This is a genomic window from Pseudomonas sp. FP597, from assembly GCF_030687435.1.
Lineage (GTDB): Bacteria > Pseudomonadota > Gammaproteobacteria > Pseudomonadales > Pseudomonadaceae > Aquipseudomonas > Aquipseudomonas lactucae.
The window spans coordinates 3,102,855-3,218,197 of the sequence record NZ_CP117432.1 but is presented as its reverse complement, the minus strand read 5'-3'; the positions used below and the strand labels follow the sequence as shown (position 1 = coordinate 3,218,197).

Genomic DNA, 115,343 nt, shown 5'->3' with positions numbered 1-115,343 from the left:
CGCGTACATTGACGAACTCATCGATGCCATGAGGACGCGTAAACAGCCAGCTCATGCAATGGGAACAGCAGTAGTGGCGATCCAGGCCATGCAGCCCGCCAACCACGGGGCAGCCTTGCGTCACGGTGAAAGCGTCGGCAGCGAACAGTGCGCTGAGGGAGAATGCGCTGGAGGTCATCTTCTGACAGCCGGTGCAGTGACAGGCCATGGTGATCACAGGGGCCTGGCTCACGCTGAAGCGCACGCGGTTACAACGGCAACTGCCCGCTTGCGGCAGGGTTTCGACACTCATCATTCAGTCCTTTTTATGATCAGGGGAAGCAGTTTTTCGTAGACGCTCTATGCAGAAGCCCCGGTCAAACCAGGGCTTCCTCTTAACACTCAATCATCATTGGACACCGGCCTGTGGCGCACCTTGTACCCCGGAAGAGCCGCGGCATACGCCAGCGCCTGTTCACGGGAGTCGAAGGACGCCAACCGGTCGTTGTGCGTACACACGCGCCAGGGTCCGTAGTTGACCTGCACGATGTGGTACCCATTCAGATGCAGCTTTTTCAACATTGGAACGCTCATAGTCACCTCGCTTTCCTGAGATTTCCACGGGTTGCGCAGACTACCTTACACCCTCATCCAGCGTTGTGGCAGGTGTTGCGTTGTTCCAAAAACGAGCGTCGTGAAGGTGTTCTGACAACTCCATCCTTGTTCAAAAGTAAAGGCACCGGCCGCGCCACTGGACGCAGACAGCCGCCTGCTAACCGACCGGTCTGGCGAAATGCTTGGTCAGTTCGAGCAACGTCGCTCGCAATTCGGGCGGACGCACCGGCTTGGACAGGATCGAGATATTCATGTGGGTCAATGTGCTGCGGATACGCTCGATTTCGTGCCCCGTCATGATCATCGCCGGGACTTCCCAGCCACGCTGCTCGCGAATCGCGGCAATACACTCGGCGCCTGAAATTTTCGGACCCAGGTCGAAGTCGGCAATGACGATGTCGCAGTCGGTCGTCACGTTCAGTCCATCGCTATGGGTCTCCACCTCGCATCCCCATTTTTCCAACAAGGCCGAGGTCGCCATCAGCACATTGGCATCATCTTCCACCAGGCACACCCGCAGGCCCTGCAGGCGACTGTGCGTGGCCGGCGGCCGTTGCGCCTCGGCACGTGGCAGGATGCGCTCCAGCCCCAGGATGGTGGCGCATGTGCCCTGGCCGAGTCGGGAGTCCAACCGAATATCCAGATTGATCAGTTGGCTGATACGCTTGACGATGGACAGGCCCAACCCAAGGCCCTCGACGTCCTTGTCACGTGCATGACGCACCCGATAGAACTCTTTGAATACATTCGGCAAATGCTCGGCGGCGATACCGCGTCCCTTGTCGTAGATGACAATAGCCAACCCCCGACCTCTGGGACGCACACTGATCAATACCGGCTGGCCGGATGCGTATTTGAGCGTGTTGGACACCAGGTTCTGCACCATGGTGGTCAACAACCCGGCATTGACGTTCACCCAATGCTGACAAGGGCGCAGGCGCAGTTCAACCCCGGCCCAGCGGGCCGCTTCGGTGTTCTGTTTGACCACATCCTGCAACAGAGCCCCCAGGTTCACGGGCTCCGATTGCGGTTCAAGCTTGCCGTTGTCGAGGGTGTAGATATCCAGAATCGAGCGGAACAGCTGGGAAACGGTGTGCAGCGAGCGGTCAATGTTGTCCACCAGGCGCAGTTCTTCGCTGCCCAGCTTCGCGTCGCGCAGGCATGCGGTGAACAGGCCGATGGAATGAATCGGCTGGCGCAGGTCATGACTGGCCTGGGCCAGGAAGCGTGACTTCTCCTGGTTGGCGGCGATCGCTTCTTCCGATGCGATACGTGTACGTTTGAGCAGGATATGGGCGTAGGCAGGCACCACAATGGTGGTCACGATCAGCATGAGGAACATGTAGGGCTGACCACGCCAGAAAGGCGTCAGCACGAAGATCATGATCAGCATGCCCAGAGCGATGAGTGTCGCGGCGGCCAGGTAACGTGAGCCGAAGCGCATGCCATTGCCCAGCGTGACCCATAGCAAGGCCGCGTAGACCGGCAACGCCCCTTCCCCGCCAACAACCATGGCGAAAGAGATGCCCGTATAGTCATGGGCCATGGCGAACAATCGACGCCAGAAGAAGTGTCCTGGCCAACGCTTGATCGCCATGCGCAGAGGCACCGCCACGCTGATGAAAAACGCCATGTACCACATGATCGGCACGTAGGTGGCGAAGTCACTGGAAGGCAGGCAGGCCACCACAAAAATGTACAACGAGGCACAGGTGCTGACCGTCAAACGCAACGTGGCCTGATCCAACTCGCTGTTCTTTTCCGTCATGTTCATTGCAATTCTCCAACGTGAAACCCGCTTCAAATTTGAAACACAGAGTTACAGTTTGCGTTACGATGCGCCGATCAGGAGGTGAGATGGACCTTGAGCATGACGCACAGAATCATAGTGGCAGATGACCACCCTCTGTTTCGCGAAGGTATGCTGAGAACCCTTGAGCGGCTTATGCCCGCGGCGGTAATAGAGCAGGCGGGTAATCTGGATGAAGTGCTGGCATTGGCGCGATCCGGCGCGGAAGTCGATTCGTTGATCCTCGATCTGCGCTTCCCCGGTATCACGTCGACGCACGCCATCGGCCAATTGCGCAACGAGTTCAAACGTACCTCGATCATTGTGGTGTCGATGATCGACGACCTGGAGATTATTTCCCAGGTCATCGCGCAAGGCGCCGATGGTTTTATCGGCAAGAATGTTGACCCAGCAGGCATTGCCGACGCCATCATGGCGATTCGTGAAGGCGAAGTGGTGGTCAAATACAACCCTGAAAACCCCGTCTTAGATCCCAGCCTTTCCTCGCTCACCGCCCGCCAAAAGCAAGTGCTCGGCCTGATCGCCGCCGGCAAGACCAACAAGGAGATCGCCAAGCAACTGGGTATCTCTCCGTTCACCGTACGCATCCATGTTTCCACGCTGCTTAAATCCCTGGGGGTGCCCACGCGTGCGGCAGCTGCGGCTCAATTCAGCAACTTTCCCGGCATTAGCGGGTGGGCGGGCAAACTCGATACATAAGTCACAACACGGCGCAAACAATGAGGGTGATACAGACGCTTTTCGCCTATAGCACATCTGCACTATAGCGTCAGCTCACACTCCCCCCCTAAGCTGTGCACGCTCGACAACGTCTTAAAACAGCAAACCGGAACGCATGCCGGAACCCACTTCAGCCGTCAGGCTGTCGCGTTCTCGCGTGTTTATTCGCACTGCAATCAACGGGGCGATTAGTTGCACTCCGCGGGTCAACTTTTTCGTAAATCCGGTCGAAATGGAACAGTTCATAACACAACTCAAGGTACGTCTTATGTGCTTAAAATATGGAAAAAGACTGAGAATCGGATTCACACTTTGCTTGCTCACCGGCGTCCTCGGAGGCTGTGCAAACACTGGCGACTTGATGAGTTCCTTGAACCCGGGAGCGCAAAAATACGATGTTGTTTACCTGAAAAAGACCCTTATTCCCGGCAAGACCACCAAGACTCAAGTGACGCAATTGTTTGGCACGCCAGCCGAGGAACATCTTGATTCAAGCAGCAAAAGCAACGAATCAAGCTGGACCTACAGTAAGAGCGAAGAGGGTCTCGACAAGTACATGGCCCTGGCTCATAAATATGTCTCGACCGAGACCAGCCTGAAGATGTACGACGCCTCCGCACAAGTATCCAAAGCCCAGGGCGTCGCCAATGACGTCAGCAGTGCTACCAACACTAAAAAGATCCAGAACCAGAACCAAGGGTCGAGGCTGATCATTTACTTCGTCGACGACGTGGTGGATTACTACAGGCTTTACTGACCCGTTCCTGACAAGACCGCCGAACGGTTCGCTCACCGATCTCAGGGGCGGCATCCAGTGATGCCGCCACCTGGATGCCCCTCGCCGATATCCCGACATTGATCATTGCGTCGATATTCCTGCGCATCGCCATCGAGCGCGGACGAGGACCCCACGGACTAGCAGGTGTAGCGTCCAGCGAAACGCGCCGCGGCGACCGCTCTGTTAGGCACATTCAACACACGGATCAGCGAAGACACATGAATACGTACGGTATAGGGAGAGATTTCCAGTTCAGCGGCAATTTCCTTGTTGGTTTTACCTTGCGCGATCAAGCGCCAGACTTCCCTCTGCCTTGACGTCAGCTTGCCTATAACGTCATTACCTTCGAACAAAGGTGCGTCGGCAGGCTCGTATTTGACTATGACTTGGCCATTACGAATAGCGCTGATAGCGTCGCGCACTTCTTCGGCTGAAACATTCTTACCAATAAATCCATTGACGCCCGCCTCCATCACACGCGCAATGACCACGTCGTCATCAATTGCCGAAACAACGATGATTGCAGTAGAGACTCTTTCCTTACACAGCTTTGCAAGTGCTTGCAGGGAGCACAATCCCGGCAACCGCACTTCGATAAACAGCATGGCAACCGGTTGCCAGCGCTCTAGAAGAACACCGACCTCTTCCAAGTTTCCCGCCTGCTTTATGATTGCCTCAGGCATTAAACATTGCAGTAGCCCTCTCATCCCTTCTCGATAAAGCGGGTGCCCGTCCGCCACGACAATTCGGCAACTCATATCAGCAAGCACAACCCGTTCAGATCATTGAAAACACGCACCGATCATGTCCGAGTCATACAACTTATGATATAGAACACCTGAACTAGTACACCTGTACTACCCCTCAAGGCGAGTTAGTTGGCCCCCGTCTCATAGTGCATCTTGAGCACTTCAACGATTCGCTCCTGCCCCTCCGCGCCAGAGGGACTGGCTGATTTGATTGATTGCCCACGGTAGGGCCCCTCTGCAGCAAGCCAATTCTGCACCCTGACCGTCTGTTTCGGTTGCTTACCGGACGTGGGACCCGACGAAATTTCATTGGTGAACCGACAGGTCTCGAACGTCCCGAGTGGCGTCTTGATCGTCTCACGGCCATTGTAGGTCAGCTTTTCCGTCACCTCGAAATCAAGTGTGGCGCCGCTGCTGACCACCTGGTTCTTGTAGCTGACGGTGACTGTCTGCCCCGGCTGTAAATCCAGCGGTGTCGCGGGAGGAGGATTGTAAACAGTGGTGGTCAATGAAGCGCCGGCGCCATGCCGATCACCGTAGCGAATCAACTGACCGTCCTTGATTTGCGCATAGGTAGTCGTGAAAAACACCGGTGAGTTGTTCATGAACGTCGTGTGTAATGAAGCCACTGGATTGGCGCCGGCGAAATCTTCACGGCCCAACGCTTGCGTCTTATTGCGACTGGTTACCGAGGACAGGTTATCGCGGCTTTCATAATCCACCACAGTGCCCGCCTGGAAATCCGCCTCATTGGTGCACGGCGCCGAGGACTCCGCTGCGCCAACCGCTGCCACGGTCCAGGTAGCGCCAGCAAGCATCAGCGAGGTCAAGACCATTTTTCTGGTGGTTGAATTTTTCAAAAAACAGATCCTTGTTCACGTTCTATAGGGCGGATTGAACAGCGGAGCAACTGTGATCCAACGCTAAAGCGCGTGGCAATAGGACGGCTGTGCTATTGCGCTGTGTTGAGCACGACAGTTTTGTAAGGCGCAGGCAAGGCACTCAATCGTAGAGTCGAACTGATCAGGCAGGACTGAGTGCGCATTCGGATAAACAAACGGATCGGTGCCCAGTCGCTGGCCGTTACCGGCTGGCGTTCCAGGCATCGCCGGCGGGCGCGGTGCCACGGTCATAGGGCTTGCCCAACCACATGTAGAGCAGGCCCAGGCCAATGACGATGGCCGTGCTCAGCAACATCGCATAGTTGATGTACCACGCCGCGTCCGGCGTGCGCGGCCAGGCCATGTTGACGATGGCGCCCACGCCATAGACCAGCGCCCCGATATTCACCGGCAGGCCCCAGCCGCCCAGGGCAAACTTGCCGCTGGGTTTCCAGCCTCGAGCGCGCGCGTACAGGGCGGCGAGCACGATCATCTGGAAGGCCAGGTAAATCCCGATCGCCGCGAAGCTGACGATGGTCGCCACGGCGTCCTGGAGGAAGAAACCGAGGGCGATGATCAGCGTCGGCAGCACGCCGGAGACGAACAGCGCGGCCACCGGCACCTGGGTGGTCGGCGAAATACGCTTCAGCAGGCCGCTGCCGATTACCATTTCATCGCGGGCGTAGGCATACAGCAGTCGGCTGGCGGCGGCCTGCAGACTGATCACGCAGGAGATGAAAGAGACCATCACCACGCCCATCACCACCTTCGAACCGACGCTGCCGAAGGCATTGTTGAGGATGGTGGTGACCGGGTCCTTATCGGTGCCGTTGATCACCGCCTGCATGTCCGGCACGGCGAGGATCAGCGCCAGGCAGGCAAACATCGCGGCGACACCACCGATGTAGATGGTCATGCGCATGGCCACCGGGATTTGCTTGCTCGGGTTCGGGGTTTCCTCGGCCACGTCGCCGCACGCTTCGAAGCCGTAATAGAGGAACATGCCCGCCAGCGATGCGGTGAGGAACGCCGGCAAGTAAGAGCCGTCGACACGGATATCGAACGTGTTGAACAGCACGCTGATCGGCTGGTGGCGTTCAAACACCAGCAGATACACGCCAACGATCACCGCGCCGACCAGTTCACACAGAAACCCGAACATGGCGATGCGGGCCAGGACCTGGGTGCCGCTGAGGTTGACCAGGGTCGCAAACAGCGTCAGCAGCACGGCAATGACAATATTGGTGTTGTTGCTCGGCTCGAAACCGAGCATCGCCGCGAGGTAGGGACCGGCGCCGACCGCGACGGCGGCGATGGTGACGCACAGGGCGATGGAGTAAATCCAACCGACCATCCACGCCCAGCGTTTACCCACCAGACGTCTAGCCCAGGGATAGACGCCGCCGGAAATCGGGAACTGCGAAACCACCTCGCCGAAGATCAGGCACACCAGCAGCTGCCCGCAACCCACCAGCAGGTAGGCCCAGAACATCGGCGGGCCGCCGGCCGCCAGGCAGAGGCCGAACAGGGTGTAAACGCCCACCACCGGCGACAGGTAGGTAAAGCCCAGGGCGAAGTTTTCCCATAGGCTCATGCTGCGATTGAAGTTCGAGGTGTAGCCCAGTTTGCGCAGTTGTTCGGCATCGCTGTCGGCGTCTGCGCCGAGGTCAGGTCGTGCACTCATGGCGGTGTGGCTCCAGAAAATCGGCAGATTTTGGATGTCCGAAGCCGTGGCCAACGCCTGACGGCGCGTCCCGGATCGGTATTCTTGTAGTGGTTGTTGCGTGTTGCCTGGACGCCGCCTGTGACGAGCGGCTTGCCAGCGTTCGGTGTGGATGGACCGAGACTAATAGCCGACCCGGAGGTCGGCAAATACTAAATACCGAAAGCGGCGTTCGATTAAATAGATGGCTGGCCGTCAGCGTGACGGCGACGGTCGATGACGTTTATTGCAGGCCGGGCTATGCTAAAGCGCCATCCGCCCGGCTGGCCTGGTTTGCAAGGAATGCGTCATGGAGTTCGTGGTCCATAGCTATTGCCTCAAAGGTGCGCGCCAGGAGCCTTTGCTGCCCCCTGTGACCCTCACGCCGCAGTCGTTGACCTTGACGGTCGCCGAGCTCATTCGCCTGTCCGTTGCCGAACAGATCGCCGCGCTGTCGGTCCAGCATTGGCTGGAACACCTGTCGCTGCGTGAAGTGCTCGACCGTCAATACCTGAGCGAGCGCGATATTCGGCGGCAAGCCCGTGAAGGCGCGGTGACCATGCCTCAGGCCAGCGCAGCTGCGGAGCTGGATGTCGACGTTGAGGTCGCTCGCGCCTTGAAGGGTTTTCAAGCCCGTGCGTTCCGCGTTCTGCACAACGGCGTCTTGCTGCAAACACTCGATGACCCCATCGACTTGAGTCCCCCTTCCACGCTTGCGTTTATCCGCCTGGTGCCGCTGATTGGCGGTTGATCCTCGTCGCTCACTTCCCTGGATGCCCTCATGCAATCACGCCGCCCCGTGCCCGAACAAGCCACACGCCTCGCTGCGCTGCGCGCATTCTGTGACAGCGCGCTGGATGGCTATCCCGCGCTCAGCCGATATGACGCGTTCGAGCTCGATTTCTGGGACGGCATCGACTTCCTGCGCATCGCCGATGACTGGGTCAGGCAGCAGCCCAAGGAGGGACCCAAGGCGCTGGCTGATGGGTTTGTGTTCCCGACCGTCTGGGACGACCTGGAGGATCGCCGCGATCAACAGCGCTACGGCCTGCAATATCGACTCTGCGACGCGTGGATCACCGCGCACCCGGATACCTATGCGCTGGAGCAGATCGGTGCGCGACTGCGGCACATGCTGCAATTTGCCTTCGAGGACAGTGACTATCCCTTGCCCACTGACGAAGATGGCCCTGCCTATTACCGCAGAAGTCTGGACCAGGCCTGGGCTTTTCCTGACGTTCAGGCCTGCCTCAATCGCCTGAGCAATTACCCGCCTGCCCCGGCCTGGCTGACGCTCGCCGAATGGTTGCTGGACGGCAGCTGGAACCGCGAGCAGCCGCCTTCGCCGCCGGATGAAGACACGCGAAAAATCGCCGATGCCTATGTCTACGTGCACCAGGAAATCGAGCGTTTCGCACTGGGCCTGCTGGCCGCGGGCCGCCTCGATTACCCGCGCTTCGTCCGGGCGGCCAATACCTGGGGCCGCGCCATGATGTTCTACGCAGACGACGCCGGGCTGGACAGCGATGATGTGGACATGGATCGGTACGCCGAGGACGCATTCGACGATGATGAGTCAACCGAAAGCGCAGCCCCTGCCGCTGAAGGGTCCGCAGCCGTGCCCCCTGAACTGGCGCGCTTCACCGTGCGTTATGTCGAGGACGCCCTGGCTGGGCTGCCCGAAAACGCCGAGAAGCTGGCGGACACCTTTCGTTCGGTAGAGGTGTATCAGACCCGCTGGTTGCTGCAGTCCCTGGCGGTGATCGAAAGGCTGGGCATGACACCGGATAATTTTGTCGACGGCTTCGGCTATACGGCCGCCGTGCTCGAGCGCTTCCTGGCGCTTCAGACATTGCCCAAGCCCGCATCGGCTGAACTGCTCGCGGCGCTGAACGGTTTTTCCAGGCATACCCTGCTGACCGCCCTGCCCTACGCCGGGCATGCCAGCCGCGTGGTGCTCGACGCGCTCGGTTGGAATGATCTGCAAGCCTTCCAGCGTGAATACCTGAGCATTGCCCTGGCACCGCAGTCCGGCTGGGGCAGTGACCTGCCCAACACACAGGATGAGACCGTGGGTGTGGTGGACCGCTACTTGCTGGACAAGGCGCTGGCCGAGGCCGACCCCGACCACCTGCGCGACTACCTCGCGGCACTCGAACCTTCGCACTGGGCGTTTCCCGAGACGCGTGTACTGCTCGACGCCTACCAGGGCGTCGGCCGAGCAGCGCTGGAAAAGAAACTGACCCGCCATGCACAGGCGTCCATGCGCATCTATGGGGTACTGCCCGTCACGGACGCGGACGACGTACGCCAGCGCTATCTGATGTTCAAGAAACTGCACAAAGAGGTGCGCAAATACGGCGCTGAACGACAAGCCAACTCCCATGCCGCGATACAGGCAGGCCTGGAAAATCTCGCGCGTGTCGCCGGCTATCCCTCGGCGATTCGCCTGGAATGGGCCATGGAAGCGCAGATCGCCGAGTCGGCAGTGACGGCCGCCACGATCGATGGCTATGACGTCAGACTGATCATCGACGGCTTGTCGCCCGCACTGCACGTCGGCAAAGCCGGAAAAACCCTGAAAACCGCACCGCCCGCGATTCGCAAACATCCCGACTTCGTCGCCCTCAAGACCCGGCAAACCCAGCTCAAGGACCAGATCGCGCGCTTCTGCCACACCCTGGAAGCGATGATGAGCAGCGGCGAAGCCCTGGCGCTGGACGCGCTGAAACCGCTGTTGAACATGCCTGCGGTGCGCCTGCTGCTGGAACAACTGATTGTGCAGGCTGACGACGCTGTGCTGGGTTGGTTCGATGCCGCAACGCTGACGGTGACCGACCTTGAAGGCCGCCCGCACAGCGCAAAAAAACACCTGCGTATTGCTCACCCGTTTCATCTGTTCACGGCGGGCCAACTGTCGGCCTGGCAAAAAGAAGTGGTGACCCAGCGCCGCGTGCAGCCGTTCAAACAGGCCTTTCGCGAGTTGTACCTGCTGACGCCGGCTGAGCAAGACACCGGCCTGTGGTCCAACCGATTTGCCGGCCACCGCCTCAAAGCCAAGGTCGCCGCGCGGTTGCTGCAGGCCCGCGGCTGGTCGACCTCAAGCGTCGAAGACATCTATTTCGAGAGCAAGGAGCACGGCATTTACGCGATGTTCAACTTTCTGGACACCGGCCATTACCTCTCGGAAACCGAACACTTTACCTTCGACACGATCGCGTTCTACCGCGACCGGACAGCCCTACCGCTTGAGCAGGTCCCGCCGCTGCTGTTTTCGCAAGTCATGCGTGACGCCGACCTGCTGGTCTGCGTGGCCCATGCCGCGGACGGTTACAGCACCAGTAACGAAACCCTGCAACGCCGCGCCGAACTGGTCGGCGCGTTGATTCAAGGGCTAGGGCTGCGAAACGTCAAATGTGCAGGGCATTTTCTGTACGTCACCGGCCAGCGTGCGAACTACCGCATTCATCTGGGCAGCGCAGCCATCCATATCGAGCCCGGCAATTACCTGTGCATCGTGCCCGCCGGCAGTGGCGTCAGCGAGTTCTACCTGCCGTTCGCCGACACGGACCAGAAAATGGCCGAGGTACTGAGCAAGATGTTTCTGTTGCTGGACGACCTGAACATCACCGACAGCCTGATACTGGAGCAGATACAGCGCGGCGGCTGATATCGCCGCTCATCACTGATCCGGTGCGGCATCAAGGGGAATATCCAGGGTAAACGTTGCGCCCTGCCCGGCCCCGTCGCTATGCACGGTCAAGCGGCCGCCCATTTCCTGCGCAGCGAGGGCACAGCTGTGCAGGCCGAAACCGTGGCCTTCCTTGCGAGTGGTGAAGCCATGCGAAAAGATCCGCGCCAAGTGCTCTGGCGTGATCCCGTTGCCGTTATCGGTCACTGAAATACGCAGGACTGATGCGTCAACGAGGCAGGCATCGAGCGTAACGCAGGGGCTGCGATCAGCCACGCCTTCCAACGCATGCTTGGCGTTACTGATCAGGTTCACCAGAATCAGCAACACCCGGTGCCGATCCAGCGGCAGCAAGGGCAAGTCGGCAATCCTCTTGACCAGCGTCACCCCCTGACGCTCCAGCGAACCGGCACTCATGCGCAACGCATCGTCGACTAACCCGGCGACCGAGACTGTCTCCACGACACTGACCGCAACGGCATAGGACTGCTGGGCAGCGACGATGGTCTTGATGTGGTCAATGCCCTTGGTGAGTTGCCCGAGTTCTTCGACAATGCCTTGTTGCTCTGCCGTCACCACCTCCGCCAGCTTGAGCAGGTAGTCGGGCAGCATCTTGCCTTTGGGATCGTTGGCGAGAAAATCGCTCAGGTCATCGACGTGTTCGTTCATCAGTTGAGCGACCTTGCCCAGCCCCTGGACTTTGGAGGTGCGCATCTGGTTGCTGACCAGGTCTGCCGACACGTTCACGCTGTTGAGGACGTTACCAACGTTGTGCAGCACAGCGGTGGCGATTTCGGCCATGCCCGCCTGGCGGGATTTTGCGTGCAGTTCGCTTTGCACCTGGCTCATGCGTAGCGCCGCGCGCACGCGAGCCTTGAGTTCCAGCGGCGAGAAGGGTTTGGCGATGTAGTCATCGGCGCCACTCTCCAGCCCGGAAACGCAGGCATCACTGCCGCCGCGAGCGGTCACCAGGATCACGGGCAAGTGGGCAAAACCGGGGCTGCCTTTGATTCTGGCGGTCAGGCCGAAGCCGTCGAGCAGCGGCATCATCACATCCGAGACAACGACATCGATGGGGCGACGCTGCAGGAGTGCCCAGGCCTGCTCTCCATCCACCGCGGTGGCGACGACATAGTCGTCACGCAAAAGCTCGCTGAGATAGCTGAGCATTTCCGGGCTGTCGTCCACCACCAGCACTTTGGATCGCGCGGCGTGTTCCGGGTGCTGCTCGTCGTCTACGCCTTGCGCCGGACTGCCCTGGCGGCCGTCGTCGAAACGCAGATGGCGCTGCTCGGTCGTGCTCGCTGTGCTCGGTGACGATGGCTCATGCATCGTACTGGCTTCGCTCAGCAAGGCGTTTTGCTCGGCCCCCAGCGGAAGTCGAACGAAGAAGCACGACCCGCGTCCCGGCTCGCTACTGACGCCGACTTCGCCCCCCATCAGTTCGACCAGGTCCTTGACCAGGGCCAGGCCGATGCCTGTGCCGCTGTAATGGCGCGTGGCGGAATTGTCGATCTGGGAAAACCGCTGGAACAGCAACGGCAGTTCCTCAGGCGCAATGCCGATCCCCGAGTCCTGCACCGCCAGTTCAAATCGCTCGCCATCCAGCGGCGTCACTGCCAGGTGTACGGTGCCGCCAGCGGGCGTGAACTTGATGGCGTTGCTCACCAGGTTGAGCAGAATTTTCTCGAAGTGTCGGGGGTCCAGGAACACCGTGCCGAGCGCGGGATCGATGCTGCAGGTCAAGGTGCACCCCTTGCCCTCGGCCACCATGGCGGCATCCTCGGCCAGCACCCCCACCGCATTGTTCAAGTCGACCAGCGTCGGGCACACCTCGAACTTGCCCGCTTCGGCCTTGGAGAAATCGAGGATGTCGTTGACCCGGTTCATCAAGCGCAGTGCGTTGCGTTGGGCGCGCTCGATTTGCACCCGCCAGTCGGCCGGCACAAGCGTCGCTGCCGACAGCTGTTCCAGGGGGGCGAGAATGAGGGTCAGCGGCGTGCGCAGTTCGTGGCTGACCGTGGCCACGAAATCGCTCTTTGCCTGGTTGGCCGAATCGGCCTGATTGCGCGCCTGGATAAGCTCGATGGCCTGCGCCTCCAGCACCTCGGTCTGGTGATGCAGCGTGTCGGTACGCTCGGCGACCATTCGCTCCAACGAGGCCTGGACCTGCTGTCGTTCGGCCTCGGCCTCGGCCTCCAGCACGCGGATGCGCAGGGCATTCTCCTGGAACACGCGTACCGCGCGGGTCATGATGCCAATCTCATCGCCGCGTTCGACGCTGGCGATCCCGGTGCGCAGGTCGCCGGCCGCCAGCCGGCGCATGACCGAGGCCAGGGCCACGATAGGCTGCGCAACAAATCGCGAGGTGCTCCAGGCGATGGCGCCGGCCAACAGGATGGCGACCGTGCCCGCAATGATCGTCGCAAGCATGCCGCGGTCATTGTGGACCAAGGCATCGGAGCGCGCCTGACCCGCGAAGCGCGCCACCAACAGGCCAGCACTGCGAGCCTCGTTGCGAACCTGGTCGCGCGCGTCGCTCAAGGCATTGCTTGCCTGGCGGAACCTGGCGAATGCCGCTCGGTAGCCGGCAATCTGATCCTTGACCGTCACCGGCGTCGCATTGGCTTGCGTCCCCACGGACGAAGGGAGCACACGCGCAACACGCGAGAGTTCGTCCAGCAGGGTGCCGACAGCGTCGGCGATCTCGGCCGACGGTGACAGGCGAAACGACAAGGTCTGCGCCTCCAGAGTGGCCACGCGTTCGGCGAAACGCTTGGATAACGCCGCGGCATTGTGCAGCAATCCGGTGGCGGCCTGAATGTCGCTTGCGTCATGGGCAACCTGCCCATCCACATCCCCCAACTGTGCTTCGAGACGCTCGGCCACATCCCCGACAGCGGCGAGCTGCCGCAACGCCTCGCCCCCGCGCAGCTTGGGCGCCTCGCCAAGGTGCTCCACCGCCAGGCCGGCCGCAGTGATCGCCGCGGCCAACTGGTCCAGGTTCTCTTTTGCATCCGCCGTTCCCATCACCTCGCGCAATTGTTCGACCACCGGCTGAAGTGCCGCGCAGGCGTTGCGCGCCGCAGTGGCGGCCGTTCCATCACCGCTCAGCAGCATCCTGGCCACATTGGCGGTGATGATCCGCTCGCCGTTGCGCAGCACATCCAGCATGCGGTGGGCACTTTCGATGTTGCTCACCCGAGCCTGGTGTTCAGCCGCACGGGTGTCGAGGTCCTTGAGCCCATCGGCAATGCCTTGTTCGATGAGGGTCGTCGCCTCTCGCATCCGGCTATGGTGGGTGGTCATGTTCTCCGTTTCACCATCCATGGTCAGGGTCGCCGTGCGCAGGGCCGCGATAGCCGAGGCAAGCCGTTCCAGGCTGCCTTTGAGCGATTGCGCCTCTGCCACCGGAATGGCGGTCAGGCCGGCGATAGCCGTCGCCACCATGCCTTCGGCCTGGGACAGGCTTTCCTGGTCGCGCGTGGCAATGAAGTTCTCCACCCGCCCGGTGGCGCCGTTGACCGACGCCAGGATTTCCGCGGAATGACTGGCCGAATCCACCGCGCGCACCATGCCGCGCAGCCCGTAGAGGTTCACGAGCGACACCGCCAGCATCAGGAACACCAGTGCGGCGACCGCCAGGCCGATCTTGACGGCAATGGGCCGGTCCCTGGCGGTTTTGAATGTCAGCATGGCCCTTGCTCCCCAACCGCCACTACTGTTTCTTGACCTCCGGCACAGGCGCCGGCGGCGCCGTATGATTGTTGGCCGCGTCGATCATCGCCACAACGGAAGCCTGGCTGTAGAAAGGATTGGCGGCGCCGCCCACCGGCATCGTGGCAAGCCAGGTGTCCAGGTCTTTGGCATCGATGCGCACCAGTGGCACTTCAACGAACTTCGGTACCCGTTTGCCCGCCAGAATCTGTTGGGCCACCCAAAACCCCACTTGGGAGACGCTTGGCGAAGCGGAAACGGAGACGGTCTCGTAGCCATTGGCCTCGCGTTCCTGTTTCCACAGGGCGAGTTCATCCTGACGGTTGCCCATCACGATGATCGGCAATGGGCGTCCCGCCGCTTTGAACGCCATGGCCGCCCCATAACCGTCGCCCCCTTGGGTCGCAACGGCATCGATGACGGGCAACGACGGCAACGCCAGCGACACCTCCTTGCGTGCAACGGCCCCCGTCCAGTTGCCGTATACGGTCTTGGCGAACCTCAGGCCCGGATAGTCGCTGGCGGCCTTGCGAATGCCGTCGCTGATGTTTTTATCGGTGGCATCACCCGCAATGCCGCGGATCTCCAGCAGCGTTCCGTTGCCTTTGAGGCGCTCGGCGATATAGTCGATTTCCACGCGGCCCATGGCGGACCAGTTGTAGTCCACGGTATAGACGCAGCCTTCGGTGACCTTGCTGGCCATCACCACCACCACGATGCCGGCGTTGCAGGCATCGCGGATCACGCCGTCGAGGGCCGTGTCGGACGCGGCCAGGACAACGATGGCATCGACGCCCTTGACGATCATGTCCTGGATATGAGCCGCCTGTTCCGACGCCGAGTTATTGGCGCTGACCACCGGAGCCTCGCGGATCAAGCCCTCTTGTTGCGCTTGCTGCGCAATTTCCTGCCAGTTGCGCACCATCACTTTGCGAAAATCGCTGCCCGCGTAGGAGTTACTGAAGGCGATGCTATAGCTCGCGGCAGGGCCACCGGCGATACTGCCGTCGGCAGCCTGGGCAGGATTGGCGGCCACCATCACCAGCCCGCTCAGGCAGGCGGCGAAGCGCCACAGGCTCGGCCTGCACGTGCCCACAACCTGTCGATGAAGCCATTGCGGCACTGCCGGACAACATTGAGATCCAGACACATACGGCTCCTTTCCTTGGCGGGCGACAATTGAAACCACGACATGGCTTGCATTTGGCAATGAGCATAGTCTCAATGTGCCAGCTGCGCGCGCGATCATGGCGGATTTCAGTCGATTGTGTGGAACTCGCCAATGTGGGAGGGGCGGTGCGACGACTCGAGTTGCTCCCGGCCGGGCAGACTCATTTACCGCCCGTCACATCCAGGAATGTCCCCGTCACGAAGGATGCCTGTTCGCTGGCCAGCCATAGAATGGCGCGCGCCACTTCCTCCGGCTGACCACCACGGCCCATGGGGATCGAGTCCTTGACGCGATCGACACGCCCCGGCTCGCCGCCGCTGGCATGCATGTCGGTGTAGATGTGCCCTGGGCGAACACAGTTGACGCGTATGCCTTCCCGCGCCACTTCCTTGGCGAACCCGATGGTAAACGTCTCCAAGGCACCTTTCGAGGCTGCATAGTCGACGTATTCGTTGGGGCTGCCGAGGCGCGCCGAGGCCGAAGAGACGTTGATCACCACACCGCCCGGCCCGTTGTGCCGGTAAGCCATGCGCTTCACCGCCTGCTGGGCACAGAGTATCGGCCCGATGGCATTGACCGCGAAAATGCGCTGCATGCGCTCGAAGCCGAGGTCTTCCAGACGTGACTGCGTCTCCAGCACCCCGGCATTATTGACCAGCACGTCGATTCGCCCGAACGTACGGTCGATGGCCGCGAACAAATCGGCGACATGCCGAGGGTCCGCACTGTCGGCGCGCATGGCCAAAGCCTTGCGCCCTAACGCTTGCACCTGCGCCGCCACTGCCAGCGCCGCGGGTTCGTTGGCAACGTAGCTGATCGCCACGTCATAGCCGTTTGCGGCGGCTAACCGGGCGGTTGCCGCCCCCACTCCGCGACTGCCGCCGGTGATCAGAATCAGCGGTACCTGCGAGACATTACCCATTGAAAAGACTCCCTGAGCCGTTGGCCGTGTCAGCCGATGAGAAGCGTGCCGCTGACGATCACGACGCACGCCAGAATCCGGCGGACGGTGAGCGTCTCGCCGAGGAACAGATAGCCGATCAACACCGCAAACAGCACGCTGGTTTCGCGCAAGGCCGATACCGCACCCAACGGCGCTTCGTTCATGGCGTAGATCACCACGCCATAGGCGAGCAAAGAAACGAGCCCACCCACCACGGCGGAGACTGCTCCAGGCCGCACGCAGAACAGGCTGCGGGCGTCGCGCAGGCCGATGTAGACCACCGGCATCAGCACACCCCACAAGGCGCACATCCACACCGTGTAGGCAAGCGGTGCACCGGAGAGCCTGGCGCCGATACCATCGACGACACTGTACGCTGCGATGAAGACGCCCGTGCCCAGCGCGAAAGGCAGGCTGGGAACCGACAGGCTGCGCCCCCTGAAGGCGAGCGAAATAATTCCGCCCGACACCAGCGCAATACCGAGCAACTCGCCCGGAGCGATGCGTTCCCCGGCAAAAGCCGCAGCCCCGAGGGTGATCAGCACTGGCGACGATCCACGCGAAATCGGATAGATCTGCCCCAGGTCGCCGACCCGGTAGCTGCGCACCAGGAACAGGTTGTAGCCGACATGCAACAACCCCGACAGCAACGCATAGCCCCAGCTTTCAGGCGCAGGGCGCACCATGAACGTGGCGGCGAGGACACAGGTAACGGCGATGGCGATGCACATCACCGTCATCGACCATAACCGGTCCGCACCGCCGCGCAGCAGCGCATTCCAACTGGCGTGCAGCAGCGCGGCAAACAGGACGAGAACCACGAGATGAATAGGCATACGCCACTTTAGGCAACCCCGCGCCCGGACGACAGCGAAGTCTCTTCATTGCAGCATGAGCGAATGCTCATGGATCACTGATCTGCTTGTTGGACTTTCAGCGCCTCGCCGACCAACCATCGACGAAAGCGTGCGATGTGCGGCTGCGATTCGATGCCCTTGGGGCACACGAAATAGTAGGCAAGCGGCGACTGGAACTGCACATCGAACAGCCGCACCAGACGGCCATCGCTGATTTCGTTCTCGACATGCCCGCTGCGCACCAACGCCACGCCCTGGCCGAGCAAGGCGGCCTCAACCGTCATGTTGGTATCGCCAAACCTGACGCTTTCCCTGAGCGGCGAAAATGCCAGGCCGACCGCTTCAAACCACACCTCCCATTTCGGCGCCAGCTCGGCGCCATCCCGGATCAGCAGCGGTAAACGCAACAACTCGGTGGGGCTGCCCGGTGTTCCAACGCGCTGCAGCAGCTCGGGACTGGCCACGGGAAACACCTGTTCGCCAAACAGGAACTCCGAGTACAGCCCTGGGTAGTTGCCTTTGCCGAGTCGGATCGCGACATCGGCCTGAGCGTCGGAGAAGTGGATGACTGCGTCCGTGGTATCCAGCGAGACCAGCAGCTCGGGATGCTGGCGAGAAAGACTCGGCAAGCGTGGCAGCAGCCATTTCAGTGCGAAGGAATAGGTGGTGCTGACGCTGAGTCGAACCCGGCCTTTTTGCTCGCGCAGGTCGCCCAAGGTCGCCTCCAGGCTCATGAAAAACTCTCGCACGATGGGCGCCAGCGTAGCCCCCGCTGCCGTGAGGCGTAACGCCCTGCCCCGTTCGAACAACTGCAACCCCCACAGCGCCTCGAGATGCCTGAGCTGGTGGCTGACCGCGCTCTGCGTCACATGCAGCTCCTGCGCCGCAGCGGTAAAGGTCGGGTGCCGCGTGGCGACTTCAAAAGCGCGCAACGTGGCGGTGGGTGGCAGGTCTCTCATAGGCGAGGCGTCCGGCGAGTGGTCGGGAAAAGCGCAGCATGAAGATTGGCTCATGTTAGAGCCAAATTCGTTGGCGATCACCTTCGTCGGCTGAAACACAAGGAATCGGCATGGAGAAGCTTGGGCATCTACACCGCTTTTCGAGACCGCGATGAATCTGTGGCGAGGGGGCTTGCTCCCGATATAGGTGGGTCAGTGACAGATGTATTCATCTGACACCCCTCATCGGGAGCAAGCTCCCTCCCACAGGAAGAAGTTTCAGCTTTTTGAAATTGTAGATATTCATGCACGAAGAAGCCTGTCGTCCTACGGTACAAGGGAATGCACAGTGTTCGCGTATGCCTCCAGCAACCGCGCCAGGTCCTGGTAACAGGCCGCCAAATGATGCGCCCCAAGCCTTTCCATCGACCTTGCCGTACGGCGTGCCTGCACAGCGCCGATCGCCGGGTCATAAGCAAAACGAGCAATCCGCCGGGCGCCGGTTTGTGCGCATTGGACGACGGGCGAACCCGGGGCAATGCGGCTCGCTTTACGCTGTAGCCGGCTCAATTGCTTGCTCAGTTGCAACGACAGGTATCCCACCTGCTCAGCGTGCGGGTTATCCGCGCCAAGCGCACTCTTCAGCGCGACGATCCGGTGTTGTTGCGTTGCCTGCCACTTAAGGTGATCGACAGTGCTCGCCTGGCGAAGTAACCGGCGTGTGTGCTGGTGGAGTGAATCTTTCAAGGCCCGAACGTGTTTAGCCGGATCTTTCGGCAATATCTGAAATGCCAGCAGGCAGATAAGCATGGCAACGATCCAGGCCAGCGCCTGATTGGCGAAGCCGGCGAAATCGTAGAGGGCGGTATCGCCAGTGCTTACCAAGGTGTTGAACCCGATCAGGTAGGCAATTCCTTGCAGACCGTAGCGCGGTTGGCTGGTGGCATGGATTCCGAACGACCAGAACGCCGCCAGTACCAGGAATAACAGAGGGAAACCGTTGATCTGAGGCATCACCAGGAACTTGCACAGCACCGCCGCCAACATGGCATAGAGCGTGCCCCGTATGAAGCCGGCGATACCTTGGGCAGGCGCCGGGGCCGTCGCCAACAGTGTGCAGCATGGGCCCACGACCGCCAGTAGCGTGGGCCCTTGATCCCAACCGCTGACGTACCAGAGTGTGCCGGCGGCCAGCGTGGCGAGCAGTGCCCTGACGCCGTTTCGCACGGCATCGACGTAGTTGCGGTGATACCCCACGGCACGCACGCGCTTTGGGCGAGGCTGATCAAGGCTGGAGAAATTCAACAAGGCCTCACTCAGGTCCGTCAACTGTTCCTCCAGGCGTTCGCTGAACACGTGCGAATGCGCGGATGAGTCAGCAGGTTCACGCGCCCTGCGACACAGTTGCTCCACCGTATCGGCCGCGGCGAGAAAGTCGCCGCGTGTGTCGGGCATCCGCTCGCTCAACTGTCGCAACGCGGTGCTTATTTGAGCCAGCGACGTGGGATCGAAGCCGGAGTGTGGCTCGTCCAGGCGCATGTCGAGTACAACGGATTGCAGATGCGCCAGACCTGCCTGAATCGCCAATTGCCGGGAGCGAATCAGCGCCGACTCCCCGCGTGCGAGTCCCAGTTGGTCGTCCACCTTGGCGATATCCATCGCGAGCGCATGACGTTGCCTCGCCAGCCCCACAGGCTGCTCGCCGGCGAGTTGGGCAGCGAGCAGCCCCACGCTGCGGGCACAGACATCGACAAGCGAGCTTCGAACTTTATGCGCCATCGTTCTGGAGCTGAACAGCGTGACGACCAGGCTCAAGCTCAACACGCCAAGCGCCACCGCCGTGCCCCGCGTGATGAGGTGGTCGAACGCCTGCTCAGGCGCGACGATGGCTGGCCCCAACGCCAGGCACACCGTATAACCCGCCACCACTGCCGCCGTGGCCTGGTAATGGCGCAACACGGTCATTGCACCGACACACAGGCCCAGCCACACGCCGATGCCCAGTATGAACAACAGCATCTGTTGCGCGAACAGCCCTGTCAGCACGAACGCCGCACCCAGGCCGATCAAAGTACCCAGCATCCGGTAGACGCCCTTGCCGCGAACCGCGCCCTGAATCGGCTGCACCAGCAGCAACACGGTAGATGCGCCCGAAAACGGAGCGTCCAGGTGCAGTTGGAAGCCGAGCCACAGCGCCAGACCCGCCGCCACGATACAACGCAGTACGTAGGCGAAGGTGGCGGGTGTCCAGGGTCGGGGAATCGCCGCGAAAAGGCGTGTCGACAGCCGCGTCATCACATTAACGCCTGCAGCCATTGGGTAAGCCGCCAGCGCGGCGCGGCGTTCGGCTGCGTCACTTCGACACTGGCGGTCATGCCCGCCGCCAACGCCACCCCGTCCGGCACCTTGTCCAACTCGATGCGCACAGGTACGCGCTGTGCCAACCGAATCCAACTGAAGGTCGGGCTCACCTGAGGCAAACCGCTGTCGTTGCGCAATTCATTGGTGTCGGCGATCCCCCGGCCCATGCTTGCCACATGCCCTTGCAGCAGTGGGGCAAACCCCATCAGCTTGATCGAGACCGGTGCGCCGATGCGCACCTGCGCCAGCTTGGTCTCCTCAAAATAACCCGTGATCCAGAAACTATGTGCATCGACCACGAACAGATTGGTAGTGCCCGCCTGCGCGTAGTCACCGGGCTGCAGGCGCAGTTGAGTGACATAGCCATCCACCGGCGAACGCACCGTCGTGCGGTCCAGATCCAGTTGCGCCTGGGCCAGTTGGCTGGCTGCCGCGTCCAGGCGCGCCTGGGCCACCGCCAGGTCGCGCGCTGCGTTGTCAATTTCCTCCTGGGCGATGGCGCCGGCCAACAGGGTTCGTCGCTTGAATTGCGCACGGCGTTGCTCGAACACACTGCGCACCTCGGCGAACTCTGCGGCGCGCTGCTGCACGGCCAGTCGATAGGCGCGTGCATCGATGCGGTACAGCAAATCGCCCTTTGCCACCCACTGGTTGTCAGTGGCCGACAACTGATCGATCTGGCCGCAAACCTGCGGCGCAATACGGATGACCTGCACACTCACCCGTGCGTCCCGCGTCCAGGGCGCCAGGACATACGCTCGCCACAGTTGCAGGCAGAACACCAGGGCCAGCGCCCCCAGCGCCAGGGTGGCGACAGGTTTGAGGAGTTTGACGATAGACATGCCCACAGCCTCGCTCAGCAATTGACAACCATCGCCGACACGACGATGAGCGACACAAAAAACCGCGCCAGCGCTGGGTGCCACGCGCCGTCCAGCCAGCGGCGTGCCAGGCGCTCGATGAGGATGTAGACCAAGGCCGATACGCCCAGGTAGATCAACAAGGGAGGAAAGTAGAGGTTGGCAATGGCGATTTCGCTGAGCATGGCAAGTACCGGGTTCGGAGGGTTCGAGCATTCGCCCGCATCCTGAAAGGGGCTTGTTGACGATGCTAAGGAATTACCCGTGCTGCCGATATTGAGTACACTGCCAAAATATAATCAAATCCAGACAACCCTCGATGGCACCCCATGGCCGAACTCCAGCACTTACCCGTCGATCAGTTCGAGTACGACAACCTGTCCCAACCCGCCGTAGCGCTGATGCTCGCCCCCCAGCGCAACGACAGCGAGTCCGCCGTACACACGCACCGCAAAGGGCAACTGGTCGTGGCTTACTGCGGCGGCATCGTGTGTACGGGAGAAGATGGCGTGTGGATGGTACCGTCAGGGTTCGGCGTGTGGATCCCAGGGGGCGTCGCCCATAGCAACCGCGTCACGGCCAACGGGCAAGTGTGTTTTTTGTTCGTCGAACCCGGCGCCGCGTCACTGCCGGATCGCTGCTGCACGCTGGCGCTGTCGCCACTGATCCTCGAGCTCATCCTCCACCTGAGCGGCCAGGCCCAGGATTACCCCGCGAATTCGCGCACTGCGCGGTTGACCAACGTGCTGCTGGAAGAACTTGAACTGGCCCCCACGGAACAGCTTTACCTGCCGTTGCCCGTATCAACCCCACTGCGCACCATCGCCCGGGCGTTGGCACAAGACCCTTCCAACCGCGCCACCATGGCGAGCTGGGCACGGCACGTGGCCATGAGTGAACGTTCGCTGGCCCGCCTGATAAAAGGCGAAACCGGCCTGACCTTCGGCCAGTGGCGCAAGCAATGGCAGATCATTGTCGCGTTGCAAAGCCTGGCCGAGGGGCAGTCGGTGCAGCGAACCGCCGAGACGCTCGGCTATGAGTCAGTCAGTTCGTTCATCAGCATGTTTCGCAAGACACTGGGCACCTCGCCAGCGCGCTACCTGCGCGAAACCACACGACGCCAGCCTTGATTTAGCTACAATCCCATAGGTTTTTCGCCAAGGTAGCGCTGTATGGATATCGCATTATTTCGCGGGCGTTTTACGCGCTTGAACAAACGCCTGCGCCAGGAAGCACAGAATCATCCCGAGACGTGGTCACAGATGCTGGTGTTGAGTGCCATCGATCAAATGGACGGCATGGCAACGCCGTCGAAAATCGCCGAAGCAGAAAACATCCGCTCGTCCAACCTCGCCGCCCTATTGAAGGATCTCGAAGCGCGCGACTTGATCACCCGGACACCGGACACCGAGGATCGCCGGCGCACCTGGATCGGCCTGTCCGACCAAGGCTGCCGCGTATTGCAGGCAAGCCGCAAGCGCCGTGATGAATGGCTGGCTGAAGCCGTCGACGCCTGCCTGACAGCCACTGAACGCAGGCAGCTGGAGGCCGCCGGGCTGCTGATGGACAAGCTCAGCCAGTACGGCCGCTACGAAGAGCGCTGAACGCGCCCGGCCTCGGCCAGTTGTTCGCACATCCGGTCGGCCGTGGCGTGGGTACGCTCGAACTGCAACGGCGTCGCGGTGATGTGACCGGCGAGATTTTCCGCGGTTTCCGTGCCCGGCTCATCAGGCCGTGGGTGGCGCTGCAATTGAAGCCAATGGTATTCCAGGCCGCGTGGGTCGTTCTCCGAGCGCACCGACACCCCGTCCAAACGCCCCCTGCCCTGGCGGGTTATTTTCAGCGGACGTACGGCACCCGGCGCGCAACTCGGAAAATTGACGTTCAGGCAAACGTCCTGCGGCCAGTCCAGCGCCATCAGTTGCTCAACCGTGTACGCACCGTGGTTGAGGGCGTTTTCCCAAGGCACGGCGGTGCGGTCGGTAAACGCCTGGCTCAGTGCGATAGACGGGATACCGAACAGCAACCCGGTCATCGCCGCGCCGACGGTGCCCGAGAACACCGTTTCGGTGCCCAGGTTCGCGCCACGATTGACGCCGGATAAAATCAGGTCCGGCTTGTCATGGTTGAGCAGATGCCCCAGCGCCACGGCAATGCAATCGCCCGGCGTGCCGGTCACCGCAAACCGGCGGGTGCCGTGGTAGCTCAGCCGCAGAGGAGCGTGCAGGCTCAATGAATGAGAGGTGCCGCTTTGATCAAGCAAGGGCGCGACGACCCAGACTTCATTCGCCAGTTGGCAGGCGATGCGTTCCAGCACCTTGAGCCCGGGCGCATCGATGCCGTCGTCATTGGTCAGAAGAATTCGCTCGAATCGATGATCACCGTTCGCCATGGCCGTGCCCCGTCAATGCAGGCGCTCGGATGAGCACCGTCGACGGCATAATTACCTATATTTAAATAGTTATCCAGCCATAGATATAAACCCGAAAACCACGGCGAAAACTACAGCGGAAACTCCGCCCGGATCAAGGTGCCCCCCTCGGCGCGGTTACTGGCGGTAATGGCTCCGCCATGGGCCTGGCAGATCGCACGGGCAATGGACAAGCCCAGCCCGCTGCCGCCCGAATAACGCGCCCTGGAGCGCTCCGCCCGCCAGAAGCGGTCAAATACGCTGTCCAGGTGCTGTGCCTCGATCCCTGGACCACGGTCACCGATTTCAATCACCACGCGGTCTTCGACCCGAAGCGCCATCACGCTTAATTCGCCACCCCCCGCCGCGTAACGCAACAGGTTGTCCACCAGGATATTGATCACCTGGCCCAGGCGATCACGATCGGCATGCAGGCGAAACCCATCGGCAATACTGACTTGCGTGCGCACGCCGGCCTCATCCAGTTGCGGCTGGAACCAGGCCAGCCGTTCGGCGATCAGGACCGCCAGGGGAAAATCGCTGCGCTCCAGCACCAGTCGGCCGGCACGGGCCATCGACAGCAGGTGCAGGTCATCCACCAGTTTGCGCAGCTGATCGAGCTGACGCTTGACCATGCCCAGCTGTGCGGCATCGCTGGGGAACACCTCATCGAGCATGCCCTGCACCCGGCCCATGGCGGCGTTCAATGGCGTGCGCAATTCGTGGGCGATGACCGCGCTGGACTCGCGCACATCGCGCTCGTAGCGCTCCAGTTGGGTGGTCATGCTGTTGAAGTCGCTGATCAGCCGCTGCATCTCGTCGGGTGCGTCGCGGTGAACAGGCAGGCGTGTCAGGAAATCACCGCCGGCGACCCGCCGTGCGCCCTGGGCAATCGCCGAGAACTGGCTGGACAAGGGGCGCGAAAACCACAAGCCACAGACGATGATGATCGGGATGGCCGCCAGCACCAGGCACGCCAGAATCAGCCAGTCGCGATTGGCGATGTCCGGCTGGAAGAATTCCACCGGATAGTATTCGGCAACCAGTTGGCGCAGGCGTTTTTCGTTGAGCTGCGGCTCGGCGCGCAACTGCAGCAACTCCTCGCGCGCCGCCGGCGGCAGGTGCTGCAAAAAGTAGCGGTCCGACAGCCTGAAGTTGATCCACATGCAGATAGCGATCACCACCACCGCGCCAATCGCCAACAGGCTCATGCGCATGCCGACCCAGCGCCACAAGGGTTTGTCGTTGATCCGTGATTTCTCAAGCATGCGGCTTACCTGAACCGATAGCCAATGGAGCGCACCGTGACCAGTACCCCGGCGATGCCATGAGTTTCCAGCTTGCGCCGCAGGTTGTGCACGTGGGTGTCGACGACACGGGCCAGGGCTTCGCTTTCCGGCAGGCAGATTTCCAGCAGCTCATCACGGGTGAAGGCCTTGGAGGGTGTCTTCAGCAAGGTGACCAACAGTTTGAACTCCGTCGGCGTCAGGTCCAGCAGTTGCGGTGGCGCATCGCGGTGTTCAATGGCCGCCGTAAACGCGATGAGGTCCACTTGCAGGTTTTCATGACGCAGCAACTGCTCCACTGGTTGGCTGCCCGTGGTACGTCGCAACACTGCGTGCACCCGCGCCACCACCTCGCGCGGGCTGTAGGGCTTGACCACATAGTCGTCGGCGCCATAGCGCAAGGCGCCGAGTTTTTCCGGCTCGTCCCCCATGGCCGTGACCATGATCACGGGCGTGTCACTGCTGCGACGCACGGCGGACAACACCTCGGTGCCACTCAAGCGCGGCAGCATCACGTCCAGCAGGATCAGATCGGGTCGCCAACTTTTGTGCAGGTCCAGACCGCGCTGGCCGTCTTCGGCCAGGGCCACCTCAAAACCATCCCGGCGCAGATAGGCTTCGAGAATGTTGGCGCTGTCGGCGTCGTCTTCGACGATGAGGATACGTTTTCCTGACACAAAGAAGCCTCTTGATGAAACCTTGATAATTCACGAACGGTTTATTGAAAGTCCGCGAGCAGTATTGCCCTACGCCCGACTTTCGCGAACCGATCCTATGCCGACCACCGCCCCGCTGTCCAAGCCTATCCAGCTGCCCGAACGCCTCGGCGCGGTTTTGCTGCTGGTCGGCATGCTGACCGGCTGTTCGCTGGCGCCTGCGTACCAGGCCCCCGCGCTGCCGGTGCCGCAGACCCTGCAAGGCGAACCTGTAACGGGCGCGCCCTCCTCCACGACCAACGAGGTAGAGGCGCTGTCCGCGGAAGAGAAACAGCTGCTGACCGGCCTGGACTCATCGGCGCAGTTACCGCAGTGGGTTGAACGCGCCCTGAACTACAATCGCGACTTGCGCCTGGCGCTGCTGCGTGTCGAGCAAGCCCGCGCCCAGTACGGCATTTCCCGCGCCGACCGCTTGCCCACCGTGGCCCTGGGACTGCAACGCAACCGCCAGCATTTGCATGACAAGGCCGCCGACGAACGTTATGGGCAGGACATCGCGGTGGCCTCCGTGGGCTTCTCGGATTTCGAGCTGGATTTTTTCGGCCGGGTGCGCAGCCTGTCCGAAGCGGCGCAGCATGACTACCTGGCTACGCGCTACGGCGCTCTCGCCGCGCGCAAGGCGCTGATCGTTGAAGTGGCGCGCCTGTATTTGCAGGAGCGTTTGCAGGCAGGCGTACAGGCCGACACGCAGTCCATGCTCGACAACCAGAACCAGTTGCTGAGCGTTTTCGTCGGCCAGCAAACGCAGGGCCTCATCGCCCAGGACATGGTCGACAGTCAGCGCATGGAAGTGCGGCGTGCCACCCAGCAATGGCAGGACGCAAGCGCCGATCACGCCAGTGCACGGCAGGCGTTGGCGTGGGTCACCGGCTATAAGGCCGCAGCTTCGACCGCTACCGTCACAGACCCGGCGATTGACTTGGACACCCCGCCCTGGCTGATCGAACTCTCGTCCCAGCGGCTGTTGCAGCGCTTTGATGTGCGCCAGTGCGAACAAGCGCTGCGCGCCGCGAATGCCAACATCGGCGCCGCGCGTGCGGCGTTCTTCCCCTCGATCACCTTGAGCACCGGCGCGGGCATCGCCAGCCCGCGCTTGAACACCTTGTTTTCATCCGGCAGCGGCGCCTGGCTGTTCACCCCGCAACTGAACCTGCCGCTGTTCGACGGTGGCCGTAACCAGGCCAACCTGGACTTGGCCACCGCCCGCCAACAGTCCGCCGTCGCCCAATACGAAAAGACCGTGCAGGACGCCTTCCGCGAAATCGCCGACCTGTTGAATCAGCGCCAGCAAGCGTTGGCCAACGCCACCACGCAAATCGATCTGGCGGCGTTGACCGCACTGAAAGCCAAGCGTGTCGAGCAACAGATTGCCGCCGGTGCGGCAGCACGTTCGGAGCACCCGGCGGCGGCGATTCGCCTGACTGAATCGGCCATCGAATTACGCAAGGCCACCTACCAATTGTTGTTCAACCGCCTGGCGCTGTATCGCGCGCTGTCCGGCGCACCGCTATTTTCCTCCACTGAAAGGGTTTCACCATGAACTTGACCACTCCCCCGACCCGTACCGTGCTGTGGGGCGCCGCCTTGATGGCCTGCACCCTCGCGACTTCGGCACAGGCGGCCGACGCCGGCGCGGCAGCCGACAAGACCACCGCCACCCTGGGCCTTGGCATGGGTGTCACGCCGCGCTACATGGGTGCCGACCGTTACCGCGCGCTCGTGCTGCCGATGTTCAGCATCCAGCACGGCGTGCTGTTCGCCGACACCACCCGTGGCGTGGGCCTGCAATTTCAATCCGACAGCGGCTTTGGCGCCAGCGCGGCGATCAACTATGACCTGGGCCGCAAGGAGGAGGACAGCACCAGCCGCCCGGGCGACCGCGAGTTGAACGGCATGGGCGATGTCAACGGCGCCACCGTCGCCGACTTCACCCTCAGCCAACAACTGCTTGACTGGCTGTCGGTCAGCGGCGAAGCCGAACTGCGCATGGCCGGCGAACACCGTGGCAACCGCTACCGCTTCGGCCTGGAAGGCATCCTGTTTCATACCGACAGCGACACCCTGGCCCTGGACCTCGATGCGCACGCCGGCGATGGTCGCTACAACCAGACGTTCTTCGGCGTCACCCAGGCGCAGAGCCAGCGATCGCTCTACGGAAGATACAACGCCGATGCCGGTATCTACGCCTACTCCGCCGCCTTGAACTGGCAGCACAGCCTGGACGCGCACTGGTCGACACTGGCCAGCCTGACCCTGACCCAGTACGCCGACCAGGCGCGTAACAGCCCGCTGATCCGACGTGAAAGCGCTGGCCTGGGCATGTTCGCCATCAACTACACCTTCTGATAACGAGGCGCCAGGCATGCAGGGTATTGCTCAGTTGTTCCGTCCTTGGGGCCGTCCCCTGCTGCTCGGCGTTGCCTGCCTGATGGTGGCGGCCTGTTCGCGCGAGGAACCGGTGCCGGAGCCGGCCGTAAGGTCGGTGAAAGTCACCACCGTGCACGCCGCAGAGGCCGACGCTGCGCCGTTGACCGGTGTGGTGCGCCAACGCCAACGCGCCGCCTTGGCCTTTGAAGGCGCGGGCCGATTGATCGCGTTGAACGTCGACGTCGGCGATAGCGTGAAACAAGGCCAGGTGCTGGCAAGCCTGGACACGGCAGCCGTGCGGTTGCGCCTGAAACAGGCGCAGGCGGCCCTGTTCGCCAGCGTGGCGCAAACCGGCGAGCGCAAGCGCAACAAGCTGCGCCAGCAACAGCTGTATGCCCAGGGCAGCGTCGCGGCCAGCGCCGTGGAGCAAGCCGAAGCCGCGTGGCAAGCCGCGGTTGCACAGCAGGCCGCCGATGAAGCGGCGCTGGACCTGGTACGCCGCGATCAACGCCTGGGCCAACTGATCGCGCCGTTTGACGGCCGCGTCGTGGCCAGACCCGCGCAGTTATACAGCGAGTTGTCGCCCGGCCAAGTGGTAATGGAACTGGAGGCCGGCGGCGCGTTGCAGGTCATCGTGCAAATCCCGGTGGAACAGGCTGGCGGCCTCAAGCCTGGCGACCACGCCATCGCCAACGACCCGGCGGCGCCCGGCTCCACCCTACCGCTGATACTCGAAGGCGTGTCGACACGTGCACAGAACGGCCTGTTGCAAAGCGCGCGTTTCCGCCTGGACGCCCGTGACCTCGCGCTCCCCAGCGGCGTGAACCTCAACGTGCGATTGGCGGCGCCTGCCGCGCTCACGCTGTCGATTCCGACCCAGGCGCTGCGCATGGGTGGCGACGCCAGCCAGGTGCAGGTGTTCGTCTATGACCCGGCCCAGGGCAAGGTCGCCCTGCGTGAGATCAGGATCGGCCTGATCGACCAGGGCCGTGTCGCCATCGACAACGGCCTCAAGGACGGCGAGCAAGTGGTCGTTACCGGCGTCGCGTTCCTCACCGACGGCCAGCCCGTCAACCTGCTCTCGCCCTCCAGCCGTCTGAGCACACCCGAATGATCAACCTGACCCGTCACGCCCTGGGCGCGAGCCGCCTGACGTTATTCACCGCCTTGCTGATCCTGCTCGCAGGCGTGGCCACATTCCTGAGTTTCCCGACCCAGGAAGAACCCTCGGTGACGATCCGCGATGCAGTGGTGAGTATCCAATTCCCCGGCCTGCCCAGCGAACGCGCCGAAGAGCTGCTGGCCCGACCCACCGAAGAAAAACTGCGCGAGCTGTCGCAGATCAAAAACATCGTGACCACCGTCCACCCCGGCAGTGTGATCATCCAGGTGACGGCCCGCGATGAGATCAAGGACCTGGGCGTGCTGTGGCAACAGGTGCGCAATAAAGTCGCCGAGGCCGGCGCCAGCTTTCCACCCGGCACCCAGGGGCCGTTTGTCGACGATAATTTCGGACGTGTCGCCGTGGCGTCCATCGCTGTCACCGCGCCCGGCTACAGCATGAGCGAGATGCGCGGACCGCTCAAGCGCCTGCGCGACCAGTTGGGCGGGCTGCCCGGCATCGGCCAGGTGACGCTGCACGGTGTGCAAGACCAGCAGTTGTCGATCGACTTCAACCCGCAGCGCCTGGCGGGGCTGGGCTTGTCCCCGCAACAGCTGTTCCAGCAATTGCAGCAACAGAACGTGCTGGCGCCCGGCGGCATCGCCGACATTGGCGGGCAGATCACCACCCTGACCGTGACCGGCGAAGTACTTAGCGTGGAGCAACTGCGTCAGTTGCCGATCCAACTGCCCGGCGCCGACGGCACCGCGCAATCGGTGGCCTTCGGCGCCATCGCGCAGATCTCGGTGATGGCGGCCGACCCGCCCCAGACCGCTGCGGTGTATCAAGGCCAGGACGCCGTGGTGCTGGCGGTGTCCATGGCGCCAGGACAGAACGTTCACCAATTCGGCGTGGCCTTGCGCGAGCGTTTGGCCCAGCTGGAACAGCAGCTGCCGTTGGGCTTCAGCGCCCATATGGTGACGTTCCAGGCTGATGTGGTCGATCAGCAGATGGCCAAGATGAAGCACGTGATGATCGAGACGGTGGTCATCGTCATGGCCGTGGTCATGCTGTTCCTGGGCTGGCGCACTGGGCTGGTGGTCGGCGCCATTGTGCCGCTGACCATCCTCGGTACGTTGATCGCCATGCGCATGCTCGGGGTCGAGCTGCAAACTGTGTCGATTGCCGCAATCATCCTCGCGCTCGGCCTGCTGGTGGACAACGGCATTGTGATCGCCGAGGACATTGAACGTCGGCTGCATGCCGGTGAGGATCGGCGCCAGGCCTGCGAGAACGCCGGACGCACCCTGGCGATTCCGTTGTTGACCTCGTCGCTGGTGATCGTGCTGGCGTTCTCGCCGTTCTTTCTCGGCCAGACCAGCACCAATGAATACCTGCGTTCATTGGCTGTCGTGCTGGCGCTGACGCTGCTCGGCTCGTGGTTGTTGAGCATCACCGTCACGCCGCTGCTGTGCCTGTATTTCGCCAAGGCCGCTCCTCAGGACACGGCAGAGGACAGTTACGACAGCGGTTTTTACCGGGGTTATCGGGCGGTCATCCGCCGAGTGCTGCAGCACAAAGTGCTGTTTCTGATGGCGATGCTGGTGTTACTCGCCGCCGCGATCTTCGAACTGATGCGCGTGCCCTATGACTTTCTGCCTCAGTCCGACCGCTTGCAGTTCCAGGTGCCCATCAGCCTGGAACCCGGCAGCGGTTCGCGCAAGACCTTGCAAAGCGTGCGCGAGATCAGCCTGTGGCTGAGCAAGGAACCCCAGGTGGCCGACAGCATCGGCTACGTCGGCGATGGCGGGCCGCGTATCGTGCTGGGCCTCAACCCGCCGTTGCCAGCACCGGAAACCGCGTACTTCACCGTCAGCGTCAAGGCCGGTTCGGATATCGATGCGGTCATTGCCAACACCCGCCGCTATCTGCTCAAGCAACACCCGGAACTGCGCGCCGAGCCCAAGCGTTTTTCCCTGGGCACCACCGAGGCCGGTGTCGCGATCTATCGCGTGCTGGGCCCGGACGAACCGGTATTGCGCAGCCTGGCCGCTCAGATCGAAAAGGCCTTGCGTGAAGTGCCGGGCACCCTGGATGTGCGTGATGACTGGAGCACACGCCTGACACGTTACACCGTAGAGGTCGATCAGCACGGGGCGCGCCGCGCCGGTGTCGACACCCAAGCCATTGCCCAAGCGTTGCAACTGCATTTCGGCGGTCTCCAGGTGTCGTCATTGCAGGACAACCAGACCCGCGTCCCACTGGTGGTGCGCGAGCCTTCGACGACAACCGATGCCACCCCCGATCTGCGCGGCATCCTGGTCTACCCGGCCGACGGTTCGACGCCCGTGCCGTTGACGGCCGTTGCGCGCATCGTCGCCTCCAGCGAACCCTCGACGCTGATGCGGCGCAATCAGGAACGCGCCATCACCGTGGTCGGGCACAACCCGTCGATGACGGCCACCTCCATCGTCGAGCAGTTGGCGCCGCAAGTGGCGGCATTGCCCCTGCCGCCGGGCTACCGCATCGAGCTGGGCGGCGAAATCGAAGACTCGGCGGACGCCAACCAGGCGTTGCTGCAATACCTGCCCCACGCGCTGATCGCCATGCTGTTGCTGTTCGTCTGGCAGTTCAATTCGTTTCGCAAGCTGCTGATTGTGGTCTCGGCGATTCCCTTTGTACTGATCGGCGTGGCCGTTGCGCTGCTGGTCACCGGTTACCCGTTCGGCTTCATGGCCACCTTCGGCCTGTTGTCGCTGGCGGGGATCATCGTCAACAACGCCGTGCTGTTGCTCGAGCGTATCGAGGCCGAACTCCACGAGGGCCTGCCGGTGTACGAGGCGGTGGTGAACGCCGCCGTGAAACGCCTGCGCCCCATCGTCATGACCAAACTGACCTGCATTATCGGGCTGGTGCCGCTGATGCTGTTTGCCGGGCCGCTGTGGGAAGGCATGGCGATCACACTGATGGGCGGCCTGGCGCTGGGCACGTTGGTCACTCTGGGGTTGATTCCCGTGCTGTACGTATTGCTGTTCACACCGCGTCAACATTCACCCATCAAGGCGAACACACCATGAATTTTTCGTTGAAGTCAAAGCGCAATATCAAGCGCATAACCTGCGCGGCCGTGCTGCTTGGCGGGCTGGCGATGAGTATCGGTGCTCAAGCCTCCGCGTTCGTCCACCCAGGCCTGTTGCAGACCGAACAGGACTTCCTGCGCATCCGCGAAAAACTGGCCAACCATAATCAGCCGTGGCTGGCCGGTTGGCAGAAGCTGACCGCCAACCGGCACGCTTCACTGGCCTGGAACCCGAGCCCGGTCGCAGTGGTGTATCGGGGCGCGGATGGCCAACATCCGGAAAACTACGCCCGGTTATTCAACGACGCCGCGGCAGCGTACGCACTGGCCCTGCGCTGGCAGCTTTCGGGCGACCCTGCGTATGCCGACAAAGCCGTAGCGATGTTGAACCAATGGTCCAGCACCCTTACATCGATTGAAGGCACCTCGGACCGCTTCCTGGCATCCGGCTTGTACGGTTATCAACTGGCCAATGCCGCAGAGTTACTGCGCGGTTATTCAAAGTGGAAGGCGGCGGACTTTCATCAGTTCCAAAGCATGATGCTCAATGTCTTCTATCCGATGAACCATGATTTTCTGGTGCGTCACAATAACGCGCTGGTCGACCACTATTGGGCGAACTGGGACCTGGCCAACATGAATTCGATGCTGGCAATTGGCGTACTGACCGACCGCCGCGATATCTATGATGAAGCGCTCAACTATTTCAAACATGGCGCCGGCAACGGCTCCATTGAACACGTGGTGTGGAAGCTCTACGGCAATGGTCTCGGCCAGGTCCAGGAAAGCGGGCGTGACCAGGCGCACACCCTGCTCGACATCGCCTTGCTCGGCAGTTTCTGCCAAATGGCCTGGAGCCAGGGCGACGACCTGTTCGGGTACCAGAACAACCGCGTGCTGCAGGGCGCCGAATATGTGGCCAGGTACAACCTCGGCCAGGATGTGCCGTTCACGCCTTTTATCAACAGCGGTTTCAAGCAAACCGTCATCTCGCCGGAACACCGCGGCGACATCCGTCCGATCTGGGAACTGCTCTACAACCACTACGTCGTGCTTAAAGGCCTCAGCGCACCGAACGTGAAGGCCTTCGCGCATAAGGTCCAGGTGGAAGGGGGTGGCGGCGACTATGGACCGAACAGCGGTGGCTACGATCAGTTGGGGTATGGAACCTTGCTGTATTCGTTGGGGGAATATGGGCTGTCCAACACGCAGCTGATGCCGTGAGGGCGGCCCCCATAGGCGCCGTTACCGCAGATTCGGTCTGATCCGCCTTATATGCAGCCGTCGGGGGCAAGTCGAATCGTCGCTCCGCCCCTCCCACAGCAAGCGCCCTCGCCAACGGTTCAATCAGTTCTCCGGCAATTTCAAGCGCCAGCCCTGCCCCTCGCGGGTTATCAAGCCGCGCTGCTCAAGGGAAACCAGATAGTTGCGATGGCCGGTTTCGCTTTTGCGCTGAAACAGCGGCAACAGCCGGGGCAAGATACCGGGGGCCAGCATCACCAGGCGTGCCGTCCAGGATTCGCTCGGTCTTACGAACATCTCCAAGCGAGGTTTATCCAGCGCCTTGAGCACGGTTTGAGCGACGTCCTCGGGCATTTGCGGTGGGTCCAGGAACTGCATTTTGTTGCCGTCCTCAATCGCCTCGCGCATCAGCATCGGCGTTTCGGTAGCTGACGGGTTGACGATAGTGAATTTGACGCCGAGGCGCTTGCCATCCAGCCCCAGGCACAGCATCGCCCCGCGCAGGCCAAACTTGGTTGCCGAATAAATACAGGTTTCCGGCATTGGGAATAACCCACCCAGAGACACGATGGAAATCACCCGACCGTCCATGGCCTGTTGCAGCAACCCGAGAAATGCCTGTGTCAGCGCGATCGGCACCAACATGTTGAGCTGCACTTCGTGGGTAATGGATTGCATCGGCCGCACTTCGAACAGCGTGTTGCTCAGTATCCCGGCGTTATTGACCAGCAGGTCCAGGCGCCCAAGATCCTCGCGCACATGGTTGACCAATCCTTCCAGCGCCGTGGCGTCCGTCAGGTCGGCCTGGTAGGTCAGCGCCATCGGGCCGAGGGCCCTGCTCGCCTGGGCCAGGCGATCGGGGTCGATATCCACCAGCAGGCATTTGATACCCCGGCCGATCAGCGCGGCGGCAATCGCACGGCCCAATCCACCCGCGCCGCCGGTGATCAACGCGACCCAGCCCGTAAACATCCGATTATTCGCCATGGACGCTGGCCTCCTGCAACACCGGCGCTGGCTGGCGTGCCGCTATTGCCTGACGGGAGGACTGTTTCAGGGCGTCGTAGGTATGCTCGCCCAAGGCTGGCCAGTTCAAGTCGGCGCGCAGTTTTTCCAGGTACGCCAGGAAGGCGCGCGCGTCCAGATACACCGCATGGCGGTCCGACTTGACGAATTGAATACCGCCGCTCAGGTCAGGCTCATCGCGTTGGATCAGTTGGTCGAACTGCAAGGCCGTCGCCGAGCCTTCAAGCTGCGCACGGAAATACGCGGCCAAGGTCAACGCCTGGGTATCGAAGGTTTTGAACGCGCTGGAGTTCTGGTCCAGGTAGCCGATGGCGCAGAGGTTGCGGTGGGTGCGGCTGAACATCGACAGGTACATCAGCGGGCGTCCGTTCTTCCACTCGAAAAACTGCGTCGCGCAATCGGCCCCCCACTGGTAGCCCGTCGCGCACAGCACCAGGTCGACCTGCTCGCGGGTGCCATCCTCGAAGACCACGCTGTCGCCTTCAAAGCGGTCAATGTTTTTGCGCACGGAAATATTACCGTGCTGCAAATGGTGCAGCAGTTGCGAATTGATGATCGGGTGGGTTTCGAACAACGCGTGGTCCGGCTTCGGCAGCCCCCAGCGCGTCAAGTCGCCGACCAATAAGCGCAACAACCCTTTGAACACCGGCCGCGCCAACCACAACGGCAAATGCGGGCCTTCGTTGAACTTGTCGACCGGCATGCCGAACACATGCTTGGGAATGAAATAATAGCCGCGACGCATGCTGATAAAGGCCTGGTCGGCATGGATCGCCGCCTCGCAGGAAATATCCGCGCCGGAATTGCCGGCACCGACCACCAGCACGCGTTTGCCTTGGAACTCACGCCCGGATTTAAACGTGTTGGAGTGACGGATTTCGCCGTTGAACTCACCCCGGAATGACGGCAGGTTCGGTTTCCAGTTCGTACCGGTGGCCAAGATCACCCAGCGGTAGCGCTTTACAACACCGTCGGAGAGCGTAACCACCCAGCGGTTTTCAGGGTCTTTTTCGATCAGGCTGACCGAGGTGTTGAATTGAATCGCCTCGCGCAAGCCAAAAGCGTCGGCGAAACTCCTGAGGTAATGGGCTATTTGACGGTGCGAGGGGTAGTCCGGGTAATCGCGTGGCATGGGAAAACCGACGAAGCCGGACAGGTCACGGGAAGAGATGAAGTGCGCCGACTCGTACATCGGTGTACCGGTGTTATTGATGTCCCAGATGCCACCCACCTGCGCGTGCCGCTCGAACTGATCGTAGGGGATCTTTTGCGCTTTCAGGGCGCGCGCCGCACTTAGACCACCCGCCCCCGAACCGATGATACAAACACTGTCGCCCTGATCAATCACAGCGGCATTCCCGAGCGCACTCATGGCTAATTCCTTCCTTTATTGTTAGATAGGCTTTGAACCTGGAATGTAAAGCACGCATCATCCAGGCACGGGGCTTTGGCGGTCAGGAAGGGTTCTTTGCCGGACAGGTTTGTGCCTCCGATACACCTATGTTCATAAGCCACGAGTCTTGACCTATGTTCGAGTCTGCCGGTGACACCCACGACTGGACCCAGCACCCACAGCACAATGAAGCCGTGGTGGTGCCCAACGTCGCGCGAGCCTTGCTCAGCCTGGTCAGTGAAAGCGGGTTGTCCACCGAGCGCCTCTGCCGAGGACTGGGCTTCGGGTATGAGGAGCTTCTGGACCTGGACATGCGTCTGTCTTACCGCCAGACCCGCACGTTGATCACCCGCGCGCAGCGAGCCATGGGCGATCCCGCGCTGGGGTTATCGACAGGGATACGGCAGACGCCAGTGTCATGGGGCTTTGCAGGGCTGGCGATGCTGACCTGCAAAACTCTCGGCGAAGCGATGAGCTACGGGCTTGAGCATCAGGGTGACACCGGGGCCTTGATGGAGCACCAGGCCAGCAGGCAGAAAGAGGTGTTGATCATCGAAGTCAAACCCAAAGTGTTTGATCTGGACATCGAGCCGTTTCTGGTGGAAGAGGCGTTTTCCAGCGCCGTGGCCGTTGTACGGCGGCTGGTGGGTTCGAGCTTCACGCCACTGCGCATCGAACTGGCCTACTCACGCCCGTCCTATGCGGACACTTACAGCCGGGTGTTTCGCTGCCCCATCACGTTCAAGGCCGGCAAAAACCGCTTGATCAGCGAGGCTCACTGGCTGACCACGCGCCTGCCCGATTATGACGACATCACCTGTGCGCCTCTGCGCGCCAAACTCGACCAGTTGCTCAACCGTGGCGTGAGTTTCGATGCGTTGATCGAAACACTTCGCAGCCATATTCGCACCCACCTGGACGATCCGCAGGCGTTGCAGGCGTTTGCCAGACAGATGAACATGAGTGAACGCACCCTGCGTCGCCGTCTGACAGACTCCGGGGTTTCCTATAGCCAACTGCTTGACCAGATCCGCCACGAGCGCGCCCGCGACTTGCTGAGCAATACCGCCATGACCTTGGCACAAGTTGCCCACACCCTCGGCTACAGCGACGCCCGCGTACTGCGGCGGGCGTTCAAGCGGTGGACCGGCACATTGCCCAGCGAGCAGCGCCGGCGTTGAGGATCAACCCGGTTTATTCAGCGACACGTGCGCCTCACACTGCGCCCCCGCCACCTGCTCGCCCGGCAGTTCCTTGCGCAACACCCACAGGGTGAGCGACTTGGGCAGCACCCTTGCCAAGCGGATCACCCACCTCATCGGCCAGGGAAACAAGTAGTCCCAGCGCTGGCTGCGCATGGCATAGAGCATATGGTCGACGGCTGCCGCTTCGGAGATTTCCAGCGGCGCCGGCATGCCATCGTTCGCCGTTTGCGCGGTGGCGACAAACCCTGGGTAGAGCGATAGAAAGCGAATGCCACGGCCGCCGAACTCGATACGGCAGGTATCGATCAGCAAGCGCAGTGCGCCCTTGGCCGCGCTGTAGGGCCCCTGCAAGGTCACACCCAGGAAACCCGCGAGGGAGTTGGTGTGCACCACGAACCCATGGCCCTGGCGACTCATCTGTTCCAGGGCCGGGAACAGGTAGTTGACCACCACATCGTAGTTCGAGCGCATGTACGCGGTGACGTCGGCGGCTTTCATCTCGCGCATATCCAGCGCAGGCGCGCCGCCGGCGTTGAGCACGATCACATCCAGCCGGCCATAGTGTTCGACGACTTCATCCACGAGGCCGGCGGCTGCCTGTACATCCAGGGCATCCACCGCCGAGACCCGACATTGCCCGCCCTGAAGCGTGATTTCCAGCTGCAGGTCGTTCAGCAGCTCCTTGCGCCGGGCCGTGGCCACCACACAGGCGCCCTCCTGCGCCAGACGCACCGCCAGCCCACGACCCATGCCGGAGGATGCGCCCACTACCAACACCACTTTGCCCGCGAAACTGACGCGCTTGCTTGCCGGGCATCGGCGAAGCAAACCGACCAGGGTCAGGGCAATCAGCGAGAACACCGCGCTGACCAGCAACACGTACTGGGCGTTCTCCCCCACCACCCACTGCGACGCCATCAAGGGCCCGAAGGCGCACCCCAACAGTTGCATGCCCGGCACCAGCGCCGCGACTCGTCCCGAAGGATCAAGCTGCAGTGCGATACGGACCTGGAACGGCGTCAGCATCAGCCAGACCAGGCCAAACGCGCCGCACAACGCGAGGAATAGCCGAACGCCCATATCGGCGGAAAAATACATGCCCAGGGCGATGCCGCCCAACAACACCGCGGCGACGGCCAACAATCCGGAGTCCGAGACACGGCGTACCAGAACAATCCCCAGGCACCCGCCCAGGACTTGCATCAGCAGCGTGCCGGAGACGAGCAGCTGTGCGTTTTGTGCATCCAGTCCCACGTATTTGCTTAGCGGCTCCAGGTAAGCCCACAGCCCGCCGATGGCGCTGAACTGCATGAAGGCCAGCCCCAGCAGCAGCACATGGTTGAGGCCCCATGAAAAACCGGCATCCGCGGTGCACTGTGCTTGCTGACTGGCCAACCGGGTGGGCTGCCACCGCACCAACACCAGGGACGCCGCCGTCAGCGCCCCCAGAAACACGAAGCCAAAAGACGAGGTGCGCTGTAGGGGCAGTATCCAGTACGCCAGCACCGCCGCCACCAACGCCTGACCGAGGGTTTGCACCACCATGAACACACCGGCCACGCGATCAGGCGCCGGCCCCTGAATGATCAGGTTCACGGTGCCCCATAACAGCAGGCCTTCGGCCAACCCGGCCAACGACCGCGTCAATGCCAGCGCGCCATCCCCGCTGGTATTGGCCGTGACCAGGTCCATGCCCGATGCCGCCAGAATGGCGACGATCGTGATCACGCGCAGGCTGAACACCGAACGCAATAAATCGCCCAGGACCACCCCCAACCCCAACGAGAGGATTTCGCCCATCGCGACCAGACCGACGCCCTCGAGTGACAGGCGGTTTTGCTCCAGCAATTCCCCCAGCAGCAAGGGTTGCAGCCCCACCATCAACACAGCGATCGAGCCCAGCGCCAAGGCGGCGCTCAGGTGTTTACGGGAAACAGCGGACGACATGTGCATGGCGTTACACCTCTTGAAGGGTCTTTTAGTAACCACGGTTTTCCGGCGGAATTTCGCCTCGGGCAAAACACTGCGTCGCGCGTTTTTCATCTTTCATCAAGCGGCTGTTGGCCACCCGCACCACCCACCAGGGCAACAGCGTCATCCTGACCCCGGACGCCTTGGCAAGGGTGAAGGCCTTGGCGCACTTTTCAAACAGCTGCGCATTCATCGCCATTCGCGCACCGGTGGTGCCCAGGACCGCGGGCACGCCCTTGATCAACAGTGCGTTGCCGCCGCGCTGCAAGCCCGTGGCAATGTCCTGGATCGAAGCCACCGGCACGCCCATATGACCAATATGCCGCGCCTGCTCATCGAACAGAATAGGCATGACCCCGCCAAAGTCCGCGAGGCTGTTGGCGAAGTCACCCCCACCCAGCAAAATGGCGCCGACGTCCGAGCGGGCATGGTAGATCACACGGTGGGTCTGGCTGTCTCCCATGGCATGCACCGGCCAGTCGATGCGGGTGGGGACCAGGTCAGTCAACTGCCCCCACCACATGCTTTCCTCGCCCGGAATACGCAAGGAGACGCTGCCCCCCGCCGACACCAGGCCGATGAGTCGTTCGCGCAGTTCCAGCCATTGTTGTCGCAGTACGTCCTGCATCGTGCTCACCTCACACCAGTTGGAAAACGGCGTCGAATCGCTCGAGCGCATCGTCGATGACGTCATCGGTATCGGCCAGGCTGGTGTAGATCCGGCTGCCGGCCAGGGTGATCAAGCCGTGCGCGGTATACGCGGCGCCCATCTCTTCCATCATGTGCTTGCGTGACTTGGCTTCGTTACGCGCGCGCAGCAGCTTGAGCGGGTTGCTGGTGTCGAGCAGCAGCACGCCGGAGGTCTGCAAATGCACGATCGAGCCCATGTTATAGGCCACATATGGCAAGCCACGGCGATTGATGATTTCTTCCAGCCCTTTGCGCATGCGGTCGCCGGCACGTCCCGCCAGCGCCGGTGCATTCAGTTTGCGCGCCTCGAGCAGCGCGTAGTAACCCGCCACGCAGGACAACGGGTTGGCTGACAGCGTACCGCCGACAAACGCCCGCCGCGCCGAAGTGCCGATGCCACCGGCGAGCAACTGCATGACATCCCTGCGCCCGCCGATCGCGCCCGCCATGGGGTAGCCCCCGGTCAGGCATTTGCCCAGCACGGTGATGTCCGGCATCACATTGAAATACGCTTGTGCACCGCCCAGGCCGGCACGGAAACCGGTGACCACTTCGTCGAAAATCAGCAGCGTATCGAACTCGTCGCACAGCTTGCGCAGCTGGCGGTTGAAATCCGGGTGCACCGGACGCGTGCCGCTTTCCGGGCCGAAAGGCTCCACCATGATCGCCGCCGTGCCGCCGCGCAGGCGATTGATCTGCAAGCGCCGACGCAACGCGTCCAGGTTATTCGGTGGGCTCTCCTGGGTGTGAGCCGTGGCGCCACGCGGAATGCCGACGGCCTCCATGCGACCGGTTCCCGGCAAGCGCATGCCGTAGACCAACTGGTCACTCCAGCCGTGATAAGCCCCGCCGATCTTGATCACCCATTTCTTGCGGGTATAGGCACGTGCCAGGCGCACCGCCGCCATGACCGCCTCGGTACCCGAGCCCAGCAGGCGCACCATGTCGACGCCGGGCATCACTTCACAGACCAACTGCGCCAGCTTCACCTCGTATTCATGCAGCAGGCCGGTGACCGGACCGCAGTCGTCGAGGATGCGGTTGACCTGCTCACGAATCGCCGGATGGTTGGAGCCCAGCAAGGTCGGCCCGCCAGCCTGGAGAAAATCGATATAACGGTTGCCGTCCACATCGGTCAGGTGCGCGCCGTTGGCCTGGGCGATGGCCAGCGGGAATGGGTGGTTGAACGCCAGGTTGTGCTGCACGCCACCGGGTATGAATTTTTTCGCCTCCTCGGAAAGTCGCCGCGATCCCTGGCAACGCTCGTCGAAGTAACCCATGACCTTGTTCAGCGCGTCTCGCTTCAAGGGTCGAATCGGTTGTTTGACCAGCGCATCGAAACGCCGATACAGCGAATCGACATCCGGCCATTGGGATACGGCTGAGTCTGTCAGCGCAGGCAATGTGATGGGATCAAGAGGCTTGTTCATGATGGGGTCTCGGAAGAAAAGTGAGCGTCGGCTGCGCTGGACCGCGCCAGCGCATCGACCAGGCGTGCCACGGCGGCGGGTGACTGTGATTGGGTGCGGGACTGTTCGTTGATGTGTCGCAGCAGGTAGTCACGGCAGAACGTTTCCAGATCCTCGAGGCGCGCCAGGGTCGTCTCGATATCCGGGCCACAGCACAGCACACCGTGGTTGCGCATCAGGTACGCGTTGTAGTCCCAGCGAATGGTGCGGCCGAACTTGCCGGCCAACCAGTTGGAGCCGGAAGGCGCGTACCCCACCATGGGAATATGTTTGCCCAGGGAGGCCCACAGCTTGGGGTCCGGGACATCCAGCGGTTCACCGAGCAAGGTGCAGGCGCTGGCGACGGGTTGATGGGTATGGATGCTGCACTGCACATCCGGGCGGGCGCGCAGGATCTTTGCATGCAAGCCGCTTTCGACCGTAGGCGCGCGATCGCCGGAGAGTTGCGCCAAATCCTTGAGGCGCAGCACACAGACGTCCTCGGGGCGCATGGTGAAATAGTCGGTGGCCGACGGCGTGACCGCAATGTGCTGCGCATCGATGCGCAACGCGAGGTTGCCGCCCGTTGCCGCAAAAAAGCCGCGGTGGCACAGGTGCTGTGATAGCTCAACGATTTGTCGTTGGACATGACTCATGAGGCAGTCTCCTGCATAGGGTTCAGGCGCCGATAAAGCGGTGCGAGGCGTTTACGCACTTCCTGGAACGTGGCGAATTGATCGTCATACAGCGCACGACTGGCGCGGGACGGTTCAAACAGACGATGCGGGCGTTTGAGGCTCGACAAATCGTCAAACTGCAGCTTGCCCAGCGCCACCGCGGCAATGAACGCGGCGCCACGGGCGTTGGTCTGGATCGCGTTCTGCGGTTGCTGGATCACGCGCCCGCAGACGTCGGCCATGATCTGGCACCACACGTCCGATTGAGCGCCGCCACCGGTGGCCACGATCAAGTCGCTGGGCCGGCCGAGAAAGCGCGAGAACGGCTCGAACATCCAGCGCGTATTGAGCGCGACCCCTTCCATGAACGCGCGAATGATGTCCTCGCGTGAGTGCTCCAGCTTCAGGTTGAACAAACCGGCACGCAGGCTGGGATCACTGATCGGCGAGCGTTCGCCGCACAGCCAGGGGGTGTAGATCAACCCCCTGGACCCCGGCGGCACCCGTGCGGCGATGCGGTCGAGCAAGGCGTAGACGTCCGGCTGCTGTTCATCGCTGAGCAATTCATCCGGGTGGTACAACACTTTGTCGCGCAGGAACGAAAGGTTCGCGCCGGCCGCCGACTGCATCGCCATCGCCAGGTAGCGGCCGTTGACGGCACTGGGCACCGCCGCAATGTGATGACGCACACTGGTTTTCTTGAACGGAACGTGCGCGCCCACCCACGATGAAGTACCCAGGTAAAGGTGCGGGGCAAAATCGCTGACAGAGGCGCCGACCGCCACCGCCGAGGTGTCCACGGCGCCCGCCACCACCTGTGTGCCGCGCGCCAGCCCGAGGATGTCGGCAAGCTCCGGGCGCAGCGTGCCAATCACATCCGTGGAGCTGACAAGATCGGGCAATTTGCCGACCTCGATCCCCAGCGCCTTGACCAGGCCGTCGTCGTAGCGGATGCGGTGAGGGTCGCGGTTATCGGTGATCCAGGCGGTCAGCATCGAGTCGTTGGTGGCGCAATAGCGACCCGACAGGCGCAGGTTCATGTAGTCGAGTACGTTGAGGAACTTGTGGGTGCGCTCGTAACGCTGCGGCTCATGATCGAGGATATAGGCCATGTGCCCGGCCGAATCCATGCCGGACAAAGAAGCCACGCCACCGGTCAGGCGCAGTGACCGCCAGAGTTTGAGCGGCCCGTACCCGGCCAGGCTGAACCGCCCTCCGCCCATGCGTTTTTTAACCGCACCGGCGCCGCGTTTATCCAGCCACAACATCGCGCGCCCAATCGCCACGCCGTCCCGATCCACGCACACCGTGCCTTCGCTCTGTGTCGAACAACACACCGCGACCACCTGGCGACGCCTGACGGGGTCGGCACTCAACAGTTCTTTGGCGCCGCGCAGGAAGGCATCCCACCAGTCCTGCGGCTCCTGCTCGACACTCAACCCGCTCACATGCAGCGGCACGCTGTGAAACGCCCATGCCCGGATATCGCCTTCCAGTGAGACCAGGGCGCACTTGCAACCGGAGGTGCCGAGGTCCACCGCGAGGACGAGTTGCTCCAGACCGGTGGCCGCCTGAGGCGTCCGGGATAAGAAAAGCGAAGTCATAAAGGTCTACTCAGAAAGTACGCGAAATCGATGCAACCCAACGGTTTTCATCCGTGGCGCGCACATGCCCGTCGTCCTCGGCCATATACAACTCGCGCGCGCGCGTCTTGGCGGTGACAAAGTCCAGCCCCCAATCGAAGCCCCACAAGTGATGGATCAGGCCGATGTCGTAGTCCGCCGCGTTCGCTTCGGAGAAATTGACGATTTGCTGATAGCCCGCATGCAGCTTGAGCGTGGTGTTCATGCCGAGTGCGTATTTGTAGTCCAGGTCATAGAGCATGCTGCCACGGGAATTGCGATCGCCCTTGGCGTAGCATTCAAGGCCCTTGGTGGGGTCATCGCGAAACTGTAGCTGGGCACCACAAACGCCACCGGTGTTGGCGCCACGATAGGTCTTGGACAGGACCCTGGCGATTCGACCTTCCAACGCGCCGTAGCCGATTTCCAACACGGCGAATTGGCTGTTGTAGTTGGTCGTGCGTTCATTGGTGGGAGTGAAGGTGTCGAAGTCGAATTTGTTCGGCGCCTTGAACTGCGCCCCCGGGAACATCTCCGCCGCCAGACCCACGCCGTAGTGCCACGCATCCGGGTCGCCAAAGCGATAACCGCCGGCGAGCAGGACGCCCAGCCCATCACCTTCAAGAAACTGCTTTTTGCTGACGGTGGTGAACTCGGCAAGCGCGACCAGGCCACTTTCATGGGCAACCTGAACGGTGACGCGGGCGCCGGGATGATTCAAGGAATCCGAAACGCCTCGAGTGCGGACGTCGGATACCGCCTTGGCCGTAACATCGATGGCATAGCTGGCCATTTCGTCGGCGAAGGCCAGGGATGGGCTGACAATGGGCCACAGCAAGGCGGCCATCAGATAATGGTGTGTTGTTGCGCGCATGAGGCTCTCCTACAAGAAAGGTCGGATTTACAAAGTGCAAACCGGTGCAGGAGGCAGTGAGGCAATGCGTTCGAATTGCTCTGTCTTGCCGAGAATCTCGGTGCCGACAAAAGCCCGGACATTGAGGATTCCCTCTTTGACCCGAACGACGCCTTTGTATTTTTTATGATCACGGGGGTCGAACACCCAGCCATCGCGCCACGCTTGCTGGTCAAAACGCTCCAGCTGCATGATCTGTACGCCGCAATCGTTGGTGGTGGAGGCCACGTCCTTGACCCAGACCACCTTTCCACACAGCGCGCCAGGCTTGTCGGCGCAATCGTCTACCTTGACCACAGCGTCCTTTTCCGAGGTGAGCCACAGGCCCTTGGCCTCCTGTGGGCCCGCTGCCGCATAACCGCTGGTAGAGCACACCAGTGCCAGAGAAAGGAAAAGCCATTGCCGAGCGTTCATAGTAGTCACCTGTATTTTTTGTTTTAAGAGACCGTCACACTAACGACGCATCGGTTATGATAGTCATCGCTACACGATAGTTATAACTACCATTATCGAGCTCAGCAACATTTTTTTTCATTTTGATAAGCTGACTCTTCACCCTTTTTTTGCCAGGTACCTATGGTCAAGCCCAACACTGCCAGCGCCCGCGCCGCGACCGCCGGGAAAACCCAGGAACACAAGAAGCCGCCTGCACAGCAGCGCAGCACCGAGACCTACGAACGGATCCTGGTCGCCACCGCGCAGACCCTCTGCGACGTCGGCATCGAACGCCTGTCCACCAACCTGGTTTGCGAATGTGCCGGGCTGACACCGCCGGCGCTGTACCGCTACTTTCCAAATAAATACGCACTGCTGAGCGTTCTGGGTGAACGCCTGTTGGAGAAACAGAACGGCCTGATCGACAACTGGATCACGCCGCAGCTGTTGTCCGGACCGCCCGAAGCCCTGGAGTCGGCGCTCGCCGAGCTGATCCTGGACACCTACCGGGTCACCCAGGCGACGCTGGGCGGCATGTGGATTCTCAAGGGCCTGCGCGCCGTGCCGGCACTGGAACACGTGCGGCTCGACTCCCATCGCAAGGTGTCCGCCGCACAGGCGCAGATCCTCGCCGCGATATTTCCACAGGCCGATCCTCAACAGCTGGCCACCGCTGCGCGTGTCGCGGTGGAGATGATTCACGCCACGATCGAACTGCTGTTCGATGAGTCCATGGACCCCAAAAGCGTGTGTGCGATGGTCGCGTCGATGATTGTCAGCCATCTGGATCGGTTGGCGCCTGCCCCAAGCGCATGAGGTGAGCGCGAACATGGCCGGCGCGAACCCGTTGGCCGGCCGGATCGCACCTTCGTTGGCATCTGGGCACGCTTTACCCTCCCAGCGGCGAGACCACGCGTCATTTCATTTACCGCTGAACTCATTAGGTCCTTCATGCGCCGTGTCGAAACTGCCCCGCTGCTTCCCGCTCGCGATTACGCCTATTACCACCAGGTGCTGGACGGGGTGCGGTTACCCGCCGCGTTCGTCGACCTGGATGCGCTGACCGCCAACCTCCAGCAGTTGGGCAAACGTGCCGGGCGCCTGCCCGTGCGGCTGGTGACCAAATCCATACGCTCGGTGGAGATGATGCGGATGATCATGAGCGCAGCGCCCTTCGTGCAGGGACTGCTGTGTTACTCCGCCGCCGAAGCCGCCTGGCTGGACTGCTTGCCCAGCAACGTAATCGGCGTCTTGACCTTTTCCGGCCTGAGCAGACGCTCGGCATTTTTCTCCAGCCAGTCGAGCCAATCGAGGGTGCCTAGAACCTCTGCGATCAATGCATCCGTTCTGCATTTGCCCACCTCCTGCATCACCCGCTCGATGATCATGGAGCGATCAGCCAAGATCGTTTGCTTAAGCTTGGCCAGCTCCGCCAGGCGCGCCCGGGTCGACATCTGCGAATGAGCGCCGAACGCCTGACGGGCCTTCGCAAAGGCGATCCGGGAGATCTCGACCTCGCCGGGCGGCATGTGGTCGTGCGGCTGAGTGTTCAGCTCATGGGGGGTGTGCATGCAGGTTCCTCGGGATCATCGGCCAGCCGTCAAAGTAACGGGCTGCGGGATCGTAAGGCAGGGTTGAGACGGACGAAAACCGGTCAAAAACGGCTAGCTGACAGCGCCTGGCTGAACCTCAGCTGAAGGCAATGGCTATCGGGCTAAAACCGTTTGATAAATACCCGCGCCTGTTCAGATCATGGCGGGCCTGTTTCACAAGGCTTGGCCGCCAGTATTGAACCACTCAGGAATATGCCGTTGACATTCCCGACGCCCCAGTGTCTTTCAGCCCTCGTGTTAGCTGCCGCTGCGCTGTTAGCGCAACCCTCTCTGGCGGCAAGTCATGCAGAGGGTTTTGCCAAAGACGTGACCGGCGGCGGCCAAATTGCGGCCATGCGGCCCACCACACCGGCCGAACTGAAAAAGGCGCTGTGTGCAAGCTTCGACACACGCGGCAACTGCACCGATGACACCCCGCGTGTCATCGCTCTGGACCATACATTTGATTTTCGCGGTTCGGTTGTGTCCGACGGCAGCGCCCAAGTCACAGAGGCCGGTTGCATGGCCAACGCCTGCCCCCAGGGCGGCGGGCAATGGGCAATCGACGGTGCCAACCATTTCTGCCAGTCGAAACCGCCTGCCACGGTGACGTATGACAAGGCCGGGTTGCAGCGCCTGAAGATCGGTTCGAACAAGACCCTGCTGGGTGTGGGCGCCCATGCCGGTATCCAGGGCATGGGGTTGTTCATCGGCGGCGGCGCGCACAATGTCATCGTGCGCAACCTGGTTCTGTCGGACATCAATCCCCGCGTGGTCTGGGGCGGCGACGCACTCACGCTGGACGATGCCGATGGCGTGTGGATCGATCACAACACCTTTGCGCGTGTCGGTCGCCAGATGATCGTGACCGGCTGGGGCAGCGCGACCCATGTGACGATCTCCAACAACGAATTCGACGGCCGCACGCCCTACTCCGCGACCTGCGATGGTCATCATTACTGGGTATGGTTGTTTCTGGGCCATCACGACACCCTGACGCTGCTCAACAACTATGTGCATGACACCTCGGGACGCGCCCCTCATTCCGGCGGCATGGGCAATGCCGAAGTGCGCGCGCAACTGGTCAATAATCTGTTTGTTCATCTGACATACCAGGGCGCGGTCATGTCGCGTACCGCCAGCTCCTATCTACTGGTGGAAGGCAATGACTTCGAAGACGTGTCCCACCCGCTGTTCAACGATACCCAGCAACCGGGCAGCGCGTATGCCCTCTTCACGCCCATCCCACCGTCGCCCGACGATGCCTGCCAGGCTGCGCTGGGCAGGCCCTGTGTTGCCAACCGGCAACGCCTGAGTGGCGATGATTATCGTCCCCGGGATGCTTCTGTGCTGGAGGCGTTCAAGGCCTACCGTCAATACCTTGTTGCACCGCAGCCAGCCGACGTTGCGCGAATTGGCGTGCAGCGCGATGCCGGTGCGGGCCACCTCACCCCTGGAAACCACTGATGCGACGTCTCTTGCTGCTGATGCTCTGCTCACTGGCGACGCCTGCCTTCGCCGGTTTCGGCTTCACGCGCACCGACTCGCGCATCGTCGTCGACACCGATGCACAGTTGCTGTTCAGCGTGGACACCCGCAATGGCGATCTGGTGTCCCTGCGTTATCGCGGCAGTGAATTGCAGACCACCGAACCCAAGGCCTCGCAGCTTGCATCCGGGCTGGGTAGCGCGCAGGTAGAGGCACACACAGTGGGTGATGTGATCGTCATCAGCGCGCGGACCGGTGATTTGATCCACTACTACTTGGCAAAAAAAGGTCGCGCAGCCATTTACATGGCGACCTACGCGCCCACCTTGCTGCCCGTGGGCGAGCTGCGCTTCGTGGCGCGGCTCAACGTCGGCAAGCTGCCCAAGGCTGTGCATGGCACCGATTCCAATGTCGGCACGGCAATCGAAGGCAAGGACGTGTTCTTGCTACCGGATGGCCGCACCAGTTCCAAGTTCTATTCGGCGCAACCGATGATCGACGACCCATTGCACGGTGTGAAAGGCCCGGGTGTCGCGGTGTATATGCTGATGGGCAACCGCGAGCTCAGCTCGGGCGGTGCGTTTTTCAAGGATATTGCCACCCAGAAAACCCCGATCACCCACGAGCTGTACAACTACATGTATTCCAACCACACCCAGACCGAGCCCTTTCGCGGCGGCCTGCACGGGGTCTACGGGCTATTGTTTACCGACGGTGATGGGCCTGATGCACGCTTGAGCGACCTGGGTTTTGTCGACAATCAACTGGGCCTTGCGGGCTTCGTGGACAGCGCCGGGCGCGGCACCCTGGCCGGTCATGTATCCGGTGTCGACGGTGGGTTGCCGGCGGTGGTGGGTTTGAGTAATGCCAACGCCGAGTATTGGGCACGCGCCGACGGCAGCGGGCGGTACGTCGTGACCGGGGTCAGACCTGGACACTACCGGGTCACGCTGTACCAGAATGAGCTGGAAGTCGCGCAAACCACCGCCGCAGTGAGCGCCGGCGGCACCACGCAAACCAGCCTGCAGGCGCAACCGCTGGCCGGCCAGGTGAAATGGCAAATCGGTATGCCAGATGGCACGCCGGCGGGTTTTCGCAACGCCCACCTGCTGGCATCCGCCCACCCCAGCGATTCACGCATGGCGCCATGGGCCCCGGTCACCTACACCGTTGGCAGCAGCCCTGTCGACGCCTTTCCCGCCGCGCAATGGCGCGACGTCAACAGCCCGACCCGCATCCAATTCGTGTTGGCCGCCAACGAGGTGACGGCTTACCGGTTGCGCCTGTTTATTTCACTGGCCCAAGCCGGAGGGCGCCCGGCGGTGAGTGTCAATCAGCACTGGGAGGCGCCCGTGCCAGCGGCCTCGAATCAACCTGACAGCCGTGGGATTACCCGAGGTACTTATCGCGGTAACAACAGCGTGTTCGAGATCAATGTGCCGGCCACGGCGCTGCATGCGGGTGTCAACACACTGGAGATCGGCGTGGCGTCGGGTAAAACGGGCACGGGCTTTCTGAGCCCTGGTTTTGTGTTTGATTGCGTACAGTGGGTGCGCCCCTGAACAGCGGAGTCGCCACGCTTACTTACCCAGGTTTTGATTCATTAAATTATCTAAAACAGGGCGTTGATTGGCGGCCTGCCATTCATGCAAATGCGCGCAACCCTCAGCATTGACTTCAGCGAGGTTGCTGCGAGGGTCGCACAGCGTCAGCCATTTTTGCCGCAGGGATGGGTACTTTATAAAGTCTTCCCGCGCCGGCGGTTGGCCGCCGGATATTCGCAGCACGGACAACACCAGCAGCACGGACGCGCCAAGGCCTATAGAGCACTTTTTATAATTCATATTCAGCTTTCCGTAGAGTGGGAGCGCTCAGCGAACAGCGCTGAACACTCGGGATACGGCGCGACTATAGGAACTAAATGGATCGATAAAAAGATCCACTTTCCGGGCATTTCATAGAGCCATTAATTCGCGTTGGATGCCCTGATAAAAGCGCGGATCGGTATCTTCTACGCCTCGAAACTACTGCGGCGCCCTTATAAATCCTGATCCACCACGTCCCGCATCCTGTCCCCCACCGACTGCCTCAACCAGGCCGCGTGCAGCGCCATGTCCGCCACCGTCAGGTGCACCCAGAACCTGACGCTTCGTACCTTGCCATCAACCCGGGCGTAGCACACGTCAATGTGACTGATGCTGGAAAAAGCGGTCGGTTGGAAGGGCCTGATCGAGTGGATGGCGCTGTAAGGCACCTGCTCCTGCGTGGGGGCTCGGGCGGGACGGCTCTGGGTGAACGTCAGGCACTGTTCGTTTTCGTCAAAGCAGAACCCATGCCCTTGCGCTTCTCGGGTGAGCCAGTAAAGCATGCAAAAGGACGCTGACGCGCTGATCACCGCGAGGATAAAAAACAACCGGTCTTCGCCCGGGGGTGCGCGCGTCCCTGGCGGCTGGGTGGCCATGAGCGTGAGCCAGTAAGCCGGCAACGCCAGCAATAACGCCGCGACGTAGAGCTGACTGCCCAGGTTGCCGGTGCGCAGCACCGTGTCCGGGCTGTCCCAGACGGGAGGATGCGGTGGCGGTTCAAGGTTCATGTGCGAGCTCTTTGGTTTGGCAACCCGGTCATTGTTAACCGGATGCGCGAACACGGCCAATTTAAAAACAGCCAGGACCTACCCCGCCCCTCAACATAATAAAATTGGATAATTTTAACGATTAATAACATTACAATATCTGATAATTAGCTTATTCCAAAAAATACTTTCCCAGCGGTTTTTTATAGGAATATCTTCATTCCACAGACCGACCCCACGCCTGGCGGAGGACGTATCAGCCGACGCCATACGAGGGCACCCCATTGAACACCTTCAAATTGATGAGCCGTCTATTGGCCCCGTGCGCACTGGTCTTAGGCCTGGCCGCGTGCTCGCCTTCGGCTCAAGACAGCCAGGGCGGCAAGACCCTGAACATCGCCTTCTTTGGCGATAACACCACCCTGGTCAGCGTCGATCCGTTCCAGGTGTATTGGCTCGAACATCGCGTGCTGCTGCGCAATGTCGCCGAATCCCTCACCGACCAGGACCCGCAAACCGGCAAGATCATCCCCTGGCTGGCGAACAGTTGGGAAGTCAGCGATGACGCACTCACCTTCACCTTCCACCTGCGCGACAACGTCACCTTCAGCAATGGCGAGCGCTTTAATGCCCTGGCGGTGAAAACCGCGTTCGACAGCAACAAAGCCCTGGCTACCGAGTTGCCCGCCACCTTCGGCGCCACCTACCTGGCGGGGTTCGATCATGCCGAAGTGGTGGACGACCTGACCGTCAAGCTGGTGCTGGCCAAGCCCAACGCCGGTTTCCTGCAAGCGACGTCCACCACCAATCTGGCGATCCTTGCGCCAGCTTCCTATGCGCTCAGCGCCAAGGAGCGCTCCCTTGGCAAGATCATCGGCACCGGGCCGTTCGTGCTGGCCAGTTACACGCCGGAAGTCGGCGCACACCTGACCAAACGCAAAGGCTACGCCTGGGCTTCGGCCAACATGAAAAACCAGGGCGAAGCGCACCTGGACGCCGTCGACATCAGCTATATCCCCGAAGAGAGCGTGCGCAACGGCCTGTTCCTGCAAGGCAAAGCGGACATCCTGTGGCCGCGCAACCCGTTCTCCGAGGTCGACCTGAAACTGTTCCAGTCCAAGGGCGCGACCATCCAGAGCCGCTCATTGCCGGGGCCTGCGCTGAACCTCTATCCCAACACCCGTGGCGAGCGCGCACTGGCCGACAAGCCCGTACGCCTGGCGCTGCAAAAGTCCATCGACCGCAAGAGCTACGCCAGCACCGTGTACAACGCCGAGTTCCCGGTGGTCAATGGCATCTATGACGTCACCACCCCCTACTTCAAAGGCCAGGGCGACAAGCTCGCGTATGACCCCGCTGGTGCCGAGCGCCTGCTGGAACAGGCCGGCTGGGTCAAGGGCGCGGACGGCTACCGCAGCAAAAACGGCAAGCGCCTGAGCCTGAGCTACAACATCACCCCGGCCGAAACCGCCGGTGATGTGCTGATCCAGGACCAACTGCGCAAAGTCGGCATCGACTTGAAACTCAACGTGGTCACCCGCGCCGAATGGGTCGCCAATAACAGCGCCGGCAACTATGACCTGACCAGCACCTACATGACCCGTGCCGATCCGATCATTCTGCAAACCATCCTCGACCCGCGCAGCGCCAACAGTGCGACCCTGGCCACCAACCTTTACGAACCGGCGGTGCTGGATAAAGCCAAGGGGCTGTTCGATGCGGGCATCACCGCCACTCAAGGTCCGCAACGCGCCGCGGCCTACGGCAACCTGCAAGACCTGCTGGTGGATGAAGGTTCGGCGTTCCCGGTGTACGAGCGCGTGTGGCAGGCGGCGACGTCACCCAGGGTGAAGAACTTCCGCTGGACCGCCGAAGGCTTTGCACTGCTGGGTGATATCGAGGTCGGCACGCCATGAGCCGCTACCTGATCGGCCGCGTCGGCCAGGCGCTGCTGGTGCTGTGGGGCGCCTATAGCATCACCTACTTCATCCTCTATCTGCTGCCGGGCGACACGCTGTCGATCATGCTCAGCGCTTCGGGCATGGAGGCCGATGGGCTGTCGGTGGAAGACCTGGCCAAGGCGCGGGCTTATTACGGGCTGGATAAAGGCCTGTTCGAGCAATATATCGACTTGCTGTGGGGTGCGCTGAGGGGCGATTTCGGCCAATCCCTCTCGCTTAACCGCCCCGTGGCCGAGTTGCTCGCCGAGCGTCTGCCGCAGACGCTGTCCCTGGCCGGCCTGGCGATTGGGCTGTCGCTGCTGGGCGGGGTCGGCCTGGCTTACCTCACCGCGTATATCCGCTGGCAGCCATTGAAAAAGGCGCTGACGCGCGTGCCGTCGCTGGGTTTTTCGGTACCGGTGTTCTGGATGGGGCTGTTGTTGATCCAGGTGTTCGCCTTTGGCCTGGGCTGGTTTCCGGCCACCGGCAGCCGGGGTTTTGAAAGCCTGGTGCTGCCGGCGATCACCCTGGCGATTCCGAGTGCGGCGGTGTACGCCCAAGTGCTGCAACGCAGTTTCCAGGGTGTGTGGAACGAGCCCTACATCGTGACGGCGTATGCCAAGGGCCTGAGCCGCGGTCAGGTGCAGGCGCGGCATGGCTTCAAGAACGCAGCGCTGCCGATCCTCACGCTGATCGGTTTGCAGGTCGGCAATACAGTGTCCGGCGCGGTGCTGGTGGAGACTATTTTCGCCCGCTCCGGCATCGGCCGACTGGCCCAGGAAGCGGTGCTGCGCCAGGACATTCCAGTGGTGCTGGCGATTGTCGCAGTATCGGCGGCGGCATTTGTGCTGGTGAACCTGCTGGTGGACCTGCTTTATCCCTGGCTCGACCCACGCATTTCACACACGCCAAAGGTGTCCTAGACCATGACCACGCTTAATCGAAACCTGGGGCTTTCGGCACCGCTCTGGCGGCGCCGCAGTTACCTGCAACGGGCAGCGGCAACCTTGCGGCCATTGCTGCTTCGGCCGGGGTTCAGCCTGGCCGTGCTGGTGGTGCTGTTCGCATTGGTGGCTGCGGCAGCGCCGCAGTTGCTCAGCGGCTTCGACCCCTACGCCACTTCGCCGCTGGACAAGCTGCGCGCGCCGAGCCTGACCCACTGGTTCGGCACCGACGAGCTGGGCCGCGACCTGTTTACCCGTGTGGTGTACGGCGCGAACCTGTCGGTGCTGGCCGCGTTTCTCGCGGTGGGCATCGCGCTGCTGGGCGGGCTGGGCTTGGGCGTCCTGTCTGGTTTTGCCGGCGGGCGTATCGACGCGGTGATCATGCGGTTTATCGATGTGCTGCTGGCCCTGCCCGGCCTGTTGCTGGCCCTGGCCATCGTCACCGCCATTGGTTTCGGCACGGTGCCGGTGGCTATTGCGGTCGGCATCGGCATCATCCCGGGGTTCGCCCGTACCACCCGTGCCGAGGTGTTGCGGGTCAAAACCCTGCCCTATGTGGAGGCGGCCCGCCTGGGCGGTGCCAGTTGGGGGCGAACATTGCTGCGGCACATTCTGCCCAATGCCTGGGGCCCGGTGGCGGTGTTGGCGACCCTGGATTTCGGCGCCGCGATTCTCGCCACCGCGGGCTTGAGCTTTCTCGGCTTCGGCGCCGCGCCACCGGCGGCGGAATGGGGCACCTTGATCGCCAACGGTCGGCACTTTCTGATCACCGCGCCGTGGGTGTCGTTGTTGCCCGGCCTGTTTCTGGTCGCGGTGGTGTTCAGCCTTAACCATATCGCCCGCACATTCGAGGAGGTTCAGCGATGAGCCCGCTTTTAGTCGATGTACGCCAGCTGAGTGTCGATTACCGCGCCGACGGCCAAGTCAACCAGGCCGTTCGCACGCTGTCATTCTCCATCGCCCAGGGCGAAACCGTGGCGATTGTCGGCGAGTCCGGCTCGGGCAAGTCGACCCTGGCCAACGCCATCCTCGGCCTGCTGCCGGGCAATGCGCAGATCAGCGCCGGGGCCCTGTGGGTGGACGGCAACGACCTGACCCACGCCAGCGAACGCCAGAAACGCGCCCTGCGCGGGCGTACCCTCGGGCTGGTGCCGCAAGACCCGACGGTGAGCCTCAACCCGACCCTGCGCATCGGCCAGCAAATCGCCGAAGCGCTGATATTGGCCAAGGGCAAGCGCTACCCCGGCGTGGATGCCGATATCGTTGAGCTGCTGCAACAGGTCGGCATCGACACGCCGGTGCTGCGCGCGCGCCAATACCCCCACGAGCTGTCCGGCGGCATGCGCCAGCGCGTGCTGATCGCCATCGCCCTGGCCGGCAACCCACGCCTGATCATCGCCGACGAGCCCACCAGCGCCCTCGACGTCACCGTGCAGCGCAAGATCCTCGATCACCTGCAACGCCTGGTCAGTGAACGCGGGATTGCGCTGCTGATCATCACCCACGACCTGGGCGTGGCCACTGACCGCGCCGACCGTATTCTGGTGATGCAGCACGGCGCCGTGGTCGAACAAGGCCCGCCCCGGCAGATCCTTGCCCGGCCCACTCACGACTACACCCGCGCGCTGATTGCCGCCGCGCCCGCTTTCGCCAAACGCCGCGAGCCGTTGATCAACCTTGACCTCGGGCGCGCGCCGATCCTGAGCCTGCACAACGTCGGCAAACGCTTTGCACTGCCTCCGGTCAAAGGCGAAGCCAACAGCTTTGTAGCCCTGGAGGACCTGAGCCTGCAGGTGTACGCCGGCCAGACCCTGGCGATCGTCGGCGAGTCCGGCTCGGGCAAGAGCACCGCGCTGCGCATCGCGCTGGGCCTGGAGAAGCCCAGCCAGGGCCGAGTCTGCTTCGAACAGCAGGACATTACCGACCTGAGCTGGCGCGAGTTCCGGCCATTGCGCCAACGCCTGCAACTGGTGCAACAAAATCCATTCGCCGCCCTTGACCCACGCTTCACCGTGTTCGACAGCATCGTCGAACCGCTGGTGTCGTTCGGGCGGCTCAAGGGTGCGGCGCTGGAACAGGCGGCGCGTGAGCTGATCGGCCGCGTGCACTTGCCGGTGAGTTTCCTGGACCGGCTGCCGCGCGAACTCTCCGGCGGCCAGTGCCAACGCGTCGCCATTGCCCGCGCCCTGGCGTTGAAGCCGGACGTGTTGCTGCTCGACGAACCGGTCAGCGCCCTGGATGTGTCGGTGCAGGCGCACATTCTCGACCTGCTTGAAGCGCTGCAGCGGGAGATGGGCATCGCTTATGTGCTGGTGTCCCATGACTTGTCGGTGGTCGCCAACTTTGCCCATGAGGTGCTGGTATTGCGCAATGGCCGGGTGATGGAACAAGGCTCGGTGGAACAGATCTTCAACCGGCCGGCCACGGCGTACACCCGTGAGCTGATTGCAGCGATTCCGGGCCAGGTGGCCGCCTGAGTGCGGCGTGGTAACCCAGTCCCGGGCGTGAACCACTGCGCGTCCCTCAACCTTCAGCCAAGGAGGCCGCAAGTGCCGGCGCACAGGTAGACGCCGCTACCGCAACGGCACATAAATATCGGTCTGCCACTGATCCTGCGGTGTCTGCGGGAAGATGCTCAGGTACTCGAAAAACAGCGGATGATCACGCAGCTCCTCGCCGCTGCCTGGGAGCCAGTCGCGGTAGATCGGATAGATCGATTCCGCGATGTGATCCGGCGAGCCCACGTGTCGCACCACGACACAACGCCCGCCGGGGATAGTCCGCTCGGTTACGCCGAATTCATTGGCGCGTACCGCCTCGCGAATCTCGCCGCAGATCGCAAACCGGAACTCATCGGTCGGGGTCGTATCAGGGTTGCCGAACGCAATACCAAAGCTGCGACTGGTTGCCACCGGCGACTGTCCGCTGCGCATGCGCCACTGTATGAATTGATCCACGCTTTCAGGCACCCGCGCTGGAGCGCCGCAGTGCTCGAGTGTTGCAACCCTGACGGTGGGAAAGTCGACAATTCTGACTTGCATGATGATGCTCCTGGAAAAATGAGGGATGGCGAATACCGCATTCCAGACCTGCCAATTCGGGCGCTTTCTGAAGGCGCTCGGCGTCATGCCGAACGCCCGCCGGAACGCCCTGGAAAACGCTTCGGGGCTTTCAAAACCGGCTCCCGATGCGGCGTCCAGCACCGAGTAATCCGCCACGGAGCACAAACCGTGCGCCGCACGTCGAAGCCGCATCAGTTGCACATAACGTGACACCGGTACGCCCACGAACGCGGTGAATTGCCTGTGGAAGTGAAACGCCGAAAAATTCGCCACGCCGCTCAACGTTTTTACACAGAGGTCGCTCTCAAGGTTCGCGTCGATGTAGGCCAATACCCTGTCGAAACGGGTTGTGTAGGCGGTATTGTTCGATGAGTCAGGCACTGGATAGAGGCTCCGGGGTATACGCTGGACACCAGCTTCGGCTATTGCGAGGGGCGGCGCCTAGCCGTGTTTGCTCAGTATGCCGTGGATAGTCGCCTGTCACCTTTCAAGGGCAACGGAGCAATTGTCCAACCCCCTCCACTCACCTTATCCTCCTATCTCCCCGACCCCACAAACCCGGAGCCGCCATGGACCTCGCCACCCTCGCCCTCTTCCTCCCCGCCTGCTTCGCCCTGAACATGGCACCCGGGCCGAACAACCTGTTGTCGGTCAGCAACGCCACCCGCTACGGCTACCGCACCGCCTGCCTGGCGGGTATCGGCCGCCTGCTCGCGTTCGCCGGCATGATCGCCCTCGCCGCCGCCGGTTTGGCGGTGGTGCTGCAAACGTCGGAACTGTTGTTCTACGGGATCAAGATCCTGGGGGCGGCGTATCTGTTTTATCTGGCGTACCAGCTGTGGCGGGCCAGTCCTGAAACTGAAGCGCAATCGGCGGCGGCCAACGTGGGTTTGTGGGCGTTGGCGCGCCAGGAATTTCTGGTGGCGGCGGGCAACCCCAAGGCCATCCTGATCTTCACCGCCTTTCTTCCGCAATTCGTGGTCCCCGGGCAACCCATCACCCCACAGTTCGCCCTCCTGGGCGTGATGTTCCTGGTGCTGGAATGGATCGCCATCAGCGCGTACGCCTATATGGGCCTGCATATGCGCCGTTGGTTTGCGCAACCTCGGGGCAAGCGGATATTCAATCGCTGCTGCGCGGGGTTGTTGTCGGCGGCGGCGTCGGTGTTGTTGATGGCGCGGCGCGCTTGAGGGACGAACGGCACCGCTCATAACCCATGAGCAGCAGCTAGACTCCATGGACCACCGACTCCGTGGAGACCCCAAATGCGCCATAAAAACACCCTCTGCCTCTGGTACGACGGCACCGCCGAGGAGGCTGCACGCTTCTACGCCCAAACGTTCCCCGACAGCACAGTGAACGCCGTGCACCTGGCGCCGAGTGATTACCCGTCAGGCAAACAGGGCGACGTATTGACCGTGGACTTCACGGTGCTGGGCATTCCCTGCATCGGCCTGAACGGCGGTCCGATATTCCCGCATACCGAGGCCTTCTCGTTTCAGATAGCCACCGATGATCAGGCCGAAACCGATCGATATTGGAACGCTATCATCGGCAACGGCGGCCAGGCCAGCGCCTGCGGCTGGTGCAAGGACAAATGGGGCGTGTCGTGGCAGATCTCGCCACGGGTATTGACGGATGCGGTGACAAACCCCGATCCGGCCATCGCCAAGCGCGCATTCGCAGCAATGATGACCATGACTAAAATCGACATCGCCGCCATCGAAGCTGCCGTGGCGGGGCCCTGAGCACATGCGCCAAAAAAAGACACACAACCGACCCTCAGGTTGCGACCCACCCGATACCGGCCTAGTGTTTTATGTCTCCCTTTGCGTATCCAGGTGATGACATGCCCACACCCTCACGCCCCGCCGTGCTCGAACTGATCGGCAACACGCCGCTGGTTCGCGTGAGCCGCTTCGATACCGGTCCCTGCACGCTGTTTCTCAAACTGGAGTCGCAGAATCCCGGCGGCTCGATCAAGGACCGCATTGGCCTGGCCATGATCGACACCGCCGAACGCGACGGCCGTCTACACCCCGGTGGCACTATTATCGAGGCCACCGCCGGGAATACCGGCCTGGGCCTGGCGCTGGTGGGGCGGGCCAAGGGCTACCGCGTGGTGCTGGTGGTGCCCGACAAGATGTCCACCGAAAAGGTGTTGCACCTCAAGGCCATGGGCGCCGAGGTGCACATCACCCGCTCCGACGTCGGCAAGGGCCACCCCGAGTATTACCAGGACATGGCCGCGCGCCTGGCCAAGGAAATTCCCGGTTCCTTCTTCGCCGACCAGTTCAACAACCCGGCCAACCCCCTGGCCCACGAGACCAGCACCGCACCGGAAATCTGGGCGCAAACCCAGCACGACGTGGATGCCATTGTGGTGGGCGTCGGTTCGGCGGGCACCCTGACCGGCCTGACGCGTTTTTTCAAGCGCGTGCAACCTGAACTGCAGATGGTACTGGCCGATCCTGTGGGCTCGGTGATGGCCGAATACAGCCGCGGCAACACTCTGCCAAGCCCCGGTTCGTGGGCGGTGGAAGGCATTGGCGAGGACTTCATTCCGTCGATTGCCGACCTGTCCAGCGTGCGTCACGCCTATTCCGTCAGCGACGAAGACAGCTTCGACCACGCCCGCCAATTGCTCAAGGCCGAGGGTATCCTGGGCGGCTCGTCCACCGGCACCCTGCTGGCCGCCGCCCTGCGTTACTGCCGCGAACAGACCGCGCCCAAGCGCGTGGTGACGTTTGTCTGCGACACCGGCACACGCTACCTGTCCAAGGTCTACAACGACCAATGGATGACCGATGCCGGCCTGCTGCACTACAAGCACTACGGCGACCTGCGCGACCTGATCGCCCGCCGCTTCGAAGACGGCCGCGTGATCAGCGTAAGCCCCGACGACACCCTGCTCACCGCGTTCCAGCGCATGCGCCTGGCCGACGTCTCGCAACTGCCGGTGCTGATCGACGGCCGCGAACTGGTGGGCGTGATCGACGAGTCCGACATTCTGCTGGGCCTGCACCACGATGCCGCGCATTTTTCGATGATCGTCGCCAGCGCCATGACGGACACCCTGCGCACCCTGGCTCCCAGCGCCAGTCTCGTCGAATTGCAGGCGGAGCTGGACCGTGGCCTGGTCGCCATCATCGCCGACACGGGCGGCTTTTACGGCTTGATCACCCGCGTTGACCTGCTTAACCACCTACGGAGATCCCTTGCATGAGCCAGCCCGACAAAAGCGCGTTTGCCACCCGTGTAATCCACGCCGGGCAATCCCCCGACCCGAGCACCGGCGCGCTGATGCCGCCGATCTACGCCAACTCCACCTATCTGCAAGACAGCCCCGGTGTACACAAGGGCTTTGACTACGGCCGCTCCCACAACCCCACGCGGTTTGCCCTGGAGCGTTGCGTGGCCGACCTTGAAGGCGGTACGCAGGCGTTTGCGTTCGCCTCCGGGCTGGCGGCGATTTCCACGGTGCTGGAACTGCTGGATGCCGGCGCGCATATCGTCTCCGGCAATGACCTGTACGGCGGCACTTTTCGTCTGTTCGACAAAGTGCGCCAGCGCAGCGCCGGGCACCGGTTCAGTTTTGTCGACCTGAGCGATGTGGCGGCATTTGAAGCGGCGCTGCAAGACGACACGCGCATGGTCTGGGTTGAAACCCCGAGCAATCCGCTGCTGAGCCTGACCGACCTGGCTGCGATCGCGCGTATCTGCCGCCATCGCGGGATCATCTGCGTGGCCGACAACACCTTCGCCAGCCCCTGGATCCAGCGCCCATTGGAGCTGGGCGTTGATGTGGTGGTGCACTCCACCACCAAATACCTCAACGGCCATTCGGATGTCATCGGCGGCATCGCCATTGTCGGCGACAACCCTGGGCTGGCCGAACGCCTGGGCTTCCTGCAGAACTCGGTGGGTGCCATTGCCGGGCCCTTCGATGCCTTCCTGACCCTGCGCGGCGTGAAAACCCTGGCCCTGCGCATGGAGCGCCATTGCAGCAACGCGCTGCAACTGGCGACCTGGCTGGAACAGCAGCCGCAGGTCTCACGGGTGTACTACCCCGGCCTTGCCTCCCACCCGCAACACGCATTGGCGTGCAAACAGATGCACGGGTTTGGCGGGATGATTTCGCTGGACCTGAACAGCGACCTGGCCGGCGCCCGGCGTTTTTTGGAAAACGTGCGGATCTTTGCCCTGGCCGAAAGCCTGGGAGGCGTGGAAAGCCTGATCGAACACCCGGCGATCATGACCCACGCGAGCATCCCGGCGGCGACGCGGGCGCAGTTGGGGATTGGCGATGGGTTGGTGCGCTTGTCGGTGGGGGTTGAGGATTTGGAGGATCTACGCGCAGATCTGGCGCAGGCCCTGGCCCGAATATAAATCCTCCAGACAACAGCGGACCACATTTTGATCCTTACACATCAGGTAGTTATCAACCTGCCGAGGTGATGTTGGCTCGCGCGCTGTGCAGTTTCTTGTAGCTCTCGATCAAGCGCAAATGCCGGTCCAGTCCTTCCAGTTTCAGGCTGGTCGGCGTCAAACCGTAGAACCGCACGCTGCCGTCAACCGAGCCGATCACCGCGTCCATGCGCTCATTGCCGAACATGCGGCGAAAGTTCACCTCGTAATCGGCCAGTTCCAGATCGTCGTCCAGTTCCATTTCCAGCACCGCGTTCATCGCCTGGTAGAACAGGCCACGGTCGGCGGTGTTGTCGTTGTACTGCAGGAACATCTCCACGCATTCCTTGGCTTCTTCATACTGCTTCAAGGCCAGGAAGATCAGCAGCTTCAACTCCAGAATGGTCAGTTGGCCCCACGCGGTATTGTCGTCGAACTCAATGCCGATCAGGGTGGTGATGTCGGTGTAGTCGTCCAGTTCGCTTTCGATCAGGCGCTCGACCAACGCCTGCAGCTCTTCCTCGTCAAGGCTGTGCAGGTTGAGGATATCGGCGCGGAAGAACAGCGCCTTGTTGGTGTTGTCCCAGATCAGGTCGTCCACCGGGTAGATTTCCGAGTAGTCCGGCACCAGGATGCGGCAAGCGGTGGCGCCGAGGTGTTCGTACACCGCCATATAGGATTCTTTGCCCATGCCTTCCAGGATGCCGAACAAGGTCGCGGCCTCTTGGGTGTTGGAGTCTTCACCCTGGCCCGAGAAGTCCCACTCGACAAACTCATAGTCCGACTGCGCGCTGAAGAAGCGCCACGACACCACGCCGCTGGAGTCGATGAAGTGCTCCACAAAGTTGTTCGGCTCGGTCACCGCCTGGGCTTCAAAGGTCGGCTGCGGCAGGTCGTTCAAGCCTTCGAAGCTGCGGCCTTGCAGCAATTCGGTAAGGCTGCGCTCCAGCGCCACTTCCAGGCTTGGGTGGGCGCCGAACGAGGCGAACACGCCACCGGTGCGCGGGTTCATCAGGGTCACGCACATCACCGGGAATTCACCGCCCAGGGATGCATCCTTGACCAGCACCGGGAAGCCCTGGGCCTCCAGGCCTTCAATGCCCGCCACAATACGCGGGTACTTCGCCAGCACCTCGGCCGGCACATCCGGCAGGGCAAATTCGCCTTCGATGATTTCGCGCTTCACCGCCCGCTCGAAGATCTCCGACAGGCACTGCACCTGGGCTTCGGCCAAGGTGTTGCCCGCGCTCATGCCGTTGCTGAGGTAGAGGTTTTCGATCAGGTTGGACGGGAAGTACACCACCTCACCATCCGATTGGCGCACGAACGGCAACGAAACGACACCGCGCGCCTCATTGCCGGAGTTGGTGTCGAATAGGTGCGAACCGCGCAGCTCACCGTCGCGGTCGTAGACCTTGCGGCAGTAGGCGTCGAGGATCTCGCTCGGCAGCTCGTCGTTTGGCCCAGGCTGGAACCAGCGCTCGTCCGGGTAGTGCACGAACGGCGCGTTGGCCAGTTCCTCACCCCAGAACTGGTCGTTGTAGAAGAAGTTGCAATTGAGCCGCTCGATAAACTCGCCGAGTGCCGACGCCAGGGCGCCCTCTTTGGTCGCGCCCTTGCCGTTGGTAAAGCACATCGGCGACTGTGCATCGCGAATATGCAGCGACCACACATTGGGCACGATATTGCGCCACGAGGCGATCTCGATCTTCATGCCCAGGCCCGCGAGGATCGCCGACATATTGGCGATCGTCTGCTCCAGCGGCAGGTCCTTGCCCGCAATGTAAGTGCCGCCTTGCGACGCCTCGATGGGCATCAACAGGGCCTGGGCATCGGCGTCGAGGTTGTCCACCTGCTCGATCACGAACTCGGGACCGGCCTGCACCACTTTCTTGACCGTGCAACGGTCGATGGAACGCAGGATGCCCTGGCGGTCCTTGTCGCTGATGTCCGCCGGCAACTCCACCTGGATCTTGAAGATCTGGTTATAGCGGTTTTCCGGGTCGACGATGTTGTTCTGCGACAGGCGAATATTGTCGGTGGAAATGTTGCGGGTCTGGCAGTACAACTTCACAAAGTAGGCTGCGCACAACGCCGACGAAGCCAGGAAATAGTCGAACGGCCCCGGTGCCGAACCATCGCCTTTGTAGCGAATGGGTTGGTCGGCAATCACCGTGAAGTCATCGAACTTGGCTTCAAGCCGGAGGTTGTCGAGAAAGTTGACCTTGATTTCCATGGGGTACACCAGAATAACGGCTGAACAAAAATGGCCGCCATTATGGGGTTTTTCGTCGATTGATTTCAGGCTTTTGACCAATGGCGGGATAAATAGCAGCTATGCATTAATCTTCTGCAGCTTGGTGCCGATGCACTGTGGGCAACCAGGGAGTAGTCGGAATGCGTAACAACCAGCCCGTAACACAGCGCGAGATTTCACTCGCACCTTCGCAAAAGCTTATCTCCACCACCGATACTCAAGGTGGTATCACGTACTGCAACGAGGCCTTTGTCGAGATCAGCGGCTTTGAACACGCCGACCTGATTGGCGCGCCGCAGAATATCGTGCGTCACCCCGATGTACCGCCAGCGGTCTTTGCGCACATGTGGAGTGCGCTCAAACAGGGCCTGCCATGGATGGGCATCGTCAAGAACCGCTCTAAAAACGGCGACCACTATTGGGTGAATGCGTACGTTACGCCGATCTTCGAAGGCAGCCGTGTGGTGGGGTTCGAGTCGGTGCGAGTCAAGCCCACGGCAGATGAAATTCGTCGTGCCCAGGCCCTGTACCAGCGCCTCAGCCAGGGCAAGGCCGCCATACCGCACCAGGACACCTGGTTGCCGACCCTGCTCGGTTGCGTGCCGTACGTGGCCACTGGCCTGGCGGGCGCCCTCGGCGGGCTGTTTCTGAGCATGCCGGCAGCCGTTGCGGTGGCCGTGGCGGTTGCAGTGCCGGTAGGCGTACTTTGCGCCCGTGCGCGCCTGGGCTCGACGCTGCGTCTGTTGAACGGTGTCGAACCGTCGACGTCAGACGCCTTGATCGCCCAGATGTACAGCGACGCGCGCGGCCCCCAGGGGCGCTTGGAAACCGCGTTCCTGAGCCAGAACGCGCGCCTGAAAACCTGCCTCACCCGCCTGCAGGACAGCGCCGAACAGCTCAGCGTCCTGGCCGGGCAGTCGGATCAGTTGGCCACCGCCAGTTCCAAGGGCCTGGACCGCCAGCGCGTCGAAACCGAGCAGGTCTCGGCCGCCGTCAACCAGATGGCTGCCACCACCCAGGAAGTCGCCAGCCATGTGCAACGCACCGCCGACGCCACCCAGCAAGCCAACGTGCTGACCGGCCGTGGCCGTGACGTGGCGCGCGACACCCGCGAGGCCATCGAGCGCTTGTCTGCCGTGGTCGGCGAAACCGGCACCACCGTGGCGCAACTGGCCCGGGACAGCGACGAGATCGGCAGCGTGGTCGATGTGATCAAAGGCATTGCCGACCAGACCAACCTGCTGGCTCTCAACGCGGCCATCGAAGCGGCACGCGCCGGCGAACAAGGCCGCGGCTTTGCCGTAGTGGCCGACGAAGTGCGTCAACTGGCGCAACGCACGTCGCAATCGACCACTCAGATCCATGCCCTGATCACCCAGCTTCAGACCTCCTCCAACAACGCCGTGCAGAGCATGCAGAACGGTCATCGCCAGGCGCAGGAAGGCGTGGCCTGGGTACTCGAAGCCGACCAGGCGTTGGTCGGCATCAGCGAAGCGGTGGCGCATATCACCGACATGACCACCCAGATCGCCGCCGCCACCGAAGAGCAAAGCGCCGTCGCTGAGGAAATCAGCCGCACCATCGTCACCATCGCCGAACTGGCCGACCAGACCTCGGTACAAGCCCATCAATCCACCGATCTGAGCAAGGAACTGACCAACACCGCCGCTACCCAGTACGCGCTGGTGGAGCGTTTTAACCGCTGAGGCACGCGAGGCTGCGAAAACGGCGGCAGGGTCAAGATATTCCTTGCTTGCCCTACCGCTATCGCCGCCTCGCTAAAGCTCGACAGCTCCCACAGGTGATCAGCCTCGGCGTGGATGCGAAAGCGGCGGCACGGCTGACATTTTCATCGTCTGCCCGCACGCTGTCGTCTCAACAGCTGATATGTTTCACTCCTGCGTTGTCGTGCTGAGTCAGCCCTCAAAGCCCCACTACCCGCCAAGGAATGCCCATGAACTTCTTCAAGAAGCTGTTCGGCTCATCGAAAAAAAACCAGCCCCTTGAACCCGCGCCTCAAGCCCCCGTGGCACCTGCACTGGCCGACACCGAATCCGCCAACCTCGCCGCACGCCTGGCCAGCGCTGAGTGCCTGGACCGTCACTGGCAATCGGTGGGCAGTGTGGAAAAAGACGTCCTCGCCTACCTGATCAGTCCCAGCTTCAGCGGCGGCCCGTATTGGCCGTCGACTCGCCAAGCCTATCGCGTGGTCCGCCGTGAAGGCTCCGTCGTCCTCGCCACCGATGGCCTGTCCGATCCATTCGACGATGCCGAAGGCCTGGGCAATGGCTTCGAAATGGAACTGTTCCTGGAAACCGCCGACATCCCCGAACACGCCCGTGGCACCTTGGGCGATGTCGACCCCTTACGCCGCAGCTGGGCGTTCGAGCTGATCGAACACGTCGCCAAGACCGTCGCCAATGCCGGTGGCATCACCCAGCAGTTGGAACAACATGGCGTGCTGTCCCTGGAGCTGCCGGGGTTCAGCCTGTCGCATGTAATGAGCGACCAACTGCCGAGCTTGTTCGTGACCGAAGACGACGCGGCCGGCGTACTGCTCGGAGGGCCGGCCCCGGACTTCCCTACCCGCCTGGACGACATGCCGCTGTCGCCGGTGCAATTGGTGCCGGTGGTGTTGATAACCGCATCGGAGCTTGAATACGTGCGGGCCGGCGGGCGGGCAGCGCGAGAGGATCTGGTGGCGCGGTTGCAGGCTGCCGGCGTGGGGCATACCAGCAGCCTGTATCGTGAGAGCGTGGTGTGATGGGATTTTTTGATCGGTTGTTCGGTGGCCGCTTTACACTGCCGCCCCCGGATGAAACTAACGCCAGCCACGCGGCAATCATGCGGGAATTTCGCACACCGGAATCCAAGGCACGCAAGCAAGCGCTCGGAACCCTGACCGAATCCCTGTCAAGCGCCGCCCCCGAACCAGAAAGAGCCAGACTGGTACGACGTGTGCTGCGTAAATATGCCGTCGACCAAGACGCCACCAGCGCCCTGATCGACGGACTGCTTGACCCGTCAAGAGGCCAGAAACTCGCCTACCTCGCACTGCTCAGCGTCGATTGGCGTGGCTTCGACGAGTTTGAATACCTGGCGCCCTATCTGGCCTCAGTCAGTGGCGTGCCAGAACCTTATGCCTACGTGCACACCGGCACGCGACCGATGCAAGAAGTCCTGGACAGCTTTGACCAATGGCTTGCGGGCTTCGGTAAACGCTTCCTGCATCTGGACTCCGGCGGTGATGAGTACGTCGGGTTTATCGTGGATGCGGAACGCGTTGAAAGCACGCTTGAGCTGGCACAACAAGCAGGTGTAAAGATCAGTATCGAGGGGTTTTAACGTCTGGCGGCGCCAAAGGTTCGGGCTTTTGTCGACTTCATGGGGGGCCGGTATCCGGATATGTCGCTGGTGTTGGAGGGATAGGTAGCCTGTCCACTTGCCTGCCTGCGAACAAATGACTGTTTGGCCGCACGCATGGGCTGATATGTTTCGTGCCTCGCCAGCCAAGGAATGTGCCATGCAACCGTTAGCCGCAAACGCCGCGTTATTGATCATCGACATGCAGCAAGGCATGAACCAGCCGGCGCTTGGGCGACGCAACAACCCCGACGCCGAGCTGCACATGCAACGCCTGCTGGGCGCATGGCGGCAGACAGACCGGCCGGTTGTGCACGTGCGGCATATTTCTCGCACCCCCGGTTCCGTCTTCTGGCCGGGACAACCGGGCTGTGAGTTCCAGGCCGCGCTGCAACCATTCGCGCACGAGCATGTCGTGGAAAAAAACGTTCCGGATGCGTTCACCCACACAGGACTGGAGCGCTGGCTGCATGCGCGTTCGATCAGGCAACTGGTGGTCGTCGGGGTGATCACCAACAACTCCGTCGAAGCCACCGCGCGCTCAGGCGGCAACCTTGGGTTTGATGTGATTGTGGCCGCCGACGCCTGCTATACCTTTGACCAAACCGACCTGTCGGGGCGTTTATGGTCTGCCGAGGACGTGCATGCGTTGTCGCTGGGCAACCTGGCGATGGACTATGCCAGGGTGGTCGCGACCGATACGATCCTGGTGTCTGCTTAAAACACCTGAAGCAAGCGCGCAATGGCCTTGCGCAGATCCCCATGTGCCTCTTGCCGCGTTATAACGCCAGTGCGCTAGATACAAGCTTCAACGGCCACACAGGCCAAATGTGGGGAGCACGTTTGCTCCCTACAAACATCCGCCCCACATTTGACCGTATCAGCGGTCAGTAGCCCAGCGACAGCCCGGTATTGCGTCGCGGGTCATTCGCGCCGTAGAAGCGGTTATTGCCCACCGGTTTGCCACCCAACGACGGGGCGCCGACCAGGATCGCCGCCAAGTGGTTGGCATCCTGCGGACCGGCGAACTTGTGGCCCCAGCTTTCGAGGATTTTCTGGGTGTCCGGGCTGACCGCGAAGGTTTCCAGGTTGGTGGTCTCGGGCATCCACTGCTGGTGGAAACGCGGCGCGTCCACGGCTTCCTGGATGTTCATCTTGTAGTCGATGACATTGAGGATCGTCAGCAAGGTCGCGGTGATGATACGACTGCCACCCGGCGTGCCCACCACCATCACTGCCTTGCCATCCTTGGTGACGATGGTCGGACTCATCGACGACAGCGGCGCCTTGCCTGGGGCGATGGCGTTGGCTTCACCCTGCACCAGGCCGTACATGTTCGGCACGCCGACCTTGACGGTGAAGTCGTCCATTTCATCGTTGAGGATCACCCCGGTCTTGCTCGCCATCACGCCCGCGCCGAACCAATCGTTGAGGGTGTAGGTGACGGAGACCGCGTTGCCCCACTTGTCGACGATGGAGTAATGGGTGGTGTTATTGCCTTCGTGGGGCGACACGCCCGGCTTGATGGCCTGGGAGTCACCGGCCTTTTGCGGCTCGATCGCATCGCGCAGCTTGGTCGCGTAGTTTTTGTCGAGCAGGTGCTCGATCGGGTTCGTCACGAAGTCCGGGTCGCCGAGGTAGCTGTTGCGGTCCACGTAGGCGTGACGCATCGCTTCGATCTGGTAGTGCAGGCCCTGGGCCGAGTGATAGCCCAGGTCGGCCATCGGGTAGCCTTCGAGGATGTTCATGATCTGGCAGATCACCACGCCGCCCGAGCTCGGCGGCGGTGCCGAGACCACATGGTAGCCGCGGTAGTCGCACTCGATCGGCGCCAGTTCGCGGGTTTTATATTTGTCGAGATCCGCCTGGGTGATGATGCCCTTGCCGGCCTGGCTGGAATCCACCAGCGCCTTGGCTACCCAACCTTTATAGAAGCCGTCCGTGCCCTTGGCGGAGATTTCCTTGAGGGTCTTGGCCAGGTCTTTCTGCACCAGTTTCTGGCCGACCTGCATCGGTTGGCCGTTGTGCAGGAAGATCCCGCGCAGGTCCTTGTCTTTTTCGAACTCGCCGGTGGCGGTATGCAGCAGGTCGATATCTCCCTGCTCCAGGACGAAGCCGCTTTCCGCCAGCTTGATGGCCGGGGCAATCACCTGGGCGCGCTTGAGGGTGCCGTATTTGCTCAGGGCCAGTTCCATGCCGGAGACCGTGCCGGGTACGCCGACGGCCAGGTGCCCCTTGGCGCTCAACCCTTCAATAACGTTGCCATCCTTGTCCAGGTACATGTTGGCGGTGGCCGCCAGTGGGGCTTTTTCGCGGAAGTCGAGGAAGGTCTTGCGCCCGTCCGCCAGTTGCACGGTCATGAAGCCGCCACCGCCGAGGTTACCCGCCGCCGGGTACACCACCGCCAGCGCGTAGCCCACGGCCACCGCCGCATCCACTGCGTTGCCGCCGGCCTTGAGCACATCCACGCCCACATGGGTCGCCAAGTGCTGGGCCGTCACCACCATGCCGTTTTCACCGGCCACCGGGGCCTGGGACGCGGCGTGCACACCACTGACCGTCAATACCAGCGCAGTGGCAATCAAGGTACGGCTGAAGGGTTGGTATTTCATCCATGGCTACTCTGGTTATTGAGATGCACCAAAATAGCCCTTGGCGGATTTAATCCCCAGCGCAATGGCGTTTTTATTACAGAACCTGTCGGTCACAGAACGGCCATCAAAACGCCCATGCTATATTTCCCGCCACTTTCCGCCGCCTCCCAGACACGAGCGCCTCCATGAGCTTTGATTTCGACACGATCCACCCCCGCCTCGGCACCGGCAGTACCAAGTGGAACCGTTACCCGGCAGACGTATTGCCGATGTGGATCGCCGACATGGACATCGCCACGCCGCCGGCGATACTGCAGGCCCTGCATGCGCGCCTGGACCAGCAGATCCTCGGCTACAGCGTGGCCGGCCCGGATGTGCGCGAGGCCATCGTCGCCGACCTGTGGGCCAAGTACGCCTGGCGCGTGCAGCCGGAAGAACTGCTGTTTTTGCCCGGCGTCGAACCGGGTTTCAATATGGCGCTGCATGCGTTTGTAGCGCCTGGCCAGCCGGTGGTGCTGCAAACCCCGAACTATCGCCCGATTCGCCTGGCGCCCGGGCACTGGAACCTGCCGCGTATTGAAGTGCCGTTTCAATTGATCGACGGCGAATATGTCACGCCGATGTCCACAATGAACGAAGCGCTGAATGGCGCCGGGGCCCTGCTGCTGAGCAACCCGCACAACCCGATAGGCAAAGTGTTCCCGCGTGAAGAACTGCTGGCGCTCGCCAACGCGTGCCTGGAGCAAGGCGCGCTGATCATCAGCGACGAAATCCATGCCGAACTGTGCTTCGATGGTCGCCGTCACATCCCCACCGCCAGCCTCGGCCCAGACATTGCGCAGCGCACCATCACGCTGATGTCGGCGAGCAAGGCCTACAACGTGGCCGGCTTGAAGACCTGCTTTGCAGTGATCCAGAACGCCGAGATCCGTGAGCGTTTCAACAACGCCCGTTGCGGCATGGTCGACAGCGTCAGCCCGCTGGGCCTGGAGGCCACCCGCGCCGCCTACAGCCAATGCGGCGAATGGCTTGAGGCGCTCAAACAGTACCTGCAAGCCAACCGCGACTACCTGCTCGACGCCGTGCGCACCCGCCTGCCGGGCGTGGTGATGCACGCACCGCAAGGCACCTTCCTGGCCTGGCTCGATTGCAGCGCCCTGGGCCTGGTCGACCCGCAGCAGTTCTTCCTGGAACAGGCCAAGGTCGGCTTGAGCGCGGGCATTGAGTTCGGCGATGACAGCCAGCAGTTCGTGCGCCTTAACTTCGGCTGCCCACGGGCGATGCTGGAAGAGGGTCTGCAGCGCATGGAACGCAGCTTACAAAACCGCTGAAACGGGTGGGAACCGCGGCAGGCGCTTTCGGCACACATCTGGCTCATTGAACCCTTGTGTCGTCGAAGCCGCTCCGGAGCCAGTCCCACCATGACAGTATCGCCCCGCCCTACAACTCCTACGCTTGTTTTCAAACCTGTTGCAGGAAATACACCGCAACAGCCGCCGTATTCGCTGCACGAGACAACACGAATCCAGGCCGACGACGAACTGGCAAAAAGCCTCGGCCCCCACCCCTTCGCTCACCCCCACTCGGGCCCCGGCTCGTTGTTCAACGTCCCGCCGCGCTCGACGCTGGGATTATGGTTGACCCAATTGGACAAAGCCCTGCGCACGCCGGACTTTCAACGCTGGATGAAGGCCAACCATATTTCACCGTCCAACGTGCAGTTTCATCCCGAATTGGGCAGCCTGGACGTGTTCATCCACGGCAAACCCAAAACGTTCACGCTGGACGATGACTCCGACTTCGCGGCGGTGGCCGGGCCTTTGCTGCAAGCCGTAGAGGCCCTCGGATTCTGGCCGCCAGCCAGCGGCATGTTTCTCTACTATCCGCACAAACCTTACAACGTCGCGAGTGCCGATCATATTTTGCAGTTCTACGGCATCCAACAGGGCGACACCCAGGGGGTTGATGCGAGCGCACGCCTGCAACGTTTCCCAGCGATCCCCACCACCGACGAGCTGCGCGGTGACGCGGCACTGGCCGATCATCAACGCAGCCTGGATGACAGCACGACCTGGGTGGCGCCACCGCCACCTTCCCCGGCAGCCCGAGCCAAGGCTGACTACAAACAATTGCTGCGGGACACGTACAAGGCGCTGCCCCAGGTGCGCAACGAAGCCAAGCAGTGGGCCGAAGCGCTCATTTTCAAACTGACCGGACGCCAGGTGGATGCCGACACGATCTTCCTCAATCGCTTCAACCAGGCACAAAGCGCCAACACCCTGACCGGCTGGCAGCATCTGTCGGAGGAACCGAAAACCTCGCAAAGGCTGCCGGATGCCTTGCTGGGCAATTTCAACGAGCACGACGGGCTGCCGGGCGTGCTCGACGAGGAAGCCGGCTTGTACACCGCAGGCCCGGGGCAGAGCAAAAAAGGTGGTTACGGCGCGCACAACCAGTTTGCACTGACGCCTTCGCAACTGATGCACGAGAGCTGGAAAACCGACTTTCAGGCCCACATGACCGACAAGCTGGAGCGCTTCTGGCGTGAGCACGGCGACGATTACCGCACCGCGCTCAAGGGTGAGTTCGTCTACCAGGCACGCCAGCAGCTCATGGCCTACGAGCGCGCCTCTGCCGCCGAACGCGAGGCGATGCCGGCCGAACAGCGTTTTACTCAAGAGGATTACCGCCTGGTGATGGGCGCCGCCTCGAACCTGCCGCAGGATGAGCACCAGCCACTGACGGTCGAACAGCTCAAGGCGCAGGCGCCGGTGGAAGGCGTGGTCCTCACCCATGCGTTCGATATCAACGGCCGACGCGCCAGCGACATCCTGCGCTTTACCGCCGACGACGGGACCTACCGGCAATTGCGCGGACGTAAAGACGGCGTGCAAGTGCTGTATGTACCGGGGCAACAACCCGCCTTTTTACGCTTTGATTCCCTTGAGAACATGGACCAATGGGTCGCCGAACAAGGCAAGGATGCCCATAAGCGCAAGGCCCTGGAATCGCACTTCGCCCTCAAGGACCGGCAAGACGATGACCTCGGGTTCTGGAGCGACGTCAAGTCGTTCATCACCGGTGACGGCCAGTCGAACAAGGGCGTGGACACCGGCCTCGCCTACTTGGGCAACGGCAATTGGGACGCTATCGAAGGCGCCGTGATCGACAGCGCCAATGTGCGCATTTATGGCGACGTGTTCAGCGTCATCAAAGACGTCACCCGCAGTCGCATGAACAGCGACGCGGACGTGATGATCAAGTCCGACAAGGAGATTCTCATCGACACGGTGCTCAACGACGTCACTGCCGCCGCGAGGCTGCTGACCCAGTTTGCGGTGGTCGGTGAACCGATTGTCGTTGGCGCCGCGGCTGCCACCAGCCTTGCGCAAATTGCGCTGGGCACTGAAAAAGCGCTGTCGGGCGACACTCAGGCCGAGCGCAAGCAAGGCGCGTCGGCGGCATTGGACGGCGCGCTCAATACCTTGTTCACCCTAGGTGGCGGTGCAACGGAGGATCCGTTTGAGGTGCCGGCAAACATCCCGTTGCGTCAGGAAGTGTTCGCCGACGGCACGCAAGGCCTGGTCACCGACCGGCCCTTGACGCCCACCGCATACACCCTGCCACGCAGCAATGGCTACGACCTGGTAGACGCAGGCAAGGTCTATCGTCACCTGGACGCCCACCCTGGGGAACTGATCGACCTGGAGTCGCTGGAGCACACCCGGCCGCTGGACAATTTCGCGCCCTTCTGCCCGGCGCCTTCGGCAGGCGGGCGCGTGCGCCGTGGGGTCAACGATGACTGCTTCGTCAAACTCATCGAAGCGTTGCCCAAATCCCAAGCGCAATCGCAAGCCCTGGAGCATGTGCGGCTGTTCCCGTCGAAGGCCGGGCTCTTCAAGAAAGCCCGCACGGTCATCTACGAAAAGCGCCTGCACACCGTGATGGACACCGAGACCGGCGCCCAACTGGTTCCGGTCGCCAATGGCAAGCGCATCCTCTACAAACAGCACGTGCGCGGCAAGATCATCGCTGACCCTGGCTTCGGCTTCTTCGCCGGTGACTCAGGCAGTGCTCTCGCCAAGGACACGCGGGTGGTCAAGCTCAATCAAATCAGCACGATGAGCAATGACCAGCGCCAGGTCAGGGGGGTGGTCGTCCATCAAGGAGCGCAGCAATACCTGGTGGTGGAAGCAGACACCGCCGAGTTTTACTACGCGCCGCTGGGCAAGGCGGCCACCGGCGAACTCAGGTTCACCAAGTGCGGGCCTTTTCAATTGAACCTTGTGCAGGGTTACCGGCAGTTCCTGAGCGCTCATCATGCCGTGCAGGCCCTGGATGCCGATTTCATTGCGCTGCCCCCCCTCAAGCAGGCCTACAAGCAACTGGAGCGCGCAGGCTTTCACGAAACCGATATCGAACAATTGAAGACGCTCTGCAAGGACCTGAACCCTGAACAACAAAGGGAAGTGGCCTATCAACTGCAGCGAGCCAACGCCATCACCGCGCCGGATATCGCCCTGCGACCGCACCGCGTAGCGCCGCTGGACACCGCCGCCGATTTCGCCGATTGGCCAACGCAACGGCAGAACCGTTTTTACGCAGAACACGCCAAGGACAAGGTGAACCAAGCGCTCAAGGCAACAGGCCTGGGGCCAGGCAACCAGCTGCATTCACGCGCTGATGTCGCCAGGGCCGACGCAGCGGCAATGACCCTTGGATGGTTGCGGCGCACCGCCGACCTGCGCGCCTCGAACGCAGGCGACCTGATCATGAAGACCGGCGCGGGCAACTGTGGGGAAATGGCGCTGCTGTCCCAGGACATCATCAACAAGAGCGGCGGGACGGCTGCGCTGTGGAATGCCAGCGACGCCCACAGTTTCACCGTGGTCGGCGGGCCATCCGGGATGGCGAGCCCGACGGTGGACTTCTCTGAACCTGAGTGGGCCGACGCCTGGGTCGTGGACCCCTGGGCGGACATCGCGTGCCCCGCACTCGAATACACCCAACAATTGCAGGCAACCATGACCCGCTGGGACAAGGCCGGCTGGAAAATCCGTGAAGGCACGCAGCTCGACATGAGCCCGCTGGACGGGGACTGGATGGACAAACTGATCAAACGCCCCAAGCACCCACAGACCTGGCAGACCGAAGCCGACACCCCGCGGCCGGCCCGTATCAGCCCGCGACAAACGCCCGCCGCGACCGTGCAGGTCGCGATGGGCGAGTCGACAACGCTGAACTCAGGCAACAAGAACCTCTCCACCGGCAGCTTGACCGACTGCTCGGCGCTGGCGGTGCTCAGCGACTGGAACGGCAGCACCTACCAGACACGTACGCTCATGCACCTGACCGGCAGTAACCTGGAGTTGGGTTTGCGCGGCGGCAACACTCAAGCCCTGCTGGGCACCCTGCAGACGTCATTGAACAAAGGCGGTCGGGTCATACTGGTGGGCGGCGTGAACTCGGATTCGCTCCAAGGCATGGCGACCACCATCGGGCAAACCTTCAATGGCGGGCAACCCCTGAGGGAGTTGTTGCGCGAACGGCCTGGCGTCACGGTGACGCTGGCCAGTTCGCTGGGCGTCACGGTCAACGCCGACGGCACCTTTGAATTGATCGAAGACACCGGCAAGGGCGTGTTCACGCCCTCTACCGTGCGGCAGATCTTCGACCGCGTCGACTGATGACATGCCTGTGCGCAGTGAGCCAGGCTCGCCTGCTACAGCTTGGCGATGGACACTTCGGTGGACTTCACAAAGGCAATCACCTCACTGCCCACTTTCAATTCCAGGTCACGCACCGAGCGGGTGGTGATCACCGACGTCACGATGCCGGACGCGGTTTGCACGTCGATTTCGGACACCACTTCCCCCAAGAGAATCTCCTTGATGACACCCTTGAACTGGTTGCGCACGTTGATTGCTTTAATGGTCATGTCGGCTTTCCTATTGGCTGTTGGGTCAATCCGCACGAATGCGCAGGCCCTCAAAATGCGTCATCAATGAAGATATTAAAAGGAATATATATCTCTTTATTTATTCTATTTAGATATATGAGTGTTGCTACGGCAACAGCCGACCAACACAGTGTTCGATTCTTCAATGTGCCCCTATGTGGGCATGTGCTTGTGTACGAGAGCTACTACGCCGCCAAGAGGAATCGCAGCACGTGGCACAGAGACTGCATATTCCGATGAGGCATGATGGAGCATGCCAATTCAGTTTTCTGAATATAAGAAAAAGCCTTCTCTCACCGCCTTGCCCGGAGCTGTTCCATGACCCCCCTCATCCGCCGTCTGCTGGGTGCCTGCGCCCTTGCTTTGAGCTTGCAACCCTTTGCCCATGCCAGCGACACCGATCCCGCTGAAGTCAATCTGGATTACGCCTATTACTCGCCCGTGAGCCTGGTGCTCAAACACTTCGGCTGGCTGGAGCAAGCGCTGCCAGGCACCAAGGTCGGCTGGGTGCTGAGCCAGGGCAGCAACCGCTCCCTGGAATACCTCAACAGCGGCGGCGTGGACTTTGCTTCATCGGCCAGTTTGTCCGCGGTGCTCAGTCGGGCCAATGGCAGCCCGATCAAATCGGTGTACGTCTACAGCCGCGCAGAGTGGACCGCCCTGGTGGTGCACAAGGATTCGCCGCTCAACAGCGTCACGGACCTGAAGGGCAAGAAAATCGCCGCCACCAAAGGCACCGACCCGTACCTGTTCACCCTGCGCAGCCTGCAACAGGCCGGGATGAAAAAGGACGACGTGGAGTTGGTGCACCTGCAACACCCGGATGGACGCACCGCGCTGGAGAAAGGCGACGTGGACGCCTGGGCCGGCCTCGACCCGCACATGGCCGCCAGTGAAATCCAGGCCGGTTCGCGCCTGCTGTACCGCAACAAAGACTTCAACAGTTATGGCGTGGTCAGCGTCACCGAACAATTCGCCAAGGCGCATCCGCAGACCATCGCCAAAGTGCTGGGCGCTTATGAAAAAGCCAGGGACTGGGCGGTGAAGCACCCGGATGAGTTCGCCAGGTTGTTGGCCGACGAGTCCGGCCTGCCATTGGAAGTGGCCAAGCTGCAACTGTCGCGCACCGACCTGAGCACCCCGCTATTGAGCGCCAGGGATGTGCAAGCGTCGAAGGCGGCCGCACCGATCCTGGTGTCCGAAGAATTGGTACGTCGTGGAGTGAATGTCGACCAGGTGATCGAGCAATTGATCGACACCTCGTTCGGCCAAACCCTGGCCAAGCCGTAAGGGGAACCTGATGAGCAGCAAAGTCCAAGCACTGCCCCATGTCACACCGACTGCGCCGCACCGCAGCGCCTGGCCCAGACGCCTCAAGGGCCTGGTGCTGCCGGCTCTGATCCTGCTGGTGCTGGAAATCGCGGTGCGCGTGGGTTGGCTGCCGTCCTACCAGATGCCGGCGCCCAGCGAGATTGCCGTCACCCTGAGCGAACTGGCCGAAGGCGCGCTGTGGAAACACATCAGCGCCAGTCTGGGACGGGTACTGCTGGGCTTTGCCATCGGCGCCGGCCTGGCGTTGGTATTTGCCGCGTGGGTGGGCTTGAGCCGCGAGGCCGAGGCGTACCTGGAGCCAACCTTCGCCGGCTTGCGCTCGATTCCGAGCCTGGCCTGGGTGCCGCTGTTGCTGCTGTGGCTGGGTATCGATGAAACCTCAAAGATCGTGCTGATCGCCATTGGCGCGTTTTTCCCGGTGTACCTCAATGGCGTTGCGGCGATTCGCGATATCGACCGCAAACTGGTGGAGGTCGGGCAAATGTATGGTTTCAGCCGTCGGCGCCTGGTGCGACGCATCCTGTTGCCCGCCGCCCTGCCCGGCCTGTTCACCGGGCTGCGCAGTGGCTTGAGCCTGGCGTGGATGTTTCTGGTGGCGGCCGAGCTGATCGCGGCCACCAAGGGCTTGGGTTACCTGCTCAGCGACGGGCGCGAAACTTCACGGCCGGACATCGTGCTGGCGGCGATCATCGTGTTGGCGCTGTTGGGCAAGGTCACCGATGGCTTGCTGGCGGCGCTGGAGAAACGCTGCCTGGCCTGGCGTGACACCTTCACCGGGCAGGAGCAATGAGTATGCAGCCTTTACTGGACATCCATGTGACGCGTAAAAGCTTCGCCGACACCACCGTGCTCAAGGATGTGCGCCTGGCCTTGCAACCGCGCGAAGCCGTGAGCCTGCTGGGCCCCAGCGGCTGCGGCAAGAGCACCTTGCTGCGCATCGTCGCCGGCCTGGAAACCGAGTTCCAGGGTGAGTTGCGCAGCCCCGACGGCGAAGTGGCCTTTGTGTTTCAGGAACCCCGGCTGATGCCCTGGCTCACGGTGGAACAGAACATCGGTTTGAGCGATGACAGCCATTACGACAAGGTCTGGGTCAGGCAATTGATCGAGGAAGTCGGCCTCAAAGGCTTTGCCCAGGCGCTGCCTAAGGCGTTGTCCGGCGGCATGGCGCAACGGGTGGCCATCGCACGCGGCCTGTACTCACGTCCCCAGGTGCTGCTGCTGGATGAACCGTTCAGTGCGGTGGACGCGTTTACCCGCATGAAGCTACAGGACTTGCTGCTGCAACTGGCCGAGCACCATGCCATCGCGTTGCTGCTGGTGACCCATGACGTGGATGAAGCGCTGTACCTGAGCGACCGGGTGCTGGTGATGGACAACCGGCCGAGCAGCATTCGCCAGACGCTGGCGGTGGATTTGCCGCACCCACGGGATCGGCGCGACCCGCTGCTGGCCCGGCTCAAGGCATTGGCCTTGACCGAGCTGCAGCGTGCGCATGTGATCTAGATCACGCCAGTTTCTTGCGCAAGCTCACCCAATACCGCGTGCGTGCCTGCACTTCCAAGTCCAGTGTCGAGGCCAACAGGTCAAGAACGCGGTCGGTGTCATCCAGGCGAAAACTGCCGGTGACCCGCAAGGTTTCAAGACCAGGCTCCCAGCGCAGCACGCCGGGGCGATAGCGCGCAAGCTCGCGCAGAAAATCTCCCAGCGGTTGATTCTGTGCAGTCAGCACTCCGTCACGCCAACCCAGTTGCAGTACATCGAACGGCACCCAGGCACCGAGTCCGCTGGCCTTGAGCGGCGCTTGCTGGCCGCCCTGCAAGGTCGAGCTGTTGCCACTCAAATCCTGTACCTGCACGGCCCCCTTGAGCACCGACACCAGGCAGCCCGCCGCCAGTTGGCGCACGCACACCTGCGCCTGGCTGACCCGCAGCTGGCCATAGCGGGTGCGCAGTGTCATCGCCGCCGCGCCGGCGACATTCAGCGCCAGTTCGCCCTCGACCAGGGTGATACGCCGCTGCGCCATATCCACGTCCACGGCCGTGGCGGTATTGAGTTGCAGGCTGGCGCCGTCGGCCAGTGGCAGGCGCTTGCGCTCGCCGGTGGCGGTGTGCAGGTCGGCGCGCCAGGTGTCGATGGGCAATTGGCGGCTGATCAACCAGGCCGTCGGCAGCAAGGCGGCAACCCCCAACGCCCGCTTGAGCACGGCCCGTCGCCCCGGTTGCGGGCGGTCGAGGCTGGCCATCGCCAGTGCTTGGGGTAACTCGTTGAAACGCTGGCGCAGGGATTGGGCCCTTTGCCAGGTGTGCTCATGCTGCGGATGGCTGTCGCGCCAGTGCTGCAACGCCGCGTGATCACGCTCGGTGGCGGCGCCGGATTCCAGCAGCGCCAGCCATTGCGCGGCGGCGCGCGCAACGTCGCGGCTCACAGCAGCACCCGCAAACAGTGCTCATAGGCCTGGGCCATGTAGCGCTTGACTGTGCGCTCGGACACCTCAAGGCGTTCGGCAATCTCGCGATACCCCAGGCCTTCCAGTTGGCTCCACAAAAACGCTCGGCGCACCAACACCGGCAAACCATCGAGCAACTCATCCAGCGCTTGCAGGGTCTCAAGCACCAGCCAACGCTGTTCGGGGGACGGCACACAGGCTTCGGGCAACTGGGTCAAGGCGTTCAGGTAAGCCTGTTCCAGGCTGCGCCGTTGATGGAAATTGACCAGCAGGCGCTTGCCCACCGTCACAAGATAAGCCCGCGGCTCCTGTACCTGCGCGATCGGCTGGGCACTGGCCAGGACGCGCAGGAACGTGTCCTGGCTCAGGTCCGCTGCATCCCAGGCGTTGCCCAGCCGCCGGCGCAGCCAGCTTTCGAGCCAACTGCGGTGGTCACGGTACAGACTCGATAGCGTCAGTTCAGGGGCGTGCGTCGGGACAACAGCATCATTCATGGCAAGCAACCTGCGCGGCGCGAGTGAGTCTCAAATGAGATTCATTCTATTTAATATCGTGCCGTTGCACCATGCTCTTTTCAACGCTGCGTTTATCAGGAGGTCTCAGCGTCAAACACCTGCCCACGTCCCACAACACTGGCCGGAACCAATACCGCTCCCGGCGCGAGCACCGCATTGGCACCAATCCGGCACTGATCGCCCAGTAACGCGCCGAACTTGTCGCACCCCGTGCGTTGCAACTGCCCGCCCACCCGCACCAGCACTTCCTTGTCCACACGCTCGTTACGGTAGTTGGCAACGATGCTGCCGGCCTCCAGGTTGATGCCATGGCCGAGCACTGAATCACCGACAAAATTGAAGTGCGCCAGTTTGCTGCCACTGAACATAAAGGTGGTTTTCAACTCGGCACCCGGACCGATAATGCAGTGCGCATCCACCCAGCAACCGCCGCGCAACAGTGCACCGCTGGCAATAAAACACTGGGCGCCGATGATCAGGGGCGGCTTGAGCAAGGCCCCCGCCTCGACGATGGCGCTGTGGTGGATGGCGATTTCATCCTGGATGACGTACTCGTCGGCCGGCAGTTCGGTCAGCAATTGGCGAACGATGGCAGGCGCCTGCGTGACCAGCGCCCAGGGCGCCAGGTCGGCCCAAGGCCGCAAGGGGGATTGGTCGATACTGGCGATGTAGTCGGTGAGTCGGATCAATGCTGAACCCTCGAACACACAGAGAAGTTCGAAACGCTAGCATGATCAAACGCGCATGAGTACCCTGTCTCGCCGCGGCGCTCAGAGGCCGCGCTTGCGCAACCACTGCAGGAAGCCTTTCTTGACCGGCGCGACCGGCGCCTCCTGGGTCAGGGCCTGCGCGGCGTGCAGGCGGAAATCCAGCAGGTTTTTCATCGCATCGCCGATGTCTTTACGCGCGTCCAGGCACGGTGTCAGGTATTCTTTCTCGATGCGGTACAGCGTGCAGAACGTCTTGGCGGTAAAGTCCGCCAGGGTCGCCTGCTCCGTCAGAATCCCCGCCTCGCCGATCACCTCGCCCGGCCCCATGCGCCCGGCTTCGAACGCGTGCCCGCCTTTGATCAGCATCACCGAGACCACACCGGACTCAACGATAAACAAGTGATCGCTGACCTCCCCCGCCGGCAGGATCATCTCGCCGGCACGGTAGGAGTGCAGGGTCATGTTCTGGCTGAAGGTTTCCTTCTCTTCCTGGCGCAGGGTGGAGAAGATCGACGAGCTGTCCAGCAGCGCCCGTGCCCGTGAAGTCGCTACCGGTGTGGCGCTTTCGACCGCCGACAACAGGCTCACGCCCGCCGCTTGCAGATGCCGGAAGGCCAGGTCATACAGCTGGTTGCGCACTTCGCGCTTGAGCGGCATGGCGGGCACGAACCCACTGATTTCATATTCCACGCCGCCACTGGCTGATGTCTTGAATGCCACGCTCGGCGCCGGTTTGGCCAATAACGGCCGGCACCCCTGCATGGCGCGCTCCAGGGCTTCGATCACGGTTTGCGGGCGCGCATGGGGGCTGACCTGCAGGCTCACCGACAGGCCGAACATATCCGCCGGGCGCGAAAAGTTGATGATCTTGGCCTTGGCCGCCAGGGAATTGGGGATCACCGCCATGCTGCCCTGGGAGGTCTGCAGGCGCGTGGCGCGCCAATCGATATCGGTGACCCGACCTTCGGTACCGTCGATGGAGATCCAGTCATCGAGCTGATAAGGCTTGGTGGTGTTGAGCACGATCCCGGAAAACACGTCGCTCAGGGTGCTTTGCAACGCCAGGCCGACGATGATCGCCACCGCGCCCGATGTGGCAAGCACCCCCTTGACCGGCAGGTCGAGCACATAGGCCAGCGCGGCGATGATCGCAATCAGGAAAATCACCGCACCGATCAGGTCCTGCAGCAGCCGCCCGGTGTGCCCCACTCGCTGCACCATCAGTGCGCCAAGCAACACCGTGAGCGTGCGCGCCGCAAACAGCCACCAACCGATCTGCAGCGCGGTCGCCGCCATGTGCAGTGCGGTATTGTCGGCATAGGGCGGCACCAGCATGGGGTTCATGCCGTCGTTGAACAGCACGGCGCTGAACACCGCAAAGATCACCAGGCGTGCGGCGAGTTTCCAGTTGGCGAGCGTGGGGGAAATGAGGCGCCACACAGCGATGTCGATGAGGACCAGCGCCAGGGCGCAGAGCATCGGGTGATCGGAGATAAATGAGGGCATCCAGGCGGCTCCAGAGCGAATGGCGGTGAAGATCGCATGAAATGAAGCTGTCGGGTATAGCGCAGAACAAAATATAGGCGCGGCGGTGCGACGATTCGACTTGCTCGCGAGATAGGTAATCCGTAGCAGCTGCCGAGCCTCGCCAAGGCTCGGCAGCTGCTACACGCAAGGCGTTCGCGAGCAAACCCACGATTGATATGGCGAGTCTTCTTAACTGTGCATCCGCCCGAACTTGCCCGACTGGAAATCCGCAAACGCCTGGTGAATTTCCTGTTCGGTATTCATCACGAACGGCCCATGCCCGACGATAGGTTCGTCAATCGGCTCGCCGCTGAGCAGCAGCACCATGGCGTCATCCTTGGACTCCAGCATCAGTTGCGTGCCGTCACGCTCGAACAATGCCAGTTGCCCCTGGCGTGCCACTTCTTCGCCGTTGACCATCACAGTGCCGCGCAGGATCACCAGGGCGGTGTTGCGCCCGGCGTGCAGGTCCAGCGTGACAGGCTTGTCGGCGTTGAGGCGCATGTCCCACACGTCGATTGGCGTGAAAGTGCGCGCGGGTCCTTTGACCCCGGCGAATTCCCCGGTGATCAAGCGCAGGCTCCCGGCGCCATTGGCCAGCGCCAGCACAGGAATATCACCGTCGACAATCGTCTGGTAGCCGGCCTCGGCCATTTTGTCCTTGGCCGGCAGATTGACCCACAGTTGCACCATCTCCAATGCGCCGCCTTTACGCGCGAAGGCTGCGGAGTGGAATTCTTCGTGGAGAATGCCTTTGGCGGCCGTCATCCATTGCACATCGCCAGGGCCGATCGTGCCGCCGGCGCCGGTGGAATCGCGGTGCTCGACTTCACCGTCGTAGACGATGGTCACGGTTTCAAACCCTCGATGGGGGTGCTGGCCGACGCCGCGGCGTTGGTCGGTCGGAGTGAAATTGGCCGGACCGGCGTGGTCCAGCAGCAAGAAGGGGCTGATGTGCTTGCCCAGGTTGTCGTAGGAAAACAGCGTGCGCACCGGAAAGCCGTCGCCTACCCAATGAGCGCGGGGGCTGGTGTAGATGCCGATGAGTTTTTTCATGGTAGTCCTCCAAAGTGCATATACCTTATAGACGACACCAATTTGGCGCTAGACGGCACAAACAGCCTTGACTGTCCCACTCATGGAACGAACTACCCGTTTATCCCACCACTGAGGCCAGCGCCCCGCGCCGTTCACGCAACAACTGGAACGCAACGAAGGCCATCACCGCAAACCCGGCCTGGATCATGATCATCGGCGTGGCACTGCCGTCGCGCAGGTGGCTCAACAACAGCCCGCTGCAGGTGGCGCCGAACATCTGCGCAAAGCCCATCAAGCCCGCCGCCAAGCCGGCGCGGTGCGCGTTGGGCATGACCGCACCGGTCACTGAACCTGGCAACACCAACCCACCGCCGAGCGTCGCCACGGCAATCGGGATATCCAGCCCCAGCACCGACAGGCCGAACACCCCGTAGATCAGCGCCGCCGACACGCCCCCCAGCGCCACCAATGTCACGCCCATTGCCACAATCCGCTGCGGCCCCAGGCGCATGATGTTGCGCCGTGTGTAGGTGGACCCCACGATCAACATCGACACGATCAAGCCAAAGTTGATGCCGTATTCCAGGCTATTGAAGCCCAACAGGTTGATAAACACCGCCGATGACCCGGCGATCACCGCAAACATCGCGCCGTAGGTGCATGCCAGGGCTACAGCGAACGCGCGGTATGGGCGGCCCTTGAGCACATCCAGATACTGCCCGCCCAGGGTGCGCCAGTGGCCGGCCTTGGGGTCCGGGTAGTGATTGCTTTCTCGAAAAAACAACAGCGCCAGCAGCAACACCGCGCTACCGATCGCCAGCCCAAGCATGATCGGCGCGCGCCATCCCACCAGCTTGATCAACAGGCCGCCGACCATTGGCGCGACGACGATGGCATACAGCATGCCGATCATGGTCAACGCCAGGGCCGGCCCCGCTTCGGCCTTCCACACATCGCGCACCACCGTGCGCGCCAACACCAGCGCCGCGCAGGCGCCCAGGCCTTGCAGCACGCGGGCCGCAATGAACTGATGAATATCGCTGACCAGCAGCATCGACAGGGTTGCCAACACATACAGCACCAACCCGCCGAGCAATACCGGACGGCGACCGATGCGGTCCGACAGCGGCCCGAACAACAACTGACCCAGGCCAAAGGCCGCGACAAACGCCGACAACGCCATCAGCGCCGAACCCGGCGGCGCCACCAGCGCCTGCTCGATGGCGCCAAGACCGGGGATGATCAATTGGGTCGAGACTTCACCGAGCGCCGTCAGGGCCACCAACAAAAACAGCAGGTTTCGCGAGGGCGCCGGGGCGTTAGACATGGGGATCATCCGGGGGCTGGATTAATTTATATTTCGACCATAATATGCGTAAAAAATTATGTCCATAATTTTTTGCCCGATGGTTACCCCGGAGTCCGCCATGCCCACTCTTCCTCTGCGTCTTCTCACGCCCCTGGCCTTACTGACCATTCTCAGCGGCTGTAACAGCAAGGCCGATACCGCCGCCCAAGCGTCGCAGCCGCGCCCGGTACTTGCCGCCCATGTTCAAGCGGCCGGTAGCCAGCAAAGTGCCTACACCGGGGTGGTCGCGGCCCGTACCGAAAGCGACCTGGGTTTCCGCGTCAGCGGTAAGGTCATCGAACGCAAGGTCGATCCCGGCCAACATGTGTCCCGGGGCGACACCCTGCTGGTGCTGGACATCGGCGACTTCGAACTGGCCCTGCGCTCGGCCAGGAACCGCGTCAACGCCGCCCAGGCCCAACTGCGTCAACGCCGCGACGATGAAAACCGCTACCAGCGCCTGGCCAGTACTGGCGCCGTATCGCGGCAGATCTTCGACCAGTCAGCGACCAACCTGCGCGTCGCCGAAGCGGAACTGGCCGCGGCGCAATCGGACGCCAGCCAGATCGAAAACCGCCGCACTTACTCAGTGCTCAAGGCTGAGGGCGACGGCATCATCACCGATGTGCGGGTGGATCGCGGCCAAGTGGTCGCCGAAGGGCAAATCGTCGCGCGGCTGGCCCATGACGGTGCTCGCGAGGCCATCGTCAACCTGCCGGAAAACCAACGCGACCGCGCCTCGCAAAAAGCCCTGGCGTTCCCCTTCGGCGGCGCCGATCAGGCGGTCAGCGCGACGCTGCGCGAGTTGTCCGCCAGTGCCGACCCGATCACCCGCACTTACCGCGCGCGCTATGTGTTGCACGGCGACGTTGTGCGGTTTGCCCTCGGTTCAACCATCACCGTACGCCTGCAAGGCGACGGCCAGGCCCAACAGACCAGCGTGCCCATCGGGGCCTTGCATGACGCGGGGCAAGGCACCGGTGTCTGGCTGATCGGTGCCGACAATAAGGTCAGCTTCGCACCGGTCAAGGTCGCCAGCCTCGGCCAGGAAGACGCCCTGCTCGACAGCGGCGTGAGCCCCGGCGCGACCGTGGTCGCCCTCGGCGCGCATTTGCTGCACAACGGTGATGCGGTGCGCCTGCTGCCCGCCCAGGCACTGGCCCTCAACCGCAAACAGGACCAATGATCATGCGCGGCATCAACCTCTCTGAACTGGCGGTCAAGCACCGCGCGGTCACCTTGTTTTTGATCATTGCGATCATCGCCGCCGGGATTTTCGCGTTCGGCAAACTGGGGCGCGCTGAAGACCCGTCCTTCACCGTCAAGGTGATGACCGTCACCGCCGCCTGGCCCGGCGCTACCGCCCAGGAAATGCAGGAACAAGTGGCCGATCGCCTGGAAAAACGCTTGCAGGAATTGGACTACTACGACCGTGTCGAGACCATCGCCCAGCCGGGTTTTGTGTCGATGCGCATGACCTTCAAGGAGTCCACGCGCCCCGGCGAGATCCAGGACCTGTTCTACCAGACCCGCAAAAAGCTCAGTGATGAAGCGGCGCGACTGCCCAGGGGCGTGATCGGGCCATTCTTCAACGATGAATATTCGGACGTGTACTTCGCGCTGTATGCCCTGGAAGCCGAACACCTGCCCCATCGCCAACAAGTGCAAATGGCCGAGGACTTGCGCCAGGGCCTGCTCAACCTGCCGGGGGTGAAGAAGGTCAATATCCTCGGTGAACAGGCGCAGCGCATCTTCGTCGAGTTCTCCTACGAGCGCCTGGCAACCCTGGGCATCAAGCCCGACCAGATCTTCGCCGCCCTCGCCGCGCAGAATGCGGTGGCGCCGTCGGGCTTTGTGGAAACCGCTGGTGCCCGTGCGTATATCCGTATCGATGGGGCCTTCGACAGCCTCGCGCTGATAGAAAACGTGCCGCTGGTCGTCAACGGCCGCGTGCTGCGCATCGCCGACGTGGCCAGCGTGAGCCGTGGCTATGAAGACCCGCCCAGCTACCGCATCCGCCACCAGGGCGACCCGGCGCTGATGCTCGGCGTGATCATGGAGAAACACTGGAACGGCCTGGAGCTGGACAAAAGCCTCAAGGCCGAGGAAGCCAGGATCCAGGCCGACCTGCCCTTGGGCGTGAACTTCGCCAAAGTCTCCGACCAGGCCAAGAACATCAGCCTGGCGGTGAATGAATTCATGCTCAAATTCTTCGTCGCCCTGGCGGTGGTGATGCTCATCAGCCTGTTGGCCCTGGGCTTTCGCGTGGGGCTGGTGGTGGCGGCTGCGGTGCCGCTGACCTTGTCCATCGTGTTTGTGATCATGCTGATGACCGGCCGCGAGTTCGACCGCATCACCCTCGGCGCGCTGATCATTTCCCTGGGTTTGCTGGTGGACGACGCCATCATCGCCATTGAGATGATGGTGGTGAAACTCGAAGAAGGTTTCGACCGGATTCACGCCGCCACCTTCGCCTGGAGTTCCACCGCCGCGCCGATGCTGACCGGTACGCTGGTGACGATCATCGGCTTTCTGCCAGTGGGTTTTGCACGGTCGGGCGCCGGGGAATATGCGGGGAATATCTTCTGGATCGTCGGCTTTGCACTGATCTCATCCTGGCTGGTGGCCGTGGTGTTCACACCGTATCTGGGTGTGAAGTTACTGCCGCAGATCAAACCGGTGCCCGGTGGCCACGACGCGATCTACGCCGGGCGTTACTACCAAAAACTACGCGGCCTGGTAGAGGCCTGCGTGCGCCAACGCTGGCTGGTGACCGGCCTGGTGGTGGCGGCATTTGTGTTGTGCGGGCTGGGCATGGGCGTGGTGAAAAAGCAGTTCTTCCCCAACTCCGACCGTTCCGAACTGATCCTTGAGGTGTACATGCCACCCGGCAGCGCCTTCAAAAGCACCGAGGCGGTGGCCGCGCAGCTGGAGAAAGCCCTGCTGCAGGAGCCGCAAACCTCGATGGTCGATACCTATGTCGGCGGCGGTGCTCCGCGCTTTTTCCTGTCGCTGAACCCCGAACTGCCCGACCCCGCCTTCGCCAAACTGATCGTGCAAACCCCCGATTCCCACGCCCGCGACGCCCTTAAGCTGCGCATGCGCGAGCGTATCGCCGCCGGTGAATTTCCGGCGGCACGGGTGCGTGTGACGCAATTGCTGTTCGGCCCGCCGGTGCCGTTCCCGGTGGTATTCCGTGTGTCCGGCCCGAATGTGGAAGTGTTGCGCGGCCTGTCCGAAGAGGTGCGCAAAGTGGTCGCCGCCAACACACTGACCAAGGATGCCTTCCTCGACTGGGGCGAGCGCACCAGCGGCTATCGCCTGGTGCTGGACCAGGACCGCCTGCGTCTGCTCGGATTCACGCCCGACGAGGTCAAGTCCCAGCTCAACGCCTTGCTCAGCGGCAACCCCATCACCGAAGTGCGCGAAGGCAACCGCACCGTCTCCGTGGTCGCCCGCGCCCAGGGCAGCCAACGCGAGAACCTCGGCAACCTCAATAACATGACCCTGACCAACAGCGCCGGCACTTCCGTACCGCTGGCCCAGGTCGGGCATTTCCAGGCGGTAATGGAAGAACCGATCCTCAAGCGCCGCAACCGCGCGAGCACCGTGGAAGTACGCGCCGATATCATCGACGGCGTGCAACCGCCCGACGTGGAAATGGCCGTGTACAAAGACCTGCAACCCCTGATCGCCACACTACCCGCCGGCTACCAGATCGACATCGGCGGCCCGGTGGAAGAAAGCGCCAAGGCCAACGTGGCCCTGGCGGCGCTGTTCCCGATCATGATCCTGCTGACCCTCACGGTGATCATGTTCCAGGTACGCTCCTTCGGTGTGATGTTCATGGTCTTCGCCACCGCGCCACTGGGCTTGATCGGCGCGGTGCCGACCTTGTTGCTGTTCAACCAGCCGTTCGGATTCAACGCGATCCTGGGGTTGATCGGTATCGGCGGCATTCTGATGCGTAACACGCTGATTTTTACCGACCAGATCCGCCAGAACCAGGACCTCGGCATGGCGATCCGCGAGGCCATCATTGAAGCCACGGTACGGCGTGCACGGCCGGTGATCTTGACCGCGCTGGCGGCGGCGTTGGCGTTTATCCCGTTGACGTTGTCGGTGTTCTGGTCGTCGCTCGCGTTCGTGCTGATTGGCGGCGTGCTGGTGGGCACGGTGTTGACGCTATTGTTCCTGCCGGCGCTGTGCAGTCTGGTGCTGGGGCGGGAGAAGACAAAAGTTGTCGAAACCTCCCACATAACCGCCGGATAAGCTCTACTCCCCCGCCCTGAGAACCTCTGCAAAGTCCCTCGCCTGAATACACAGTGCGAGGGAGTGCAGATGGTTTGTTTCGTGATGGCCCTGGTTGATGGGGCCGTGTCTTGATTCCGGTCATAGGCAAGTTTGTCCTGTCTCCCATGAACGCCAAGGCGCCGGACGTCGAAGGCGTCTTGCGTGATTTCCGGGTGTGCCTCAATACCTTTGATGACTGGGCCGAAAGCTTCTGGAGTGGCTCGACGCTTGAGGTGGAGCAGGTCTTCAAAGTCGGCGAAGAAGTTGCGTTGATCGCGCCGGTTTCTTCCAGAAAACCCAGCGCTGTCGTCGCCAAATGTGATGCCCAGGGGACGATGACCTTGGTGCACATGTTCGAAAGCACCCGTTTCGTGCCTATCGGCAATACGCCGGTGATGCTGCAAGCGATTGCTTCCAATGGCAGCCCTGTAGGTGCGCCGATTCATCGAACCATCGACTCCAGCGGCATTCTTGAAATCCAGGAATGTACCCGCGACCAGAAATACCAAATCACTTTTTATCCCAACGTTTCCAGGGATCACGTCAAGGCGCTGTATGCGGCTTATCAGTCGGTGATCGCGGATTTGGAAGACCGTCTGCGTGACGATTGGAAGAAAACCTATAAAGCCCAATGGAAGGATTTTGCCAAAGCCAGGCCGTTCGAACGCAGCGCGATGCAAGGCTTGGCGTTTTCAAGCGGATTGGCCAAAGCCCTCTACAACCTGTGGGACAACGTCACGCAGTTGTATGAGCTGCTATCGGATCTCAAGGCCAACAGCGAAAAGTTGTTGGCGTACATCTCCCAGGCCGAACTCGATGAGCTGCTGGCGCTCGGCAGCGACGCGATTGCCAACGGTTTGCTGGTGCTTAGTGATGAGCCGTTGCTGTTCATCTACCTGGCGGCGATGGTCAGTTGGATACGCCTGCTGCCGCCGCCTGAGATGTACGAAGTGCTCGGTGAAATCACCGGTGAGGTGTTGATTGCGCTGCTCCTGATCCGGGCGACTCGGGGCATGGGCGTGCAGATTCGCCTCGGCGTTCAAGTGTTGGGACACATCAAATCCGGACGGGTGCGCAAATGGCTGGAAATGCTCGCCGACCAGTTGGTGGGACCCAAGCTGGAGATGCATGCAGAGGCGGCTAAACCATTGCTGCTGGGCAGTGCGGCGGTGCCGATCAAGGCTGTGTCGGTTGCACCGTTGAAGGTTGGGGATCAGCTGATTTCCAACGCAGTGCCGGCGGTTCGTAACAAGTCCCAGAAGACGGTGTTGGTTCGGCAGGAACATGTCGACGATGTGCCGGTCGTGGCTACGAATCCCAAGGGGGATGCGGCGGCTTCGGCGGATAAGACCGTTACCAACGGTTGCCCGGTGTCGATGGTGACCGGGGAGGAATTGCTCACCCTGACTGATGGTGTTCTAGACGGAATTTTGCCGTTTGAGTGGACGCGGTTGTATCGCACCAGTGCGGTCGAGGTGGATGTTGGGCTCGGGTTTGGCTGGAGTCATTCGCTGGCGCAGCGGTTGGTCGTTTCAGGCGATTCGGTGGTGTGGACCGACCATGAAAACCGTTCGACTGAGTTTCCGCTGCCTAGTGATGCGCGACCGGCGATCACCAATAGCCTGGCTGAAGCGGCGATCTATTTGGGGTCTTCGCCGGATGAGTTAGTGCTGGCTCAGGCGTCGCGGTTTTATCACTTTCGCAACGGCGTGCTGTTCTCGATCAGTGATGCGTATGACAACCGGCTGCGAATTGCCCGAGACTTTTTGGGACGCATTGAGCGGCTGGATAACGGTGTGGGTCGCTCGTTGTGTTTGCGTTATGAGCTGGACCGCATTGTGGCGGTGGATTACCAGGTTCAGCGGGCCAAGGGGTATGAGCCTTACGAATGGATCACTGAGCAGAGCGTCGTTTCCTACGCCTATGACGACTTGGGCCGACTCGTTTCGGCGACCAATGCGGTAGGTGAAAGCGAGGTTTATCGGTACGACAAGCAACACGTCATTCTGGAGCGTGCACTGGCCGGTGGGGCGAGTTTCTTTTGGGAATGGGAACGCTCTGGCAAGGCGGCGCGCTGTGTTCGGCACTGGGCCAGTTTTTCGCAGATGGATACGCGGTATGTCTGGGGTGATGACGGCCATGTTGTCGTGCATAACGCCGACGGCAGTCAGGAAGTGTATGTCCACGATGACCGGGCGCGGTTGGTGCAGCGCATCGATCCTGACGGTGCCCAGCATTTTAAATCCTACGACGCTAAAGGCCGGCTGACGGTCGAGCAGGATCCGCTGGGGGCGGTGACGGCGTATCAGTACAACGACGCCGGACGTTTGGTGGCGTTGTTTCCAGGGGACGACGAACCAACATCCTACGAGCATGACAATGGCTTCGTACGGGTTGTAAGACGTGGGGAGGCCGTCTGGAAGTACGAGCGTAACGATCAGGGCGATGTGACGCGTAGGACCGATCCCGACGGCCAAGTAACGGACTACAGCTACAACAAATATGGGCAGTTGATTGGGGTTTGGTATCCCGATCACAGCTGTCATCGCCTGGTGTGGAATGAACGCGGCCAGTTGCTGGAAGAACAACTGCCCAATGGTGGCATCAAGCGCTATCGCTACGATGACTTAGGCCGCCAGATTGCCCGCGAGGATGAACAGGACGCGCTGACCCAATACCAATGGGACAGCGTTGGTCGGCTAATTCGCGTCGTACTCCCCGGCGGTGCCACGCGGGAATACAGCTACAACCCCTACGGAAAAATCACCGCCGAACGCGATGAACTCGGCCACGTTACCCGCTACGAATACGCCGACGGCCTGCACCTGATCAGCCGCCGCATCAACGCCGATGGCAGCCAGGTCAAGTACCGCTATGACAACGCTCGACTGCTGCTGACCGACATCGAAAACGAAATCGGCGAAACCTACCGACTGGACTACCACCCCAACGGCCTGATCCAGCAGGAAATCGGCTTCGACGGCCAGCGCACCGCCTACGTCTACGACCTCAACGGCAACCTACGGGAAAAAACCGAACACGGCGACGACGGTCGTCAGCTAGTTACCGTTTACCAGCGCGATCACGCCGGCCGCCTCGTACGAAAAACCCTGCCCGACGGCAACACAGTCGATTACACCTACGACCGCCAGGGCAACCTTCTCAGCGTCGACGACGGCCACTGGGCACTGGCCTACGAATACGACGCTCAAAATCGCCTCACCGCCGAACATCAGGGCTGGGGCACCCTGCGCTATGGCTATGACGCCTGCGGCCAACTTCAACATCTACGCCTGCCAGACAACAACCGACTGGTGTTCAACCACGCCAAAGGTGGTCATTTGGCGACAGTTGAGTTGAATGGCGAAACGCTGACCTCGCACCTCTTCAAAGCCGGCCAGGAACACCAACGCCAACAAGGCCAACTGCTCAGCCACTACCACTACGACGACCAGCACCGCCTGCACGCTCACACCATCACCCAGCAGGAAAACTACTTCTACCAACGCCACTACGACTACGACCCATCCGGCAACCTCACCCGCCTCAACGACACCCGCAAAGGCGAACACCACTACCGCTACGACTCACTCAACCGCCTGATCCGCGCCGATCACTCGCAAGACCAGCAAGAACGCTTCGCCCACACCCCCGCCAGCAACCTGCTCATGCAAGACCGCCCCGGACCCGACATCGTGGCCGGCAACCGCCTGATGATTCAGGGCGACCGGCATTACGACTATGACGCCTTCGGTAACCTGATCCGCGAACGGCGTGGCAAAGGGCATCAACTCGTTACCGAGTACCGCTACGACTGCCAGCACCGCCTGATCGGTATTACGCAACCCAACGGCCAAACCGCCAGCTACCGTTATGACCCTTTCGGGCGGCGCATCAGCAAAACCGTCAACGACATCACCACTGAATTTTTCTGGCAAGGCGACAAGCTGATCGCCGAGCATCACGCGGATCGGCATCGCAGCTATCTCTATGAACCGGACAGCTTCCGGCCGTTGGCGCTGCTGGAAGGCTTCGGCCCAGACGAAACAAAACCCTACCACTACCAACTCGACCACCTCGGCACACCCCAGGAGCTGACCGCCCCAGACGGAGAAATGGTCTGGTCCGCCCACTACCGCGCCTACGGTCAAATTAGCCGCCTCGACATCGGAAAAATTGACAACCCGCTGCGTTTCCAAGGCCAGTACCTCGATCCGGAAAGCGGGCTGCACTACAACCGCCATCGCTACTACAATCCAGACATTGGTCGTTACCTGACGCCGGACCCGGTGAAGCTGGCGGGTGGGATCAACACGTATCAATACGTGCCCAATCCTACTGGATGGGTAGATCCGCTAGGGTTAAATTCCTGTCCAGGTGGGGATGGGTGCAAACCTGGAAAAACCGCTCCCCCCACAACGCCAAGCGTTGATCATGGAGAACCCGCTTTACCGCAACTGACACGTGCGGAGCGACAGACAAGGATTGATGAGCTTGCAGAGGCAAACGCTTACAGACGCTTGGAAGAGATTGAACAGGTAATCCCAAGAGCACACTTTTTGGAAAAACACGGGGCACAGACAACTCGTCAATCCCAACTTGAGAGGGTGCAGACAGCCAAGAATCCAACCACTGGAGAAATTGAAAGATACGTTGGAGGGCGTAGAGCTGGGCAGCTAAAGATACCTAGTGCGGCCACTCGATATCTAAGCCACAGGGACCAGCTAAACGCCATCTATCGTGCCAAGCTTATATTTCGACGCACCAACCTTGAAACATCTCGCGAACCGATGGATATGGGAAAAATAATCGGAGAAGGCTATAAAAAAGACACGCTGGTATATGGAAAACAAAGAAAAGCCATAGTAATACTAGATACAGACGGAAACCCGATTACCGCCTATACGGAATTTTGACATGAAATACCAACCTAAACTTTCAATCCTCCGCAGCCTATTATTCACCTATAGCACTGAAAATCTTGACGACCCCGAAAGAGAGATTTTCATCGCATCCAAAAATGTAAACAACGACAAAGAACTCGTCGAGTTATTTAACAAACTTACTAAGCCAGAATTTATCTCATACGGGCACGATGAGCGCCAGTGGCATATCGACACCATCCGTCATTTTCTAGAAACCGATGAAGATTTTGAATCTGTCTTCTATCTTTTCGACACTTACTTTGACGACGAAATCATTGACAAAAGACGCTTCATGAAAGTGCTTTTAGATTGTCTTAAGCTTTACGAAATTGAGGCGAATTAAGCCCAAAAATAAAACACCACAGCATTCAGAATCTCTATAAATAACATAGGAAAACCTATGCAGCTCAGCACAAAATTCAAATCCCATAGAGCGCAACTCGCCGTATTGAACGAGGTCACAACTAGAACCTCCCGCAACCTGCCCCCTTTCACCGGAGAGGATTACTATGGCAACCCCATAGTCAGAGTAGTAAAGCAAGGCTGTGGATTAGGCTATATACCCAACCCGAAGGACCTGAACAATCCCATACTCGATGAGAACATGGACGCCGCAATCGCGAAATTTGATCGCGAAACTAAAAAACTCTATACCGTATTTCCAGTGAGTAACGACCAATGCTAAAGCACCCATTCCTAGACGTACCCTACGAACCCAAGCTTCGGTATTTTCTCGGCCCGTTCGACATCTATGACCGTGAAGAAACTTTGGGCGAAGAGTTTGCAGGCTACGACATCAACAATGATGCCGACAGAGAGCAGTTAATCAAGAAATATATAATTGATAAAAGCGCAGACTTAAATTATCGGCATCGAAAATCTCTATTCGATATTCTGGACGCCGCGCTTAATTACGAAAATTATGACTTCTCCCAAGTACTAGTCCAAGCTCCCGGCTATTACTGCACTCTGCCTTGGGGATGGGGTGATATGGATAATCCAAGAGGCTTTTTCGAAGAAATTTACAGACTGACACAGGCGGGCTGGAAAGAAGATTTCCAAAAAGCCAGCCTCGAAGATCCAGCAACGTGGTAGCAACACACCCACACCCACACCCACAACCCCCTGTAGTGAGCGAGCTTGCTCGCGCTGGGCCGCGAAGCGGCCCCCCGTCAGGGCGATACGGTGTATCGGTTCAATCAGCGATGTCAGGTTTGGGGCTGCTTCGCAGCCCAGCGCAGGGCAAGCCTGCTCACCACAGGGCCTGCTCACCACAAAGGCTCACCCATCAGCGTGAGCCCGGCGCAACTTCAAATCACCGCGTCGAAAGCTCCATAATCATCCGACTAAGCAGGTAAACCCGCGGCACCACGCTCTCCACCTCCGCATACTCTTCGGGCGTATGAATATTCCCGCCCACAATCCCAAACCCATCCAACGTCGGCGTTCCCACCCCGGCCGACAAGCTCGCGTCCGCCGCGCCGCCGCTGCCTTCAATGGTCAACGTCTTACCCAACTCCCCATAAATCCCTTGGGCAATCGCCACCAACTTGTCCGATTCCGGCGTTTGCGGCATCGGCGGCAGGCCGCGTTTGAGGCTGGTGGTCACTTCGGTGTCCGGGATCAGCTTGTTGGCTGACACGCGCACCAGGTCCTTCTCGATGCGATCGAACTCTTCGGGCAACGCCGCGCGTACATCCGCCTTGGCGGTGGCCTGGTCGGGGATGACGTTGGTGCGGTCGCCGGCCTTGATCACGGTGAAGTTGATGGTGGTTTTCTTCTCTTCATCGCCCAGCTTGCCCAGTTGCAGGATCTGGTGCGCGGCTTCCATGGCGGCGTTGCGTCCCAGTTCCGGGGCGACGCCGGCGTGGGCGGCCTTGCCTTTGACTTCGACCACCGCGGTGGCGCTGCCTTTGCGCCACACCACCAGGCCGTCGGCGGGGCGGCCGGGTTCGAGGTTGAGGGTGACGTCGTGGGCCTTGGCGGTGTTGCGGATCAGTTCGGAGGCGATGTCGGAGCCGGTTTCTTCGCTGGCGTCGAGCAGGAAGGTGATCTGCGCATAGTCCTTGAAACCCTGGTTTTTCAGGACTTTGAGCGCGTAGATGCCGGCCACGATGCCGCCCTTGTCATCCATCACGCCTGGGCCATAGGCGCGGCCATCCTTGATGTGGAACGGGCGCTCGGCGGCCGAGCCTTCCTTGAACACGGTGTCCATATGGGCCATCAGCAAAATCTTCGCTTTGCCGCTGCCCTTGAGGGTGGCGATCACATGGCTGCTGTTGGCGGCGGCATCCGGTACCCGTTCGATACTGAAGCCCAGCTTTTTCAGTTCCTCGATGGCGATGTCGCTGACCTGAGTCAGGCCCGGTCCGTAACCGGAGCCCGAATCGATATTCACCAGGCGTTCCAGCAGTTTCAGGGCCTCGGCCTTGTACTGCTCGGCGTCCGCCTGCACCTGTTTATGGGGTTCGGCGCTGTAGGCCGGGAGGGCGCAGGACAAGGCCAGGGTGGTGGCCAGAAGGGTACGCGGGAAGATAAAGCGCATAAACCGATCCTTGTTTTGTGTAGGGACCGCCACACCCTACCCCACTAGACCGACCGCAACCAACTGCCCTGCACCGCGCTGACCCGGTTGCGCCCGCTGCTTTTGGCTTCATACAACGCCAGGTCGGCATCGTTGAGCCAACTGGTGGAATCGGCATGCCCGGGTTGATACGGCGCCAGGCCGATGCTCAAGCTGGCGCGCAGCGCCGGGTCCTGGGCGTAGGCCAACGCGTTGAAGCGATCGCGCAACGCCTCCATCACGTCGGTGGCGTGGTTGAGCGGCATTCCCGGCAGGATCACGCAGAATTCATCGCCGCCGTAGCGCCCGGCCAGGTCGGTGGCGCGCAGGTTCTGGCGCAGTACTTTACCCAGTTGACGCAGGACGATGTCACCGGTGACGTGGCCGTAGGTGTCGTTGATCAACTTGAAATGGTCAATGTCGATCAGCGCAATCACCGCGCCCTGCTGATCGCGACGGCAGCGTTGGAATTCGATTTCCAGGTGATCTTTCCACGCGCCATGGTTGAGCAGGCCGGACAAACTGTCGGTGCGACTCAGGGTCATCAATTCGCGTTTGTGCCGGGCCAGGTTTACAGCCTGGCGATAGCAGATCCAACCGAGCGCCAACGGGTACAGCAGCAGAATCGGCAGGCAGGCATACAGCTGGGCCTGGGTGGTCACGGCCATGAACGCCGGGGCGAAGATCAGCAGCGCCGTGCCGATGCCCAGCGTCTGCGCCATTAAGCCGGCAAACATGAAGCGCGGTCCGCCGATGGCGACGTTGTTCATGGTCATCATCGACAAGGTGGTGACGCTCGGCAGCGGGTTGAAATGCATGGCGCCCACCCAGAACCCGCCGCAAAACGAATCGAACAACAGGTTGCGACGCTCACTGCGCAGTGCCTGGGTTGTGCGCAAAGACAGTTGGAAGGCCAGGTGAGGCCAGACAAAGGCGTTGATCAGCATCCAGCCCCATACCCACACGGGAGGGTCCAGCGGGTACATGCCGAACACCACGCACACAAAACCGAGCGTCAGCCCCAGGGTGCGGGATTTGTAGAGGCGCAAAGCGAGCGGAAGTCCTTTTCCTCCGGCGGCTGGCATGGTGGGGTGTCATCCAGGGAGAATGCCTGGAGTCTATCAGGGCACCGGCAAATAGCCACTATCCCTCATCCGGCCACCCGTCCAAAGCTCTTAGTGGGAAAACCCGCGCGCGAGCATCAATGCCACCCCCAACAGCAGCACCGCCGTGATCCGCTGCAACAGTACCCGGTGCCCGGGGTTTTCCAGCACATGCTTGATACGCTGGCCAAAGTAGCCATACAGGCAGCCGCTGGCAAACTGCAACAACAGAAAAGTCGCCCCGAGGATGGCGATATCCGCCGCCGAACTGTGCTCCCCTGCCCCGGCGAACTGTGGGAACACAGCGCTGAACATGATGAAGGTCTTGGGGTTGGAAAACCCGGTCAGCAAACCCTTGCCGAACAGGCTGCGCGACCCTTGCGCGGCAGCGGCGTTGTCGATCGACACGCCGCTGCCGGTCCACTGCTTGTAGGCCAGGTACAGGATGTAGGCCACGCCGACAAACTGGATGCCCTGGGTAATGGCAACGTTACCTTTGATCAATTCCGAAAAGCCCAGGGCAAAGATCAGGATTGAAATCAGGTACGACACACTGGCGCCGATCTGCGCCGGGATCGAACTGCGCAAGCCGTCCTTCAAACCCAGGCTCAACAGCAGCAGGGTCATGGGGCCGGGACTGAAGGTCATGGTCGCGCAAAACAGCAGGAAATAGAGAAACGAAGACAGCGTTAACGCACTGGTCATGGCCTGGAACCTGAGAAGCGGAGTGCGCAGTCTAGGCAGGCGGCGTTGCACAAGGCAGGTAAAGTAATGCCTAATTCGGCCTGACTTTACCGGTAAAAACACCGGCAAACACAAGGAAGGTTTATGTTTGTACGTGCAATTGCCTTTGTGGAAGGCACGCCGAAAGTGCAGCAGATCGTCGAAGCGTTCAGCCAGGCCATCGAGCACGGCGAATGGGCACCCGGCAGCAAGTTGCCCTCGGTGCGTGAACTGACCCAGACCCTGGGCGTCAGCAAGTTCACCCTCAACGAAGCCCTGGACCGCCTGCGTGGGCGCAACCTGCTCACCTCAAGCCAGGGCCGTGGACACTTTGTGACGATGGACAGCCCACGCCCGGCGTCGGTGGTGTGGGTCGACCTGCTGCCCCAAGACCTGCTCAGCGTCTTGCGCCGCCCATTGGTGACCGCCGACGGCGACCTGCGCCCCGGCGGCGGCCACTTGCCAGAAGCATGGCTGGACGCCGAGCCCCTGCGCCAAGCGATGCGCAGCGTGGTACGCGCGCCGGCGCTGCGCATCGCCGGGCTGGGCACGCCGGCCGGTTTCCTGCCGCTGCGCCAGGTCCTGCAACAGAAATTGCACAGTGAAGGTTTGTCGGTGCCGGTGGAGCAGATCATCACCACCCCCAACACCGTACAGGGCCTGGACATGCTCATGCGCCTGCTGACGCGGCCCGGCGATACGGTGCTGCTGGACGCGCCGTGCTATTTCAACTTCCACGCCAACCTGGCCCTGCATGGCGTCAAGGTGGTGACAATCGCGCGCCGCCCCGACAGCTTCGATTTCACCGTCCTGGAACAACTGCTGGCCGAGCATCGCCCCAGCTTCTACCTGACCACCAGCGTGCTGCACAACCCCACGGGCCACTCCTTCAGCCCCAGCCAGGCCTTTCGCCTGTTGCAACTGACCCAGCAGTACCAGTGCCATATTGTCGAGGATGACCTCTACGGCGACCTGCACCCCAACCCACCGCCACGCCTGGCCGCCATCGCAGGGCTGGAGCAGGTCACCTACCTGTCGGGCTTCTCGAAGATGCTCAGCGCCAATACCCGCGTCAGCTACGTGGTGGCCGCGCCGCAGTTGGCGGCCAACCTCACCAACATGAAACTGATGAGCGGTGGCGTGACCTCGGAGCTGTTCGAACAGATCGTGTACCGCATGCTCAGCGAAGGCAGCTACACCAAGCACCGCAAGCGTATGGTCCAGCGTTTGATCGAGGCCGGCGGGCGTGTCGAACACTGGCTCAGGCGCTGCGGCTGTGAACTGCCGATGGCCTACGAAGGCGGGATGTTTATCTGGGCGCGCCTGCCGACGGGAGTGGACGGCGAATGGCTGGCCCAGGAGGCATTGAAACGCGGCATGGTTCTGGCGCCGGGTGCGCTCTTCGGCTACGACCCGGCCCATCACGATTCGATGCGCTTCAATGTGGCCCACAGCGATGAGCCACGGGTGCAGCAGGTGTTTGAAGCGCTGTTGCTCAAGGCCTCACGCGCGCTGGGCGGCGCCTCAGCGGCGATGGGCCAATGAGCGCACACAACGATCGCCCAGGCTTTGCACGCCCTGCACCAGCAGCACCAGCACAATCACCGTGACCACCATGATCTGGTTATTGAAGCGCTGGTAACCGTAACGAATCGCCAGGTCGCCCAACCCACCACCGCCGATCACCCCGGCCATGGATGAAAAACCGATCAGCATCACCAGGGTCAAGGTTGTCCCGGCTACCAGGGCCGGCAAGGCCTCGGGCAATAACACCTTGAGAATCACATGGCGGATATCCCCGCCCATGGCCACGATGGCTTCGATGCGGCCCTTGTCGACTTCATCCAGCGCGGTTTCGACAATCCGCGCGAAGAACGGAAAGGCACCGATGGTGATCGGCACCACAGCGGCGGTGCTGCCCAGGGTGGTGCCGACGATCAAGCGGGTCAGCGGAATCAGTGCGATCAACATCACCACAAAGGGCAATGAACGTCCCAGGTTGATCACCGCGCCCAACCCTTGGTTCAGACGTGGCAAGGGGAACAGGCCGTCGGCTCGGCTGATAAACAGCAGCACGCCCAAGGGCAGGCCGATCAACAGGGTGAAGAGCCCGGCCAGCAGCACCATGTATAAGGTTTCGCCGGTGGCGTTGAGCAGCAATTGCAGGATGTCGCTCCAATCGGTGTTCATACGGCCCTCACCACTTGCAGGCTGGGGACCAGCGAGCGCCCGAGACGCGACGACGGGTCGGCCTGCAGCTGCAGCAACGTGCCGCTCTCCACCACGCGGCCATCGGCCAGGGACACCGCGCTGTCGCAGATCGCCTTGACCACCTCCAGCTCGTGGGTGATCAACACGATGGTCACGCCCAGCTGCCGGTTGATGTCGCGCAACAGTTCAAGGATCGACGCCGTCGTCTCCGGGTCCAGCGCGCTGGTGGCTTCGTCCGACAGCAGGTACGCCGGGCGCGCGGCCAAGGCGCGCGCGATGCCTACACGCTGCTTCTGCCCGCCGGACAACTGCGAGGGAAACGCCTGGGCTTTGTCGCTGAGCCCCACCAGTGCCAACAGCTCCGTCACCCGCGCCGCGCGCTCGGCCTTGGGCACATTGGCGATCTCCAGCGGCACCGCGACGTTATCCGCGACGTTGCGCGAATGCAGCAGGTTGAAGCCCTGGAAGATCATGCCGATGCGCTGGCGTTGCTGGCGCAGCTGTTTGTCGTTCAAGCGGGTCAGGTCCTGGCCATCCAGCAGGATGCGCCCGGACGTCGGCCGCTCCAGCAGGTTCAAGCAGCGCAGCAAGGTACTTTTACCCGCGCCGCTGCGCCCGACAATACCGAAGATCGCGCCATCGGCGATCTGCAACGACACGTTATCCAACGCCGCCGGCTGGCCGTTGGCGTAGGTTTTGCTGACGCCCTCGACAACGATCATTCGACCACCACCGGAATCACCGAGCCGGCGTATTTCTCACTGATGAACTTGGCCAGTTCCGGCGAGCGCAAGTCGTTGGCCAACTGGCGGATGCGTGGGTCATCCGCCAGCTTGGGGGTGGTGACGAGGATATTCGCATAAGGGTTGCCCTTGGCCTGCTCCAGGCCCAACGCATCCTTAGCCGGTTCGAGCCCGGCTTCCAGGGCGAAGTTGCCGTTGATCACCGCAAGGTCCACATCGTCCAATGCGCGGGGAATTTGCGGGGATTCAATCTCCAGAATCTTCAAATGCCTGGGGTTTTCGGCGATGTCCTTGGGCGTGGCCTGATCCTTGGCGGCGTCATTGAAGCCCGGTTTGAGTTTGATCAGGCCGTTGGCTTGCAACAGGTACAGCGCGCGGCTGAGGTTGGTGACGTTATTCGGTACGGCGACGGTGCCCTTGTCCGGCACTTGAGCGAGGCTGGTATGCCGGCGCGAATAGATTCCCAACGGTTCGATATGCACCGTGGCAGCCACCACGAACGTCTGGCCGAGCGCCTGTTCCTGGGAATGGAGGTACGGCAGGTGCTGGAAGTAATTGGCGTCGACATCACCATGGGCCAGCAGTTCGTTGGAATTCACGCCGTTGGGGACTTCGATGATTTTCAGCTTCAGGCCAGGGTCGAGCTTCTGTACGTACTCAAGGATCTGCGCATGGGGGATCGGGTCGGCGGCCACGCGCAATGCGTCGGCGGCCGACACACTGAATGAGGCCAGCAAAGCCGCCAGGGTAAGGGTGGTGGTTTTCAACATCGGTGATCTCCTGATCAGGCGGACAGCGCTTGGGGCAGCGTGGCGTCGGCATAGAAACGTTGAGCGACATCGGGGTGGGAGCGCAGGCGCCCCTTGAGGTAGTTCCAGCCCACATCGCGCAGCAACGGATTGCGCGGATCGCTCTCGGGGCCGTGGGCATCGCGCAGCAGCTCGGGCGCCAGTTGATACACCGGCACCACTGCGTCCAGTTGCGCCCCGAGGAAAAACGCCAGGGACAAGCGCTCGCTGCCCACCGGCGGCGACACCACGCGATGGACGGTAGCGCGCAGGTAGCCATTACTGGCCAGTTCAAGCAGTTCGCCGATATTCACCACCAGCGTGTCGGGGCGCGGCTCTGCATCGATCCAACGGCCCTCCTCCACTTCCACCTGCAAACCGGCCTGCTCGTCTTGCAGCAGGAAACTGAGGAAACCGGAATCCTTGTGCGCGCCGACGCCTTGACGACTTTGCTGGGCATGGCGACCGGGGTAGCGGATCAGTTTGATATGTTCGTTGGGCTTGTCGCCGTACAGCGCATCAAAAGCGTCTTCCGGCAGGGACAGGGCCTGGGCGAACGCGCGTAACAGGCGCAGGGCCATTTGCGTCATCGCATGCTGCCAGCCGAGCACCAGGGGTTTGAGTTGGGGCAGAGCCGTCGGCCATTGATTGGGCCCCTGCAAGCGCGCCCAGGCGGCCGGGTACTGCGCCGGGGGCAAGGGCTCGCGCTCGGCACCGACATCGAATTGTTCGCGCAGGTCCGGCTGGCCCCGGGTGATCTCGGAGGCGGCGCGGTTGTAACCGCGAAAATGCGGGGAGTTGAGCATGCCCACCGCCCGTTTGTCGGCCTCGGGCAAGGCAAAAAACGCCCGCGCCTGTTGCTGCACCTGGGCCAGCAAGTCGCGGTCGATACCATGCCCGGTGAGGTAGAAAAACCCGATATGCCGCGCCGCCAGACGCAGCTCATCGAGAAACTGCTGACGCTGCCGCGGGCTGCCATCGAGCTGGGACAGGTCCAGCAGCGGCAAAGCGGTGATTGACTGTACGTGGGCCATCGGCGGCTCGCTCCTTGAACAGAATCCTTGGAAGCGTCCAAGCTAAACGATCTTAAAAACCTCTAATAAATACCTTTTTAGAATTAGCTTAGGCGCGGGCAGCCAGGCCGCACGCGCTTGGCCTCCTGCGACAGTCGATCCACTCTTGTGCGTTGACCCGCTGTGTTACACACCATATAGTGTGCCCACCAACAAGACAGACCACTACATAGTGTGCAGCATCGGTATTTTCCGACCACACTATGCGCAGTATTTCAATGCCTAACAGCCTGCAAATCACCAATTTTTAGGCGGATTCACACGCCGTCAGAACAGACCAGGAAGGAGTATTTCGATGCTGAGTTGGGACGAAGTCGACAACGAGGACACCGGTGCAGCGGTGATCAAGGGCGCCAACGCCGGCCACGCCAGCGAAGCCAACATGGACCGCCTCGACGGTGCCGGCGCTGCCGCTGCCCTGGAAGCGCGCAACGTCACTGCCAATGACTCCGCTGCGATCATCCGCGCCAAAGCCGCCCTCGACAAACTCGACGTCGCGGAAGGCCTCGCCGAACTCGAAGGCGCCTCCGCCCGCGTCGCCGTCGATGAAAAACGCATGATCAACTGCCGCGCCGACCTCAACCAACTCGTGCCGTTCAAGTACGACTGGGCCTGGCAGAAATACCTCGACGGCTGCGCCAACCACTGGATGCCGCAAGAGGTCAACATGACCGCCGACATCGCCCTGTGGAAAAACCCCGAAGGCCTCACCGACGACGAACGCCGCATCGTCATGCGCAACCTCGGCTTCTTCTCCACCGCCGACTCCCTGGTCGCCAACAACCTGGTCCTGGCCGTGTACCGCCTGATCACCAACCCGGAGTGCCGCCAGTACATCCTGCGCCAGGCCTTCGAAGAAGCGATCCACACCCACGCCTACCAGTACTGCATCGAATCGCTGGCCATGGATGAAGGCGAAATCTTCAACATGTACCACGAGATCCCATCCGTCGCGAAGAAAGCGGCTTGGGGCCTGAAATACACCCGCTCGATCTCCGATACGAAGTTCGAAACCGGCACCGTCGACACCGACAAGGAACTGCTGCGCAACCTGGTCGCCTACTACTGCGTGCTGGAAGGCATCTTCTTCTACTGCGGCTTCACCCAGATCCTCTCCATGGGCCGCCGCAACAAAATGACCGGCGTGGCCGAGCAGTTCCAGTACATCCTGCGTGACGAGTCGATGCACCTGAACTTCGGTATCGATGTGATCAACCAGATCAAAATCGAAAACCCACACCTGTGGGATGCCGAGATGAAGGAAGAAGCGACCCAGATGATCCTGCAGGGGACGCAGCTGGAGATCGAGTACGCTCGCGACACCATGCCTCGCGGTGTGTTGGGCATGAATGCGGCGATGATGGAGGATTACCTCAAGTTCATTGCTAACCGTCGTCTGTCGCAGATTGGTCTTAAAGAAGAATATCCAGGCACGACGAACCCGTTCCCGTGGATGAGTGAGATTATGGATTTGAAGAAAGAGAAAAACTTCTTCGAAACCCGCGTGATCGAGTACCAGACCGGCGGCGCACTGAGCTGGGACTGATCAGCAACACACATCCCAATGTGGGAATGCGGTGTTCCATAAACTTTGCAAATTGCCCCTTTATGCCCAACCAAACCATCAAGACGCCGTGCGTCGGCCTGTGTTCCACCGTTTACGGTGACCTGGTCTGCCGCGGCTGCAAGCGTTATCACCATGAAGTGATCCAGTGGAATGGCTACAACGCCGAAGAAAAACAGGCAGTGTGGCTGCGCCTTGAACAATTGCTGGTGCAGGTCATGGCCAGCAAGCTGGAAGTCTTCGACCCGCAACGCCTGCGTCAACAACTGGAAGACCGCAAGATTCGCTTTGTGCCGCACCAGTCGCCGTATTGCTGGGCCTACCAGTTGATTGCCAGGGGCGCACGGGTGATTTCCAAGCTGGATGCCTATGGGTTGGCGCTGTTGCCGGAGTTTCGCGAACGCAACCTCACAGACCTGCGCGACGCGATTGATCGGGAGTTCTTCCTGCTCTCCGAAGCGCATTACGAGCGGTACATCGCACCTGGTTTTCTGCGTGAGTCCTTTGGGCCAGCCTTGATCGCCACGCTCTGAGCAACAACCGCGCTCGATTGTGTTTAAAATGCCGCCCGCTCAACGACTGACGCTCAACGATGAACCCAGACGCACTCGCTACCCTGCACACCCACCTGCTCAACGCCCTGACCAGCGCCCCGACTGAAACCCGGCGCCTGTTCCACGGCCGTGGTCGCTGCTGGCCAGGGCTGGAGCAGTTGACGGTGGACTGGCTGCAAGGCGTCGTGCTGGTGGCCGTGTTCAAGGAAACCGAACACCTGCAAGCCTTGAAGCAGCAATTGTTGCAGTTCGACTGGGCGCGCTTCGGCGCCCATACCGTGGCCCTGCAACACCGCTACCTGCCGCAAAGCACCACCGAGTGGCTGGTGGGAGACGCCATCGACGAGCTGACCATCACCGAAGGCGGCCTGCGCTATCTGATCGACCTGGGCAAAAAACAGAACAGCGGCCTGTTCCTCGACATGCGTTATGGACGCAATTGGGTGCGCGAGCAGGCCAAAGGTCAGCACGTACTCAACCTGTTTGCCTACACCTGCGGGTTCTCGGTGGCGGCCATCGAAGGCGGCGCCGAGCATGTGGTGAACCTGGACATGGCCCGTGGCGCCCTGAGCCGTGGTCGCGACAACCATCGCCTCAACGGTCACGACCTGAGCAAAGTGACGTTTCTGGGCCACGACCTGTTCAAGTCCTGGGCCAAGGTGACTCACGGCGGTCCGTATGACTTGGTGATCATCGACCCGCCCTCCTTCCAGAAAGGCAGTTTTTTGCTGACCAAGGACTACCAGCGCGTGCTGCGCCGCCTGCCGGATTTGTTGTCGCCCCAGGGCACGGTGCTGGCGTGCATGAACGACCCGGCCTATGGCGAAGACTTCCTGATCGACGGTGTGACCCGCGAAGCGCCGGGCCTGCGCTTTGTCGAGCGCCTGAAAAACCCGCCGGAATTTCCAGATATTGACGCGCAAAGTGGCTTGAAGGCGCTGGTATTCCGCCAAGGGTGATGCCGAAACGTCCTACGCTTGCTACGCTAAGCGATACGCCGGGCGGTGAACCTTATGCCCCCCTTCCCGGTCGATACCTGCATTCCCGGCCAGACTCGACCGCGTTACGCTGTCGGCTGCCCCGTTTGACCTTTTGGAGAACCGCCCGTGATATCGACCCTGCATGTAGCCAGAATAAAAGCCTGGGGCGCCCACGGCTTTACCGCCACCGGCGTGGTCCTGGCTTTTTTGGCCACCCTGGCGTTGCTGGAGAACTCACCCAAGGCCTGCCTGCTCTGGCTGGGCCTGGCGCTGGTGGTGGACGGCGTCGACGGTTCCCTGGCGCGACGGGTGAATGTCAGCACGGTCTTGCCCAGCTTTGACGGCTCGGTGCTGGACCTGGTGATCGACTACCTCACCTATGTGTTCATTCCCGCACTGTTTATCTACCGCTACATCGACCTGCCGGAGTTCACCCACCTGTTCACCGTGTCGGTGATCCTGGTGTCGTCATTGTTCTGCTTCTGCAACGTGAACATGAAGAGCAAGGATAACTACTTCGTCGGCTTCCCCGCCGCCTGGAATGTGGTCGCCCTGTGCGTCTACATCATCCAGCCAGAGGCCTGGGTGACGCTGCTGACCGTGATCGGCCTGGCGCTGCTGACCGTGACGCCGATGAAGTTCCTGCACCCGTTTCGGGTCAAGCGCTTTATGCCGATCAATATCGCGGTGACCACGATCTGGCTGCTGTGCAGCTTTCTGATGGTGGTCGATTACCCGAATACCAACCCATGGACGTTCGGGTTGTGGTCGCTGATGTCGGCGTATTTTCTGGGGATTTGCGTGTGGCGCACGGCGCTGGAGTGGCTGGGCACCCACAAATAACCCAGTGAACACAGGTCAAATGTGGGAGGGAGCAAGTCGAATCGTCGCACCGCCCCTCCCACATTTGGATCTCTTACATTCGGAAGGTAAGATGGCGCCCCTCAGCAGCCCCGCCAACAATAAGCCCATCCCATGCCCTTCGAACTCAGCGTTGACCTCACCACCCTCGCCATTCTCGCCGTCGTGGCCTTTATTGCCGGTTTCATCGACGCCATCGCCGGCGGTGGCGGCCTGCTGACCACGCCTGCGCTGCTCACCGCCGGCATGCCGCCGCACCTGGTACTGGGTACCAACAAACTCAGCTCCACCTTCGGCTCGGCCACCGCCAGCTTTACCTTCTACCGCCGCAAGCTGTTCCACCCGCGCCAATGGGTGCATGCCATCGTCGGTACGCTGGTCGGCGCGCTCGTCGGTGCTGTGGTGGCGCATTACCTGCCCGCCGAAACCCTGAACAAGATGCTGCCGGTGATCGTCTTTGCCTGCGGCGTCTACCTGCTGTTTGGCGGCACGCCCAAGGCACCGTTGGATGCCGAAGCGCCGATCAAGAAGAAATGGCAAGCCACCCAGGGCTTCGGCCTGGGCTTCTATGATGGTGTGGCCGGCCCCGGCACCGGGGCGTTCTGGACGGTGAGCACGATGCTGCTCTACCCCATCGACCTGGTCAAAGCCAGCGGCGTGGCGCGCAGCATGAACTTCGTCAGTAACGCGGCGGCGCTGTCGGTGTTTATCTTCAACGGTTCGGTGGACTGGATCGTCGGTCTGGCCATGGGCGTTTCGGTAATGTGTGGCGCATTCTTTGGCGCACGCAGCGCGATCAGCGGCGGCGCCAAATTCATTCGCCCGGTGTTCATCACCGTGGTGCTGGGCCTGACGGTGCGCCTAGCCTGGCAGCACTGGTTCAGCGTGGCCTAAGCGGCGGGCCAGGTAGAGGTCGATCAGGTAGCGCGCAATCGAACGTGACGCCGGCAACGGCGGCAGGTCATGGATGTTGAACCATTGCGCGTCCTCGATCTCATCGGCCTGAGGCACGATATCGCCACCGGCGTATTCGGCATGAAAGCCCAGCATCATCGAATGGGGGAACGGCCAGCATTGGCTGCCCATGTACTGGATGTTCTTGACCTCCACCTGCACTTCCTCACGCACTTCGCGGATCAGGCAGTCCTCGGCCGACTCGCCCGGCTCGGCAAACCCCGCCAACGTGCTGTACACGCCGGTGACAAAACGCGGCGAACGCGCCAGCAGGATCTCATCGCCACGGGTCACCAGCACGATCATGCTCGGCGAAATCCGCGGGTAGCTGCGCAGGTCGCAGGGCGGGCAATGCATCGCGCGCTCGCGGGGCACCTGGACCATGGCCTGACCGCAACTGCCGCAGAACCGATGCTCACGCGCCCAGGTGCCGATCTGCGCCGCGTACCCCAACACTTTGTACAACGCGTGATCGCCCTGCAGCATGAAGCCACGCAGGCCCTGCCAACTGCACCCAGGCACCTCGCTGGACGAGTCGAGTTCCAACAGGTACACCGGCTCACCGTCGAGGTAGCCGATGCCGTGTTCGGCGAACACCGGCAGGTCCTGGCGCTTGAGCCATTCCCGTGGGAACAGCGGGCCGTTGGTGTCATGTAAAAAGCCGTCGCGGCTGCGGGCGACGGCCCAGCCGCCGGGGGTGTCGTTGTCCAGCAGCGTTGTGGTAATCCAGCCTGGGGTCATGTCAGTCAATCCACGAAGTCGGGTTTCTGCTTGCTCATATGGGCCGCGATGGCCACGCGCAGGTCGTTGGATTGCAACATAGCCGAGTTCCAGGTGGCAACGTATTCCAGACCATCATTGACCGTATGGTCACGCATGTAGCTGATCATGGCCTTGGTGCCGGTGACGGCAATCGGCGACTTGGCGGCGATTTCAGCGGCAATCTCCATGACCCCGGCCAACAGGCTTTCGTGATCGGCATAGACCCGATTGACCAGGCCGATGCTGCGGGCTTCTTCGGCGCCGAACTGGCGGCCGGTATAGGCCAGTTCGCGCAGCATGCCGTCGCCGACGATGCGCGGCAGCCGTTGCAGGGTGCCGACGTCAGCGGCCATGCCGATGTCGATTTCCTTGATAGAGAATTGCGCACCCTCGGCGGCGTAGCGCATGTCGCAGGCGCTGATCAGGTCGATGGCGCCACCGATGCAATAGCCGTGGATCGCCGCCAGCACCGGCTTGCGGCAGTTGTCGACAGCGTTGAACGAGGCTTGCAGCTGTAGAATCTTGCGTCGCAACAGGCGGGCATTGCGTCCTACATCCTTGCCGAACTCATTGGCCACCGACGCCAGCATCATCAAGTCAATGCCCGACGAGAAATGCTTGCCGGCACCGCTGAGCACCACCGCACGCACCGCGTCGGTGTCGTCGACCCATTGAAAAATGTCGATGATCTCGGTCCAGAACGCCGCGTTCATCGCGTTGATTTTTTCCGGGCGATTGATCTGCACATGGGCAACGTTGCCGGTGAGTTCGACGACGAAAGCTTGGTATTCGGACATGGCAGTGATCCCTGACTGGCGAGTGATAAGGCCCGAACTATAACAAGGGTGCAGGACGGCGCATCGGCCAAAAGCGGGACTGGCAAAAAATCCTGCCAGGCGCCATCCTTGGCGCTTTAAGCCGCCCCGCCCGCGGCGCTCGACGTTTTAAGGAAATGCCATGCACGCCCAACCCCTCACCCCCGCCGATTTCGAGTTTATCGAAGACACCCTACTCAAGTACGGCGATGATCATTCGGTGCTGAACCTGGCCGAACTCGACGGTTACTTCACCGCGCTGGTGTCGAGCCCGACGCAAGTGGATATCGCCGAATGGTTCCCGGCCATCTGGGGCGGGCAGAACCCGGAATGGGAAAGCATGGATCAAGCACAGCGTTTCCTGGAGCTGTGCGTACGCCACATCAACACCCTGGCGGCACAATTGGCCAACAACGCCCAAGACTTCAAGGCACGCTTCGATGACACCGAACATCAAGGCCAAGCCGTAACCCTGGCTGAAGAGTGGTGCTTTGGCTACATCCGTGGCGCAGCGATCGGCAATTGGCCGCAACTGCCTGTCGAACTGGCCGCGCAGTTCGAGAAAATTTCCTGGTGCGCCGAACAGGACAACTTCGAGTTGCCCGCAGACCTGGACGTGCAGGCCCACCAGCAGCGCGTCAGCGAGATCGAACCGGCGGCGCGGGCGCTGCATGATTACTGGTTGAGCCAGCGCTAAACCTCGACAAGCACCGCACCTTTGGCCGATTATTCGGGTCCGCCCGCCGGCCACTCCGTATCACCTTGCCTTGACCAGGAGCCTTGTACCTTGAGTTCGCAGAAAACCGTGACCGTTACACCGCCCAATTTCCCCCTCAATGGCAAGGTCGCACCGCCCGGCTCCAAATCCATTACCAACCGCGCCCTGCTGCTGGCCGCCCTGGCCAAGGGCACCAGCCGCCTGAGCGGCGCGCTCAAGAGCGATGACACCCGGCACATGTCGGTGGCCCTGCGCCAAATGGGCGTGACCATCGATGAGCCGGACGACACCACCTTCGTCGTCACCGGTTCCGGCAAGCTGCAATTGCCGACGCAACCGCTGTTCCTCGGCAATGCCGGCACCGCCATGCGTTTTCTCACTGCGGCGGTAGCGACCGTCGATGGCACCGTAGTGCTCGATGGCGACGACTATATGCGCAAGCGTCCGATCGGCCCACTGCTGGCTACCCTCAGCCAAAACGGTATCCAGGTCGACAGCCCGACCGGTTGCCCGCCGGTGACCGTGCACGGCGCGGGCAAGGTCCAGGCCACGCGCTTTGAAATCGACGGCGGCTTGTCCAGCCAGTACGTCTCGGCCTTGCTGATGCTGGCGGCGTGCGGTGAGGCGCCGATCGAAGTGGCGCTGACCGGCAAGGACATCGGTGCCCGTGGCTACGTGGACCTGACCCTCGATTGCATGCGTGCCTTCGGGGCGCAGGTTGACGAGGTAAACGACACCACCTGGCGCGTAGCCCCCACCGGCTACACCGCCCATGACTACCTGATCGAGCCGGACGCCTCCGCCGCCACCTACCTGTGGGCCGCCGAAGTGCTGACCGGTGGCCATATCGACATCGGCGTGGCCGCGCAGGATTTCACTCAGCCCGACGCCAAGGCGCAGGCCGTGATCGCGCAGTTCCCGAACATGCAGGCCACGGTGGTCGGCTCGCAAATGCAGGACGCCATTCCCACCCTGGCGGTGCTGGCCGCATTCAACACTACGCCGGTGCGCTTCACCGAGCTGGCCAACCTGCGGGTCAAGGAGTGTGATCGCGTACAGGCCCTGCATGACGGCCTGAATGCGATCCGTCCGGGGTTGGCAACCATCGAAGGCGACGACCTGCTGGTGGCCGCCGACCCGGCGCTGGCCGGCACCTCGTGCAACGCACTGATCGACACCCACGCCGACCACCGCATCGCCATGTGCTTTGCCCTGGCCGGGCTGAAAGTGTCGGGCATTCGCATCCAGGACCCTGACTGCGTGGCCAAGACCTATCCTGGGTACTGGAAGGCCCTGGGCAGTCTCGGGGTCGTGCTCAACGACTGAATCAGCCCCGTCGGTTTGGGGAGGGCCTGCACATGACAATTCGCCAACCCTGCCCACCCGGCGCCTGCGTCTGCGAGCGCGAACAGTTACTTGAGGCCTCCGGCGCCGACCTGCGTATCCTCAGCCTCACCCGCCAGGAAGAAAAACGCCTGCTCGAGCGGCTTGAAGACCTCAAGAGCCTGCAAGACCTCGAACGCCTGCAACAACTGATGTACCAGCAATTGGGCATCCGTGTGCATATCGCCCCAGGCCACACAGAGGTCAAGAGCATGCGCGGGATTCAGATCGTCATCGACGACTTACCGGGCATGTGCCGCAAGACCCGGCAATCGATTCCGGCGGCGATTCGCCGAGGCCTGGAGAAACGCCCGGAAATTGCCTATCGCCTGCTGGATGCCCACGACCTGTTTCGCGACGGTTGAATCAACCGGCGACCGTTTCAGCCTCAAACAGACGTCGCCCCACGGCGTTTGCCGTCTGCAGATGCGCCTGTGCCGCGCCGCCTTCGGAGTCCAGCAACAGCTCGGACGTCACTACCCGCGCCCCGCAGTAATCAAAGATGCCGTAGTCGATCTGCGTACGCATTGCCTTGGCATAGCCGTGGCGGTCGAAGGCGCTGTGGTCCGCTGCGCCGAGGGCGAGCAGATGCACCTGCATGTGGCGTAGCTTTTTCACCACCGGGGTATCCGGGCCGTAATCGATCGCCCAGCCATTGACGAATACGCGGTCGATCCATCCCTTGAGCAGGCCCGGCAGTGACCACCAGTAGATGGGAAACGCCAGCACCAGGGCGTCGGCACGGTCGAGGCGCGCTTGTTCGGCCAGAACATCCGCAGGAGGCGTGGCGCGGCTGCGGTGCACCCGGTGGTCGGCAACGCTGTAGCGCGGGTCGAAGCCTTCGGCGGCAAGGTCGGCGATTTCATAAGTGTGGCCGGCCGCACCGAGGCCGGCAGCGACTTGCGCTGCAATGGCGTGAGTGAGGGATTGCGGGTCGTGGTGAGCAACAACAATGAGCGCGTGCATGACATGGACTCCCTTTCGGTTTAGGCTAGGACTAAGTTACGATTAGTAAGTTACTTTTGGTACATAAGCATGTCAAGCAACGAATCCCCTGCCCCGCGTCGTCGTTTGTCCCGTGAAGATCGGCTGCGCCAATTGTTGGAAGTCGCCTGGCAACTGGTGCGCGAGGAAGGCACGGACGCCCTGACCCTGGGCCGCCTGGCGGAACTGGCGGGCGTGACCAAGCCGGTGGTCTACGACCACTTCGTCACTCGTGCCGGGTTGCTGGCTGCGTTGTACGAAGATTTCGATGGGCGCCAGAACCAGGTGTTTGCCGAGGCTATCGATACCAGCAGCGCGACATTGGAAGACCGCGCGTGGGTAATCGCCGCGTCCTATGTCGATTGCGTGTTGTTGCAGGGACGAGAGATTCCGGGGGTGACCGCAGCACTGAGCGGTTCGCCGGAACTGGAAACCCTCAAGCGCAAATACGAGGTGATCTTCCTCGACAAGTGCCGCGACGCGCTGGCGCCCTTCGCGCCCACGGGCACCGTCTCTCAAGCCGGCCTGCGCGCCATGCTGGGCGCGGCGCAAGCCTTGTCACACGCGGCGGCCAACGGCGAAATCAGCCGTGAAGAGGCGCAGCAGGAGCTATTGGCGACGATTCTGGCGATGGTCAATCGTGGGGCTGCGACAACTGCGTAGCCTGCCCCACCGCTATCGCAGCCTCGCTAAAGCTTGGCAGCTTCCACAGGGAGGCTGCAGTGGTTGGCTAGCAGCGCGACCACTCAGCCTTGAGACTGCACAAACAATCGAACCTTGTGCGTCAACTGATCCAAATGCCGGTCCCGCTGTTTCTCCGCGTCGATCATTGCGCGCTTGCCGTGCCTTTGCAGCAGGTAGGTATGGATCTGCCGCACTTCCAGGGAGCTGTAGATCGGCGCCACATCCAGCACGCCCATCAAGCCATCGGTGCCGTAGTCGCGGGTGTTCATCAGCACCTGGGTGCCGCGCGCGCCGCGCACCTGGAAGCCCACGGCCTCGAAAGCCGGAACCTTTTCCACGGCGCAGGCCAATTCGGCATGGGGATAGCGCGCCAGCACGTCCTGCATCATTGCACGCGCCACACCCTGGCGGCGGCGACCGGCTTGCACCGCCATGAACGCGATGCCGCACGCCTCGGGGTCATCCTTCACCGGCAGGCACAGCAAGAAGCCGATGAGCTGGTCGGCCTGCTGCGCATCGGTGGCGACAATCAGCTCGACTGCAATGCCCTTCTCGCCATTCAGCGCTTCCAGGTACAGGTGCACTTCAAAGCCAACCGCATACTGATAGATGCTGTAGAGCAGGTTGCTTGGCGGCAGCGCCACGCTGCTGATGTCGGTGAGGTTGTCCACCACCATTTGCAGGATCTGAGCATTAATGGGCTCGGGGCACGGCGTGGTGTAGCGGGTAAGGCTGAACATGCAAATTCCTGGGGTTTCGCGTCAAGGCAGCGGGGATTGTACCTGTTGCCCGCACACCTCACGCAAGCATCCACGCAGCCAGCGGTGCGCCTGGTCTGCGTCCAGCCGTGGATGCCAGAGCATCGCCACGGTGAAGCCGGGCAACATCAGCGGCAGGTCAAAGCAGTACAGGTCGCGTCGGTCGGCGATGTAGCGCTCGGGCACGCTGGCGATCAGGTCGGTGCCACGGGCCAGGGCAACGGCGGTGGAGAAGCCGGCGACGATGCTGGCTATCTGTCGCGTGAAGCCCAGGCACTCAAGCGCATCGTCGATCTGGCCACGCGCCTGGCCGCGCCGCGAAACGTAGACGTGCTGGCCCTCGGCGAAACGCTGGGCGCTGATCGCGCCCTGGCTGAGGGGATGACCCTTGCGCACCACGCCGATCAGACGGTCGCGAAACAGCGCCTGGGTCAGGATTTCCGGGCTGGCGACGGGGTCGACCACGCCGGTTTCCAGGTCCACCCGGCCATCGCGCAGCCAGGCGCTGTCCGTGTCGGTCTTGTTGATGAAGCGCAAACGTACGCCGGGGGCCTCTCGGGCGATGCGCGCCAGCAGGGACGGGCCGACCTGTTCGACGAACTCTTCGCTGGTACGCAGAGTGAAGGTGCGCTCTACCCGCCCCATCTCCAGGGCTTGCGCCGGGCGCAGTACGCCGTGAGCGTCCTGCACCAGACGGCTGACCTGTTCGCGCAGTGCCACCGCCCGTGGGGTCGGTACCAGGCCGCGCCCGGCGCGTACCAGCAAGGGGTCGCCGGTGGTGTCGCGCAGGCGCGCCAGGGCTCGGCTCATGGCCGAAGGGCTCAGCCCCAGGCGTTTGGCCGCGCCGACGACGCTGCCTTCGGCGAGCAGAACGTCCAGGGTGATCAGCAGATTCAGATCAGGCATCGGTATCTCCTTGGCAGGCGTCTTATGCAGGTATTCAGTGCAACCCATGCGCCTTGCGCCATGTTAGGCCACGCCGTAGCGTTGTGACAGTCGCATTCACCCAAGGAATCCCCCATGCCCTCCTCCCCACGCGGCAGCCTCGTCTGCCTGTCGCTGTCCATGCTGCTGGCGTCCCTCGGCACCAGTATTGCCAATGTCGGCTTGCCCAGCCTGGCGCTGGCGTTCGCCGCGTCCTTTCAGGCGGTGCAGTGGGTGGTGCTGGCCTACCTGCTGGCGATCACGGCGGTGATCGTCAGCGCGGGTAATCTGGGTGATCGCCTGGGCCGTCGTCGGCTGTTGCTCGGCGGGTTGCTGCTGTTCACGCTGGCGTGCGGGCTGTGCGGCAGCGCGCCGTCACTCAATACGCTGATCGCCGCGCGCACCCTGCAAGGTTTGGGCGCTGCAATCATGATGGCCATGACCCTGGGCCTGGTCGCCGATACCGTGACCAAGGAACGCATCGGTCGGGTCATGGGCTTGCTCGGCACGATGTCGGCCGTCGGCACCGCCA

At 61.7% G+C, this 115,343-nt stretch carries 98 protein-coding genes and 3 pseudogenes (2 of these 101 cut by a window edge); 48 read left to right on the top strand and 53 right to left on the bottom strand.

Annotated features, from left to right (window positions below; all coding sequences use genetic code 11):
• The 3 genes from PSH66_RS14890 to PSH66_RS14880 all read right to left on the bottom strand — a co-directional run.
• Window positions 1–292, bottom strand: the 5' portion of a protein-coding gene (locus PSH66_RS14890; RefSeq protein WP_078824575.1) for a GFA family protein. The gene continues 167 nt to the left of window position 1, outside the view; the window shows 292 of its 459 coding nt (coding positions 1–292); its start codon is at window positions 290–292; the stop codon falls past the left edge of the window.
• Window positions 293–381: 89 nt separating this feature from the next.
• On the bottom strand, window positions 382–573 hold the full coding sequence (locus tag PSH66_RS14885; RefSeq protein ID WP_042944646.1) for a hypothetical protein: 192 nt from the start codon (window positions 571–573) through the stop codon (window positions 382–384).
• A 178-nt stretch (window positions 574–751) separates the two neighbouring features.
• The gene (locus PSH66_RS14880; RefSeq protein ID WP_003173798.1) at window positions 752–2,368 is read right to left on the bottom strand and encodes a hybrid sensor histidine kinase/response regulator; all 1,617 of its coding nucleotides are present in this window, start codon (window positions 2,366–2,368) and stop codon (window positions 752–754) included.
• A gap of 96 nt (window positions 2,369–2,464) precedes the next feature.
• On the opposite strand from PSH66_RS14880, the gene PSH66_RS14875 reads away from it, so the two are divergent.
• Window positions 2,465–3,103: a response regulator transcription factor gene (locus PSH66_RS14875; protein ID WP_078824574.1), complete on the top strand. Its 639-nt coding sequence runs from the start codon at window positions 2,465–2,467 to the stop codon at window positions 3,101–3,103.
• A 382-nt stretch (window positions 3,104–3,485) separates the two neighbouring features.
• Window positions 3,486–3,881, top strand: a complete 396-nt coding sequence (locus PSH66_RS14870) for a hypothetical protein (protein ID WP_042944641.1) — start codon at window positions 3,486–3,488, stop codon at window positions 3,879–3,881.
• Between the two features lie 158 nt (window positions 3,882–4,039).
• Here the strand turns inward: PSH66_RS14870 and PSH66_RS14865 are convergent, their stop codons facing one another.
• The 3 genes from PSH66_RS14865 to PSH66_RS14855 form a co-directional block, all read right to left on the bottom strand.
• Window positions 4,040–4,660 carry a response regulator transcription factor gene (locus tag PSH66_RS14865; protein ID WP_305429615.1) on the bottom strand — a complete coding sequence of 207 codons (621 nt, stop codon included), beginning with the start codon at window positions 4,658–4,660 and terminating at the stop codon, window positions 4,040–4,042.
• Between the two features lie 116 nt (window positions 4,661–4,776).
• The gene (locus PSH66_RS14860; RefSeq protein ID WP_003173792.1) at window positions 4,777–5,487 is read right to left on the bottom strand and encodes a hypothetical protein; all 711 of its coding nucleotides are present in this window, start codon (window positions 5,485–5,487) and stop codon (window positions 4,777–4,779) included.
• A 247-nt stretch (window positions 5,488–5,734) separates the two neighbouring features.
• The gene (locus PSH66_RS14855) at window positions 5,735–7,216 is read right to left on the bottom strand and encodes an APC family permease (protein WP_305429531.1); all 1,482 of its coding nucleotides are present in this window, start codon (window positions 7,214–7,216) and stop codon (window positions 5,735–5,737) included.
• A 328-nt stretch (window positions 7,217–7,544) separates the two neighbouring features.
• On the opposite strand from PSH66_RS14855, the gene PSH66_RS14850 reads away from it, so the two are divergent.
• Both PSH66_RS14850 and PSH66_RS14845 read left to right on the top strand, forming a co-directional pair.
• Window positions 7,545–7,985, top strand: coding sequence for a hypothetical protein (locus PSH66_RS14850; protein ID WP_305429530.1), 441 nt, complete (start codon window positions 7,545–7,547; stop codon window positions 7,983–7,985).
• A 30-nt stretch (window positions 7,986–8,015) separates the two neighbouring features.
• Window positions 8,016–10,904 (top strand): DUF4132 domain-containing protein, encoded by a 2,889-nt coding sequence (locus PSH66_RS14845; RefSeq protein WP_305429529.1) that lies wholly within the window; start codon window positions 8,016–8,018, stop codon window positions 10,902–10,904.
• A 12-nt stretch (window positions 10,905–10,916) separates the two neighbouring features.
• Here PSH66_RS14845 and PSH66_RS30170 read toward each other — a convergent pair.
• From PSH66_RS30170 to PSH66_RS14805, 10 genes and pseudogenes are all read right to left on the bottom strand, one after another.
• Window positions 10,917–11,207, bottom strand: a pseudogene (locus tag PSH66_RS30170) (ATP-binding protein); the annotation flags it as partial.
• A 566-nt stretch (window positions 11,208–11,773) separates the two neighbouring features.
• A pseudogene (locus PSH66_RS30165) lies at window positions 11,774–12,062 on the bottom strand (response regulator transcription factor); the annotation flags it as partial.
• A 294-nt stretch (window positions 12,063–12,356) separates the two neighbouring features.
• A pseudogene (locus PSH66_RS30160) lies at window positions 12,357–13,250 on the bottom strand (ATP-binding protein); the annotation flags it as partial.
• 1,393 nt (window positions 13,251–14,643) lie between these two features.
• Window positions 14,644–15,681, bottom strand: a complete 1,038-nt coding sequence (locus tag PSH66_RS14835) for a substrate-binding domain-containing protein (RefSeq protein ID WP_318278529.1) — start codon at window positions 15,679–15,681, stop codon at window positions 14,644–14,646.
• A gap of 292 nt (window positions 15,682–15,973) precedes the next feature.
• On the bottom strand, window positions 15,974–16,735 hold the full coding sequence (locus PSH66_RS14830) for an SDR family oxidoreductase (protein WP_305429527.1): 762 nt from the start codon (window positions 16,733–16,735) through the stop codon (window positions 15,974–15,976).
• A 29-nt stretch (window positions 16,736–16,764) separates the two neighbouring features.
• Window positions 16,765–17,592: a DMT family transporter gene (locus PSH66_RS14825; protein ID WP_003173785.1), complete on the bottom strand. Its 828-nt coding sequence runs from the start codon at window positions 17,590–17,592 to the stop codon at window positions 16,765–16,767.
• 74 nt (window positions 17,593–17,666) lie between these two features.
• On the bottom strand, window positions 17,667–18,572 hold the full coding sequence (gcvA, locus tag PSH66_RS14820; protein WP_042944638.1) for a transcriptional regulator GcvA: 906 nt from the start codon (window positions 18,570–18,572) through the stop codon (window positions 17,667–17,669).
• Between the two features lie 306 nt (window positions 18,573–18,878).
• Window positions 18,879–20,846: an FUSC family protein gene (locus tag PSH66_RS14815; RefSeq protein ID WP_305429526.1), complete on the bottom strand. Its 1,968-nt coding sequence runs from the start codon at window positions 20,844–20,846 to the stop codon at window positions 18,879–18,881.
• Entirely contained in the window at window positions 20,846–21,754 is a 909-nt protein-coding gene (locus PSH66_RS14810; protein ID WP_305429525.1) for an HlyD family secretion protein, read from the bottom strand. The genes PSH66_RS14815 and PSH66_RS14810 overlap by 1 nt, the downstream gene beginning before the upstream one ends.
• Window positions 21,755–21,768: 14 nt before the next feature.
• Window positions 21,769–21,957, bottom strand: a complete 189-nt coding sequence (locus PSH66_RS14805) for a DUF1656 domain-containing protein (protein WP_003173781.1) — start codon at window positions 21,955–21,957, stop codon at window positions 21,769–21,771.
• Window positions 21,958–22,101: 144 nt separating this feature from the next.
• Here PSH66_RS14805 and PSH66_RS14800 point away from each other — a divergent pair, with 144 nt between their 5' ends.
• Both PSH66_RS14800 and PSH66_RS14795 read left to right on the top strand, forming a co-directional pair.
• Window positions 22,102–22,902, top strand: a complete 801-nt coding sequence (locus PSH66_RS14800) for a helix-turn-helix domain-containing protein (protein ID WP_305429524.1) — start codon at window positions 22,102–22,104, stop codon at window positions 22,900–22,902.
• A 42-nt stretch (window positions 22,903–22,944) separates the two neighbouring features.
• Entirely contained in the window at window positions 22,945–23,376 is a 432-nt protein-coding gene (locus PSH66_RS14795) for a MarR family winged helix-turn-helix transcriptional regulator (protein WP_305429523.1), read from the top strand.
• Here PSH66_RS14795 and surE read toward each other — a convergent pair.
• The 3 genes from surE to PSH66_RS14780 form a co-directional block, all read right to left on the bottom strand.
• The gene (gene surE, locus PSH66_RS14790) at window positions 23,361–24,164 is read right to left on the bottom strand and encodes a 5'/3'-nucleotidase SurE (RefSeq protein WP_305429522.1); all 804 of its coding nucleotides are present in this window, start codon (window positions 24,162–24,164) and stop codon (window positions 23,361–23,363) included. The two genes, PSH66_RS14795 and surE, sit on opposite strands and share 16 nt — an antisense overlap.
• Window positions 24,165–24,274: 110 nt before the next feature.
• Window positions 24,275–25,450 carry a cell wall metabolism sensor histidine kinase WalK gene (locus PSH66_RS14785; protein ID WP_305429521.1) on the bottom strand — a complete coding sequence of 392 codons (1,176 nt, stop codon included), beginning with the start codon at window positions 25,448–25,450 and terminating at the stop codon, window positions 24,275–24,277.
• A 5-nt stretch (window positions 25,451–25,455) separates the two neighbouring features.
• Window positions 25,456–26,145, bottom strand: coding sequence for a response regulator (locus PSH66_RS14780; RefSeq protein WP_003173776.1), 690 nt, complete (start codon window positions 26,143–26,145; stop codon window positions 25,456–25,458).
• 97 nt (window positions 26,146–26,242) lie between these two features.
• Here PSH66_RS14780 and PSH66_RS14775 point away from each other — a divergent pair, with 97 nt between their 5' ends.
• From PSH66_RS14775 to PSH66_RS14755, 5 genes are read left to right on the top strand one after another with little or no spacing between them, the layout of a single operon-like run.
• Window positions 26,243–27,724 carry an efflux transporter outer membrane subunit gene (locus PSH66_RS14775; RefSeq protein ID WP_305429520.1) on the top strand — a complete coding sequence of 494 codons (1,482 nt, stop codon included), beginning with the start codon at window positions 26,243–26,245 and terminating at the stop codon, window positions 27,722–27,724.
• Entirely contained in the window at window positions 27,721–28,530 is an 810-nt protein-coding gene (locus tag PSH66_RS14770) for a MipA/OmpV family protein (RefSeq protein ID WP_305429519.1), read from the top strand. The genes PSH66_RS14775 and PSH66_RS14770 overlap by 4 nt, the downstream gene beginning before the upstream one ends.
• A 16-nt stretch (window positions 28,531–28,546) precedes the next feature.
• Window positions 28,547–29,665 (top strand): efflux RND transporter periplasmic adaptor subunit, encoded by a 1,119-nt coding sequence (locus tag PSH66_RS14765; RefSeq protein WP_003173772.1) that lies wholly within the window; start codon window positions 28,547–28,549, stop codon window positions 29,663–29,665.
• Window positions 29,662–32,730 carry an efflux RND transporter permease subunit gene (locus PSH66_RS14760; RefSeq protein WP_305429517.1) on the top strand — a complete coding sequence of 1,023 codons (3,069 nt, stop codon included), beginning with the start codon at window positions 29,662–29,664 and terminating at the stop codon, window positions 32,728–32,730. The genes PSH66_RS14765 and PSH66_RS14760 overlap by 4 nt, the downstream gene beginning before the upstream one ends.
• Entirely contained in the window at window positions 32,727–33,956 is a 1,230-nt protein-coding gene (locus PSH66_RS14755; RefSeq protein ID WP_370694835.1) for an alginate lyase family protein, read from the top strand. The genes PSH66_RS14760 and PSH66_RS14755 overlap by 4 nt, the downstream gene beginning before the upstream one ends.
• Window positions 33,957–34,079: 123 nt before the next feature.
• On the opposite strand, the gene PSH66_RS14750 is transcribed toward PSH66_RS14755, so the two are convergent.
• Entirely contained in the window at window positions 34,080–34,961 is an 882-nt protein-coding gene (locus tag PSH66_RS14750) for an SDR family oxidoreductase (protein ID WP_003173769.1), read from the bottom strand.
• Window positions 34,951–36,372 carry an NAD(P)/FAD-dependent oxidoreductase gene (locus PSH66_RS14745; protein WP_305429516.1) on the bottom strand — a complete coding sequence of 474 codons (1,422 nt, stop codon included), beginning with the start codon at window positions 36,370–36,372 and terminating at the stop codon, window positions 34,951–34,953. The genes PSH66_RS14750 and PSH66_RS14745 overlap by 11 nt, the downstream gene beginning before the upstream one ends.
• 155 nt (window positions 36,373–36,527) lie before the next feature.
• Here PSH66_RS14745 and PSH66_RS14740 point away from each other — a divergent pair, with 155 nt between their 5' ends.
• Complete coding sequence (locus PSH66_RS14740; protein WP_305429515.1) at window positions 36,528–37,574, top strand: AraC family transcriptional regulator; 1,047 nt, start codon at window positions 36,528–36,530, stop codon at window positions 37,572–37,574.
• Window positions 37,575–37,577: 3 nt separating this feature from the next.
• Here PSH66_RS14740 and PSH66_RS14735 read toward each other — a convergent pair whose 3' ends face one another.
• Genes PSH66_RS14735 through PSH66_RS14705 form a run of 7 tightly spaced genes read right to left on the bottom strand, consistent with a single transcriptional unit; the run spans window position 37,578 to window position 45,333 of the window.
• A complete protein-coding gene (locus PSH66_RS14735; RefSeq protein WP_305429514.1) occupies window positions 37,578–39,551 on the bottom strand; it encodes an SDR family NAD(P)-dependent oxidoreductase in 1,974 nt (657 codons plus the stop codon).
• Window positions 39,552–39,576: 25 nt separating this feature from the next.
• Window positions 39,577–40,197 (bottom strand): hypothetical protein, encoded by a 621-nt coding sequence (locus PSH66_RS14730; protein WP_305429513.1) that lies wholly within the window; start codon window positions 40,195–40,197, stop codon window positions 39,577–39,579.
• A gap of 10 nt (window positions 40,198–40,207) precedes the next feature.
• On the bottom strand, window positions 40,208–41,689 hold the full coding sequence (locus PSH66_RS14725) for an aspartate aminotransferase family protein (RefSeq protein ID WP_305429512.1): 1,482 nt from the start codon (window positions 41,687–41,689) through the stop codon (window positions 40,208–40,210).
• Window positions 41,686–42,363, bottom strand: a complete 678-nt coding sequence (locus tag PSH66_RS14720; protein ID WP_003173763.1) for a class II aldolase/adducin family protein — start codon at window positions 42,361–42,363, stop codon at window positions 41,686–41,688. The genes PSH66_RS14725 and PSH66_RS14720 overlap by 4 nt, the downstream gene beginning before the upstream one ends.
• Window positions 42,360–43,988, bottom strand: coding sequence for an FGGY-family carbohydrate kinase (locus tag PSH66_RS14715; protein ID WP_305429511.1), 1,629 nt, complete (start codon window positions 43,986–43,988; stop codon window positions 42,360–42,362). Before PSH66_RS14715 ends, PSH66_RS14720 begins: the two co-directional genes overlap by 4 nt.
• Before the next feature lie 10 nt (window positions 43,989–43,998).
• The gene (locus PSH66_RS14710) at window positions 43,999–44,880 is read right to left on the bottom strand and encodes a TorF family putative porin (protein WP_003173761.1); all 882 of its coding nucleotides are present in this window, start codon (window positions 44,878–44,880) and stop codon (window positions 43,999–44,001) included.
• A gap of 27 nt (window positions 44,881–44,907) precedes the next feature.
• The gene (locus PSH66_RS14705; RefSeq protein WP_305429509.1) at window positions 44,908–45,333 is read right to left on the bottom strand and encodes a DUF2147 domain-containing protein; all 426 of its coding nucleotides are present in this window, start codon (window positions 45,331–45,333) and stop codon (window positions 44,908–44,910) included.
• Between the two features lie 162 nt (window positions 45,334–45,495).
• On the opposite strand from PSH66_RS14705, the gene PSH66_RS14700 reads away from it, so the two are divergent.
• Window positions 45,496–46,170, top strand: coding sequence for a TetR/AcrR family transcriptional regulator (locus tag PSH66_RS14700; protein ID WP_003173759.1), 675 nt, complete (start codon window positions 45,496–45,498; stop codon window positions 46,168–46,170).
• Between the two features lie 377 nt (window positions 46,171–46,547).
• On the opposite strand, the gene PSH66_RS14695 is transcribed toward PSH66_RS14700, so the two are convergent.
• Window positions 46,548–46,925 carry an aldehyde dehydrogenase family protein gene (locus PSH66_RS14695; protein ID WP_003173758.1) on the bottom strand — a complete coding sequence of 126 codons (378 nt, stop codon included), beginning with the start codon at window positions 46,923–46,925 and terminating at the stop codon, window positions 46,548–46,550.
• Between the two features lie 234 nt (window positions 46,926–47,159).
• Between PSH66_RS14695 and PSH66_RS14690 the strand changes: the two genes are divergently transcribed.
• Window positions 47,160–48,413, top strand: coding sequence for a pectin lyase (locus tag PSH66_RS14690; RefSeq protein WP_003173757.1), 1,254 nt, complete (start codon window positions 47,160–47,162; stop codon window positions 48,411–48,413).
• Window positions 48,413–49,996, top strand: coding sequence for a rhamnogalacturonan lyase B N-terminal domain-containing protein (locus tag PSH66_RS14685; protein WP_305429508.1), 1,584 nt, complete (start codon window positions 48,413–48,415; stop codon window positions 49,994–49,996). The genes PSH66_RS14690 and PSH66_RS14685 overlap by 1 nt, the downstream gene beginning before the upstream one ends.
• Before the next feature lie 18 nt (window positions 49,997–50,014).
• On the opposite strand, the gene PSH66_RS14680 is transcribed toward PSH66_RS14685, so the two are convergent.
• Together PSH66_RS14680 and PSH66_RS14675 are read right to left on the bottom strand one after the other, a co-directional pair.
• On the bottom strand, window positions 50,015–50,278 hold the full coding sequence (locus PSH66_RS14680) for a hypothetical protein (protein WP_003173754.1): 264 nt from the start codon (window positions 50,276–50,278) through the stop codon (window positions 50,015–50,017).
• Between the two features lie 194 nt (window positions 50,279–50,472).
• Complete coding sequence (locus PSH66_RS14675; protein ID WP_305429507.1) at window positions 50,473–51,027, bottom strand: hypothetical protein; 555 nt, start codon at window positions 51,025–51,027, stop codon at window positions 50,473–50,475.
• 281 nt (window positions 51,028–51,308) lie between these two features.
• On the opposite strand from PSH66_RS14675, the gene PSH66_RS14670 reads away from it, so the two are divergent.
• Genes PSH66_RS14670 through PSH66_RS14655 form a run of 4 tightly spaced genes read left to right on the top strand, consistent with a single transcriptional unit; the run spans window position 51,309 to window position 56,367 of the window.
• Window positions 51,309–52,922, top strand: coding sequence for an ABC transporter substrate-binding protein (locus PSH66_RS14670; RefSeq protein WP_305429612.1), 1,614 nt, complete (start codon window positions 51,309–51,311; stop codon window positions 52,920–52,922).
• Complete coding sequence (locus tag PSH66_RS14665; RefSeq protein ID WP_141063830.1) at window positions 52,919–53,869, top strand: ABC transporter permease; 951 nt, start codon at window positions 52,919–52,921, stop codon at window positions 53,867–53,869. Before PSH66_RS14670 ends, PSH66_RS14665 begins: the two co-directional genes overlap by 4 nt.
• 3 nt (window positions 53,870–53,872) lie before the next feature.
• Window positions 53,873–54,757: an ABC transporter permease gene (locus tag PSH66_RS14660; RefSeq protein WP_003173750.1), complete on the top strand. Its 885-nt coding sequence runs from the start codon at window positions 53,873–53,875 to the stop codon at window positions 54,755–54,757.
• Entirely contained in the window at window positions 54,754–56,367 is a 1,614-nt protein-coding gene (locus PSH66_RS14655; RefSeq protein ID WP_003173749.1) for an ABC transporter ATP-binding protein, read from the top strand. Before PSH66_RS14660 ends, PSH66_RS14655 begins: the two co-directional genes overlap by 4 nt.
• Before the next feature lie 96 nt (window positions 56,368–56,463).
• Here PSH66_RS14655 and PSH66_RS14650 read toward each other — a convergent pair whose 3' ends face one another.
• Window positions 56,464–57,333: a GyrI-like domain-containing protein gene (locus PSH66_RS14650; RefSeq protein WP_305429506.1), complete on the bottom strand. Its 870-nt coding sequence runs from the start codon at window positions 57,331–57,333 to the stop codon at window positions 56,464–56,466.
• Between the two features lie 188 nt (window positions 57,334–57,521).
• On the opposite strand from PSH66_RS14650, the gene PSH66_RS14645 reads away from it, so the two are divergent.
• The 4 genes from PSH66_RS14645 (at window position 57,522) to PSH66_RS14630 (ending at window position 61,341) form a co-directional block, all read left to right on the top strand.
• A complete protein-coding gene (locus PSH66_RS14645) occupies window positions 57,522–58,142 on the top strand; it encodes a LysE family translocator (protein ID WP_003173746.1) in 621 nt (206 codons plus the stop codon).
• Window positions 58,143–58,217: 75 nt separating this feature from the next.
• Complete coding sequence (locus tag PSH66_RS14640; RefSeq protein WP_003173745.1) at window positions 58,218–58,700, top strand: VOC family protein; 483 nt, start codon at window positions 58,218–58,220, stop codon at window positions 58,698–58,700.
• Between the two features lie 101 nt (window positions 58,701–58,801).
• Window positions 58,802–60,178, top strand: a complete 1,377-nt coding sequence (locus PSH66_RS14635) for a cystathionine beta-synthase (RefSeq protein WP_305429505.1) — start codon at window positions 58,802–58,804, stop codon at window positions 60,176–60,178.
• Window positions 60,175–61,341 (top strand): cystathionine gamma-synthase, encoded by a 1,167-nt coding sequence (locus tag PSH66_RS14630; RefSeq protein WP_141063834.1) that lies wholly within the window; start codon window positions 60,175–60,177, stop codon window positions 61,339–61,341. The genes PSH66_RS14635 and PSH66_RS14630 overlap by 4 nt, the downstream gene beginning before the upstream one ends.
• Before the next feature lie 52 nt (window positions 61,342–61,393).
• Here PSH66_RS14630 and PSH66_RS14625 read toward each other — a convergent pair whose 3' ends face one another.
• Window positions 61,394–63,595: an OsmC domain/YcaO domain-containing protein gene (locus tag PSH66_RS14625; RefSeq protein ID WP_305429502.1), complete on the bottom strand. Its 2,202-nt coding sequence runs from the start codon at window positions 63,593–63,595 to the stop codon at window positions 61,394–61,396.
• 161 nt (window positions 63,596–63,756) lie between these two features.
• On the opposite strand from PSH66_RS14625, the gene PSH66_RS14620 reads away from it, so the two are divergent.
• The 4 genes from PSH66_RS14620 to PSH66_RS14605 all read left to right on the top strand — a co-directional run bounded on the left by PSH66_RS14620 (window position 63,757) and on the right by PSH66_RS14605 (window position 67,700).
• The gene (locus tag PSH66_RS14620; protein ID WP_305429501.1) at window positions 63,757–65,322 is read left to right on the top strand and encodes a PAS domain-containing methyl-accepting chemotaxis protein; all 1,566 of its coding nucleotides are present in this window, start codon (window positions 63,757–63,759) and stop codon (window positions 65,320–65,322) included.
• Window positions 65,323–65,570: 248 nt separating this feature from the next.
• Window positions 65,571–66,380, top strand: a complete 810-nt coding sequence (locus tag PSH66_RS14615) for a suppressor of fused domain protein (protein ID WP_305429500.1) — start codon at window positions 65,571–65,573, stop codon at window positions 66,378–66,380.
• Window positions 66,380–66,961 carry a hypothetical protein gene (locus tag PSH66_RS14610; RefSeq protein ID WP_078824506.1) on the top strand — a complete coding sequence of 194 codons (582 nt, stop codon included), beginning with the start codon at window positions 66,380–66,382 and terminating at the stop codon, window positions 66,959–66,961. Before PSH66_RS14615 ends, PSH66_RS14610 begins: the two co-directional genes overlap by 1 nt.
• 178 nt (window positions 66,962–67,139) lie before the next feature.
• Window positions 67,140–67,700: a cysteine hydrolase family protein gene (locus tag PSH66_RS14605; RefSeq protein WP_305429498.1), complete on the top strand. Its 561-nt coding sequence runs from the start codon at window positions 67,140–67,142 to the stop codon at window positions 67,698–67,700.
• A 166-nt stretch (window positions 67,701–67,866) separates the two neighbouring features.
• Here the strand turns inward: PSH66_RS14605 and ggt are convergent, their stop codons facing one another.
• A complete protein-coding gene (ggt, locus tag PSH66_RS14600) occupies window positions 67,867–69,591 on the bottom strand; it encodes a gamma-glutamyltransferase (protein ID WP_003173737.1) in 1,725 nt (574 codons plus the stop codon).
• Between the two features lie 167 nt (window positions 69,592–69,758).
• Between ggt and PSH66_RS14595 the strand changes: the two genes are divergently transcribed.
• Together PSH66_RS14595 and PSH66_RS14590 are read left to right on the top strand one after the other, a co-directional pair.
• Window positions 69,759–70,904 (top strand): MalY/PatB family protein, encoded by a 1,146-nt coding sequence (locus PSH66_RS14595; protein WP_305429496.1) that lies wholly within the window; start codon window positions 69,759–69,761, stop codon window positions 70,902–70,904.
• Window positions 70,905–70,994: 90 nt separating this feature from the next.
• The gene (locus tag PSH66_RS14590) at window positions 70,995–75,260 is read left to right on the top strand and encodes a dermonecrotic toxin domain-containing protein (protein WP_305429495.1); all 4,266 of its coding nucleotides are present in this window, start codon (window positions 70,995–70,997) and stop codon (window positions 75,258–75,260) included.
• A 35-nt stretch (window positions 75,261–75,295) separates the two neighbouring features.
• Here the strand turns inward: PSH66_RS14590 and PSH66_RS14585 are convergent, their stop codons facing one another.
• Entirely contained in the window at window positions 75,296–75,511 is a 216-nt protein-coding gene (locus tag PSH66_RS14585; protein ID WP_003173733.1) for a molybdopterin-binding protein, read from the bottom strand.
• Window positions 75,512–75,850: 339 nt separating this feature from the next.
• On the opposite strand from PSH66_RS14585, the gene PSH66_RS14580 reads away from it, so the two are divergent.
• The 3 genes from PSH66_RS14580 to PSH66_RS14570 are packed head-to-tail and all read left to right on the top strand — an operon-like array spanning window position 75,851 to window position 78,367.
• On the top strand, window positions 75,851–76,822 hold the full coding sequence (locus PSH66_RS14580; protein WP_305429494.1) for an aliphatic sulfonate ABC transporter substrate-binding protein: 972 nt from the start codon (window positions 75,851–75,853) through the stop codon (window positions 76,820–76,822).
• Window positions 76,823–76,832: 10 nt separating this feature from the next.
• Entirely contained in the window at window positions 76,833–77,654 is an 822-nt protein-coding gene (locus PSH66_RS14575) for an ABC transporter permease (RefSeq protein ID WP_003173731.1), read from the top strand.
• A complete protein-coding gene (locus tag PSH66_RS14570) occupies window positions 77,651–78,367 on the top strand; it encodes an ABC transporter ATP-binding protein (protein WP_042944630.1) in 717 nt (238 codons plus the stop codon). Before PSH66_RS14575 ends, PSH66_RS14570 begins: the two co-directional genes overlap by 4 nt.
• A 1-nt stretch (window position 78,368) precedes the next feature.
• On the opposite strand, the gene PSH66_RS14565 is transcribed toward PSH66_RS14570, so the two are convergent.
• From PSH66_RS14565 to PSH66_RS14540, 6 genes are all read right to left on the bottom strand, one after another.
• Window positions 78,369–79,289 carry a FecR domain-containing protein gene (locus PSH66_RS14565; protein ID WP_003173729.1) on the bottom strand — a complete coding sequence of 307 codons (921 nt, stop codon included), beginning with the start codon at window positions 79,287–79,289 and terminating at the stop codon, window positions 78,369–78,371.
• Window positions 79,286–79,804 (bottom strand): sigma-70 family RNA polymerase sigma factor, encoded by a 519-nt coding sequence (locus PSH66_RS14560; RefSeq protein WP_305429493.1) that lies wholly within the window; start codon window positions 79,802–79,804, stop codon window positions 79,286–79,288. Before PSH66_RS14560 ends, PSH66_RS14565 begins: the two co-directional genes overlap by 4 nt.
• A gap of 95 nt (window positions 79,805–79,899) precedes the next feature.
• Window positions 79,900–80,514: an LpxA family transferase gene (locus PSH66_RS14555; protein ID WP_305429491.1), complete on the bottom strand. Its 615-nt coding sequence runs from the start codon at window positions 80,512–80,514 to the stop codon at window positions 79,900–79,902.
• Window positions 80,515–80,595: 81 nt separating this feature from the next.
• Window positions 80,596–82,041, bottom strand: coding sequence for a mechanosensitive ion channel family protein (locus PSH66_RS14550; RefSeq protein WP_003173726.1), 1,446 nt, complete (start codon window positions 82,039–82,041; stop codon window positions 80,596–80,598).
• A 210-nt stretch (window positions 82,042–82,251) separates the two neighbouring features.
• The gene (locus tag PSH66_RS14545) at window positions 82,252–83,118 is read right to left on the bottom strand and encodes a pirin family protein (RefSeq protein WP_305429489.1); all 867 of its coding nucleotides are present in this window, start codon (window positions 83,116–83,118) and stop codon (window positions 82,252–82,254) included.
• Window positions 83,119–83,218: 100 nt separating this feature from the next.
• The gene (locus PSH66_RS14540) at window positions 83,219–84,427 is read right to left on the bottom strand and encodes a Bcr/CflA family efflux MFS transporter (protein ID WP_305429488.1); all 1,209 of its coding nucleotides are present in this window, start codon (window positions 84,425–84,427) and stop codon (window positions 83,219–83,221) included.
• 100 nt (window positions 84,428–84,527) lie between these two features.
• Here PSH66_RS14540 and PSH66_RS14535 point away from each other — a divergent pair, with 100 nt between their 5' ends.
• The 5 genes from PSH66_RS14535 to PSH66_RS14515 all read left to right on the top strand — a co-directional run bounded on the left by PSH66_RS14535 (window position 84,528) and on the right by PSH66_RS14515 (window position 94,761).
• Window positions 84,528–85,634 carry an efflux RND transporter periplasmic adaptor subunit gene (locus tag PSH66_RS14535; protein ID WP_305429487.1) on the top strand — a complete coding sequence of 369 codons (1,107 nt, stop codon included), beginning with the start codon at window positions 84,528–84,530 and terminating at the stop codon, window positions 85,632–85,634.
• 2 nt (window positions 85,635–85,636) lie between these two features.
• Window positions 85,637–88,720, top strand: a complete 3,084-nt coding sequence (locus PSH66_RS14530; protein ID WP_305429485.1) for an efflux RND transporter permease subunit — start codon at window positions 85,637–85,639, stop codon at window positions 88,718–88,720.
• Window positions 88,721–88,830: 110 nt separating this feature from the next.
• Window positions 88,831–93,657, top strand: coding sequence for an RHS repeat-associated core domain-containing protein (locus PSH66_RS14525; protein WP_305429484.1), 4,827 nt, complete (start codon window positions 88,831–88,833; stop codon window positions 93,655–93,657).
• A gap of 1 nt (window position 93,658) precedes the next feature.
• Window positions 93,659–94,009, top strand: a complete 351-nt coding sequence (locus tag PSH66_RS14520) for a hypothetical protein (protein ID WP_305429483.1) — start codon at window positions 93,659–93,661, stop codon at window positions 94,007–94,009.
• A gap of 335 nt (window positions 94,010–94,344) precedes the next feature.
• Window positions 94,345–94,761, top strand: coding sequence for a hypothetical protein (locus PSH66_RS14515; RefSeq protein WP_305429482.1), 417 nt, complete (start codon window positions 94,345–94,347; stop codon window positions 94,759–94,761).
• Window positions 94,762–94,981: 220 nt separating this feature from the next.
• Here PSH66_RS14515 and PSH66_RS14510 read toward each other — a convergent pair whose 3' ends face one another.
• The 3 genes from PSH66_RS14510 to PSH66_RS14500 all read right to left on the bottom strand — a co-directional run bounded on the left by PSH66_RS14510 (window position 94,982) and on the right by PSH66_RS14500 (window position 98,037).
• Window positions 94,982–96,211, bottom strand: coding sequence for a M20/M25/M40 family metallo-hydrolase (locus PSH66_RS14510; RefSeq protein WP_305429481.1), 1,230 nt, complete (start codon window positions 96,209–96,211; stop codon window positions 94,982–94,984).
• Window positions 96,212–96,255: 44 nt separating this feature from the next.
• Window positions 96,256–97,314 (bottom strand): diguanylate cyclase, encoded by a 1,059-nt coding sequence (locus tag PSH66_RS14505; protein ID WP_003173718.1) that lies wholly within the window; start codon window positions 97,312–97,314, stop codon window positions 96,256–96,258.
• A 90-nt stretch (window positions 97,315–97,404) separates the two neighbouring features.
• Entirely contained in the window at window positions 97,405–98,037 is a 633-nt protein-coding gene (locus PSH66_RS14500) for a LysE family translocator (protein ID WP_003173717.1), read from the bottom strand.
• A gap of 123 nt (window positions 98,038–98,160) precedes the next feature.
• Between PSH66_RS14500 and PSH66_RS14495 the strand changes: the two genes are divergently transcribed.
• On the top strand, window positions 98,161–99,600 hold the full coding sequence (locus PSH66_RS14495; protein WP_305429480.1) for a PLP-dependent aminotransferase family protein: 1,440 nt from the start codon (window positions 98,161–98,163) through the stop codon (window positions 99,598–99,600).
• Here the strand turns inward: PSH66_RS14495 and PSH66_RS14490 are convergent.
• The 4 genes from PSH66_RS14490 to PSH66_RS14475 are packed head-to-tail and all read right to left on the bottom strand — an operon-like array spanning window position 99,580 to window position 102,831.
• Window positions 99,580–100,245, bottom strand: coding sequence for a methionine ABC transporter permease (locus PSH66_RS14490; protein WP_141063850.1), 666 nt, complete (start codon window positions 100,243–100,245; stop codon window positions 99,580–99,582). The genes PSH66_RS14495 and PSH66_RS14490 overlap by 21 nt on opposite strands.
• Complete coding sequence (locus tag PSH66_RS14485; protein ID WP_141063851.1) at window positions 100,242–100,988, bottom strand: methionine ABC transporter ATP-binding protein; 747 nt, start codon at window positions 100,986–100,988, stop codon at window positions 100,242–100,244. Before PSH66_RS14485 ends, PSH66_RS14490 begins: the two co-directional genes overlap by 4 nt.
• The gene (locus PSH66_RS14480; protein ID WP_003173713.1) at window positions 100,985–101,779 is read right to left on the bottom strand and encodes a MetQ/NlpA family ABC transporter substrate-binding protein; all 795 of its coding nucleotides are present in this window, start codon (window positions 101,777–101,779) and stop codon (window positions 100,985–100,987) included. The genes PSH66_RS14485 and PSH66_RS14480 overlap by 4 nt, the downstream gene beginning before the upstream one ends.
• Before the next feature lie 14 nt (window positions 101,780–101,793).
• Window positions 101,794–102,831 carry an isopenicillin N synthase family oxygenase gene (locus tag PSH66_RS14475; RefSeq protein ID WP_305429477.1) on the bottom strand — a complete coding sequence of 346 codons (1,038 nt, stop codon included), beginning with the start codon at window positions 102,829–102,831 and terminating at the stop codon, window positions 101,794–101,796.
• A gap of 334 nt (window positions 102,832–103,165) precedes the next feature.
• Here PSH66_RS14475 and PSH66_RS14470 point away from each other — a divergent pair, with 334 nt between their 5' ends.
• The 5 genes from PSH66_RS14470 (at window position 103,166) to PSH66_RS14450 (ending at window position 107,723) form a co-directional block, all read left to right on the top strand.
• Window positions 103,166–104,416, top strand: a complete 1,251-nt coding sequence (locus tag PSH66_RS14470) for a ribonucleotide-diphosphate reductase subunit beta (RefSeq protein WP_305429476.1) — start codon at window positions 103,166–103,168, stop codon at window positions 104,414–104,416.
• A 62-nt stretch (window positions 104,417–104,478) separates the two neighbouring features.
• The gene (locus PSH66_RS14465; protein WP_042944623.1) at window positions 104,479–104,967 is read left to right on the top strand and encodes a DUF1289 domain-containing protein; all 489 of its coding nucleotides are present in this window, start codon (window positions 104,479–104,481) and stop codon (window positions 104,965–104,967) included.
• 59 nt (window positions 104,968–105,026) lie between these two features.
• Window positions 105,027–105,947, top strand: a complete 921-nt coding sequence (locus PSH66_RS14460) for a class I SAM-dependent methyltransferase (protein WP_141063853.1) — start codon at window positions 105,027–105,029, stop codon at window positions 105,945–105,947.
• A 147-nt stretch (window positions 105,948–106,094) separates the two neighbouring features.
• Window positions 106,095–106,811 (top strand): phosphatidylcholine synthase, encoded by a 717-nt coding sequence (gene pcsA / locus PSH66_RS14455; RefSeq protein WP_003173708.1) that lies wholly within the window; start codon window positions 106,095–106,097, stop codon window positions 106,809–106,811.
• Window positions 106,812–106,943: 132 nt separating this feature from the next.
• Window positions 106,944–107,723: a TSUP family transporter gene (locus PSH66_RS14450; RefSeq protein WP_003173707.1), complete on the top strand. Its 780-nt coding sequence runs from the start codon at window positions 106,944–106,946 to the stop codon at window positions 107,721–107,723.
• On the opposite strand, the gene nudC is transcribed toward PSH66_RS14450, so the two are convergent.
• Together nudC and PSH66_RS14440 are read right to left on the bottom strand one after the other, a co-directional pair.
• The gene (gene nudC / locus PSH66_RS14445; RefSeq protein ID WP_042944619.1) at window positions 107,691–108,524 is read right to left on the bottom strand and encodes an NAD(+) diphosphatase; all 834 of its coding nucleotides are present in this window, start codon (window positions 108,522–108,524) and stop codon (window positions 107,691–107,693) included. The genes PSH66_RS14450 and nudC overlap by 33 nt on opposite strands.
• Before the next feature lie 5 nt (window positions 108,525–108,529).
• Window positions 108,530–109,342, bottom strand: a complete 813-nt coding sequence (locus PSH66_RS14440) for a crotonase/enoyl-CoA hydratase family protein (RefSeq protein WP_305429473.1) — start codon at window positions 109,340–109,342, stop codon at window positions 108,530–108,532.
• A 160-nt stretch (window positions 109,343–109,502) separates the two neighbouring features.
• On the opposite strand from PSH66_RS14440, the gene PSH66_RS14435 reads away from it, so the two are divergent.
• The 3 genes from PSH66_RS14435 (at window position 109,503) to PSH66_RS14425 (ending at window position 111,826) form a co-directional block, all read left to right on the top strand.
• Window positions 109,503–110,057 carry a UPF0149 family protein gene (locus tag PSH66_RS14435; RefSeq protein ID WP_003173705.1) on the top strand — a complete coding sequence of 185 codons (555 nt, stop codon included), beginning with the start codon at window positions 109,503–109,505 and terminating at the stop codon, window positions 110,055–110,057.
• Between the two features lie 90 nt (window positions 110,058–110,147).
• The gene (aroA, locus tag PSH66_RS14430; protein ID WP_305429472.1) at window positions 110,148–111,404 is read left to right on the top strand and encodes a 3-phosphoshikimate 1-carboxyvinyltransferase; all 1,257 of its coding nucleotides are present in this window, start codon (window positions 110,148–110,150) and stop codon (window positions 111,402–111,404) included.
• Between the two features lie 32 nt (window positions 111,405–111,436).
• A complete protein-coding gene (locus PSH66_RS14425) occupies window positions 111,437–111,826 on the top strand; it encodes a hypothetical protein (protein WP_141063855.1) in 390 nt (129 codons plus the stop codon).
• 1 nt (window position 111,827) lies between these two features.
• Here the strand turns inward: PSH66_RS14425 and PSH66_RS14420 are convergent, their stop codons facing one another.
• Window positions 111,828–112,427 (bottom strand): NAD(P)H-dependent oxidoreductase, encoded by a 600-nt coding sequence (locus PSH66_RS14420; protein WP_305429470.1) that lies wholly within the window; start codon window positions 112,425–112,427, stop codon window positions 111,828–111,830.
• 69 nt (window positions 112,428–112,496) lie between these two features.
• Between PSH66_RS14420 and PSH66_RS14415 the strand changes: the two genes are divergently transcribed.
• Window positions 112,497–113,108: a TetR/AcrR family transcriptional regulator gene (locus PSH66_RS14415; protein ID WP_305429469.1), complete on the top strand. Its 612-nt coding sequence runs from the start codon at window positions 112,497–112,499 to the stop codon at window positions 113,106–113,108.
• An 83-nt stretch (window positions 113,109–113,191) separates the two neighbouring features.
• Here PSH66_RS14415 and PSH66_RS14410 read toward each other — a convergent pair whose 3' ends face one another.
• Together PSH66_RS14410 and PSH66_RS14405 are read right to left on the bottom strand one after the other, a co-directional pair.
• Window positions 113,192–113,869 (bottom strand): GNAT family N-acetyltransferase, encoded by a 678-nt coding sequence (locus PSH66_RS14410; RefSeq protein ID WP_305429468.1) that lies wholly within the window; start codon window positions 113,867–113,869, stop codon window positions 113,192–113,194.
• A gap of 21 nt (window positions 113,870–113,890) precedes the next feature.
• Window positions 113,891–114,793 carry a LysR family transcriptional regulator gene (locus PSH66_RS14405; RefSeq protein WP_305429466.1) on the bottom strand — a complete coding sequence of 301 codons (903 nt, stop codon included), beginning with the start codon at window positions 114,791–114,793 and terminating at the stop codon, window positions 113,891–113,893.
• A 114-nt stretch (window positions 114,794–114,907) separates the two neighbouring features.
• Between PSH66_RS14405 and PSH66_RS14400 the strand changes: the two genes are divergently transcribed.
• Window positions 114,908–115,343, top strand: the start of a protein-coding gene (locus PSH66_RS14400; protein ID WP_305429465.1) for an MFS transporter. It continues 779 nt past the right edge of the window; only the first 436 of its 1,215 coding nucleotides appear in the window; it begins with the start codon at window positions 114,908–114,910; its stop codon lies beyond the right edge, outside the window.

Excerpts from the sequence above, each read along its gene's own strand:
- PSH66_RS14885 (WP_042944646.1), bottom strand. The coding sequence starts at position 573 with ATGAGCGTTCCAATGTTGAAAAAGCTGCATCTGAATGGGTACCACATC.
- PSH66_RS14880 (WP_003173798.1), bottom strand. The coding sequence starts at position 2,368 with ATGAACATGACGGAAAAGAACAGCGAGTTGGATCAGGCCACGTTGCGT.
- PSH66_RS14875 (WP_078824574.1), top strand. The coding sequence starts at position 2,465 with ATGACGCACAGAATCATAGTGGCAGATGACCACCCTCTGTTTCGCGAA.
- PSH66_RS14870 (WP_042944641.1), top strand. The coding sequence starts at position 3,486 with ATGAGTTCCTTGAACCCGGGAGCGCAAAAATACGATGTTGTTTACCTG.
- PSH66_RS14865 (WP_305429615.1), bottom strand. The coding sequence starts at position 4,660 with ATGAGTTGCCGAATTGTCGTGGCGGACGGGCACCCGCTTTATCGAGAA.
- PSH66_RS14860 (WP_003173792.1), bottom strand. The coding sequence starts at position 5,487 with ATGGTCTTGACCTCGCTGATGCTTGCTGGCGCTACCTGGACCGTGGCA.
- PSH66_RS14855 (WP_305429531.1), bottom strand. The coding sequence starts at position 7,216 with ATGAGTGCACGACCTGACCTCGGCGCAGACGCCGACAGCGATGCCGAA.
- PSH66_RS14850 (WP_305429530.1), top strand. The coding sequence starts at position 7,545 with ATGGAGTTCGTGGTCCATAGCTATTGCCTCAAAGGTGCGCGCCAGGAG.
- PSH66_RS14845 (WP_305429529.1), top strand. The coding sequence starts at position 8,016 with ATGCAATCACGCCGCCCCGTGCCCGAACAAGCCACACGCCTCGCTGCG.
- PSH66_RS14835 (WP_318278529.1), bottom strand. The coding sequence starts at position 15,681 with ATGGTGGCCGCCAATCCTGCCCAGGCTGCCGACGGCAGTATCGCCGGT.
- PSH66_RS14830 (WP_305429527.1), bottom strand. The coding sequence starts at position 16,735 with ATGGGTAATGTCTCGCAGGTACCGCTGATTCTGATCACCGGCGGCAGT.
- PSH66_RS14825 (WP_003173785.1), bottom strand. The coding sequence starts at position 17,592 with ATGCCTATTCATCTCGTGGTTCTCGTCCTGTTTGCCGCGCTGCTGCAC.
- gcvA (WP_042944638.1), bottom strand. The coding sequence starts at position 18,572 with ATGAGAGACCTGCCACCCACCGCCACGTTGCGCGCTTTTGAAGTCGCC.
- PSH66_RS14815 (WP_305429526.1), bottom strand. The coding sequence starts at position 20,846 with ATGACGCGGCTGTCGACACGCCTTTTCGCGGCGATTCCCCGACCCTGG.
- PSH66_RS14810 (WP_305429525.1), bottom strand. The coding sequence starts at position 21,754 with ATGTCTATCGTCAAACTCCTCAAACCTGTCGCCACCCTGGCGCTGGGG.
- PSH66_RS14805 (WP_003173781.1), bottom strand. The coding sequence starts at position 21,957 with ATGCTCAGCGAAATCGCCATTGCCAACCTCTACTTTCCTCCCTTGTTG.
- PSH66_RS14800 (WP_305429524.1), top strand. The coding sequence starts at position 22,102 with ATGGCCGAACTCCAGCACTTACCCGTCGATCAGTTCGAGTACGACAAC.
- PSH66_RS14795 (WP_305429523.1), top strand. The coding sequence starts at position 22,945 with ATGGATATCGCATTATTTCGCGGGCGTTTTACGCGCTTGAACAAACGC.
- surE (WP_305429522.1), bottom strand. The coding sequence starts at position 24,164 with ATGGCGAACGGTGATCATCGATTCGAGCGAATTCTTCTGACCAATGAC.
- PSH66_RS14785 (WP_305429521.1), bottom strand. The coding sequence starts at position 25,450 with ATGCTTGAGAAATCACGGATCAACGACAAACCCTTGTGGCGCTGGGTC.
- PSH66_RS14775 (WP_305429520.1), top strand. The coding sequence starts at position 26,243 with ATGCCGACCACCGCCCCGCTGTCCAAGCCTATCCAGCTGCCCGAACGC.
- PSH66_RS14770 (WP_305429519.1), top strand. The coding sequence starts at position 27,721 with ATGAACTTGACCACTCCCCCGACCCGTACCGTGCTGTGGGGCGCCGCC.
- PSH66_RS14765 (WP_003173772.1), top strand. The coding sequence starts at position 28,547 with ATGCAGGGTATTGCTCAGTTGTTCCGTCCTTGGGGCCGTCCCCTGCTG.
- PSH66_RS14760 (WP_305429517.1), top strand. The coding sequence starts at position 29,662 with ATGATCAACCTGACCCGTCACGCCCTGGGCGCGAGCCGCCTGACGTTA.
- PSH66_RS14755 (WP_370694835.1), top strand. The coding sequence starts at position 32,727 with ATGAATTTTTCGTTGAAGTCAAAGCGCAATATCAAGCGCATAACCTGC.
- PSH66_RS14750 (WP_003173769.1), bottom strand. The coding sequence starts at position 34,961 with ATGGCGAATAATCGGATGTTTACGGGCTGGGTCGCGTTGATCACCGGC.
- PSH66_RS14745 (WP_305429516.1), bottom strand. The coding sequence starts at position 36,372 with ATGAGTGCGCTCGGGAATGCCGCTGTGATTGATCAGGGCGACAGTGTT.
- PSH66_RS14740 (WP_305429515.1), top strand. The coding sequence starts at position 36,528 with ATGTTCGAGTCTGCCGGTGACACCCACGACTGGACCCAGCACCCACAG.
- PSH66_RS14735 (WP_305429514.1), bottom strand. The coding sequence starts at position 39,551 with ATGCACATGTCGTCCGCTGTTTCCCGTAAACACCTGAGCGCCGCCTTG.
- PSH66_RS14730 (WP_305429513.1), bottom strand. The coding sequence starts at position 40,197 with ATGCAGGACGTACTGCGACAACAATGGCTGGAACTGCGCGAACGACTC.
- PSH66_RS14725 (WP_305429512.1), bottom strand. The coding sequence starts at position 41,689 with ATGAACAAGCCTCTTGATCCCATCACATTGCCTGCGCTGACAGACTCA.
- PSH66_RS14720 (WP_003173763.1), bottom strand. The coding sequence starts at position 42,363 with ATGAGTCATGTCCAACGACAAATCGTTGAGCTATCACAGCACCTGTGC.
- PSH66_RS14715 (WP_305429511.1), bottom strand. The coding sequence starts at position 43,988 with ATGACTTCGCTTTTCTTATCCCGGACGCCTCAGGCGGCCACCGGTCTG.
- PSH66_RS14710 (WP_003173761.1), bottom strand. The coding sequence starts at position 44,880 with ATGCGCGCAACAACACACCATTATCTGATGGCCGCCTTGCTGTGGCCC.
- PSH66_RS14705 (WP_305429509.1), bottom strand. The coding sequence starts at position 45,333 with ATGAACGCTCGGCAATGGCTTTTCCTTTCTCTGGCACTGGTGTGCTCT.
- PSH66_RS14700 (WP_003173759.1), top strand. The coding sequence starts at position 45,496 with ATGGTCAAGCCCAACACTGCCAGCGCCCGCGCCGCGACCGCCGGGAAA.
- PSH66_RS14695 (WP_003173758.1), bottom strand. The coding sequence starts at position 46,925 with ATGCACACCCCCCATGAGCTGAACACTCAGCCGCACGACCACATGCCG.
- PSH66_RS14690 (WP_003173757.1), top strand. The coding sequence starts at position 47,160 with ATGCCGTTGACATTCCCGACGCCCCAGTGTCTTTCAGCCCTCGTGTTA.
- PSH66_RS14685 (WP_305429508.1), top strand. The coding sequence starts at position 48,413 with ATGCGACGTCTCTTGCTGCTGATGCTCTGCTCACTGGCGACGCCTGCC.
- PSH66_RS14680 (WP_003173754.1), bottom strand. The coding sequence starts at position 50,278 with ATGAATTATAAAAAGTGCTCTATAGGCCTTGGCGCGTCCGTGCTGCTG.
- PSH66_RS14675 (WP_305429507.1), bottom strand. The coding sequence starts at position 51,027 with ATGAACCTTGAACCGCCACCGCATCCTCCCGTCTGGGACAGCCCGGAC.
- PSH66_RS14670 (WP_305429612.1), top strand. The coding sequence starts at position 51,309 with ATGAGCCGTCTATTGGCCCCGTGCGCACTGGTCTTAGGCCTGGCCGCG.
- PSH66_RS14665 (WP_141063830.1), top strand. The coding sequence starts at position 52,919 with ATGAGCCGCTACCTGATCGGCCGCGTCGGCCAGGCGCTGCTGGTGCTG.
- PSH66_RS14660 (WP_003173750.1), top strand. The coding sequence starts at position 53,873 with ATGACCACGCTTAATCGAAACCTGGGGCTTTCGGCACCGCTCTGGCGG.
- PSH66_RS14655 (WP_003173749.1), top strand. The coding sequence starts at position 54,754 with ATGAGCCCGCTTTTAGTCGATGTACGCCAGCTGAGTGTCGATTACCGC.
- PSH66_RS14645 (WP_003173746.1), top strand. The coding sequence starts at position 57,522 with ATGGACCTCGCCACCCTCGCCCTCTTCCTCCCCGCCTGCTTCGCCCTG.
- PSH66_RS14640 (WP_003173745.1), top strand. The coding sequence starts at position 58,218 with ATGCGCCATAAAAACACCCTCTGCCTCTGGTACGACGGCACCGCCGAG.
- PSH66_RS14635 (WP_305429505.1), top strand. The coding sequence starts at position 58,802 with ATGCCCACACCCTCACGCCCCGCCGTGCTCGAACTGATCGGCAACACG.
- PSH66_RS14630 (WP_141063834.1), top strand. The coding sequence starts at position 60,175 with ATGAGCCAGCCCGACAAAAGCGCGTTTGCCACCCGTGTAATCCACGCC.
- PSH66_RS14625 (WP_305429502.1), bottom strand. The coding sequence starts at position 63,595 with ATGGAAATCAAGGTCAACTTTCTCGACAACCTCCGGCTTGAAGCCAAG.
- PSH66_RS14620 (WP_305429501.1), top strand. The coding sequence starts at position 63,757 with ATGCGTAACAACCAGCCCGTAACACAGCGCGAGATTTCACTCGCACCT.
- PSH66_RS14615 (WP_305429500.1), top strand. The coding sequence starts at position 65,571 with ATGAACTTCTTCAAGAAGCTGTTCGGCTCATCGAAAAAAAACCAGCCC.
- PSH66_RS14610 (WP_078824506.1), top strand. The coding sequence starts at position 66,380 with ATGGGATTTTTTGATCGGTTGTTCGGTGGCCGCTTTACACTGCCGCCC.
- PSH66_RS14605 (WP_305429498.1), top strand. The coding sequence starts at position 67,140 with ATGCAACCGTTAGCCGCAAACGCCGCGTTATTGATCATCGACATGCAG.
- ggt (WP_003173737.1), bottom strand. The coding sequence starts at position 69,591 with ATGAAATACCAACCCTTCAGCCGTACCTTGATTGCCACTGCGCTGGTA.
- PSH66_RS14595 (WP_305429496.1), top strand. The coding sequence starts at position 69,759 with ATGAGCTTTGATTTCGACACGATCCACCCCCGCCTCGGCACCGGCAGT.
- PSH66_RS14590 (WP_305429495.1), top strand. The coding sequence starts at position 70,995 with ATGACAGTATCGCCCCGCCCTACAACTCCTACGCTTGTTTTCAAACCT.
- PSH66_RS14585 (WP_003173733.1), bottom strand. The coding sequence starts at position 75,511 with ATGACCATTAAAGCAATCAACGTGCGCAACCAGTTCAAGGGTGTCATC.
- PSH66_RS14580 (WP_305429494.1), top strand. The coding sequence starts at position 75,851 with ATGACCCCCCTCATCCGCCGTCTGCTGGGTGCCTGCGCCCTTGCTTTG.
- PSH66_RS14575 (WP_003173731.1), top strand. The coding sequence starts at position 76,833 with ATGAGCAGCAAAGTCCAAGCACTGCCCCATGTCACACCGACTGCGCCG.
- PSH66_RS14570 (WP_042944630.1), top strand. The coding sequence starts at position 77,651 with ATGAGTATGCAGCCTTTACTGGACATCCATGTGACGCGTAAAAGCTTC.
- PSH66_RS14560 (WP_305429493.1), bottom strand. The coding sequence starts at position 79,804 with ATGAATGATGCTGTTGTCCCGACGCACGCCCCTGAACTGACGCTATCG.
- PSH66_RS14550 (WP_003173726.1), bottom strand. The coding sequence starts at position 82,041 with ATGCCCTCATTTATCTCCGATCACCCGATGCTCTGCGCCCTGGCGCTG.
- PSH66_RS14545 (WP_305429489.1), bottom strand. The coding sequence starts at position 83,118 with ATGAAAAAACTCATCGGCATCTACACCAGCCCCCGCGCTCATTGGGTA.
- PSH66_RS14540 (WP_305429488.1), bottom strand. The coding sequence starts at position 84,427 with ATGTCTAACGCCCCGGCGCCCTCGCGAAACCTGCTGTTTTTGTTGGTG.
- PSH66_RS14535 (WP_305429487.1), top strand. The coding sequence starts at position 84,528 with ATGCCCACTCTTCCTCTGCGTCTTCTCACGCCCCTGGCCTTACTGACC.
- PSH66_RS14530 (WP_305429485.1), top strand. The coding sequence starts at position 85,637 with ATGCGCGGCATCAACCTCTCTGAACTGGCGGTCAAGCACCGCGCGGTC.
- PSH66_RS14520 (WP_305429483.1), top strand. The coding sequence starts at position 93,659 with ATGAAATACCAACCTAAACTTTCAATCCTCCGCAGCCTATTATTCACC.
- PSH66_RS14515 (WP_305429482.1), top strand. The coding sequence starts at position 94,345 with ATGCTAAAGCACCCATTCCTAGACGTACCCTACGAACCCAAGCTTCGG.
- PSH66_RS14510 (WP_305429481.1), bottom strand. The coding sequence starts at position 96,211 with ATGCGCTTTATCTTCCCGCGTACCCTTCTGGCCACCACCCTGGCCTTG.
- PSH66_RS14505 (WP_003173718.1), bottom strand. The coding sequence starts at position 97,314 with ATGCCAGCCGCCGGAGGAAAAGGACTTCCGCTCGCTTTGCGCCTCTAC.
- PSH66_RS14500 (WP_003173717.1), bottom strand. The coding sequence starts at position 98,037 with ATGACCAGTGCGTTAACGCTGTCTTCGTTTCTCTATTTCCTGCTGTTT.
- PSH66_RS14495 (WP_305429480.1), top strand. The coding sequence starts at position 98,161 with ATGTTTGTACGTGCAATTGCCTTTGTGGAAGGCACGCCGAAAGTGCAG.
- PSH66_RS14490 (WP_141063850.1), bottom strand. The coding sequence starts at position 100,245 with ATGAACACCGATTGGAGCGACATCCTGCAATTGCTGCTCAACGCCACC.
- PSH66_RS14485 (WP_141063851.1), bottom strand. The coding sequence starts at position 100,988 with ATGATCGTTGTCGAGGGCGTCAGCAAAACCTACGCCAACGGCCAGCCG.
- PSH66_RS14480 (WP_003173713.1), bottom strand. The coding sequence starts at position 101,779 with ATGTTGAAAACCACCACCCTTACCCTGGCGGCTTTGCTGGCCTCATTC.
- PSH66_RS14475 (WP_305429477.1), bottom strand. The coding sequence starts at position 102,831 with ATGGCCCACGTACAGTCAATCACCGCTTTGCCGCTGCTGGACCTGTCC.
- PSH66_RS14470 (WP_305429476.1), top strand. The coding sequence starts at position 103,166 with ATGCTGAGTTGGGACGAAGTCGACAACGAGGACACCGGTGCAGCGGTG.
- PSH66_RS14465 (WP_042944623.1), top strand. The coding sequence starts at position 104,479 with ATGCCCAACCAAACCATCAAGACGCCGTGCGTCGGCCTGTGTTCCACC.
- PSH66_RS14460 (WP_141063853.1), top strand. The coding sequence starts at position 105,027 with ATGAACCCAGACGCACTCGCTACCCTGCACACCCACCTGCTCAACGCC.
- PSH66_RS14450 (WP_003173707.1), top strand. The coding sequence starts at position 106,944 with ATGCCCTTCGAACTCAGCGTTGACCTCACCACCCTCGCCATTCTCGCC.
- nudC (WP_042944619.1), bottom strand. The coding sequence starts at position 108,524 with ATGACCCCAGGCTGGATTACCACAACGCTGCTGGACAACGACACCCCC.
- PSH66_RS14440 (WP_305429473.1), bottom strand. The coding sequence starts at position 109,342 with ATGTCCGAATACCAAGCTTTCGTCGTCGAACTCACCGGCAACGTTGCC.
- PSH66_RS14435 (WP_003173705.1), top strand. The coding sequence starts at position 109,503 with ATGCACGCCCAACCCCTCACCCCCGCCGATTTCGAGTTTATCGAAGAC.
- PSH66_RS14425 (WP_141063855.1), top strand. The coding sequence starts at position 111,437 with ATGACAATTCGCCAACCCTGCCCACCCGGCGCCTGCGTCTGCGAGCGC.
- PSH66_RS14420 (WP_305429470.1), bottom strand. The coding sequence starts at position 112,427 with ATGCACGCGCTCATTGTTGTTGCTCACCACGACCCGCAATCCCTCACT.
- PSH66_RS14415 (WP_305429469.1), top strand. The coding sequence starts at position 112,497 with ATGTCAAGCAACGAATCCCCTGCCCCGCGTCGTCGTTTGTCCCGTGAA.
- PSH66_RS14410 (WP_305429468.1), bottom strand. The coding sequence starts at position 113,869 with ATGTTCAGCCTTACCCGCTACACCACGCCGTGCCCCGAGCCCATTAAT.
- PSH66_RS14405 (WP_305429466.1), bottom strand. The coding sequence starts at position 114,793 with ATGCCTGATCTGAATCTGCTGATCACCCTGGACGTTCTGCTCGCCGAA.